The 115,343-nt window shown below is 34.3% G+C and carries 96 protein-coding genes, 3 tRNA genes and 4 pseudogenes (2 of these 103 cut by a window edge); 56 read left to right on the top strand and 47 right to left on the bottom strand.

Annotated features, from left to right (window positions below; all coding sequences use genetic code 11):
* From EKL99_RS11955 to EKL99_RS12105, 32 genes and pseudogenes are all read left to right on the top strand, one after another.
* Window positions 1-755: the 3' portion of a TIGR02757 family protein gene (locus EKL99_RS11955; protein ID WP_126554242.1), read on the top strand. 10 nt of this gene lie to the left of the window's left edge; the window shows 755 of its 765 coding nt (coding positions 11-765); the start codon falls outside the window, past its left edge; it ends in the stop codon at window positions 753-755.
* A 418-nt stretch (window positions 756-1,173) separates the two neighbouring features.
* A pseudogene (locus EKL99_RS11960) lies at window positions 1,174-1,552 on the top strand (IS1595 family transposase); the annotation flags it as partial.
* 249 nt (window positions 1,553-1,801) lie between these two features.
* The gene (locus EKL99_RS14800) at window positions 1,802-1,930 is read left to right on the top strand and encodes a hypothetical protein (RefSeq protein ID WP_255416239.1); all 129 of its coding nucleotides are present in this window, start codon (window positions 1,802-1,804) and stop codon (window positions 1,928-1,930) included.
* Window positions 1,923-2,291: a response regulator transcription factor gene (locus EKL99_RS11965; protein WP_126462291.1), complete on the top strand. Its 369-nt coding sequence runs from the start codon at window positions 1,923-1,925 to the stop codon at window positions 2,289-2,291. The genes EKL99_RS14800 and EKL99_RS11965 overlap by 8 nt, the downstream gene beginning before the upstream one ends.
* A gap of 32 nt (window positions 2,292-2,323) precedes the next feature.
* Window positions 2,324-3,427 (top strand): hypothetical protein, encoded by a 1,104-nt coding sequence (locus EKL99_RS11970; RefSeq protein WP_126568580.1) that lies wholly within the window; start codon window positions 2,324-2,326, stop codon window positions 3,425-3,427.
* Between the two features lie 2 nt (window positions 3,428-3,429).
* Entirely contained in the window at window positions 3,430-4,866 is a 1,437-nt protein-coding gene (locus EKL99_RS11975) for a glycosyltransferase family 2 protein (RefSeq protein WP_126462297.1), read from the top strand.
* A 6-nt stretch (window positions 4,867-4,872) separates the two neighbouring features.
* On the top strand, window positions 4,873-7,263 hold the full coding sequence (locus tag EKL99_RS11980) for an LTA synthase family protein (protein ID WP_126568581.1): 2,391 nt from the start codon (window positions 4,873-4,875) through the stop codon (window positions 7,261-7,263).
* On the top strand, window positions 7,260-8,525 hold the full coding sequence (locus EKL99_RS11985) for a YaiO family outer membrane beta-barrel protein (RefSeq protein ID WP_126462303.1): 1,266 nt from the start codon (window positions 7,260-7,262) through the stop codon (window positions 8,523-8,525). Before EKL99_RS11980 ends, EKL99_RS11985 begins: the two co-directional genes overlap by 4 nt.
* Before the next feature lie 810 nt (window positions 8,526-9,335).
* On the top strand, window positions 9,336-10,817 hold the full coding sequence (locus tag EKL99_RS14555; protein WP_158614920.1) for a PAS domain S-box protein: 1,482 nt from the start codon (window positions 9,336-9,338) through the stop codon (window positions 10,815-10,817).
* Window positions 10,818-10,819: 2 nt separating this feature from the next.
* A complete protein-coding gene (locus EKL99_RS12000) occupies window positions 10,820-12,211 on the top strand; it encodes a sigma-54 dependent transcriptional regulator (RefSeq protein ID WP_126462309.1) in 1,392 nt (463 codons plus the stop codon).
* A gap of 649 nt (window positions 12,212-12,860) precedes the next feature.
* On the top strand, window positions 12,861-13,067 hold the full coding sequence (gvpA, locus tag EKL99_RS12005) for a gas vesicle structural protein GvpA (protein ID WP_126462316.1): 207 nt from the start codon (window positions 12,861-12,863) through the stop codon (window positions 13,065-13,067).
* Window positions 13,068-13,197: 130 nt separating this feature from the next.
* Complete coding sequence (locus EKL99_RS12010) at window positions 13,198-13,827, top strand: hypothetical protein (protein ID WP_126462319.1); 630 nt, start codon at window positions 13,198-13,200, stop codon at window positions 13,825-13,827.
* Between the two features lie 51 nt (window positions 13,828-13,878).
* Window positions 13,879-14,946, top strand: coding sequence for a hypothetical protein (locus EKL99_RS12015; RefSeq protein ID WP_126462322.1), 1,068 nt, complete (start codon window positions 13,879-13,881; stop codon window positions 14,944-14,946).
* A gap of 75 nt (window positions 14,947-15,021) precedes the next feature.
* On the top strand, window positions 15,022-15,339 hold the full coding sequence (locus EKL99_RS14455; RefSeq protein WP_156063273.1) for a hypothetical protein: 318 nt from the start codon (window positions 15,022-15,024) through the stop codon (window positions 15,337-15,339).
* 56 nt (window positions 15,340-15,395) lie between these two features.
* On the top strand, window positions 15,396-15,521 hold the full coding sequence (locus tag EKL99_RS14805) for a hypothetical protein (protein WP_255416378.1): 126 nt from the start codon (window positions 15,396-15,398) through the stop codon (window positions 15,519-15,521).
* A gap of 76 nt (window positions 15,522-15,597) precedes the next feature.
* Complete coding sequence (gvpN, locus tag EKL99_RS12025) at window positions 15,598-16,470, top strand: gas vesicle protein GvpN (protein ID WP_231507433.1); 873 nt, start codon at window positions 15,598-15,600, stop codon at window positions 16,468-16,470.
* A 26-nt stretch (window positions 16,471-16,496) separates the two neighbouring features.
* Window positions 16,497-16,811: a hypothetical protein gene (locus EKL99_RS12030; RefSeq protein WP_126462325.1), complete on the top strand. Its 315-nt coding sequence runs from the start codon at window positions 16,497-16,499 to the stop codon at window positions 16,809-16,811.
* Window positions 16,812-16,827: 16 nt separating this feature from the next.
* Complete coding sequence (locus tag EKL99_RS12035) at window positions 16,828-17,133, top strand: gas vesicle protein (RefSeq protein ID WP_126462327.1); 306 nt, start codon at window positions 16,828-16,830, stop codon at window positions 17,131-17,133.
* A 29-nt stretch (window positions 17,134-17,162) separates the two neighbouring features.
* Window positions 17,163-17,681 (top strand): Hsp20/alpha crystallin family protein, encoded by a 519-nt coding sequence (locus EKL99_RS12040; RefSeq protein WP_126462330.1) that lies wholly within the window; start codon window positions 17,163-17,165, stop codon window positions 17,679-17,681.
* Between the two features lie 4 nt (window positions 17,682-17,685).
* Window positions 17,686-18,621 (top strand): ArsA family ATPase, encoded by a 936-nt coding sequence (locus tag EKL99_RS12045; protein ID WP_126462333.1) that lies wholly within the window; start codon window positions 17,686-17,688, stop codon window positions 18,619-18,621.
* A 166-nt stretch (window positions 18,622-18,787) separates the two neighbouring features.
* Window positions 18,788-20,941 carry a CDC48 family AAA ATPase gene (locus EKL99_RS12050; RefSeq protein ID WP_126554231.1) on the top strand — a complete coding sequence of 718 codons (2,154 nt, stop codon included), beginning with the start codon at window positions 18,788-18,790 and terminating at the stop codon, window positions 20,939-20,941.
* Window positions 20,942-21,062: 121 nt separating this feature from the next.
* Complete coding sequence (locus tag EKL99_RS12055; protein ID WP_126568584.1) at window positions 21,063-22,103, top strand: GvpL/GvpF family gas vesicle protein; 1,041 nt, start codon at window positions 21,063-21,065, stop codon at window positions 22,101-22,103.
* A gap of 1 nt (window position 22,104) precedes the next feature.
* The gene (locus tag EKL99_RS12060; RefSeq protein WP_126462343.1) at window positions 22,105-22,878 is read left to right on the top strand and encodes a GvpL/GvpF family gas vesicle protein; all 774 of its coding nucleotides are present in this window, start codon (window positions 22,105-22,107) and stop codon (window positions 22,876-22,878) included.
* Between the two features lie 67 nt (window positions 22,879-22,945).
* The gene (locus EKL99_RS12065) at window positions 22,946-23,728 is read left to right on the top strand and encodes a GvpL/GvpF family gas vesicle protein (protein WP_126554227.1); all 783 of its coding nucleotides are present in this window, start codon (window positions 22,946-22,948) and stop codon (window positions 23,726-23,728) included.
* Window position 23,729: 1 nt separating this feature from the next.
* A complete protein-coding gene (locus EKL99_RS12070; RefSeq protein ID WP_126462349.1) occupies window positions 23,730-23,957 on the top strand; it encodes a gas vesicle protein GvpG in 228 nt (75 codons plus the stop codon).
* A 12-nt stretch (window positions 23,958-23,969) separates the two neighbouring features.
* Entirely contained in the window at window positions 23,970-24,251 is a 282-nt protein-coding gene (locus tag EKL99_RS12075) for a gas vesicle protein GvpO (protein WP_126462352.1), read from the top strand.
* 12 nt (window positions 24,252-24,263) lie between these two features.
* Window positions 24,264-25,058 (top strand): GvpL/GvpF family gas vesicle protein, encoded by a 795-nt coding sequence (locus EKL99_RS12080; protein WP_126462354.1) that lies wholly within the window; start codon window positions 24,264-24,266, stop codon window positions 25,056-25,058.
* Window positions 25,059-25,096: 38 nt separating this feature from the next.
* Window positions 25,097-25,261: a gas vesicle protein gene (locus tag EKL99_RS12085; RefSeq protein ID WP_231507445.1), complete on the top strand. Its 165-nt coding sequence runs from the start codon at window positions 25,097-25,099 to the stop codon at window positions 25,259-25,261.
* Window positions 25,262-25,263: 2 nt separating this feature from the next.
* Window positions 25,264-26,022, top strand: coding sequence for a GvpL/GvpF family gas vesicle protein (locus EKL99_RS12090; protein WP_126462360.1), 759 nt, complete (start codon window positions 25,264-25,266; stop codon window positions 26,020-26,022).
* A gap of 5 nt (window positions 26,023-26,027) precedes the next feature.
* Window positions 26,028-26,375 carry a gas vesicle protein K gene (locus EKL99_RS12095; RefSeq protein ID WP_231507434.1) on the top strand — a complete coding sequence of 116 codons (348 nt, stop codon included), beginning with the start codon at window positions 26,028-26,030 and terminating at the stop codon, window positions 26,373-26,375.
* A gap of 4 nt (window positions 26,376-26,379) precedes the next feature.
* Entirely contained in the window at window positions 26,380-28,185 is a 1,806-nt protein-coding gene (gene dnaK, locus EKL99_RS12100; protein WP_126577024.1) for a molecular chaperone DnaK, read from the top strand.
* Window positions 28,186-28,197: 12 nt separating this feature from the next.
* Window positions 28,198-28,890 carry a hypothetical protein gene (locus EKL99_RS12105; protein WP_231507435.1) on the top strand — a complete coding sequence of 231 codons (693 nt, stop codon included), beginning with the start codon at window positions 28,198-28,200 and terminating at the stop codon, window positions 28,888-28,890.
* Between the two features lie 366 nt (window positions 28,891-29,256).
* On the opposite strand, the gene EKL99_RS12110 is transcribed toward EKL99_RS12105, so the two are convergent.
* From EKL99_RS12110 to sufB, 16 genes and pseudogenes are all read right to left on the bottom strand, one after another.
* Window positions 29,257-29,679, bottom strand: coding sequence for a SufE family protein (locus EKL99_RS12110; protein WP_126577025.1), 423 nt, complete (start codon window positions 29,677-29,679; stop codon window positions 29,257-29,259).
* Between the two features lie 5 nt (window positions 29,680-29,684).
* Entirely contained in the window at window positions 29,685-30,941 is a 1,257-nt protein-coding gene (locus EKL99_RS12115) for an aminotransferase class V-fold PLP-dependent enzyme (RefSeq protein ID WP_126577026.1), read from the bottom strand.
* A 10-nt stretch (window positions 30,942-30,951) separates the two neighbouring features.
* Complete coding sequence (locus tag EKL99_RS12120; protein ID WP_126577027.1) at window positions 30,952-32,115, bottom strand: stage 0 sporulation family protein; 1,164 nt, start codon at window positions 32,113-32,115, stop codon at window positions 30,952-30,954.
* Window positions 32,116-32,120: 5 nt separating this feature from the next.
* Window positions 32,121-32,273 (bottom strand): hypothetical protein, encoded by a 153-nt coding sequence (locus EKL99_RS14560; RefSeq protein WP_197037242.1) that lies wholly within the window; start codon window positions 32,271-32,273, stop codon window positions 32,121-32,123.
* Between the two features lie 21 nt (window positions 32,274-32,294).
* Window positions 32,295-32,864 (bottom strand): annotated as a pseudogene (locus EKL99_RS14810) (protein adenylyltransferase SelO family protein).
* Window positions 32,865-33,052: 188 nt separating this feature from the next.
* On the bottom strand, window positions 33,053-33,274 hold the full coding sequence (locus EKL99_RS12135; RefSeq protein WP_126462374.1) for a CDGSH iron-sulfur domain-containing protein: 222 nt from the start codon (window positions 33,272-33,274) through the stop codon (window positions 33,053-33,055).
* Window positions 33,275-33,315: 41 nt separating this feature from the next.
* Window positions 33,316-34,185 carry a lipoyl synthase gene (gene lipA, locus EKL99_RS12140; protein ID WP_126577028.1) on the bottom strand — a complete coding sequence of 290 codons (870 nt, stop codon included), beginning with the start codon at window positions 34,183-34,185 and terminating at the stop codon, window positions 33,316-33,318.
* A 36-nt stretch (window positions 34,186-34,221) separates the two neighbouring features.
* Window positions 34,222-35,163 (bottom strand): WD40 repeat domain-containing protein, encoded by a 942-nt coding sequence (locus tag EKL99_RS12145; RefSeq protein WP_126554209.1) that lies wholly within the window; start codon window positions 35,161-35,163, stop codon window positions 34,222-34,224.
* Window positions 35,160-35,513 carry a 4Fe-4S dicluster domain-containing protein gene (locus EKL99_RS12150; protein WP_126462383.1) on the bottom strand — a complete coding sequence of 118 codons (354 nt, stop codon included), beginning with the start codon at window positions 35,511-35,513 and terminating at the stop codon, window positions 35,160-35,162. The genes EKL99_RS12145 and EKL99_RS12150 overlap by 4 nt, the downstream gene beginning before the upstream one ends.
* Window positions 35,514-35,551: 38 nt before the next feature.
* On the bottom strand, window positions 35,552-36,016 hold the full coding sequence (locus EKL99_RS12155; RefSeq protein WP_126554207.1) for an Rrf2 family transcriptional regulator: 465 nt from the start codon (window positions 36,014-36,016) through the stop codon (window positions 35,552-35,554).
* 127 nt (window positions 36,017-36,143) lie between these two features.
* Window positions 36,144-36,695: a BrxA/BrxB family bacilliredoxin gene (locus tag EKL99_RS12160; protein ID WP_126577029.1), complete on the bottom strand. Its 552-nt coding sequence runs from the start codon at window positions 36,693-36,695 to the stop codon at window positions 36,144-36,146.
* 32 nt (window positions 36,696-36,727) lie between these two features.
* Window positions 36,728-37,048 carry an iron-sulfur cluster assembly protein gene (locus EKL99_RS12165; RefSeq protein ID WP_126462392.1) on the bottom strand — a complete coding sequence of 107 codons (321 nt, stop codon included), beginning with the start codon at window positions 37,046-37,048 and terminating at the stop codon, window positions 36,728-36,730.
* A 3-nt stretch (window positions 37,049-37,051) separates the two neighbouring features.
* Entirely contained in the window at window positions 37,052-38,146 is a 1,095-nt protein-coding gene (locus EKL99_RS12170) for an Mrp/NBP35 family ATP-binding protein (protein WP_126577030.1), read from the bottom strand.
* Window positions 38,147-38,166: 20 nt separating this feature from the next.
* Entirely contained in the window at window positions 38,167-39,531 is a 1,365-nt protein-coding gene (gene sufD / locus EKL99_RS12175) for a Fe-S cluster assembly protein SufD (RefSeq protein ID WP_126577031.1), read from the bottom strand.
* A 10-nt stretch (window positions 39,532-39,541) separates the two neighbouring features.
* Window positions 39,542-40,306 (bottom strand): Fe-S cluster assembly ATPase SufC, encoded by a 765-nt coding sequence (gene sufC, locus EKL99_RS12180; protein ID WP_126554198.1) that lies wholly within the window; start codon window positions 40,304-40,306, stop codon window positions 39,542-39,544.
* 26 nt (window positions 40,307-40,332) lie between these two features.
* Window positions 40,333-41,784 carry a Fe-S cluster assembly protein SufB gene (gene sufB, locus EKL99_RS12185; RefSeq protein WP_126554196.1) on the bottom strand — a complete coding sequence of 484 codons (1,452 nt, stop codon included), beginning with the start codon at window positions 41,782-41,784 and terminating at the stop codon, window positions 40,333-40,335.
* Window positions 41,785-42,225: 441 nt separating this feature from the next.
* Here sufB and EKL99_RS12190 point away from each other — a divergent pair, with 441 nt between their 5' ends.
* On the top strand, window positions 42,226-43,200 hold the full coding sequence (locus tag EKL99_RS12190) for a hypothetical protein (RefSeq protein ID WP_126577032.1): 975 nt from the start codon (window positions 42,226-42,228) through the stop codon (window positions 43,198-43,200).
* A gap of 145 nt (window positions 43,201-43,345) precedes the next feature.
* Here the strand turns inward: EKL99_RS12190 and EKL99_RS12195 are convergent, their stop codons facing one another.
* The 17 genes and pseudogenes from EKL99_RS12195 to EKL99_RS12270 all read right to left on the bottom strand — a co-directional run bounded on the left by EKL99_RS12195 (window position 43,346) and on the right by EKL99_RS12270 (window position 70,533).
* Window positions 43,346-45,757 (bottom strand): outer membrane beta-barrel protein, encoded by a 2,412-nt coding sequence (locus EKL99_RS12195; RefSeq protein WP_126577033.1) that lies wholly within the window; start codon window positions 45,755-45,757, stop codon window positions 43,346-43,348.
* Between the two features lie 65 nt (window positions 45,758-45,822).
* Window positions 45,823-47,091: a HAMP domain-containing sensor histidine kinase gene (locus tag EKL99_RS12200; RefSeq protein WP_126554190.1), complete on the bottom strand. Its 1,269-nt coding sequence runs from the start codon at window positions 47,089-47,091 to the stop codon at window positions 45,823-45,825.
* Entirely contained in the window at window positions 47,084-47,761 is a 678-nt protein-coding gene (locus EKL99_RS12205) for a response regulator transcription factor (protein ID WP_126456009.1), read from the bottom strand. The genes EKL99_RS12200 and EKL99_RS12205 overlap by 8 nt, the downstream gene beginning before the upstream one ends.
* A gap of 173 nt (window positions 47,762-47,934) precedes the next feature.
* On the bottom strand, window positions 47,935-49,062 hold the full coding sequence (locus tag EKL99_RS12210) for an efflux RND transporter periplasmic adaptor subunit (protein ID WP_126577034.1): 1,128 nt from the start codon (window positions 49,060-49,062) through the stop codon (window positions 47,935-47,937).
* Window positions 49,063-49,244: 182 nt separating this feature from the next.
* On the bottom strand, window positions 49,245-53,585 hold the full coding sequence (locus EKL99_RS12215; RefSeq protein ID WP_126577035.1) for a CusA/CzcA family heavy metal efflux RND transporter: 4,341 nt from the start codon (window positions 53,583-53,585) through the stop codon (window positions 49,245-49,247).
* Between the two features lie 29 nt (window positions 53,586-53,614).
* The gene (locus tag EKL99_RS12220) at window positions 53,615-54,238 is read right to left on the bottom strand and encodes a hypothetical protein (RefSeq protein WP_126462425.1); all 624 of its coding nucleotides are present in this window, start codon (window positions 54,236-54,238) and stop codon (window positions 53,615-53,617) included.
* 10 nt (window positions 54,239-54,248) lie between these two features.
* Window positions 54,249-54,932: a HupE/UreJ family protein gene (locus tag EKL99_RS12225; RefSeq protein WP_126577036.1), complete on the bottom strand. Its 684-nt coding sequence runs from the start codon at window positions 54,930-54,932 to the stop codon at window positions 54,249-54,251.
* 71 nt (window positions 54,933-55,003) lie between these two features.
* Window positions 55,004-55,219 carry a hypothetical protein gene (locus EKL99_RS12230; RefSeq protein WP_126577037.1) on the bottom strand — a complete coding sequence of 72 codons (216 nt, stop codon included), beginning with the start codon at window positions 55,217-55,219 and terminating at the stop codon, window positions 55,004-55,006.
* Window positions 55,220-55,257: 38 nt separating this feature from the next.
* Window positions 55,258-55,686 carry a hypothetical protein gene (locus tag EKL99_RS12235; protein WP_126577038.1) on the bottom strand — a complete coding sequence of 143 codons (429 nt, stop codon included), beginning with the start codon at window positions 55,684-55,686 and terminating at the stop codon, window positions 55,258-55,260.
* A 251-nt stretch (window positions 55,687-55,937) separates the two neighbouring features.
* Entirely contained in the window at window positions 55,938-56,252 is a 315-nt protein-coding gene (locus EKL99_RS12240; RefSeq protein WP_231507437.1) for a hypothetical protein, read from the bottom strand.
* 420 nt (window positions 56,253-56,672) lie between these two features.
* Window positions 56,673-56,759: pseudogene (locus EKL99_RS14815) on the bottom strand (heavy metal-binding domain-containing protein); the annotation flags it as partial.
* 563 nt (window positions 56,760-57,322) lie between these two features.
* Window positions 57,323-62,212 carry an RCC1 domain-containing protein gene (locus EKL99_RS12245; RefSeq protein ID WP_126577040.1) on the bottom strand — a complete coding sequence of 1,630 codons (4,890 nt, stop codon included), beginning with the start codon at window positions 62,210-62,212 and terminating at the stop codon, window positions 57,323-57,325.
* A complete protein-coding gene (locus EKL99_RS12250; protein WP_126577041.1) occupies window positions 62,209-63,282 on the bottom strand; it encodes an MBL fold metallo-hydrolase in 1,074 nt (357 codons plus the stop codon). The genes EKL99_RS12245 and EKL99_RS12250 overlap by 4 nt, the downstream gene beginning before the upstream one ends.
* A complete protein-coding gene (locus EKL99_RS12255; RefSeq protein ID WP_126577042.1) occupies window positions 63,279-66,161 on the bottom strand; it encodes a hypothetical protein in 2,883 nt (960 codons plus the stop codon). The genes EKL99_RS12250 and EKL99_RS12255 overlap by 4 nt, the downstream gene beginning before the upstream one ends.
* A 328-nt stretch (window positions 66,162-66,489) precedes the next feature.
* The gene (locus EKL99_RS12260; protein WP_126577043.1) at window positions 66,490-67,293 is read right to left on the bottom strand and encodes a TIGR02391 family protein; all 804 of its coding nucleotides are present in this window, start codon (window positions 67,291-67,293) and stop codon (window positions 66,490-66,492) included.
* Window positions 67,294-67,372: 79 nt separating this feature from the next.
* Window positions 67,373-69,667: a helicase-related protein gene (locus EKL99_RS12265; RefSeq protein WP_126577044.1), complete on the bottom strand. Its 2,295-nt coding sequence runs from the start codon at window positions 69,665-69,667 to the stop codon at window positions 67,373-67,375.
* The gene (locus tag EKL99_RS12270; RefSeq protein WP_126577045.1) at window positions 69,634-70,533 is read right to left on the bottom strand and encodes a Hachiman antiphage defense system protein HamA; all 900 of its coding nucleotides are present in this window, start codon (window positions 70,531-70,533) and stop codon (window positions 69,634-69,636) included. Before EKL99_RS12270 ends, EKL99_RS12265 begins: the two co-directional genes overlap by 34 nt.
* Window positions 70,534-70,947: 414 nt before the next feature.
* Here EKL99_RS12270 and EKL99_RS12275 point away from each other — a divergent pair, with 414 nt between their 5' ends.
* Entirely contained in the window at window positions 70,948-72,639 is a 1,692-nt protein-coding gene (locus EKL99_RS12275; RefSeq protein WP_126577046.1) for a recombinase family protein, read from the top strand.
* A gap of 201 nt (window positions 72,640-72,840) precedes the next feature.
* On the opposite strand, the gene EKL99_RS12280 is transcribed toward EKL99_RS12275, so the two are convergent.
* From EKL99_RS12280 to EKL99_RS12290, 3 genes are all read right to left on the bottom strand, one after another.
* A tRNA-Arg gene (locus EKL99_RS12280) sits at window positions 72,841-72,914 on the bottom strand.
* 21 nt (window positions 72,915-72,935) lie between these two features.
* Window positions 72,936-73,010, bottom strand: a tRNA-Pro gene (locus EKL99_RS12285).
* 14 nt (window positions 73,011-73,024) lie between these two features.
* Window positions 73,025-73,108, bottom strand: a tRNA-Ser gene (locus EKL99_RS12290).
* A gap of 230 nt (window positions 73,109-73,338) precedes the next feature.
* Here EKL99_RS12290 and EKL99_RS12295 point away from each other — a divergent pair.
* Together EKL99_RS12295 and EKL99_RS12300 are read left to right on the top strand one after the other, a co-directional pair.
* Window positions 73,339-74,517 carry an acetyl-CoA C-acyltransferase gene (locus EKL99_RS12295; RefSeq protein ID WP_126577047.1) on the top strand — a complete coding sequence of 393 codons (1,179 nt, stop codon included), beginning with the start codon at window positions 73,339-73,341 and terminating at the stop codon, window positions 74,515-74,517.
* A gap of 71 nt (window positions 74,518-74,588) precedes the next feature.
* Entirely contained in the window at window positions 74,589-75,350 is a 762-nt protein-coding gene (locus EKL99_RS12300; protein ID WP_126577048.1) for a C40 family peptidase, read from the top strand.
* A 61-nt stretch (window positions 75,351-75,411) separates the two neighbouring features.
* On the opposite strand, the gene EKL99_RS12305 is transcribed toward EKL99_RS12300, so the two are convergent.
* Complete coding sequence (locus tag EKL99_RS12305; RefSeq protein ID WP_126462443.1) at window positions 75,412-76,680, bottom strand: tetratricopeptide repeat protein; 1,269 nt, start codon at window positions 76,678-76,680, stop codon at window positions 75,412-75,414.
* A gap of 107 nt (window positions 76,681-76,787) precedes the next feature.
* Entirely contained in the window at window positions 76,788-79,409 is a 2,622-nt protein-coding gene (gene gyrA / locus EKL99_RS12310; protein WP_126515427.1) for a DNA gyrase subunit A, read from the bottom strand.
* 256 nt (window positions 79,410-79,665) lie between these two features.
* On the opposite strand from gyrA, the gene EKL99_RS12315 reads away from it, so the two are divergent.
* The 3 genes from EKL99_RS12315 to EKL99_RS12325 all read left to right on the top strand — a co-directional run bounded on the left by EKL99_RS12315 (window position 79,666) and on the right by EKL99_RS12325 (window position 84,296).
* Complete coding sequence (locus EKL99_RS12315) at window positions 79,666-82,212, top strand: ATP-dependent Clp protease ATP-binding subunit (RefSeq protein WP_126462449.1); 2,547 nt, start codon at window positions 79,666-79,668, stop codon at window positions 82,210-82,212.
* A gap of 138 nt (window positions 82,213-82,350) precedes the next feature.
* On the top strand, window positions 82,351-83,721 hold the full coding sequence (rimK, locus tag EKL99_RS12320; RefSeq protein WP_126462452.1) for a 30S ribosomal protein S6--L-glutamate ligase: 1,371 nt from the start codon (window positions 82,351-82,353) through the stop codon (window positions 83,719-83,721).
* A 59-nt stretch (window positions 83,722-83,780) separates the two neighbouring features.
* Window positions 83,781-84,296 (top strand): DUF421 domain-containing protein, encoded by a 516-nt coding sequence (locus tag EKL99_RS12325; RefSeq protein ID WP_126577049.1) that lies wholly within the window; start codon window positions 83,781-83,783, stop codon window positions 84,294-84,296.
* 229 nt (window positions 84,297-84,525) lie between these two features.
* On the opposite strand, the gene EKL99_RS12330 is transcribed toward EKL99_RS12325, so the two are convergent.
* Genes EKL99_RS12330 through hutH form a run of 3 tightly spaced genes read right to left on the bottom strand, consistent with a single transcriptional unit; the run spans window position 84,526 to window position 88,050 of the window.
* Window positions 84,526-85,812, bottom strand: coding sequence for an inorganic phosphate transporter (locus tag EKL99_RS12330; protein WP_126462458.1), 1,287 nt, complete (start codon window positions 85,810-85,812; stop codon window positions 84,526-84,528).
* Window positions 85,813-85,841: 29 nt separating this feature from the next.
* Window positions 85,842-86,486, bottom strand: coding sequence for a DUF47 domain-containing protein (locus EKL99_RS12335; protein ID WP_126554173.1), 645 nt, complete (start codon window positions 86,484-86,486; stop codon window positions 85,842-85,844).
* A gap of 49 nt (window positions 86,487-86,535) precedes the next feature.
* Window positions 86,536-88,050, bottom strand: coding sequence for a histidine ammonia-lyase (gene hutH / locus EKL99_RS12340; protein WP_126554171.1), 1,515 nt, complete (start codon window positions 88,048-88,050; stop codon window positions 86,536-86,538).
* A 918-nt stretch (window positions 88,051-88,968) separates the two neighbouring features.
* Here hutH and thrA point away from each other — a divergent pair.
* From thrA to EKL99_RS12360, 4 genes are all read left to right on the top strand, one after another.
* A complete protein-coding gene (gene thrA, locus EKL99_RS12345) occupies window positions 88,969-91,416 on the top strand; it encodes a bifunctional aspartate kinase/homoserine dehydrogenase I (protein ID WP_126577050.1) in 2,448 nt (815 codons plus the stop codon).
* A gap of 108 nt (window positions 91,417-91,524) precedes the next feature.
* A complete protein-coding gene (locus EKL99_RS12350; RefSeq protein ID WP_126462470.1) occupies window positions 91,525-92,451 on the top strand; it encodes a homoserine kinase in 927 nt (308 codons plus the stop codon).
* Between the two features lie 125 nt (window positions 92,452-92,576).
* Window positions 92,577-93,866 carry a threonine synthase gene (thrC, locus tag EKL99_RS12355; protein ID WP_126577051.1) on the top strand — a complete coding sequence of 430 codons (1,290 nt, stop codon included), beginning with the start codon at window positions 92,577-92,579 and terminating at the stop codon, window positions 93,864-93,866.
* A 664-nt stretch (window positions 93,867-94,530) separates the two neighbouring features.
* Complete coding sequence (locus EKL99_RS12360; RefSeq protein ID WP_126577052.1) at window positions 94,531-95,940, top strand: hypothetical protein; 1,410 nt, start codon at window positions 94,531-94,533, stop codon at window positions 95,938-95,940.
* Window positions 95,941-96,042: 102 nt separating this feature from the next.
* Here EKL99_RS12360 and EKL99_RS12365 read toward each other — a convergent pair whose 3' ends face one another.
* Window positions 96,043-96,951 carry an SH3 domain-containing protein gene (locus EKL99_RS12365; protein ID WP_126568602.1) on the bottom strand — a complete coding sequence of 303 codons (909 nt, stop codon included), beginning with the start codon at window positions 96,949-96,951 and terminating at the stop codon, window positions 96,043-96,045.
* A gap of 217 nt (window positions 96,952-97,168) precedes the next feature.
* Between EKL99_RS12365 and EKL99_RS12370 the strand changes: the two genes are divergently transcribed.
* The 7 genes from EKL99_RS12370 to EKL99_RS12400 all read left to right on the top strand — a co-directional run bounded on the left by EKL99_RS12370 (window position 97,169) and on the right by EKL99_RS12400 (window position 107,843).
* Window positions 97,169-97,468, top strand: coding sequence for a transposase (locus EKL99_RS12370; RefSeq protein WP_126577053.1), 300 nt, complete (start codon window positions 97,169-97,171; stop codon window positions 97,466-97,468).
* 510 nt (window positions 97,469-97,978) lie between these two features.
* Window positions 97,979-98,587, top strand: a complete 609-nt coding sequence (locus EKL99_RS12375; RefSeq protein WP_126577054.1) for an RNA polymerase sigma factor — start codon at window positions 97,979-97,981, stop codon at window positions 98,585-98,587.
* Between the two features lie 187 nt (window positions 98,588-98,774).
* Entirely contained in the window at window positions 98,775-99,773 is a 999-nt protein-coding gene (locus tag EKL99_RS12380) for a FecR family protein (RefSeq protein WP_231507438.1), read from the top strand.
* A gap of 143 nt (window positions 99,774-99,916) precedes the next feature.
* Window positions 99,917-103,480, top strand: a complete 3,564-nt coding sequence (locus tag EKL99_RS12385) for a SusC/RagA family TonB-linked outer membrane protein (RefSeq protein WP_231507439.1) — start codon at window positions 99,917-99,919, stop codon at window positions 103,478-103,480.
* Between the two features lie 10 nt (window positions 103,481-103,490).
* Window positions 103,491-104,921 carry a SusD/RagB family nutrient-binding outer membrane lipoprotein gene (locus EKL99_RS12390; protein WP_126554161.1) on the top strand — a complete coding sequence of 477 codons (1,431 nt, stop codon included), beginning with the start codon at window positions 103,491-103,493 and terminating at the stop codon, window positions 104,919-104,921.
* 16 nt (window positions 104,922-104,937) lie between these two features.
* The gene (gene ggt / locus EKL99_RS12395; RefSeq protein WP_126577055.1) at window positions 104,938-106,620 is read left to right on the top strand and encodes a gamma-glutamyltransferase; all 1,683 of its coding nucleotides are present in this window, start codon (window positions 104,938-104,940) and stop codon (window positions 106,618-106,620) included.
* Window positions 106,621-106,751: 131 nt separating this feature from the next.
* The gene (locus EKL99_RS12400; protein WP_126564040.1) at window positions 106,752-107,843 is read left to right on the top strand and encodes an alpha/beta fold hydrolase; all 1,092 of its coding nucleotides are present in this window, start codon (window positions 106,752-106,754) and stop codon (window positions 107,841-107,843) included.
* A gap of 231 nt (window positions 107,844-108,074) precedes the next feature.
* Here EKL99_RS12400 and EKL99_RS12405 read toward each other — a convergent pair whose 3' ends face one another.
* Together EKL99_RS12405 and EKL99_RS12410 are read right to left on the bottom strand one after the other, a co-directional pair.
* A complete protein-coding gene (locus tag EKL99_RS12405) occupies window positions 108,075-108,215 on the bottom strand; it encodes a transposase (RefSeq protein ID WP_126462499.1) in 141 nt (46 codons plus the stop codon).
* A gap of 266 nt (window positions 108,216-108,481) precedes the next feature.
* Window positions 108,482-109,525 (bottom strand): NAD(P)-dependent alcohol dehydrogenase, encoded by a 1,044-nt coding sequence (locus tag EKL99_RS12410; RefSeq protein ID WP_126462502.1) that lies wholly within the window; start codon window positions 109,523-109,525, stop codon window positions 108,482-108,484.
* A 183-nt stretch (window positions 109,526-109,708) separates the two neighbouring features.
* Here EKL99_RS12410 and EKL99_RS14710 point away from each other — a divergent pair.
* Together EKL99_RS14710 and EKL99_RS12420 are read left to right on the top strand one after the other, a co-directional pair.
* Window positions 109,709-110,141: pseudogene (locus tag EKL99_RS14710) on the top strand (DUF6526 family protein).
* Between the two features lie 101 nt (window positions 110,142-110,242).
* A complete protein-coding gene (locus tag EKL99_RS12420) occupies window positions 110,243-110,812 on the top strand; it encodes a pentapeptide repeat-containing protein (RefSeq protein ID WP_126462505.1) in 570 nt (189 codons plus the stop codon).
* On the opposite strand, the gene EKL99_RS14915 is transcribed toward EKL99_RS12420, so the two are convergent.
* Both EKL99_RS14915 and EKL99_RS12430 read right to left on the bottom strand, forming a co-directional pair.
* On the bottom strand, window positions 110,762-110,938 hold the full coding sequence (locus EKL99_RS14915; protein ID WP_317125144.1) for an ATP-binding cassette domain-containing protein: 177 nt from the start codon (window positions 110,936-110,938) through the stop codon (window positions 110,762-110,764). The genes EKL99_RS12420 and EKL99_RS14915 overlap by 51 nt on opposite strands.
* 202 nt (window positions 110,939-111,140) lie before the next feature.
* The gene (locus EKL99_RS12430; RefSeq protein ID WP_126577056.1) at window positions 111,141-111,551 is read right to left on the bottom strand and encodes an OsmC family protein; all 411 of its coding nucleotides are present in this window, start codon (window positions 111,549-111,551) and stop codon (window positions 111,141-111,143) included.
* Between the two features lie 241 nt (window positions 111,552-111,792).
* On the opposite strand from EKL99_RS12430, the gene EKL99_RS12435 reads away from it, so the two are divergent.
* Genes EKL99_RS12435 through EKL99_RS12445 form a run of 3 tightly spaced genes read left to right on the top strand, consistent with a single transcriptional unit; the run spans window position 111,793 to window position 113,328 of the window.
* Window positions 111,793-112,413, top strand: a complete 621-nt coding sequence (locus EKL99_RS12435; RefSeq protein WP_126577057.1) for a hypothetical protein — start codon at window positions 111,793-111,795, stop codon at window positions 112,411-112,413.
* A 49-nt stretch (window positions 112,414-112,462) separates the two neighbouring features.
* Window positions 112,463-112,846 (top strand): hypothetical protein, encoded by a 384-nt coding sequence (locus EKL99_RS12440; RefSeq protein WP_126462513.1) that lies wholly within the window; start codon window positions 112,463-112,465, stop codon window positions 112,844-112,846.
* A gap of 14 nt (window positions 112,847-112,860) precedes the next feature.
* Window positions 112,861-113,328: a PEGA domain-containing protein gene (locus EKL99_RS12445; protein WP_126462516.1), complete on the top strand. Its 468-nt coding sequence runs from the start codon at window positions 112,861-112,863 to the stop codon at window positions 113,326-113,328.
* Between the two features lie 248 nt (window positions 113,329-113,576).
* On the opposite strand, the gene EKL99_RS12450 is transcribed toward EKL99_RS12445, so the two are convergent.
* Window positions 113,577-114,635 carry a sensor histidine kinase KdpD gene (locus EKL99_RS12450; RefSeq protein WP_126462519.1) on the bottom strand — a complete coding sequence of 353 codons (1,059 nt, stop codon included), beginning with the start codon at window positions 114,633-114,635 and terminating at the stop codon, window positions 113,577-113,579.
* Between the two features lie 635 nt (window positions 114,636-115,270).
* Here EKL99_RS12450 and panB point away from each other — a divergent pair.
* Window positions 115,271-115,343 carry the 5' portion of a 3-methyl-2-oxobutanoate hydroxymethyltransferase gene (gene panB, locus EKL99_RS12460; RefSeq protein WP_126554152.1) on the top strand. Its footprint extends 746 nt past the window's final position, so only the first 73 of its 819 coding nucleotides appear in the window; its start codon is at window positions 115,271-115,273; the stop codon falls past the right edge of the window.

Below are 115,343 nucleotides of genomic sequence, written 5' to 3' on the forward strand. Positions count from 1 at the left end.
CAGAACTTAAAGATTTCCTCGACGAAAAAGTCCTACAATACAACACACTCGATTTCATAGAAAGTGATCCGGTACAAATCCCGCATTTGTTTTCACAAAAAGAAGACATTGAAATTGCCGGTTTTCTCAGCGCTACCATTGCTTGGGGAAACCGTAAGATGATTATCAAAAATTCACATCGCATGATGGATTTAATGGGAAATGCACCGTATGATTTTGTCATGTCACATACAGAAAATGATTTGGAACAATTGGAATTGTTTGTACACCGCACTTTCAACGGACAGGATTTTGCTAGTTTCATCAGAAGTTTGCAGCACGTTTATGCCAATCATGGTGGTTTAGAAGTGGTTTTCAGCAAACATCAGGAAACTCATTCGATGCAAAAAAGCATCCATGAATTCAAGAAAATATTTTTTGAAATTCCGCATCCGCACAGGACCCAAAAGCACATCTCCGATCCGCTGAACAATTCAGCAGCAAAGAGAATTAACATGTACCTCAGGTGGATGATTCGTCAAGATAATAAGGGAGTCGATTTAGGAATCTGGAAAAGCATTTCTCCCGCTTCATTATCTTGTCCCTTGGATGTACATTCCGGTAATGTAGCCCGAAAATTAGGTCTCTTGACACGCAAACAAAATGATGGAAAAGCCTTGTCTGAATTAGATACAAACCTTCGTAAATTAGATGGTATAGATCCTGTTAAATATGATTTTGCTTTGTTTGGACTGGGGGTTTTCGAGGGATTTTAGCAGGGGTAAAAGTTAATTTAATTTTAGGGGATTTTTTTTCTATGGTGTAAAATAGTTTACATTAAAATAACCCGAAAATTTCATCTGTCATAAATAGCCTTAGAAAAATCGAACTTAAACTTGATGAAAACCTACTTGCGTATCTTCGCTTAAAATATTTATCCTTTACAATTGTGTTTTTAAAATTCTATTTATTGGATCTTGAAAGCCACCTATTCTTTTGTCTTCTTTTCGATTAAAATGATGGCTCCAAACCAAAAATTTTGACTTTAAAAAAAACAAAAAATTTGTTTGGATAAAAAAGTATTGAGGTCAGTATTAAATTTCATATATTTAAAGTCTATAAAAGACCGATAAAATGGTAATTCCCAAAGGTCAAAACCTTATAGAGTTTGCTGAACGCTTTAATAGTGATTAAATTTGTAATAATACCTTTTAAAAATAAAATGCTCAGAGAAGTATGTTTGTAGAAACTGTAGTCATACTAAAAGTCAAATTCGCAAAGACTATACAAGAACCTAAAACATTTGTAATGATACTGAATAAACTATGGCTAATACGCTATTCCATAAAGTAAAATTTGGATTAAGAAAAGCATTTTTCATTTGCTTTGAAATGGCTACAACCACAAAAAGTCTTTCTGCATCTCAAATGGGTGTTCAATTTGGAGTTCAAAAAAAAATAGCAAGAATGTTTATGTAAAAAGTTCGAGAAGCAATGAAATCAAGTAAAAATTTTCCATGAAAGGGATTATAAATGTAGATGAATCCGTTGTTGGTGGTTTGGAGAAAGGCAGATAATATTTGTCATAAAGAAATAATATGCGGTTAGATACCGACCTCAAGAAACTAATTCATTAAAAATAAAAACTATTCAATATGCGATTGCGTATATAAGTAATAGGAACGATATATTGTTGCGTATTATAATGTCAAACCTATAATAAAGACTGAGGTTGAGTTAAAAACAAATACAACATTATTTTAATCTCATTACTTAATTAAATATTAATAATAATTTTAATTTAGATTTTCCAAATATAATCCATGAAACAAAAATTTATAACAGTACAAAAACTAAATAAAATGGACGAACTTATACTGTTTTTCCCCTTAAAAATAAAAGACAAAAACCGTACTTTATTCCCAAAATTAAAAGCAGTAGACAATGAGTGATTTGAAAAAAATCGTCTTGGCTGAAGATAATTCTATTTTTTTATTATTATTAAAGTTTCGATTGGAAAAAGAGGGCTATAAAATCCTGACAGCTGTAAATGGAAAAGAAGCACTTGAAATAATAGAAGAACACAATCCTGACTTAATTTTGACTGATATCATGATGCCTTTTATTAGTGGTTTAGAAGTTATCAGCTATGTAAGAAATAAATTGAACCTACAAATCCCAATCATCGTTTTTTCATCGGCGGGACAAGAGGAAATTGTTCTTAAAGCATTTGATTTAGGCGCTACTGATTTTATGAGTAAGCCTTTAAGTCCTAACGAACTAGTGATTAGAGTAAAAAGATTATTGCGCTAACAAGTCCCTATAAAGAACCCTGGGGTTGCTATATGAATACAAATTATTACTTACTTGACTATTTCAATGGGTCACCACTTATCATTCAAGTGGCATGGATGATAAGTGGTCTTTTTATTCTTATTCTTCTTCCTCTAATACTATACTTGAAATATTTGAGAAGCCATCTGAGAAAAAAAGAACGGATTACGGCTGAATATGAAAGCAAATATGAAACGCTTCTAATCCGATATCTATATTCTGGAGATGAAGAACAAGAGATCAGTCCGGAACAGCAAGTGATAATAGATGAATTAAAAGACTCTCTAACGGATCTATTCAAACGAAAAATTTTAATTGCTGTTTTGCTAAAGTTAAAAAATGAGGTTTCAGGAGAAATTGATGAATCTATTCAAAAACTCTATTTTCAAACTGGTCTTATCAACTACACTTTATCGCAATTAAAGCATAAAAAATGGTATATTATTGCCAAAGTAATCCGGGAATTAAAGCAATTTAAGGTAAAGGAAGCACATGATGAAGTGATTGTTCACATAAACCATCCCCGAAGAGAGGTTCGAAAAGAAATGCAATTGTATATGGTCAATTTATTTTATTTTGAAGGACTGAATTTTTTAGACATTTTAGAAACACAACTGTCTGAATGGGATCAGATTCAATTATTAGAAGTCCTACAAAGACTGGAAAATCAGAATATCTCTAATATTAAATCCTGGTTGGGTTCCCCTAATGATTCAGTAGTCATATTTTCTTTGAAACTAGCAAAAACGTACAATCAGTTTGAAGCAAAAGAGGAACTAATCCATTTGTTGTACCACATTAATAAAAAAATAAGACTAGAGTCCATTCAAGTATTGAGTTATTTAAATGCCTCAGAAGCCAAAGAAATTTTGAAAATCAATATAGAGCAACGCAGTCCGGAGGAACAAATTGCTTTTTTTAAAATGATGGAAAATTTATATGAAACCAGTGACGAATTGTTTCTGATGCAATACATACATTATACAATTTTTGAAATTAAGGTTTCCTCATTAAAAATTTTAAAAATCCTTAATACCGAAAAATTCAATCTGCTTAAATTAGAATCTTCTGATCCACAATTTTTGAAAATTGTTAATTTTATTGAAAACAATTAAGTATGGGAAACAGTACTGAACAAATTATATTTGAAACAATCCATTATTTGTTTTTTATTTATAGCATGACGGCTATAGTGTCTTATCTCATACTTGCCGCCATTTCTGCTGTAGAAACAATAGAATACAAACGAAAAAACAGTTTTGTGAATTACATAGAAATATTATCTTCAAATAGCTCCCCTTCCATTTCAATTATAGCTCCAGCCTATAATGAAAGTTTAAATATCGTTGAAAACGTACGCTCTTTATTGTCAAACCACTACGTAAATTATGATGTAATTATAGTAAATGACGGTAGCAAAGATGACAGTTTAGAAAAACTCATTCTGGTGTATGAACTAGTGCCCGTATCCTTGCTTATTAACGAACAAATCCCAACCAGACCGCTCAGAAAAGGAATTTACAAATCAACAAATCCTGCATTTGAAAAATTAATTGTTGTTGACAAAGAAAACGGAGGAAAAGCAGATGCTTTGAATATGGGCCTTAATATAAGCAACAGTAAGTATGTTGCCTGCATAGACGTCGATTGTTTATTGCTTGAAGATTCACTCCAAAAAATGATTAAACCCTTTCTTGAAACTACTGACAGAAGAGTTATTGCTGCTGGAGGAGTCATTAGAATTTCGAATTCCTGCATTGTCAAAGAAGGCAAGTTGCAAGATATCAATTTTCCTAAAAAATTACTAGAGCAAGGCCAGATCCTAGAATACATTCGTGCTTTTTTATTAGGAAGAATGGCCTGGAGCAGACTTAATGGGTTGTTAGTGATTTCCGGCGCTTTTGGCTTGTTTGACAAAAAAATTGCGATCAGGGTAGGCGGTTATGACATCCGTACGGTAGGAGAAGACATGGAACTTGTAGTACGAATGAGAGGCTACATGGAAGAACAGAAAAAAAAATACAAAGTTGCCTATATTCCTGATCCGCTGTGTTGGACGGAAGCACCTGATAATTATAAAACATTTATTTCACAAAGAAACAGATGGACTCGCGGAACTATTGAAACTTTGAGAAGACATCGAAAAGTTGGATTTAATCCAAAATACAAGGCGCTGGGAATGCTGAGTTATCCCTATTGGTTTTTTTTCGAAAGAATGGCTCCTATCATAGAAGTGGCAGGTCTGCTCTATTTTGGAATTCTTATTGTGTTTAATCAAGTACGCTGGGATTATTCTCTTGCCTTTTTACTTTTAGCCTATTTATTTACCGTTTTCTTTTCTTTAATATCCTTAATTACAGAAGAACTCACCTATCATCAGTATAAAAAGAAAGGAACAGGCGTTCACTTATTGCTAATTGCTTTTTTAGAACCATTTGTCAATCATCCCTTTATTTTATATGCAGCGATTCAAGGGAATAGCGATTACTATTTTAATAAAAAGAAAAAATGGGGAGAAATGACCCGAAAAGGAATGACTAAAGCATCTAATTAAACGCAAATGAAAACGAAATTTACTTATAAAAAAAGTTTAGAATATATTTACGCTACGGTTTCGTTGATCCTTATATTTTGTCTGTTGAGTTTCATTGATGTATTCAAAAATTTTGAATTACTGTCATTTATTTATAAAGTATTGAATGATTTTTTTACGGGAATACTCCTCGGAGTATTATTTTTCCCACTGTATTTAGGATTAGAATATATAAAAAATACTATTGGAATACTGGTTATCAGAATACTATTCTCCAGTATCGTACTCATCCAAGTTGGATTAACGGGATACAGCCTTACCACTCATATCAATCTTGGAGCAGACCTTCTAGGTTATTCATTGAGTGATATGTACACCACTGTTTCTGCATCTTTATCCTTATCCTTGCTGACATTTTTACCTTTTGTAGTTATACCTGCAATGTATTGGGGACTGAACTGGTTGTTCCATTTATTTGGACATAAAATCAACACAAAAATTTTACTTTTAGTGGTATTCTTTTTTGGAAGTTTGAATTTATTAATTGCCAATAGCAATAAAACTGCTTCTCAAAACAAATTAAATTTTTTGTTGAGTGATATTCTAAGAGCTAAAAATGACATCGCTTTAGCGTCTCAAGGCGACTTCTCTTTTAAGAAAGAATACCCATTAGAACGAGCCTCTGAAGAAACTAAAGATGTCCTGGCTTCGTTTTTTAACATTCAAAAAGAGAAACCAAATGTGGTTTTTATAATTGTTGAAGGACTTGGTAGCGATTTTACTAACAATGGCGATTATAAAGGTTTCACGCCTTACCTTGACGCCTTGGTATCAAAATCGCTTTACTGGGAGAATTTCGTGAGCAATGCAGGTCGAACATTTGGCGCACTCCCTTCATTAATAGGTTCGTTGCCGTTTGGAAAAAATGGCTTTATGGAATTGAATCCCTTACCCAAGCACAATTCACTAATCAGTATTTTGAAATCAAATGGATACACTACCAATTATTTTTGTGGTGATGACTCCAGTTTTGACAAAAAAAGTAATTTCCTGGAATACAATGGTATCGATAAAATTGTAGATATCGATAAATTTGGCCCAGGATATACAAAAACAAAGAAAAATGCAGGCGGTTTTTCCTGGGGCTATCCTGATGCGGAGATTTTTCGTAAAACATTATCTGAATTAAAAGATACTAAACAACCTCGCCTGGATATCATCATGACGCTTACCAATCACGAACCCTTTAATTTTCCTTCTAAAAAAGCGTATTTAGAAAAAGTAGAACGCATTTTAGAAACCAAATCATATTTTGAAAAAGACAAATGGAACGATTACAAAGATATTTTTGCGTGTTTGTTGTACACAGACAATGCGATACAGAATTTCATGCAAGCCTATGCTAAAAGACCCGAGTATGCAAACACCATTTTTATTATTACGGGGGATCACAGGTTAATTCCAGTTCCTCAAAAAGATAATTTATCCCGTTTTCATGTTCCTTTTTACATTTACAGCCCCATGTTGAAGAAAACGGCAACATTCAAATCTATTTCTTCCCATAGCGATGTTACGCCAAGTTTAATTTCTTTTTTGACAAATAATTATGAATTTAATCCATTAGAAAAAACGACCTGGCTTGGTCAGGGACTCGACACCGTGCGAGAATTCAGAAATATCCATAGCATTCCGCTGATGCGATACAAAGGAAGCATCAATGATTATATTTATAAGGACTATTTCTATTCTGATGGGACTGTATTTAAGATTGATGAAAATTTAAATCTTAGTGAAGCAAACAACGACATGACTGAAACGATAAGCAATTTTTTTACTGATTTCAAAAAATTAAATGCTTATTTAACTACAAAGAATAAAATCACAAAGGCTGCTACAAGCTTTAAGAAACCTGCTTATACGTTTACTGCTGAAGAATTTTTGACCATTAAAAAATTAACAAAAGGATTGAATCGTGATCAGGTTTTCTTTTTAGCCAGAGAATTAGCATTTACAAAAGAGCGTGAAAAAGCCCGATTATTATGTGATTACATCTTGAATGAACTTCCTAATTATGGCGAAGTAAGAACACTCAAAGGCCGAACGTTAGCTTGGGATGGCGATTATAAAAACGCCGAAAAAGAATTATTGGAAGTTATCAACAGAACCCCTTTTTATAGCGATGCCTATTTAGCACTGATGGATGTGTATTGGTGGTTAGGGCAAAACAATAAAGGGGTCGCAATTGGCAAGCTAGCATTGGGTAATCAAATAAATGATGCAGAATTGGGTTATAAACTGGCACAAGCATACTATAGAATTCACAATCTAAAAAATTCAAACACACTGATTGATAGCCTATTGATACTATATCCTAAAAATAAAGAATACTCTAATTTTAAAAAAAATCTGAAAAAATGATTTCAAAAATAATGCTAAAACTACTTTTTCTAGCCCTGTTTTTTGGCGGCTTTCAAATGTCCGCACAAGAAACTAAATTTGAGGGAGATCCTGATGCTTCTTTTGAAATTGCTCGCAATTTAGCTTTTAATCAACAACGCAAGCAGGCACAAGACACCTTGTTATTCATTTTGACAACATATCCTAATTACCATGATATCCGCTCTTTTTTAGCGACAACCTATTCTTGGGACGGCGACTATAAAAAAGCAAGAAAAGAATTTAATTATGTCCTCGAAAAAGACATTGAGAATAAAACTACCTGGATAGCTGCCATAAAAAATGAATTGTGGGGAGATTTGCCATTTGCCGCATTAGAAATGACAAATAATGCTTTAAAAATATTTCCAAAAGACACTGAACTATTGTATTTGAAGGCGAGCGCACAAGAAAACAGCAATAATACATTAGAAGCATTAAGCACGATTCAGCTCCTATTAGATACAAATCCGGAGGATCAGAAAGCCAAAGACTACAAGGCGAATTTAAACAATGGCTTGAGCCAAAATGCCATAGGAATAACTTCCTCCGTAGACCTTTATTCCGATGTTTTTGATCCAATGCAATACCATGCGCTAATGTACAGGCGGCAAACGAAATACGGAAGCATCATAGGAAGAGTAAATTTCAACAGGAGATTCAACGAAAATGGAGTGCAATATGAAGTAGATTTATACCCAAAAATTACAAAAGGACTATATGCCTATGTGAATTTTGGCATCGCCAGTACTTTTTTGTTTCCAGATATAAAATATGGTGCTGAATTATTTAAATCACTACCTAAAAGCTTTGAAATTTCCCTAGGATTCCGCACCTTGAAATACAATACTACCACCAATATTTATACTGGATCTCTGGGCTGGTATACCGGAAACAGTTATTTATCTTTCCGTCCTTACTTTACTCCCGGAGTAACAGGAACCAGTATATCCGGGACTTTTACCTATAGAAAATACCGAAGTGACGCTGATAATTATTTAGGAGTAGCCGTTAGTATGGGTTTCTCTCCGGAAATTAATCAGTTCGCTATTGATGAAAATGCAGCTAAATTTGTCGCCTTAGAAGCCCAAAGAATTAATCTTGGGTATTATTTTACCTCATCTAATAAGCAAAATGCCTGGGGAACACAATTAGCGGTTACACACCAAGAAATAATATTTGACCAAGGAAATTTCTTTTGGATTTATTCTCTAGTACTTTCATGGGAATTAAAATTCAAATAACCGATTCCCATTTCTAATTTAATTTTCCAAATCTTTTTTTGCTTCAAAAGAAGGATTCTTCATGTATAAAAAATCGAACTCACTGTTTCTAAAAACCAATAAAACAAATGCTGAAAAACTGCTTTTTGTTAAAAACGATTCTGCTTTTTTAAGATTATGTGTTTTGAAGCATTTTAATGCAATACATCAAAAATATTTTTTTTTGATGTATTTTATATGTAATATTATAGTGCAAAATATTAATAATCAAATACCTATTAAAAAAAATTCCACTTGACAAACATTAATTTAAGTAAATGATTGTAAATAGTATGATTCGCTTTAAACGCAGTTTAAAAGGAAAAACATCCGAGCAAATCAATATTTTTTATCAAGCACTATAACTTGATAAATATTCAGCTGGTTTAATTCTTCATTTCAGAAGCTTTTACAGATGCCAAAATTTTTATCTTTATCCAATTTGTTATTGAGTAAAGTCGAAATAAATAGTATAAACGATATTCAGGATTAATTTAAATGTATAGATTTGCAGTAGGATTTTTAATCAATAAGTGTATTTTTTTTTCAGGACGAGACACGGCTATGTAAGAAAAGAACTTTTAATACAATTAGTTCTCATGATTCATCCGCCCAAACGCTGTGATGAAATAGACGGAATTGCTTGTGAAATATTAAACGGAACGCCAGATTTTTGTTCTGTACCATTTATTGTAAAGTCCGGCATACAAATTTTTGTGGAAACTAAGGTATCACAGAGTGTTTGGCATGGTAAACGGATCATTTTCAGAGTCAGCTAAAGATATATCTCAAATGAAACTATCAGAAAAAAAATTTTTAAAAAAATTTTATCTCAATCCATCTGCTTGTAGTTTAAGCGATTTGGTTACAGGAGAATATATTGAAGTGAATGACGCATTTTGCAATTTGCTCGGATTTGATAAAAATGAAGTCATAGGTAAAGCACCTGTGGAATTTGGTATTTTAACACTTGAAAGTCTAAATACCCTATACCTGAAGATAGATACCAATCAAAAAATATCTAACCTGGAAGCAAATCTGATAGCGAAGAATGGAGATGTGAAGCATGTGCTGTTATCGGCAGATAATGTATATATCCGGAATAAAAAATGCCGTTTTACTGTTGTCCATGACATTACCAATCACATACAGGCCAAGCAGGCGCTGGAAGTAAGCGAAGGAAAATACAAAACCTTGCTAAATGCATCTCCCGATGGTATTTTATTAATCAATATGAAAGGAGTCATTACTGAGGTTTCTGAAATCGGGCTTGAATTATTTGGCACCGATACCAAAGATGATTTGGTAGGCAAAAAAATTTTCCGATTCATTCCATTTGATGAAAAAAATACGATAAGAAAAATCATTGAAAAGACAATGAATGAAGGACTATCACAAAATATTGAATTAAAAATTAGAAAGCTAAATCAATCGTTATTTGCCGGTGAAACGAGTGTCACTTTAATACAGGACCCGGATGGGGTGTCCTTATCATTCATGATCATCATCCGTGATATTTCACAACGTAAGAAGATAGAGGCAAAACAACTTCATGCCGACCGGATGGCCAACCTTGGAGAAATGGCCACAGGTATTGCACATGAGATCAACCAGCCATTAAATATCATTTCTATGGTAATGGATAAGATTTTATTTGAGTCTGCCAAAACCGAAACTATCAACATTGAATTCCTTGAAAATAAATCAAGCAAAATTTTTGAAAATATAATCCGGATCAGGAACATTATAGATCATATCAGGGCATTTTCAAGAAACGACAGCGATTACATATTGACAGCTTTCGATATTAATTCAAGCATCGAAAATGCCGTTACTATATCAATAGAACAGTTGAAACACCTTGGAATCAACCTGAACCTCCAACTTGATAAACAAATTCCTCATATAGTTGGCAATACCTACAAATTTGAGCAGGTTATTATTAATCTGCTGGCCAATGCCAAAGATGCAATAGAAGAAAAGCAAAGCATACAGGAAGATTATTTTGAAACACTCATTGGGATCAGAACGTATCAGCAGAATCAATTTCTAATCGTAGAAGTTACAGATAATGGTATTGGCATTGGAAATGACGATATCAATAATATTTTACTTCCTTTTTATACTACAAAAGATGAAGGAAAGGGAACCGGAGTTGGATTATCAATCTGTTATCAGATAATCAAGGAAATGAACGGAACCATAGACATAACGAGCGATCATTTTTATGGAACGAAAATAAAACTAGTTTTGGATACTCAAAAGAAAAAGTAAAAATGGAAAAAAAAGAGAAAATAAAAATCTTGATCATTGATGATGAGAAGCAATTCACAGAAGAATTGATTGGTTTTTTTCTGGATTCAGACTTTGAATTTTATGAGGCCAACACAGCCGCAGAAGGGAAAAAAGTATTAAAAAATAATAAAATTGATCTTTTAATCCTTGACGTGCGGTTGCCTGGTGTGAATGGCCTTGATATTCTGAAAGAGGTAAAAATCCAATACGCTGAGATGGAAGTCATCGTCATTTCGGCTCATGGCGATATGGATACGGTGATCAAAGCCATGCGATTTGGGGCATTCGATTATTTGCGCAAACCTTTCCGGTTTATTGACATTCAGATTGCGATTGAGCGTACCCGAAAATATCTTCAGATGCAACGAAGGCTGAAGCAGATGGAAGAAAAGAACTCATTAATATCCAAAACCCTCGAAGATAAAATCAACCGACAGTTTATCGGAGTCAGCCCACAGATTTTGAATGTATTTGAACAAGCCATCATCGCCGCAAATTATCCCGATGCTAATGTGCTGATAACCGGCGAAAGTGGAACCGGAAAAGAAAATATTGCCAGAATCATACATTATTCGAGCGAAAAGAAGGATCCTGTTTTTTGTGCCGTTAATAGTAGTGCCATTACAGAATCACTTTTGGAAAGCGAATTTTTTGGCCATAAAAAGGGATCGTTTACCGGTGCCATCTCCGATAAAATGGGTTACTTTGAAGTGTGTAACGGCGGTACCCTATTTCTTGACGAAATCGCAGATATGCCATTAAATCTACAGGCGAAAATTCTGCGTGCCACGGAAGAAAAGGTAATCACCCGGGTGGGGGATACAAACCCGATACATACTGACTTCCGGATTATTTCTGCCACCAATCATGATATTTATAAAAAAGTGGAGCAAAAAAAATTCAGGCTCGATCTGCTTCACCGGCTCAATACACTGCATATACATATTCCGCCCCTTAGGGAAAGGCCAGAAGATATCAAACCTCTGTTGATCCATTATGTTGATGACTATGCAACGAAATTTAAAAAACCAAACATTCATATCTCCAAAGAGGTTTTTGATGCGCTCCTAAAATATGATTTTCCTGGAAATGTCAGAGAATTGAGAAATATGACCGAAAGGGCCCTCATTCTTTGCAAAGGCAACCTGCTCGGGATAAATGACTTCCCTGTAAAATCGCAAAAAATATCCTCATCGGAAGCTCATTCTGATTCAGTCAATCTGAGAACCCACGAAATTAAAATGGTACGTAAAGCTCTACAAAATTGTAAATGCAATCAGACGGCTGCAGCTGATATGCTGGGAATTACCCGCGATGCTCTCTTGCGAAAAATGAAAAAGTACAATATATCTGTTAATAAAAACGAAGAGTAAAAAACGATAACCAACAATACTTCTGATATAAAAAGTATCGTTCTATTCAGGAGATCTCAGATCAGGTCTGGGAAGGGTCAATGTTATTATCAGATTCGGGAAGGACGGTCGGATTAGGAATGCTCCTTGACTCAGGAAGTCTCGGACTTACAAATTTACCTATCCGTTTTGTAAGTTGAATTCGTTAACCTTTTTGTGGATAATGTAACTGACGAAGTTAATTGCACTTAACCATTTGTTGAGAGCCTGCCTACCAGATGAAGTTCTCCCATTTCCGCACATGTGTGCGATAATTTCAATTATTATCCATTTTTACTAATCTTTTCGTAAAAAATATATTAATATAATTTATTTTTTTTATAAAAAATCACAATTAATTAATGATATTGAAATAATGTCTTGTTTGTTTTTAACTCAACCCCAGTCTTTACTGAAGGTTTGACATTATAATATGCAACAATATATCGTTCCTATTACTTATATAAACACCTATATACCTTAATTACAGCATACTGTACTGTATAATACAATGCAATATTCCTGTTTACTTACTTTTCGGCACACTACTTGTAATACGCTCAGAACAAGAGGTAAGCCGTCTCTCTAATTTGTAAAGCACGGTTTTATTAATAACTTAATTTAATAAAAAATGGCAGTAGAAAAAACAATTGGATCATCTAGCCTCGTAGAGGTTATTGATCGTATCTTGGACAAGGGTGTTGTAGTTGATGCCTGGGTAAGAGTTTCGTTGGTAGGTATTGAGTTACTTGCTATTGAAGCAAGAATCGTTGTTGCCTCAGTTGAAACATACTTAAAGTATGCAGAAGCAATTGGATTAACTGCTAAAGCCGCTTAGGCATTTGTAGTTAAAAAATAGGTGTTCTTGCTAAATCATCCTTACGGATTAATGCTCGGAAGCATGATTTACCAAGAATTTCTATTTCAAACTCATCAATCCCTATTTTTCATCAACCTATTCAACCACAATGAATACTCAACCTGAATTAAATATAGATGGTTTTTTCGACAATATTATAACATCTTATGAAAGCCGGATTCAAAAAATTCAAACTGTCTTTCAATCATCCGAAAATATTACAGAATCATCTTATTCCTTGTTCGGGAATGTCAATAATTCTCTAAACGAACTTACAAAGGAAATAGAGATATTAAATTCCAGACTTAGCGAAACTCTGGCAAAAAATGGTTCCCTGCGAAAAAAAGATTACAATACAATAATGTCGTGTATTTTTGATATAATCGATGAAAAGAGAAGCGAAGCCGAAAGCCAGTTTTTGAATTTTGTTGAAACCCAGAAAGAAACTGCCCAATCGCTTAAGAATGGTCTGTTAGGTCTTAAAGACATTACCTCACCAGATGCGCTGGAAAGAATAAGCATCATCAAAGAGCAGCTTTCTCAAATCCCCAAACTACAGGAAATGAGAAAGGAAAAGGTAATGAAAACATTCTTGAATTTTCAGAAAATACATAACAGTATGATAGAATGCCTTGAAAACTTACTTAAAAAAGGCGATAATATTCTGGTAAAGGATATAAAAAAAGTTAAAGATCAAATAATTAAAGAGAATCAAGGCCTTATGTCAAGTATCCAATAGGGTAAATAACCATAGGGAATTAAATATTCATTAATAATTAAAAAATAAAAAATGAGACTATCATCAGAAATGAAAAATTTAAGCGAAGACATACTTGCTTCATTCAAAAAAAGAAACAAGGAAAATGAAGAGCTTGTAATTGAAGTACAAAAAACCCTTGATGGATTTCAAAAGGATCATCAAGAGATGTCAGTGGCTTTAAATGCCAATGCTGTAGCTTTAAGAGTAAAACTTGAAAAGGACGAACAAAAACGGTTAAAAGATTCAGATATTTCCTTGAAAAAAATTAGTAAAGAAAATAAGAATATGGCAACAGCTCTAAGAGCAGGGTTAAATGAGGGTGAAAAAAATAGAATGAAAGAATTTGTTGCTCTTATGAAAAGTATCAACAATAAGATTTCAGAGATTTTTACTTACACGGATAATTTGCTTGAAACTAACGAAACAGAAAGGCTCAAGGAATTTGCTAGTCTTATGAAAAACATAAATACAGAAGTTTCAGATATTTTTACATATACCCATAGTTTGCTTGAGAAAAGCGAAACGGACAGGCTTGAAGAATTTTCCATCCTTATGAAAGGTATAAATGGAGAGATTTTAAGGATTTTCACATATACTCATAATTTGCTTTCTAACGGCGAAATAGCCAGGCTTAAGGAATTTGATGTAGTAATGAAAGGGATCCAAAATGATGTAAAAAACCTTAAAAAAGCAATTAAAGCGCTACTTGGTGATTATGCGAAAGACAGAGGTGATGCATCAGCATCATGGAAAAAAATGTCGGAAATTCTTACTCAATTACGAAATAAAGTTGTTGCTCAGCCTAAGGAAGTAGCTAAAAAAATTGAAAAAAAAGAAGTTAAAATAGAAACTCCAGTTAAAGAAGTAAAGGTAATTCAGGTTGAAGTTCAGCAAAAAGTGGAAACCAAAGCAGTAATCCCAATAACTTTGGAAGAGAAAGTAACGGATTATATCAACAACCATCCACAAGGTGTAAGAATTTCAGAAATGGAAGAGCCACTGGGAGAAACACGCATGAAGCTTGGGTTTGTAGCTAAAAATTTATTAGATGAGGGGAAAGTTCAAAAAGTTGAAAATATTTACTTCCCGATAAAATAATATCCTGTACTGAGCAAGAGTTGTGGGGCATTTTCTTCAACTCAGCATTTTTAATTTATAATTGATATAAAAACCATGTCAAAAACAATCAGTTGCACCTTTTGTAATGGTCTTGGAAAGGATCCTTATGATTTACTCTCACCAATGTCGGGTTGTCAGGTTTGTAAAGGAACTGGGCAGGTTGAAGTGGAGAATCCTGCAATAGCCTGTGTTTTTTGTTCGGGTACAGGTAAAAATCCGCTGGGAGCCAGAGTCCCTTGTATTGTATGTGGTGGAAAGGGAAGTAATTATTGCCAAAGCAATGCAAAATGTTCGCAATGTAAGGGTACAGGAAAATCAAATGACGGATTGCCTTGTACACGTTGTAAAGGCAAAGGATATGAAGGTAATTAACAATGAACAATACCAGCAACACAATAAGGAAAGGTCTTACGAAAAGATTAGAGGCCATGGCTAAGCATTATGCCCGCAAGGAAGAATTTGTAAAAACAAGGGCAAGAATGATACAAGACATTGAAGAGGCGAGGAACATTTGGAAATTGACTCTGGAACAATTACCTAAACAGGAGTTTTAATCAAATAATAAAGGTGAAAATTATGGAGAATAAAATAATGAACAATGAAACTAACACGGTCCTTGAACCTAAGCCCATGTCGGATTTTGTTGAGACAGCGTACATTAAAGATATTACAGAGCGTAGTCTTACCTACATAAAAGCAGGATTTCCAGTACATTTCAGAGGCCCATCTGGAACTGGAAAAACAACTGTGGCTATGCATTTAGCAAGTAAAATTGGAAGACCAGTAGTCATTATTCATGGCGATGCGGAGTATAAAACATCCGATCTGGTTGGTAGCGAGTCTGGATATAGATTTAAAAAATTAGACGATAGATTTATACATAGTGTTCACAAAGTTGAGGAAGACATGGAAAAAAAATGGGTGAATAATCGTTTAACAATAGCAGTTAAAAATGGTTTCACACTTATTTATGATGAATTTACCCGCTCACGTGCCGAAGCAAATAATATATTACTGCCCATCCTTCAGGAAAAAATGATGAGCACCTCGGCAGGAAAAGAAGAGGATTATTATATGAAAGTACATCCAGAATTTCGTGCCATCTTTACTTCAAATCCTGAAGAATATGCGGGTGTTAACCGGACTCAGGACGCATTGCGCGACAGGATGGTAACCATGGATCTCGATCATTTTGATTACGAAACTGAGTTACAGATTACCAGGGCTAAATCAAACCTTACATTGGACGATGCTGAAAAAATCATAAAGATTGTGAGAGGCTTACGCGAATCCGGGAAAACAGAATTTGACCCAACCGTTCGTGGCTCTATTATGATTGCAAAAACTTTGGCAACCATAAATGCAACTCCTTCTAAAAACAACGAAATGTTTAGATTAATATGTCAGGATATACTTACTTCTGAAACCAGCAGGGTTGGCTCAAAAACCAATCAGGAAAAGGTTAGATTAATTGTTAATGAACTGATCGAAAAAAATTGCTAATTACCCATCAACTAATATAATATATTATGCCAACTTCAAATGCAGTAAAAGGGATTGGAAGTATCAAAACAATGTACAATACAAAAAAATCAGCCATTTCAAATAATGAAGGTTCTGATTTTTTAAAAATGTATATGCTTGAAAAGGAAAGAACTCGTTTGCGAAGCGAAGAAATATTGATTTCGCGAAGACTTAATATCATTCAAATTAGGCTAAACGAAATTCAAGAGTTTTATAATGGACAATCTATACTGCTCCAAAATCCAGATAGGACAGAAAGCTATCAAACAAACAAAGATGAGGAGAAACCGAATTTTAAAACCATGTCGATAGACTATTAAAAACAATACGCTTATTATGTCACAAACACAACCCACCCATTCAATTAATGCGACTGGCCTTGCTGATATTCTTGAAAGAGTACTCGATAAAGGGATTGTAATAGCAGGTGATATTAAGATACAAATAGCTGATATTGATTTACTTACTATAAAAATCAGACTACTGGTTTGTTCAGTTGACAAGGCCATGGAGATGGGTATCAACTGGTGGCAGGAAGATACTTACCTGTCCACTAAAGCTAGAGAAAAAGAGCTGATGCAACAACATGAAACTTTAGAGGCTCGTCTGGAAAAGCTTGAAGCTATTAGTAAACCATTATAATTTACAGAACCTAATAAATTATCAATAAAATGGAAAACGATAAAAATAAAGGAAAAAGAGACGAAGCTGATTTTGAAATTTTCGGGCTTGGCGGTTTGTTCAAAGGCATCGAAAAATTGGTTGACCTTGCGGGAAAGCTCGAAGAAAAGGCCGGAATAAGTAAGGAAGGGGAGATCAATTTTGATCATATCAAAAAAGGCATGAAAGGCGTTTATGGCTTTACCATCAACACGGCAGGTGGTGGTACCCCAAAAGTGGAAACTTTCGGGAACATAAAAAAAACACCCGAAGGGCCTAAAGTAGATGAAGAGCGGGAACCGATAACAGACATCTTTGATGAAGAGAATGAAATTGTTGTCATTGCCGAAATGCCTGGAATAGAGGAAAATGACCTTATAATCGACTTGAAGGAAGACATTCTTGAAATTTCTGCGATCAGCAAAAGCCGAACATACCGAAAAGAATTACTGCTTCCGGTAAAAGTCATTAAAGAAAATTTAAGTCACAAATTCATCAACGGTATCCTTGAAATCAATATTAAAAAATAAAATCATGGCACTTGAGTGCTTAGAAAACAAGGACTTAAAACTCATTATTTTCGGAGGAAAAGGTGGTGTTGGAAAAAGTGTTTGTGCCATAGCTACTGCCCTGGCATTATCTAAAAATTTTAAAACGCTACTTATATCTACCGATCCGGCTCATTCCGTATCGGATTGTCTCGAACAAGAAATTGGTTTTAAAGTAGTAAATGTTGACGGTACAGCTAACATGTCGGCCCTTGAAGTAGATGCCGACAAAGCACTTTCCAATTTTAAAACAGAACACCGGAATGAGCTGAAAAAACTTTTTGATACCTCTACAAATCTTGACAGCGAGGACATCGATGAAATGCTGGACTTATCAATACCCGGCATTGATGAGATGATGAGTTTTAAAACCATCATTGATTTTATTGAAGAAGGTGGATACGATAAATATGTGGTGGATACAGCACCCACCGGGCATGCATTGCGATTGATTTCATCTCCAAAGTTATTGGATGATTGGATAAAAGTTGCAGCCAGAATGAGATGGAAATACCGCTATATGGTTACCAGTTTTTCGGGGTCCTATCAACAGGATGAGGTGGACGCATTGTTATTCAGCCTGAAAAAAATAGTAAAAAGAATCCAAAACCTGTTGCGGGATAAAACCAAATGTGAATTTATTCCTGTATGTATCCCCGAAGCGATGGCTACCATGGAAACAGACAGACTGCTTGCTGATCTTAGCGCATCCGGAATAATTGCGAGGCAGATTATCGTGAACAATGTAATGGTTTCGGATGATGGTGATTTTTGCAAAAGAGTAAAGGCTAATCAATTACCTTATTTACAAGAGATTAAAAAAACGTTTAGCAATTTAAATATAGTTCAAGTGCCAAAATTTGCTGAAGAAATTAAAGGACTGGAAGCGTTGGATAAATTGAGACAAGTATTGACAAGTTAATAAAGCGGTTGAAGAGTTTATGAAATGTCCCTTTGAAAATTTTGAAGTTTGGAAAACGCCAATGAAACTGGTAAATATCGAACAAATAAACTTATAAATCAATAAACCTATCAACAAATAAATAACCCAACATATTAACTTTTTCACCAACCTTTTATCAACGAAAATGAAAGACGAAATAATATTACGTGTAAAAGAAGCCCCGGTAAAGGATGTTGGAAGGGCAATTGCTAGGATTGACCCAAAAGACATGAAGTTGATGGGTTTGGAAAGTGGCGATGTGATTGTTATAGAAGGCAAACGTGCCACGCCTGTTAAGATTATGCCTTGTTTTCCAGAAGACAGGGACAAACGTATTATTCAGATTGATGGCATTACCAGAGAAAATGCTCAGGCTGGGATTGATGAAAAAGTGAAGATCATTAAAACTACCTGCCGCCAGGCTTCAAAAATAAAACTCAAACCTGATACAAACTCTGGTTCTTTATTTAAGGCCGATGACGCAAAATATATTGGTTCGCTCATCAATGGTCTTTCGGTAACAAAAGGAGATAAAGTGAGAGCCACCCTTTTTGGTTCCCGTGCGGTTAATTATACCGTAACCGGCACCAACCCTGATGGGGCGGTACTGATACACCCAAATACCACGTTTCAGCTTGAATTGACCAAGCAAGAAGGGGAAAATAAAAGTAAGGTTTCGTACGAAGACATCGGCGGACTTGGAAATCAGGTACAGCGCATTCGGGAGATGATAGAACTGCCCTTGAAGTATCCTGAAATTTTTGAACGTCTTGGTGTTCAGGCTCCCAAAGGTGTATTCCTGTATGGCCCTCCTGGAACAGGGAAAACGCTCATCGTTAGAGCGGTGGCTCATGAAACAGATGCTTATTTTATCAACATCTCCGGTCCGGAGATCATGGGGAAATTTTATGGGGAAAGTGAAGGCCGGATAAGGAAAATTTTTGAAGAGGCTCAGGCACATGCACCATCCATCATTTTTATTGATGAAATTGATGCTATTGCGCCCAAGCGGGAAGATATGGGTGGCGAAAAACAGGTTGAAAAGCGTGTTGTAGCCCAACTATTATCACTTATGGACGGATTGGAATCAAGGGGGAAGGTCATTGTAATTGGCGCAACCAACATTCCTAATTCCATTGATCCGGCATTGAGAAGGCCGGGACGTTTTGATCGCGAAATTTCTATCTCTATTCCCGATAAAATAGGCAGGCTGGAAATTCTTCACATCCATACTAGGGGAATTCCTTTGTCGCTGGATGTAGATATGGAAAAACTAGCAGAAATTACCCATGGTTTTGTGGGTGCTGATTTGGAAGCTTTAGCCAGGGAAGCCGCCATGACTGCTTTGCGGAAAATACTCCCACAAATCGATTTCGAGATGGCCGAAATCCCTTACGAACTTTTGATGTCGCTCGAAGTAACCATGGATAACTTTTTTGACGCGATGAAAGAAGTAGAGCCTTCGGCCATAAGGGAGGTTTTTGTGGAGGTACCCAATGTGAAATGGGATGATGTTGGCGGCCTCGATGAAATAAAAGAGGCTTTAAAGGAAACCGTAGAGTGGCCACTGATATATGACGACCTGTTTAAAAAAGCCGATACCAAACCTCCCAAGGGAATTATCCTTCACGGGAAACCTGGCACAGGTAAAACCTACCTGGCAAAAGCGCTGGCAAGCGAGAGCGGAGTTAATTTTATCTCTGTAAAAGGGCCACAAATTTTAAGCCGCTACATCGGTGAATCGGAAAAAGGGGTAAGAGAATTATTCAGGATGGCAAAACAGGCATCGCCTTGTATCTTGTTTCTGGATGAAATAGATAGCCTAACCCCCAGACGCAGTAGTGACGGTTCAGGTTCCGGGGTAATCGAAAGAGTGATTGGCCAGTTCCTTACCGAAATGGATGGTATTGAAGACCTGAAAGGAGTGATTGTGCTGGCCGCTACCAACAGAATCGATTTAATTGATCCAGCTTTGCTAAGAAGTGGCCGGTTCGATCTGATATTTGAATTGCCGTTCCCAGATGTAAAAACAAGGGAAAAAATATTCGGTATTCATACCCGGAATAAACCACTTGGAAAAAAAGTAAGCCTAAATAAACTGGCCCTGAAAACAGAAAGCCTCACCGGATCAGATATCGAATTTATTTGTCGTAAAGCGGCCATGCTTGCTATTCGCGAATTGATTGATAAAAGCAAAGGAAAATCGAAGGAAGTTACCGGAGAAATCATCATCATGGAGAATCATTTCGAAGAAGCGATCGGGCTGGTATTACAACAAAATTCAACGAAAAAAGGTTGATAGAAAGATTGATAAGTTAAGGCGTTTATGAAATATTCATTTGAAAATATGGAAGTTTGGCAAACGTCAAGGAAACTAGTTAATATCAACAAATAAACCCATCAACCAATAAACTAATAAAATGACAACAAAAGGAATATACATCTATGGAATAGTGCCGAATTTTTACAGTACGGATATATTTAAATCATTTGAAAATTCAGGGATTTATGCCATCCCCTTCCAAAATATATCTGCCATTGTTTCCGACAGGGAGAGTGCACACATTGATTATTTAGACAGGGAAAGCTTGGGATACTTGCTGGTTCATCATCAAAAAACCATAGAAGAACTCATGGAGAAAGGATTCAACATGCTTATCCCTATGCGGCTCGGTACGATTGTAAACTCAAAGGAAGAGGTTATTAAAATACTTGCAAATGGCCATGATTTAGTTATTGATACCCTAAATAAAATTGAAACCCTGACAGAAATTGACTTAGTGGTTACTTGGGCTGATTTTTCTAATACCCTCATAGAGATTGGAAACCACCCCGAGATCATCGCAATAAGAGATGATATTCTAAAAAAGACAGATACGCTTTCACAAATCGACCAGATAAAAATAGGGATGCTAGTTCAGGAAAAAGTAAAAGAAAAAAACACAAAGGTTGAAACGAATATTTTGGATTCGCTGTCATCAATCAGTCTCGATATAAAATCACATGAGGTGATGAATGACGAAATGGTGGCCAACTCTGCTTTTCTCATTAACAGGAATAAAAAAGAAAAATTTGAACAGATAATTGACCAACTTGATGAAGAATACAAAGGCTTGTTGAACTTCAAATTGGTTGGACCCTTGCCCTGCTATAGTTTTTATACTATTGAAGTTAAAGAATTAGATCAGGAGAATGTGGCACAGGCAAAAATAGAACTTGGCTTAACAATAGAAACTTCTGACTCTGAAATAAAAAGGGCATATCAGGAAAAAGCAAAAGAATTTCATCCCGATGCAAATCAGAATAATCATAATAAGGAAAATTTCAATAGGATTAATAAAGCCTATCATACATTGCTCGAATATTCAGAAGCGGAAAGGCAATCTTCAAAAGAGAGTTTAACCTTTAAGGGAAAACAAAAAGTGAATGAAAATTTGATTTTGATAAAAATAAAGGAATAATATGCAACGTGACGGGAAATATATTTATTGCATCATTGCAACGGATTACGACATCAATCTGGGTCCAATAGGAATAGGCGGACGCGGCGACCTAGTCTCCACTATCAGTTTCGATGGCTTGTGTATGGTGGTGAGTGATCATCCCCTTAACACGGTAGTGGCTAATCCAGAAAACATGCTTGCACACCAAAAGGTTATAGAAGTGGTGATGCAGGAATTTAAGAGCATACTTCCCATTAGGTTTGGCACCATTGCGGCAACTCCTAACGAAATACGAAATCTACTTAACCGGCGATACAACGAATTTATGGAATTGCTCAAACAGTTTGAAAATAAAGTGGAGCTTAATGTGAGAGGAACATGGAAAAACATGCGAATGATATACAAAGAGATCGACAAGGAACACGTTGAGCTACAAAAAATAATGACCGAAATTGAAAAACTACATGATCAGGAAAGGAAGAACATGGAAATTGCAGATGCCGGAAATCTAGTAGCAGATGCACTGATTGAAAAGAAAGTAGAGGAAACTGAAACGATTATCGATGCTTTGCGCAGATCAGCATTCGAGTATAAACATAACAAAACAAATGGTGATGCCATGTTTATGAATACTGCATTCTTGGTGAATAGTGGCAGGGAGATCGAATTTGACCACATAATGGCCGACCTTGGTGCCAGATACGAGGACCGAAGTGATTTTGTATATACAGCTGCCTTACCTATTTATAATTTTATTGACCTGAAAATATTTCCAGAGAAATGGGAATTGTAATAGAAAAACAAAACGCTGATGACGCAGATTAATTAATAAAATAGTAACAACATATCTGAAGGATTTTATGGAAAAAGAAGTTGATATACCGAAAGAAGGAAAATATATTTATGGGATTATCAGGCATTCAGATCCATTAGACTATGGTCCGATTGGTATGGGTAAACGGACCGACCTGGTTTATGGGATAAATTTTAAAGATATTAGTGCTATCGTCAGTAATTCGCCGATCATCGAATACGAAGTCCGTAGAATAAACATGATCACTCACGAAAGAGTACTTGAAGAGGTTATGAAACAATTTACGGTTCTTCCTGTTCGGTTTTCAACTATTTCCGAACATAACGATGACTCTGGTATCCTGAGAATTCTTGAGAAAGATTACAAAAAATTTGATGACTTACTTACTAAAATGGAAGGCAAGAAAGAACTGGGTCTCAAAGTACTGACAAAGGAAGCTGTGATATATGAAAGTATCATTGAAAAATATGACGAAATTAGGTTACTCAGGGGAAAATTGATGAGTCTTCCGGCCGATAAAAGCCATTACCAGCGCATGAAAATAGGCGAAATGGTAGCAGAAGCACTCAAAAAGGAGACGGAAAATTACAAAAATAGCATTCTCGATATTTTAAATCCACTTTCTGTTGATGTAAAAATAAACGATAGCTACGGAGAAATGATGATTATCAATGTTGCCTTTCTTGTTAAAAACTTAGCTGAATCTGCATTTGATAAAGCTGTGAATGATTTAGAGGAGAAATTTGGCCGCTTTATGACCTTCAAATATGTAGGAACATTACCACTCTATAATTTTGTCACCCTTGTAATAAACACTAAAGGAATATAATATGTTTTTAATCGATAGCATACTGTTAGCACCCCTAAAAGGAGTAGTTTTTATCGCTAATAAAATCAATGAGATTGTTGAGAAGGAAACGTCGGATGAAGGCTCCGTCAAAGAAAAACTGATGCGACTACAGTTGAAATTTGAATTGGATGAAATTGATGAAGAAGAATATGACAGAAGAGAAGATGAATTGTTGAAATTACTGGAAAATATAAGGAAAGATAAATAAGGAGTAAAAAATATGAGCAACATTATTGAAGTTAAAAAAGTAGTGATTAAGTTCCTGAGAGAGAACATCAAAAGTTATGATGTAACGGTCATAAAAATTGAAAAAGTGAAAGAAATCTGGAACGCTGTGGCAGAGGTATATGAAGACGATTCATTTCTAAAATCAATGGATCTTCCGTCAAAAAAAGTGCGGCTTTTCTATGCGGTCAAACTGGATGAAAATCTTGAAATTACATCCTTCGAACGGCATGGTTCCTTGGAAGGAATAGATAGCACTGACGAATATATTAATTAACAAATTTCTGTCATGATAAATGATCTGATATATGTTTATTGCATATCACGTACTCCTCCCCGGCTTATACCGGGCATGGGGTATAGTACAGTGGAATCACTTATGTTCGATGATTTTCACGTGATCGTTAAATATGTTTCCAAAAGTGAATTCTCTGAAGAAAATTTCAAAAAGAATTTATCAGATATTCAGTGGGCGGAATTAAACGCACGGAATCATATCAGGGTAATCAGCATGATTATGGAACAGAGTACTGTGATTCCTTTTAAATTTGGCACCATCTATCATACTAAAGCCAGTTTGAAAACCTTCATTATTGATTATGCTGACTCATTGATTGAAAGCTTCAATCATATCGAGGGAAAGGAAGAATGGTCGATTAAAATTTATTGCGATCGTAAAACACTATGCGAGCAAATTGACGAATTAAGCGAGGAAGCTGCTGCGCTTGAAAAGCAGATTATGGAAAGTTCGCCTGGGAAAGCCTTTTTGCTGGGAAGAAAAAAAACTGACCTAATCGAAAATGAGATGGACAGGATTTGTAAGAACTACGGACAGAAATATTATGATGAATTTAAAAAACTGAGCGAATCAACCAGCCTCAACAATCTACTCCCGAAAGCGTTTACCGGAAGAGAAGAGACCATGATCCTCAATACCACCTTTCTTGTAAGTAAAAACAAAGTTGCTGATTTTATAAGTACAGTTGAAACATTGAAAAAAAAAGAAGGGGATTCCGGCTTTATTATTGAAGCAACCGGTCCCTGGCCACCATTTAGTTTTATTTCCATTAAAGAAAAACAATAATGCACAATAATGTAATCGACCGGTCTAAAGACATTACCATGCTTGAATTGCTTGACAGAGTATTGAACAAAGGGGTTATCCTCAGTGGGGATATTATAATTTCAGTAGCAGATATCGACCTGGTATATGTAGGAGTGAAATTGCTTCTAAGCTCTGTTGAAACCATGGAGCAGTTAAAGTCTGGAAAGCCAATAATTTTGTAGAAATGAAAAAAATGATTTATTCCATATTATCCGTAAAAAGAAATCCAGAGAAGTTAAATGCTCTGCTGGTTGGGATGAAGGGCATTTCTGGTTCTGACTTATGTGCTGTTTCTTTTGGTGAAATTACTGCTGTAGTAAGCGATGTAAAAAGAGCTGAATTAATTGCAGATAGATCCAATGCTATTGAATATGCAGGTGTGATCGAAAACCTTGCGCAACAATTTACAGTTCTTCCCATGCGATATGGCTCAATAATGGAATCAGCCGAATTAATTAATAAAATGCTCGAAAGAAACTACCATGAATTTCAACAAAATCTCCAGGAAGTTGAAAATAAGTATGAATTTGGGCTAAAGATTTTTTGTGATTCCGAAAAATTAAAATCAGAACTGAAGATAAAATCAGAGGCAGATACCCAAACAACCGAGAATTCTGCGACGGAAATCAAAAATTCAGTTTACAAGGATTATCTGGATAAAAAACTTAAAGAGCACAGGCTTGAGGAATTGATGCTAACTTATGTTAATTCGGTCATTGAAATGATCACTGGATACCTTTTCCGGTTAAACACCGTCAATAAATTCAAAAAAAGGGCAATAACAACAACAGCTATCATTGATGCCGTTTTCTTACTTGATATGGAGCGGAAAGATGGACTAATTCATGTAATTGGGGATTTGCAAAACCAATATCCAAGGCTTAACTTTGTCCTGACTGGACCTTGGCCTCCGTATAATTTTGTTGAAATCGCCATAAAATAATCGGTATGATAAGTGAAAATAAAATACTGTTTAATACCGGATCGCTTGATGAGCTTTCGGAGGAGATCGGGAAACTAACAAACAATGAAGAATCCAGGCTAAAGCTAGGCCCAGACAATGCTGATTCCGGCTTGGCAAAACTGGTACTAACCCTGGTTGAACTCATTCGTAAACTGGTTGAAAAGCAAGCTATGCGCAGAGTTGACGGGGGATCATTGACTGAAGATGAGATTGAACGGCTTGGTGAAACCCTTATGAAACTTGAACTAAAAATGGAAGAGCTGAAAAAGCACTTTAATCTTACCGACAGGGATTTAAACATCAATCTTGGCCCATTAGGCAATTTAATGTAATATAATGAGTAAAATTTTAGGTATAGATTTAGGAACCACAAATTCCTGTATAGCTGTTATGGAAGGTAATGAACCGGTCGTAATCCTTAACAGTGAAGGTAACAGAACAACGCCTTCTGTAGTAGGATTTACTGACAGTGGTGAGCGTAAAGTTGGTGACCCGGCAAAACGTCAGGCCATTAGCAATCCAGTAAACACGATTTTTTCCATTAAACGGTTTATTGGTGAATCATACGATCTGGTTGAGAAAGAGATTAGCAGATTGCCATATCAGGTTTCAAAAGGCGAAAATAATACACCCCGTGTAAACATTTCCGGGGAACTGTATTCGGCTCAGGAGATTTCGGCTATGATTCTTCAGAAAATGAAAAAAACAGCTGAAGACTACCTTGGACAAGAGATCAAGGAGGCGGTGATTACCGTTCCTGCCTATTTCAGCGATTCACAGCGGCAGGCAACCAAAGAGGCTGGTGAGATTGCAGGGTTTACAGTCAGACGTATTATTAACGAACCTACGGCGGCAGCTCTTGCCTATGGATTGGATAAAAGGCATACAGATATTAAGGTTGCAGTATATGACCTTGGTGGCGGAACTTTCGATATTTCGATACTCGAACTCGGAAATGGTATTTTTGAAGTGAAATCTACCAACGGGAACACTCACCTTGGTGGCGATGATTTTAATCAGCTGATCATTGACTGGTTGGTTGATGAATTCAGAAAAGACGAAGGTATAGATCTCCTTAGAGATTCTATGGTACTTCTGCGGTTGAAAGAGGCGGCCGAAAACGCAAAGATCGAATTGTCTGGATTGATGGAAACTGAAATTAACCTACCCTATATTATGCTGGTTCAAGGCATACCCAAGCACTTGGTAAAGAAGCTTACCCGTGCCAAATTTGAACAGTTGGTTGATAACCTGTTGCAGTCAACTATTCTATCTTGTCAGCAGGCACTTAAGAATGCCCGATTGAAGGTCTCCGATTTAGATGAAATCATCCTCGTTGGCGGATCAACCAGAATACCTGCTGTTCAAAAAATTGTGCGTGACTTTTTCGAGAAAGAACCTTCCAAAGGTGTTAACCCAGATGAAGTTGTCGCTATTGGCGCTGCCATCCAGGGTGGAGTTCTTGTTGGCGAAGTAAAAGATGTATTGCTACTTGATGTTACACCGCTTTCATTAGGTATCGAAACCCGGGGTGGTGTGATGACACGGCTGATCGAAGCCAATACAACCATTCCTACTCAGCAATCAGAAGTCTTTTCTACGGCTGCTGATAACCAACCCTCTGTAGAAATACACATATTACAAGGAGAACGGCCAATGGCTAACGATAACAAGAGCATCGGGAGGTTTCATTTTGATGGAATTCCGCCATTCCATAGGGGTATTCCTAAAATCGAAGTTACCTTTGATATTGATGCTAATGGCATTCTTCATGTGACTGCCAAAGATCAGTTAACTGACAAATCGCAGCAGATTCGCATTGAGGCCTCTACCGGACTTTCGCATGAGGATATTCACCGGATGAAGGAGGAAGCCAGGCAACACGCTGTTTCGGATAGAGAGACAAAAGAAAAGGTGGTTCAAAGTAATCAAGCCGACACTCAGATCTTCCAAACGGAAAAACAGTTAAAGGAATTTGGGGATACAATTCCAGGTAACAAAAAGGCTGCTATTGAAAATGCACTTGAAGAGTTGAAATCAGCGATTAAAAACCGAAGTTTTACCGATATTGAACAGGCTATGGAAACTCTGAGTACCGTATGCCAATTGGCTAGTGAAGAGTTGAGTATAGATCAAAGCTAAAAACCTTTTACAATGAAGACACTAATATATGTTCCCATCATTCATACAAGTGCCGACATGGGATCCATGGCAGCCGAGCTAACCCAGAAGGGTATTGATGAATTTGGGAGAGAATTTTGGGAAACACATGTTGATACCGTTAACAAATACTGGGAGATAATAAGCCAATATTGTGATACTATTGGGCTTGGCGGAAAAGTTGTAAAAATATACCAGGATGGAATGGTTGCGGATGGAGAGATCGCAATAAAAATCATGGAAGATAGCATAAAGGCAGGAAGTAAGAACTATGAAATTATTTCAAGACTGGTCAAACGGGGAGCTATTATCGTGCGAACCGAGGATATTTCGATGGTTAAAAAAGAATTGGAAATGCTAAAATTGATACCCTCTTCCGGCCCATTAATCATGAAACTGATCAGGATTATTAGGTTTAAAATTAGCCGATCCAAACTGTTGAATCAACGGGATGAGTATATTGCTGGCAGGATTTCGGCAACACTCGGCCCAAATGAAACGGGTATAATCTTTCTTGGGGCTTATCATAATATTTTAGATAAACTGCCGAAAGATATAAGAATAAATGAACAAAAAGAAATCCATAAAGTAAGGGAATACCAAAAACTCCTTCCGTTCTATGCTATAAAAAAACAACGTTTTGAAGAACTCTCTCAGTACCTCATAAAACCTATAGTGAGCAAGTGACAGCAGGGTATTAACAAAGCCCTTATTTAGTATCTGATGGTGGAGAGAACAAATCAAAATTCTGGGTTTGGCTCTCCACTTTTTTATCAATAGTTATTACATTTATTTGTTATGTTGTATAAATAACCTTTATTTACCCAAGGTTGTTGCACTAAATTGTATGTTGTTCCTGATGTTGGGTTTGAAGCTCTTACCCCATCTTGTCATTCCGTCCACATATTCCAAGTATCTAAAGCTACTCCAACAAAAGGTTATCCTTTTCCCTAAGATGAAAAATATTATACTACACCAATACTTCCTACAAAACTTTTTGTTTCCAATAATTTCAGGATTTAATTCAATTCTTTATTAGGTTAAGAAAGTAGCTCAATCCTTGGCTTTGTAAACCACCGCATCAAGTTTCATTTGCTTTATCATGCTCTCCAATCCTCCGGCACGTTTCATCGAAAGCATGCTTTTAAATCCTATCCTTTCAATAAAATTAAGCGGGGCTTTAATAATTTCATCAGGTGTATGCCCCGAAAGTACATGAATCAACATGGCAACAAGCCCTTTAGCATAATCGGCATTTGCATCTGCATAAAAAATAATTTTACCATCTTTTAATTCACTATATAACCACACATGTGCCTGGCATCCTTTTATCATACAGTTATCCGTTTTCAATGAAACGTCTAATGGTTTTATATTTTTACCTAAATCAATCAGGTATCCGAATTTATCAAACAGGTCCTCAAACTCCGAGAATTCTTCCACGAGTTCCTGCTCTATATTTTCTATTGTTTTCATCTCTATCATTTTTGGTTTATTCGTTTAATTGATTTCACAATTGCGTTTGCAAAAACATCTATTTCCTCCTTTGTATTATAAAATGAAAAACTTGCACGCACAGTCCCCGGAATTTGATAATGTGCCATTAGTGGTTGCGTACAGTGGTGCCCTGTTCGTACTGCTATTCCCTGCGCATCCAGGAGCATGCCTAAGTCAAGCGGATGGATCCCATCCACAACAAACGAAATTACACTTGCTTTTTCTTTTGCCGTGCCGATAATTCGCAAATTATCAATCGCTGAAAGTTTTTCTGTAGCATACCCAAGCAGTTCGTGTTCATAAGTAGCAATATTTTCAAGACCGAGTACGTTGATGTAGTCCAGTGCCACTGCAAGACCAATTCCTCCTTCGATATTCGGAGTGCCTGCCTCAAATCGAAGAGGGGATTCTGCGTATTCTGATTTATCGAATGAAACTGTTTTAATAGTTCCTCCACCTACTTGATAATTCGGGAGTTTATTAAGCCATTCTTCTTTTCCGTAAAGTATTCCTACTCCTGTGGGAGCATAAACTTTGTGCCCGCTAAAGCAATAAAAATCTGCATCTAAATCTTGCACATCCACTTTTATATGAGGGATAGATTGGGCTCCATCCACAAGCACAGGAATATTTTTCGAGTGAGCGATAGCAATCATCTCTTTTACGGGATTTACCGTACCAAGTGTGTTTGATACGTGTGTAATGGCGATCAGTTTTGTTTTTGCAGAAAGTAGTTTTTTATATTCGTCCATACACAATTCTCCGCTATCAGTGATTGGGATAACTTTAAGTACTGCATTTTTTTCTTCGCATAACTGTTGCCAAGGAAGAATATTACTGTGATGCTCCATCTCACTAACAACAATCTCGTCTCCGGAATTCACATACTTTTTCCCAAACACAGTGGCTATAAAGTTGATGCTATCAGTAGTTCCGCTTGTAAAAATTATTTCGTGTTCCTGTTTAGCACCTATATGTTTTTGAACAGTAATTCGGGCATTCTCATATTCATCAGTTACATCCTGACTCATTCGATGAACTCCACGGTGAATGTTAGCGTTCTGCACCGTGTAATATTTTATGAGGGCATCAATCACTTGTTGCGGTTTCTGTGTAGTAGCACCGTTATCAAAATAAATCAATGGCTTATTATTCACCATCCTTGAAAGGATAGGGAAATTTTTTCGGATTTTATGAACATCAAAAAGAATTACTTTTTCTAAGTTTTTTGGCAGTTTCATTTATTCCTTTTTATATGTTTATTTGTTCTTTTTTTTCGAATCTTGTTAGACTATCTTGACCTACAACATTTACATAACCCAAGAAGTTATCAATAGCCGGTTCCTCAATTATGATTTCTATCTCTTCCTTTAAATCTTTCAGAATCATGCCTTCTTTAATTAGTGTTTGAATTTCTTTAACCCTTGAGATTTTTATAGGTATTAAATCATCTTCATTCGGGTAACTAAACCACATTATATTTTTTTCAATATCTGTTTTTTGACGGCTGGCGATACCTTTAAGCGTTTTTATTCTATTGAGATCATTGTCCTTCAAAGAAGATTTGTTGTTTTCTCGATCTTCTATTAAGCAACATTTGAATTCAGTCCATTGTTTATCTTTATTCCTGCCGTATAATGTAGCCCTAGTATTAAAATCTGTTAACCAGGCAGTATGACAAAACTCTCTTCCACAAGTACCGATACCACCTAAACGGGCGGCTTCCTCGAACAGGCTAATCTGACGCATTACTATTTTGATATGAAACGCTGTAGCCATTACCAGAATTAGTTCCCGGAAATCTACCCGTCCTTCAGCGGTATAATAGAAGGTGGCACTTGACTTATCCCCTTGATAATCAACATCACATATTTTCATCTTCAAGTCCAAATCTTTAGCTAAAATTCGGGCTTTATACATCGTTTCTGATTCCAAACCCTTCGCTGTTTTCCATTTTTCAATATCAGCTGATGTTGCCTTTCTATAGATTTTTTTAATGACTTCTTCCGTCTGGATATTGTGTTTTTTTAATTGCAACCTAACCAGTTCTCCTGTTAATGAAACATGACCTGTATCGTGTCCGCCAATGGTTTCAACAACTACTATATCTGTTTGTTTAAGAGATATATTTTCATGCTTCAAATAAAAATCTTTACGCCCTCCTTTAAATTTTACTTCAACAATGTTGAATGTTTGTTGATTGGGTGGCAATGGTATATCGGCAAGCCAATCATATATATTTAATTGACTATAACCACTGATTAGGGATGGTACATCATTTTTGTGTTTTGTAGTAGTATCCATAGCTATTGTATAAATTCCTTTTTCATGTTTGTCAATATATACTGTTTTGTTCCTTTTGCTGAGCATATTAAACTTTAATTTTTTATCTAAAATTAATTCACCTTTGCTCAATTACTTTAATAAACCGGTTCAACAATTATCTCTGTTAAAACCGAATTGGCTATAAAACATTCCCGGTGAGCACGGTGGTGCATTGCATTAATTATTGTTTTATCGGGTATATTATCTCCTTTGTTTTTCCAGTTTAAATAAACTTTATGTTCTGACATGTTTTTATGTTTTAAATTATTTTACACTATTTTATTTTTTTGCAAGAACTTAAGATGAACAGGAAACACTATAATTTTCTTTTCTGTAGGCGTTGGTTTTGAATACGATTCATATTCTGGATGTTCGGCAAATGGCGAATACAAAATTTCTAACCATTTTTTTAATTTTTCATTCCCTCCTTTTTCTACCTCCTCAATTATTTCCTGAGCAATATAATTTCTTAATACATACTTTGGATTTACGCGTTTCATTTCCATCTGGCGTTTCATTTCGTCAGATAATTCTCTTTTCAATCTTTGGTCATAAAGTGAAAGCCATAGTATCACTCTTGAGGTAGGAATTTCTAAACCGTACATGGTTTCTGAGCAAAGATATTCTCTGACTGATGAACGAATTACGGCTTTGCCATCTCCCATTCTGGAAAAAGAAGTTTTGCCTGATCCTTTAGTTTGTATTTCCCATCGCTTTCCATCAGAAGTTAAAATTTCGCACTAGGAAATTGCCCTGCCATCGCCTAACTGTCCGGCAAAGCTCCCAAATTGATGACCGGTATAACGGGTAGCAATTCTCTGCTCATTACTAATCTTGATTTAACCATTTTTGTAAAATGGAATCACTAAGTGAATCAAGACCAAGTTCATTTTTTAACACCGTTACATGAATAAGAGTAGGATCTTTTAATGGGGTAAGCGCAACATGTTCATACAAAAATGCAGGAAGTTTTTGGAAAGAATTATCAAATTAATAGCAACGTCGAACATGATGTTTGTTTAATATATTATTTTTTTGGAGGCAATCCAAATGCAACAGCCTCATGTTCAAAGTGCCCGTTATGAGCACCATCACAAAAAGGTTTATTTTTAGAAAGACCACAACGGCAAAGTGAAAGCATCTCTCGTCCTGCTAAATCATATACATTCCCATTTTTATCTACAATCTCAAAGTCATTTTCTATTCTCAGGGAACCATTATTGTTTACTGTAATTTTTGTTTTAGCCATAATTATTTTTGTGAGCGTAAATATTAAATCTATTTTATTTATTAAAACAAATGTCTTTCTGCATGATAAGATGATCTTATTAATGGTCCGCTTTCAACAAAACGAAAACCCTTGTTCATGCCTATTTCTTTATACTTTGCAAATATTTCTGGCTTAATAAATTCTATAACGAGTAAATGGTTTTTAGTAGGCTGCATATACTGGCCAATAGTTAATATATCAACACCAACGCTTCTCAAGTCGTCCATAGTTTCATATATTTCTTCTTCTGTTTCACCTAAACCCAACATGATACCTGATTTAGTTTTCATCCCAGCTTCCTTTAATCTTTTGAGAACCTCAAGGCTTCTGTCATACTTTGCCTGTACCCTAACTTCTTTCGTTAATCTGCGTACGGTTTCAAGATTATGTGAAACTATTTCGGGATGTACATTAATAACTCGCTGCAGGTTTTCCCATTTACCCTGAAAATCCCCAATAAGCGTTTCCATGGTAATTCCCGGGCATGCTTTTCTTACTTCATTTACGGTTTCTTCCCATATCATAGAACCACCATCTTTCAAGTCATCTCTATCAACCGAAGTTATTACGGCATGTTTCAACTTCATTAGGCGAATAGATTCGGCCACCATCTTAGGTTCCTCCGGATCAGCAGGCAGAGGTTTACCAGTATGTACATTACAAAATCCGCAGGATCTTGTACAGGTATTCCCCAATATCATAAAGGTAGCCGTTCCATTTCCCCAACATTCACCCATGTTAGGACAACTGCCGCTTTCACATATCGTATGTAGTTTATGTTCGGATACTATTTGTCTTACTTCGGCATATTCTTTTCCTGTGGGTAATTTTACACGAAGCCAATCTGGCTTTTTAGTATATTTACTTTCTTCTTCAATTATTTCTGACATAATCTAAATTTTAACCAATATTAATTTTTTATTTTATTACATTGGTATTATAATTCCCCATAGCATGATAGTTTTATCATCACCGGTTGAAATCAAATAATTATTAAAATCACTCCATAAAAGTTTATTTACCGAATGGGTATGGCCTCCGTGTTGAGACTTATCTATTCGATAGGGTAGTTCAAAGTTTTCTGCATCCCATATTTTAATTGTTTTATCTCTGCTACCCGTAGCAAAAAACTTTTTATCAGGACTGAAAACGATGCTGTAAATAGCGTAATTATGGGCAGGAATATGATGGATCAACGCATAATCGTTTTCAATATCCCATACATTCAAATAGGCATCTCTAGAACCAGACAAAAGGTATTTCCCGTTTGGATGATAGCGTACTGTATTTACCGAAAAATCATCAAGATGCCCCTTAAGGATTTTCTTTTCTTCATAGGTTTCAAAATCAAAAATTCGAATAGAACCATCACCGCATCCAATAGCTGCTTCTTTCAAAATAATATTAAAATCGATGCTACGGATATTTTTATCACAAAGTTTTAGAGCTGTTATCAATGAGAAATCATTGATTGACCAAACTGAAAGTGTACCGTCACCAGCTAAAACCCAAAAGCATTCTGTTTCTGGTAAATATTGGATATCAAAAATGTATTCCTTATGAAGCTGTAATAGTTTTATTTCCTTATTTTCTTTTAAGTCAATAACATGAATACCTCCTAATGACTGACCGATAAGTAATATATTTCTATCGGGAACATATTTCAATGCCATGGCTTTGGCAGGTAATTTCGCAACAACTTTGTTTTGTTGCTGGTCTTTCATATTCCATTCTACTACAAGGTTATCACTGCTGCCAGAGTAAAAAAGATGAGCTTCATGAGCAAATTCTAATGTGTAAATAGCACCTCCGTGTCCATTAAATTGACCTGTTTTTTCTATTTGTATTTTTGTAAGTGCAGTTATCATATAAGATGCATAAATTCTTTTTTGTGTAGTAATTCTTCTATTGTTTCTCTGTAATCCGGATCATCTACGCAGCAATCTACCGGACAAACTGCGGCACATTGTGGTTCATCATGAAAACCGACACACTCGGTACATTTATCAGTTACGATATAATAAAAATCCATAGAAACAGGCGTATTGGGAGTATCAACATCAACGGTATTACCTGAATTTTGTCCTGTGTAAAAGCCTTTGAGTGCGGTGCCGTCTGCATATCTCCATTCATCACCACCTTCATAAATTGCATTATTGGGGCATTCAGGCTCGCATGCTCCACAATTTATACACTCCTCTGTTATCATTATTGCCATAGTAATGAATTTTAGTAATCAAGATTTAATTTAATAATTTATTTAGCGCTTCCTTCTATAATATTTTGTAACACTCCGGAAACATCTTTTTCATTTTTCATCATGTCTGCCATAGTTACCTTATCTAGTAATTTATCCAGTGTAGCCTGCATCATTGACCATAATGATCGGATGGAGCAGTCTACAGAATTAGTGCATAAGGTCATTATTCCTGAATGACTATCACAGAATTTTTTATCGAACAACTTTCCGCTCAAAGCTTTTAATGTGTCATTTACTGTTATAGCGGCAGCAGGTTTTGCGAGTACATACCCACCCATGTGGCCTCTTGTACTGTTAATTAATCCCTTTATGCGAAGTAGTCGGGTTAATTTAGCAACATAGTTAATAGATAATCCTTCTGCTTCACTTAGCTGACGAATGCTTAGTCCTTTCTCATCTGTGCAACGGGTTATCCTTACCATTATTCTTAATCCATATTCTACCTGAGCTGTTATTTTCATAATTGTATTATTTAATTAGTTTGTGTATTTAATTTACTATTACAGACAAAGTTCGCAAATAAAAAAGTAGCTTACTATTGCAAATTTATTATAAACCATAAACACAAACTAAATAGACACAAACTATTTAGTTTTTATCCTTACCTAAATCAGTATAACAACCGTATTTGCCTTGAGTAATATTTTCAAAATCTTTTGCAGAAATTGACGGCCCTGTATTACTGCATTCGTTGTTAAAAATAGTCACCAATTGGCTGGCAATACTTTCTGCTGTATGTCCGTCAATATCGGAACGTTTAAAAATTGCAACTGGCTCACCATTTCTAAAAAGGGCAATGTGGGGTGAAGAGGTGTGATGATTTGCAAGATATTTATTCCTGTACCAGTCAATTGCATCTTTTTCCATTCCACCAAACAGCGTGTAAAGCTCATCAGGGATAATACTGTTTTGCAACGCCATCATTACTCCTGGTCGTCCACTACCTGCCGAACAACCGCATACAGAGTTGATTACAACAAGTATCGTTTTGTCATCATTTCTGTCTAATGCCTTATCTACATCTTCAGGGGTTAATAATTCTTTGCAACCTACAGTTGTTAGTTCCTCTCTCATGGGCTGAACATAAACGGCATCATAGCTGGGTTGTTGCGTGATTTTGGTTAAATTAGATTGTTCCATTTTTTTAATGATTAATTTTGTTATTGTTTAATTTACATCATTCCAGTTTCAAATTTAGCCGTCTCGCTCATCATGTCTTTTGACCAAGCGGGATCCCAAGTTACTTCTACATTAGAGCTGCTAACTCCAGGAATATTCCTAATCTTTTCTTCCACTTCTGGAGGAAGTGTTCCCGCTACCGGACATGAAGGGGAGGTTAGTGTCATTATGGTATGCACATTGGCTTCATCATCAATGTTGATTCCATATACCAATCCTAAATCATAAATATTGGTAGGTATTTCTGGGTCAAAACAGGTTGTTAGAACCTCTATGACTTTTATTTCCAATGCTATTTTAGCTGCTATTTCCATTTTTTAATTGTTAGTTGTTAGTCTTTCAGCTTTAATGTCTTTTACGCATTCCATTACTTTTAGGGCTAAGTCTTTAAATATTTTGCTTTCAATCGTATTTTCATTTAATGCTGCTGGCGCTCCAACATCTCCTGCCTCCCGTATTCTTGTTATTAAAGGAATTTGACCCAATAATGGAACATTCATTTCTTCTGATAATTTTTTTGCACCATCCTTTCCAAATATGTAATCTTTTTTATCAGGATTACCTTCCGGTATATAGTATGCCATATTTTCAACCAATCCAAGCACCGGAACATTAACCATTGGCATCCTGAACATATCGATACCTTTTCTGGCATCAGCCAAAGCTACTTCTTGTGGTGTACTAACTACAATAGTACCTGTAAGCGGAATTTTATCTACCAGCGTAAGATGAATATCACCTGTGCCTGGCGGAAGATCCACAAGCAGATAATCTAAATTACCCCAGTCGGCATCCTGAAATAATTGAATAAGGGCTTTGGAAACCATAGGTCCACGCCATGGAAGTGCCTGCGATGCTTCCGTAAAAAAACCAATAGATAAAACTCCTACTCCATGAGATACAATTGGTTCTATTAGATTTCGACCAGAATCATTTGAAACTTCAGGCTTTCTATTCACTAAGTCAAACATAAGTGGCATTGATGGCCCATAAATATCGGCATCTAATAAGCCCACTTTTGCACCTAATTGGCTTAATCCCACTGCAAGATTGGCGGAAACGGTAGATTTACCTACACCACCTTTCCCGGAGGCAATAGCAATAATATGTTTAACACCAGGCAATATTGTTCTAAGTTCAGGAGCTCTATCCTTAAAACCAGGTAGGGCTTGCATATCTATATCCACCTTAATATCCGTACCTAATGCTTGCAAAAGGCTATCCATACAAGCCTCTTTTACTATCTTTTTACTATTCATAGTAGGGCTGCTAATCTTAACGATAAAGCTGATGATGTTCCCTTCAACATGAATATCATTCACTAATCCTAATTCAACAATACTTCTCTTGAGGTCAGGCTCAACGACGTTAGTCAGTATTTTTAGAATATCCTCTTTAGTTATTTCAGGCATGTCATTTATCAATTTAATAGTTAATTGTTTGTTTCCGTAAATTGCTTAAATTTATCAACAAGCAGCTGTTCTACTTTTTCCCTTACAGGTTCAATTTTAATTAACTCCGTTATTTCTGTTAAAAAAGCTTGTTTTAAAACTGATATAGCTTCTTTTTCAGATAAGCCTCTGGAACGCATATAATATAATGCCTCTTTATTTAATTGTCCAATGGTTGCCCCGTGACTGCATTTAACATCATCCGCAAAAATTTCCAACTGGGGTTTGCTATTCATCGAGGCGGTTTTTGATAATACAAGGCTATGGTTTTTCTGAAAAGCATTTGTTTTTTGAGCATCGGGTCGTACTATTATTTTACCATTAAATACTCCTTTAGCTTTATCTGCAAGAATTCCTTTGTACAATTCGTTGCTGTTACAATTCGGATACGCATGGTCTATAAAAGTTTGGTTGTCTATATGCTGCTTATTTATACCAACATAAAGTCCATAAAAATTAGTCATTGTTCCACTATCCTTTAAAATGGAGCTTAGGTTGTTCCTTACTAATTTTCCGCCCAAATCAACTACATAAGAGCTGTAGGTACTATCACGCAGCTGCTCAACTTCTGTATTATTGATAAAAAATGCATTCTCACCTTCATCTTGAATTCTATAATGATCAACAATCGCATTTCTTTTTAGAACCAACTGTGTAACCGTATTCGTGAAATACGTTTGTTGGGAATTAGTGAGATGATGATACGTTTCAATAACCGTTAATTTACTATTTTCTCCGGCTACGATTATTTTTTGCGGACTGATAACTGTTGGCTCTTCTTCTGTATGTGCTATATTTAGTATATGAACAGGGCGATCCAGCACTAATCCATCAGGCACATAAATATAAATTCCATTGTGAGCGAAGGCAGTATTTAATACAACGAAGGAATTCATTTCTTTAATTGCCCATTTCGACAGGTATTCAGAAACCGTTTCTTTTGTAAGCCTATCTTCTCTCAAACTAGAAGGAATATCCTGCACTATGATTTTTTGCGATAATTCATCTTTTGATGAAAGTAATTTATTGTATTTACCGTTCACAAAAACTAGCAGGTATGCATCCAACCCTTCAAAAAGAAAAGGCTTAATATCTTCTGTTGTAATGTCAACCAGTTTTGGCTGCTGGTATGTTGGCTGAAGTAACTCGGCAACATTGGTATATTTCCAATCCTCATTTCTTCTGGTTGGAAAATCTACGTTATTGCCAAATCGTTGAATAGCAACTTTCTGGAGACTATGCATTACATTATTTTTCTGTCCATTTAATGAATTTTCATAAAGACGGAATAGTTCAATAAACTTTCCCCTGTTATCATTTTTATCTGGTGTATTTTGAATTTTCATGCTTATCTTTTTAAGATATTGTTAATGTTGCTACTTCTTCTTTAATCCAGTCGTATCCCTTTTCTTCCAGCTGTAATGCTAAATTTTTGTCGCCCGATTTAACGATTTGTCCATTGTATAACACATGCACAAAATCAGGGATAATGTAATCGAGTAAACGTTGGTAGTGTGTAATTACTATAAAAGCATTGTCCTTTGTTTTTAGTTGATTAACACCATTGGCAACTATTTTAAGCGCATCAATATCAAGCCCTGAATCAGTTTCATCCAACACGGCAAGTCTTGGTTCTAAAACAGCCATTTGTAAAATTTCATTGCGTTTTTTTTCTCCGCCCGAAAAGCCTTGATTTAGAGAACGGCTTAAAAAACCATCTTCCATCTCCACCATTTTTGCCTTCTCTTTAATATATTTTAGCATTTCGGTTGCACTCAAATCCGTCTTTTCTTGATGTTTTCTAACAGCATTAATGGTATGTTTAAGAAAGTTTGCAGTGCTTACACCCGGTATTTCTATCGGGTATTGAAATGCCTGAAATATACCTTCCTTGGCACGTTCATCAACTGATAATTCGAGGAGGTCTTTCCCCATATAGGTAATACTACCCTCAGTGATTTCATACCCTTCTCGACCTGCTAAAACGTGTGCCAGCGTACTTTTACCACCACCGTTTGGTCCCATTATAGCGTGTACTTCGCCAGCATTTATTTGAAGGTTAATACCATTCAATATTTTTTTTCCTTCAATTTCTGCGTGTAAATTTTTTATTATTAACATGAGTTCTGTTTTTTTATTTAATTATTTTATCCAACACTACCTTCTAAACTTACAGCAAGCAATTTTTGTGCTTCCACTGCAAATTCCATTGGTAATTCTTTAAACACATCCTTGCAATACCCATTAACAATAAGATTAATGGCATCCTCCATTTTTAATCCTCTTTGCATACAGTAATAAAGTTGATCTTCACCTACTTTAGAAGTTGTGGCTTCGTGTTCAATTTGAGCTGTATCATTGTCAATTTCGAGATAAGGGAAAGTATGCGCACCACATTTATCTCCCATTAATAAGGAATCACATTGTGAAAAATTCTTGGCATTTTCCGCATTTTTTCCTACTTTAACCAAACCTCTGTACGAGTTATTGCTTTGACCTGCTGAGATACCTTTGGAAATAATAGTACTGCTGGTGTTTTTACCAATATGCCACATCTTAGTTCCTGTATCCGCTTGTTGTAAATTATTTGTAACTGCAACAGAATAAAACTCACCCGTTGAATAGTCACCTTTTAAAATGCAACTTGGATATTTCCAAGTAATGGAAGAACCTGCTTCTACTTGTGTCCAACTGATTTTTGATCTTACACCTGCGCACAATCCTCTTTTAGTTACGAAGTTATAAATGCCTCCTTTTCCGTCTTTATCTCCCGGATACCAGTTTTGGATAGTGGAATATTTGATTTGAGCATCGTCAAACGCTATGAGTTCAACCACTGCAGCATGCAATTGATTTTCATCTCTTGTAGGAGCAGTGCATCCTTCCAAATAGCTAACATAACTGCCTGCTTCGGCCACAATTAATGTTCTTTCAAATTGGCCTGATCCCTCGGCATTGATACGGAAGTAAGTTGAAAGTTCCATCGGACACCTAACCCCTTTTGGAATGTAACAAAACGAACCATCTGTGAACACGGCGGAATTAAGTGCAGCATAAAAATTATCAGTAGAAGGAACAACCATTCCTAAATATTTTTTTATTAGCTCAGGATGTTCTTTTACGGCATCACCAAACGAGCAAAAGATAATTCCTAATTTGGATAATTCTTCTTTGAAGGTAGTTATCACAGATACACTGTCAATTACGATATCAACGGCAACACCTGTTAATCGTTTTTGTTCTCCTATTGAAATACCTAATTTCTCAAACGTTTTCAATAATTCAGGATCTGCTTCATCCAAGCTGTTGAGTATTTTTTTTTGTTTTGGAGCAGCATAATAAATGATGTCCTGATAATTTACTGGTGGATATTTCACATTCGGCCATTTGGGTTCTGTCAGGGTCTCCCAATGCCTAAATGCTTCTAAACGCCAGTCAAGTAGCCATTGCGGCTCCTCTTTTTTAAAAGATATTAATCGAATAGTATCTTCATTTAAACCTTTTGGAATAAGTTCAGTATCAATATTACTGGTAAATCCATATTTGTAATCACTCTTGGTGTAATCTTCAAGAGTTTCTGTGGACGCTTCTTTGCTCATGATTTTTAGCTATTAAATTTAAATCTTCTCTGCAAAGATAAACGAAGTTATTTATTATGTACTAAAAAGTATAAATTAATTTATACTAAAAAGTATAATAATATTACGTGACTATAAATATGAGTTTATTTAGATATATAGGCAACATAAGAATAGCTACTTTATTTGAATATTCATCCATTTTTTGGTATAAACAATATATATAGAGGAGTGGGATTTGGATTTCAAAATGGATATATTGCAGCCTTACCTATTTTAGGAAAAGCTGGACTGAAAACTCTGGGTCGTAATAATCAACATTGTTAAAACCTGCATTTAAACGAAGGTTTTACGGTACTGTCCAAAATTTGAGATTTTTCATTCTATAATAAATTAGGCAAAGAAAATAATAATTTATGGCTACATTTGGAAAAAATTAAAACTTAATATTTCTGAATATTGATGACACATACGCTTTTTAATCCTTTTAAGGATTTGAATTTTGACGAACATTTTTGCTTCCTTTCAGGAGCTTTGACAAATGAAAACATGACCGTTTTTCCAGTATGGCTGATGGATCATTTTAAATTAGGTAATGAAAGAATTGAGATGATGGATAAAACCAAATCTTATAATTATTCAGATCTTAAATTACCGTGTTCTTCCGAAGTGAAAACAGCTTTTGAGGAGCTGGATGTAAAAGTTGAGGCTGCGTATAAAAAAGGTTTTGAAGGCATGGCGTCACTCGATCAAGAGTTGCTTTTTCAATGGACAGGCAGAATGGTCTATGGTATGCTATACTACGAAATGCTTTATGAAAGAGACAGGCTGCTAAGGCAAGGTGAAGATTTTGAGCTTTCCGTCACTCTCAGGAAACGCTTTGGTTACTTCCATTTAATGCTACAATCCTTAATAGAACCGATTTCCTTCGTTGGAAAAAAACCATGGAGCATCGCCGTATTTCCACTTAAATATTCTGCCGATATTTTTAGCTATCGCAACGATGCAGTTAATTTAATGTTCTCATTTGGAGTCAATGAATTTGGTTTTATTGCATGTTTACAAGATAACGGGGTAATTGGGGAGAAGCAAAAAGAGATCCTCGATAAAATGGAAGGTCATGTTTTACATCCCATCCAGTTTGAAGAGTTGTACGCTAGGTTTCATTATTCAGATTATATATTACAGTACAAACCTGAATACAAAATTGAAAACCAAGACAATGGGATTGTTATAGAAGTTGAAACGGCTGGTAAGCAACCTCATTTCGGATTTTGGGATGAGGATATATATGCCCAATTGCTATCCAATTATTGGCAGGTTTACGGTATTGAAAAAGAGGATATTCTTAAATTTCAAATGCCGCCACTTAGCTTTCTGGAAAATCCGTATACCAAAGATTTTATTAATCCAGAATCTATTGACTTACCATTTTAACGGCTTAACAGCAAAAATTAGTGCCAACGCATAACCAATATTTAATGCCATTAAAAGTAAGTTTTCAGCTGTTTCTCTAAAGTAGTTGCACAAATTCTCATTATCTAAAATACAATCGGGATTTCCGGTAATTTTTTTATTTGAGTTAAAATTTATAATTGTAACCTAATCGAACTACCTGTGTTTCATTATAGTCAGTGCTGTTATAATTAAAATTCAGACCTTGAATTTGTTTCCTGATTACTAATGTATTTAAAATGTCGGTTGCATTTAGAAAGAATTCTCCTTTGCCATTTTGGACTGATTTTTTAATCCCTAAATCAATTGAAAATCGAGAAGCAATTTTTCCTTGCGGAATAATATCTGGCGCCAAATATATAGCGGTTACTTGAGCATCCACTTTTTTGGATAAGTGCAAGATATTGTTCCATTTAATATTTCCAGAAAAAATGTCTTGCTTCTCTGCCGAAAAAGTATTGGGAATTGGATATTTATTTTCAACAGCAAAAGCATTAATTTGATTGTGATACGCAATTAAGTTGAAGTTAAACGAGTACCATTTTGCAATCTCTTGTGAAAAGATCATTTCAATCCCTGTATTGAAACTTTTATTTGCATTTTGGAAAATAGCATAGATTAAATTGCTGTCTGGAACTGTCGATGCTATTCGAGTAATGGTAGCATTTGCAAAACGGTGGTACACTGCCGAATAGAAATATCCTTTTTTTAAGTTCGTTTTATAACCCAGTTCTAACAAATTGGTGAACTGCGGACGAAGTGCAGGATTCCCAACCTTTATTATTTCTGCATCATCGTATTTTGGAAATATTCTAATATCGACTTCATTTGGTCTGTCTACTCTACGATTGTAAAATAATGATATTTTATTGCTGTCATCAATTTTGTATGCCAATCGCACATTTGGAAAAGGTTGGGTATAGTTGTACCCGTCACTTTTATAGGTATTATGATCTGGATTGATATTGTATTGCAAATCGACATATTCTACTCGCAAACCCAGTTCTGCCTCAATTTTATTGTTTTCAAAAATATAATTTCCGTACACGGCCGGAATAATTTCTTTGTAAGTTGCTTGACCGCCAGCACCGCTATCTATGGGAGAATTTGCGCCGGGAAAGAACTGCATATTAGTTGGAATATCCCTTTTTCTGAATTTAAAACCGGTTTCAAATCTTCCGTATTTTAAGGGTTTGATATAATCAATATTAAAGTCGGCTACTTTCTCCTCTGATAACAATTTGAAAGCATCTTTTCCGGTGTAGGTTGGCAGAATATTGTCAAAAAAATATTTTTCATCCTCTCTGTGAAAAGTATAATTTAAACCAATATTTAATAACCGTCCTGCTTCTTTAAACTTGTGCTGGTATGCCGCAGTAGCCATAGCGGTGGTTTTTAATTCATCTTCCAAAAATTGCCACAGTCGCAATCGTTCCGAATAATTTTCATTGAAAAAGGGCTGATCTCCATTGTCAATGATTTTTTCGGTTCCAAACAGACCAGAAACGGTTAATGAATTTCGGTCATTAATATTCCAGTCAATTCCAGTTTTTAAAGTAGTAAAGTGCGTATTCCGATTTCTTTTGGTTTGTTGATTAATAATAGTTCCATCAGTGTAGGTTCGCATTACAAACTCATTTTTATTGAGTGTTTCTGTATAAAGATAATCACCCTGAAAAAAAGCATTGATTTTGTTTTTACGATAATTAAGTGATAACGTCGGATTAATTTTTGGTGTTAATGAGTATTGCGGACGAATAGTTGGTAAATTTTCTTTTCTTTCCCACAGCGCACCCAATCCAGAGGTAAAACCCACTTTTCCGTTGAATCCCTCTTTTTTGTTTTTCTTGTAAATAATATTGATAATTCCAGCGTTTCCGTTGGCATCGTATTTTGCAGAAGGATTGTTAATGATTTCGATTTTTTCTATCGCAGATGCGGGTATATTATCTAAGCCCGATTGGTTTCCAAACCCTGTTAATGCGGTTTGTTTTCCGTCAATTAAAACGGTGACTTTATCATTACCTCTAATTTGTACTTTCCCGTCTTGCACGGAAACACCAGGCAAATTTTGCATTGTTTGTAAAACAGAACCACCACTCTGACTGATATTATCTGCCAAAGAGAAGGTTTTTTTGTCCGTTTTCTGATTAATAAGTTCTTCCTTTGAAACGACCACAACTTCATTTAAAATAGTAGCATTATCTTCCAATTCAATGCTTCCCTCATCTAGAAATTCAGAAAGTGAACCTACATAAATAGGTTGGTTTTTTGTTTTGTATCCATCAAGTGTAAACTCTAGAAAGTAATTTCCAGGAACTACATTCGAAAATGAAAACCTACCCTCTTCATTGGTAACAGTTCCCGTAATCAAAACGTTATCCTTTGTGTTTTTCAAGAGTACATTTACATAAAGCAAAGTCTCTTTTGATGTTTTATCTTTTGTAATTCCGGATAGTGTGACCGCTTTGTTTTGTCCTAATAAATCTGAAATTGATAGTATTAGAAATGATACTAATAATATTGTTTTTATTGGCATATCTTAATTTTTATTCTTTATTTAAACGACAAAATTGCGATTGGAGTTTGAAGAAATATTGAATTTTAGAATTGAATTTCGAAAATGTGTAACTTATCTTTGTAACTATAAATAACTTCCCAATTGTTGTTCTCTACAATTTTATTAATTATTGATAAACCCAAACCGTTCCCTTTCGAGGATGGATTTACTTTAGAAAAACGTTCAAATAATTTATCTGTTTCGAGCGATTTTAATATACCCGTATTGGAAAAAACTAAAGCATTCTTATGCAATACAACATTGATGCTTCCATTAGCAACATTATGATTAATTGCATTCAGAAACAAATTACTGATCAAAACTTCAGACAAAAACAGATTCGTTTTAACAAATGTATTCGATTCTAAAGCAGTATTTATCTTAATATTTTTTGCTAATGCCTGTTCTATAAAAAAATCTAATTGATTTGTGATAACCTCATTCAAAAGAACCTCTTCAGGAATGTTATATTGTTTGTTTTCTATTTTTGATAAAAGCAACAGGTTTTTATTTAATCGGTTTAGCCTTGTTGTTGTATCATTTAATTTATCCAGTATTTCAAATTGTTCTTCCGATACATCGTCTCTTTGCAATAATGTTTCCAATTTTCCTTTAAAAATAGCAATTGGTGTTTGCAATTCGTGTGCCGCGTTCTCAATAAATTCTTTTTGGCTTTTATAAATGCGTGTGTTTTTTTCAATCAATTTATTTATTGCCTGATTGAGTCGATTGAATTCCTCAATAGTATTTACAACTAATTTTGGATGGGAACTTTTATCGATTTCAAATTTCTCAATTTGCTCGAGAGTGTCATAAAATGGTTTCCAAAGCCTAAGAGATAGCCTTTTAGTAATGATAAATAATCCAAATAAAAGAATTAAAATAATGATGGTAAACACCATTAAAATACTGACAATAAAATCCTTATTGTCAACTAGGTTTATTCTGGCAGAAAAAAGGTAGTGTTTATTATTAATTGTAACTGGAGCATTTAGCACCCGATAGGGTTCGTTTTCTTTATCCAAATTATTATAATAACTATTGCTGAATAGTGTGTCTCTAGAAATTATTTTCTGAACTTTCTCTATTTTTATATCCCTATTCCATTTATTCCAAACTGCAACATCCTTGTCTTGTAATTGCGGCGCATACAATAACTCGAATTCCTCTTTTTGAAGTAGCAAGGCTTCATCTGTTTCATGTAGATACAGTAATTGAGTTATATAAAAGAATAATGGAGCTGCTGAAAGCATCACTATTAAAGAAAATAAAACATAATATTTTAGAGTAGTATGTAATAATTTTTTATTCATTGTTCCATTTGTAACCAATTCCGTAAACTGATTTTATGTAATCATTGCTTCCGGCATCATTTAGCTTTTTTTTCAAATTCTTGATGTGGGCATAAACAAAATCATGATTGTCCAGCATGTCCGCCATATCACCTGAAAGGTGTTCAGCTATGGCACTTTTAGACAAAACCTTGTTTTTATTTCCAATTAAAAACAATAATAAATCAATTTCTTTCTTGGTGCATTCTATTTTCTTCTCTCCAATTTTTACCGATTTTGCTAAAGTATCAATTTCTATTTCATTGAATTCAATTTTATTGTTTCCGTCGTATTTTTTTCTTCTAACCAAGGCCTGAATTCTGACCAACAACTCTGAAAGATGAAAGGGTTTCGTCAAATAATCATCTGCGCCAAGATTGAATCCCTCGATTTTGGTCTCTAACGTTTCTTTAGCCGAAATTATAATAATCCCCTCTGATTTGTTTAGTATTTTCAATTTCTTCAAAATGCTAAATCCATCACCACCCGGAAGCATTAGATCTACTAAAATACAATCATAATCATACATAATAATTTTGTCTAAAGCCGTTTGATACGTGCTTGCGGTTTCGCAATGAATATCATTTGTTTTTAGATAACTTTTTATGCTGTTCGCAATATCGATTTCGTCTTCGATGATTAGAATTTTCATATTGCAAATTAACAATTCAATTTTGAATGAAATTTGAATTTAGGTATTAAATTGTTTTTTCTAAATTTAACTGAGTTATTCACTTATAAAATTCTGACAACTAATGCAGCTACATCAGACAGCGTGGTTGATTTTAAAAATTATTTTCTGTCATTACTGTAAATTTATGTTTTTTATTCTTCTACATTTTTCATTTTCATTAAAAGTGCATAAGCTCCTTTGATAACAATTCTTTCGTCTTTTAAATCGTCTGAAAGAATTTCAGTGAATTCATTTTCTGTAGCTCCTATTGTGACTTCTTTCATTTCAAATTGTTTGTTTTGTTTGGCAACAAAAATATAATTCTTGTTTTCATAATTTACAATAGCATCAGATGGAAGTACATTTGATTGCTGACTTTTTAATTCTATTTCGGCATTCATATACATGCCCGGTAAAAGTGTTTTATCATAATTTATAAAATGGCAGTGTATTTCAGTGCTGCGGTTTTCTGAAAAATCTTTACCTATCAAAATAATTTGGCAAGGATATTTTTTCTCGGGATCGGTATTAGTATAAGCCAATACCGATTGACCAATAGCCAATTTATTGATGTCTTTTTCAAATACGGTTAAGGCCAAATGAATATCCGATGGATTTACAATCTCGAATAAAACATCGCTCGGGTTTACATACTTGCCAATATTTACATTTACCTTAGCTACATAACCACTTATTGGCGAGTATACATTGATGCTTTTTGAAATGTTTTTTGTTGAAACATTATTCGGATTTATCCCTGCAAATTTTAATTTCTCGCCATACGATTGCACCATTACAAATAGTGAGTTGTATTCTGATTGTGCTTGTTGATACACTTTATCGCTGCTGGCTTTGCTTTGGTTGAGTTCTTTTTGTCTTTCAAATTCGGCTTTTGCATACCCAATTTTTGCTTTCGCCAAAAGGTAATCTTCCTGCAGTTGAATGTATTGTTGGTCTTCTACAACGCACAAAACCTGCCCTTTGGTAACATGCATTCCTTCTAACAATTTGGTGTATTTTAAATAACCGCCCATTGGAACACTAATGGAAACTAAGCTTTGAGGCGGCACATCTATTTTACCATTTAATTTTAAGGTAGATGAAATTTGTTTTTGTGTGATTTTTCCAGTTTCAATACCTGCATTTTTTATTTGTGCATCGGTAAGAGTTGTCGTGTTTTCGATAGTTGGATTAGCTTCGGTTTCGCTTTCCGTTTTCTTGTTTCCACAAGAAGAAAGGAATACTATTGCCAATATTGTAATAATTGTATTTTTAATCATGATAGTATTTTTATTTTGGTATTTGTGAATTTTCGATTCTTTTTCATAATTTAAAATTAAGGTTTTTATTCTTAACTTTTTATGCGGGTAAAGTTAGCAAGTCCAGTCATATGTAATTCGCATATCATCATTGGCGCTTGCGACCCTAATTACGATCATGCTCCTTTCATAATTAAACTATTTTAATTAGTTAAAGCATTGATTTCAATAACAGCGGTGTTTAATTTTTTAACTGCTTCGATGTATCTGCTTTGAATTTCGGTACCTTGATTAATAAGCATTACCCATTCCATATAATTAATGTCACCATTGATAAATTTATCATTAGCAGCTTTAGTTACTAAATCAACATTTTTTAAAGCTTGACTCTCGTAATAGGCGATAGTTTCTTTGTGTTTTTTATATTCCTGGACTAATTCCTGATTCTTGCTTTCCAGTTTTAGTTTTTCATTATTTAAATTATTTTCGGCTATTTGCGTATTTATCTCTAAAGCCTTTTTCCTGTTATTTATTGCTGTATTAAATAATGGAAGCGCCACTCCTAATTGTCCGTAAACACCATTATTACTGTCTTGAAATACAGTATTTGTTTTGAAAGTCTGGTAATAAACACCACCAATTAATTCCGGTAATTTTTTAGATTTTTCAAGTGAAACTTCTGCTTTACTGCTATTCACTTCTTGCTCAAATAATTTCACACTGGGTTGATTGCTAATAGCATTTGTATCTGAATTTTTGATGAAATCCATTTTAAATTTATTTGAAACTGGGACAAAGTCTTTATCCGTATTAAGTAAATACTTGAATTGTGATTGAATTATTTTGTAATCACTTTGTAATTCCAAAAGTTGAATTTTTATTTGTCCAGATTGGTTTTCAGCGGTTGCTTTTTCTAATATATTGCTTTCGCCTTTATCAAACCGAAGCGTTGAGATCCCTAAAAAATCAGAATATATACTATCGCTTTTTAGCAACAGCTTTTCCTTTTCTTTTAAATACAACATTTCGTAAAACACGATTGTTACCTGTCTGGTCAATTGCTTTCTTTGCAAAGCTTCGTTCCATTGTCCTTTTTTGGCTTCTTCTATTAAAAGTTGTTTCTGTCTTTTATAAACGGTTGGGAATTTTATGCTTTGCGAAATACCAATTTTCACATCATTTACAGTGCTGTTAAACTGACCATATTCGCTTATAATTCCCGTGTTGGAAATATCATAACCTGTGTTTTCCATTTTTTGCAAGTACTCTGAATTCAGTTTTTCATTTTTAATTTTGATATTGTTTAAAAGAGCTGTTTCAATCGCGCGCTCTATTGAAATTTTTTCCTGAGCATTGGCACTTTGGAAAGAAAAGAACAATCCCAATACCAGGATAGTCGTAATTGATTTTATCTTTTTGGGTTGTAATTTAATTCCTTTTTCAAACATGATATATAAAATTGGTAAAACAAATAGAGTTAAAAATGTTGCAACCAACAGACCTCCGATGACAACAGTTGCCAATGGTTTTTGTACTTCTGCACCAGAGCCATTGCTTAATGCCATGGGTAAAAAACCTAATGATGCTACAAATGCAGTCATTAAAACGGGGCGTAATCGTATTCTAGTTCCTTGCAAAACAATCGCTTTTAAATCGGTTTCCCCTGATTTTCGAATGCTGTTGAATTCTGCAATTAACACCAATCCATTCAGAACCGCTACACCAAATAAGGCTATAAAACCAACTCCGGCACTGATACTAAACGGCATTCCTCGCAATGCTAAAAAGAAAATACCTCCAATTGCCGATAGTGGAATTGCCGAATAAATCAACAGTCCTTGTCTTACGGAATTGAACGCAAAATAGAGCAAAATAAATATTAATAGTAATGAAACTGGAACCGCAATCATCAAACGATTTTTGGCTTCGTTTAAGTTTTCAAAAGCACCGCCATACGTAGGATAGTAACCCGCAGGAAATTTTATTTGAGCTTCGACTTTACCTTGCAGTTCTTTTACAATACTTTGTACATCACGGCCTCGTACATTAAATCCAACTACAATTCTACGTTTGGCATCTTCCCTTTGTATTTGATTCGGTCCTTCGATAATTTCAACTTTAGCTAATTGAGATAAAGGAATTTGCAAACCAGTTGCCGTTGGAATTAATAAATTTTGAACATCTGCCAAATCCTGACGTTTTTCGCCTTCTAAGCGAACTACTAAATCAAATCGTTTTTCACCTTCATAAACAACCCCTGTGCTTTGTCCTGCAAATGCGGTATTTACAATTCGATTGATATCCTGAATGTTTAAGCCATATTGTGCAATGGAAGCTCTGTTGTAGTCAATTACTACTTGTGGCATTCCGGTAACGGTTTCTACATAAAGATCTGAAGTTCCTTCAACTGTATTTACAATTTTACCTAATTTATTGGCGTATAACGCCAACGTATCTAAGTTTTCTCCAAATATTTTACAGACCACATCTTGCCTAGCACCAGTCATCAATTCATTAAAACGCATTTGAACCGGATATTGAAAACCAAAGGAAACTCCAGGAACAGCTTCCAATTCCTTGGCCATTTTTGCTGATAATTCGTCAAAAGTTGTGGCAGAAGTCCATTCACTTTTGTTCTTTAAAATGATCATCATATCGCTTGCATCAATTGGCATTGGATCGGTAGGCACTTCGCTACTTCCTGTTTTGCCTACAATTTTCTCCACTTCGGGAAATTTTTCTATTAATATTTTTGCACCTTGTGAAATAGCTGTCATTGAAGTTTGCAAATTACTTCCCGGCAAAACCCTAGTTTCTACTGCAAAATCTCCTTCTTCTAACGAGGGCATAAATTCACCACCCATAAACGAAAGTGTAATCAGCGCTAAAACAAACAATCCTAATGTTACAGCAATAATTGTTCTTGGAATTCCCAATGCTTTATTCAAAATGGGTTGATAGAAATTTTCTAATTTTTCCATCATTATATCTGAAAAAGTTTTTTTGTGGGATATTTTTTTATTTAAAAATAGAGCGGTCATCATCGGAACATAAGTCAATGACAATATAAAAGCGCCAAACAGAGCAAATGCAATGGTTTGTGCCATTGGTAAAAACATTTTCCCTTCGATACCGCGCAACGTAAAAATGGGAATGTATACGATCAATATAATCAATTCCCCAAAAACGGAAACATTACGCATTTTTATTGACGTTTTTAGTACGGTGTTATCCATTTCTTGTTGTGAAATTTGAGCAGTTTTCCTGCTGTGCAAACTAAACAAACACGCTTCAACAATAATAACAGCACCATCTACAATCAATCCGAAATCTAATGCCCCTAAACTCATCAAATTACCGCTCACCCCAAATATGTTCATCAATATGACTGCTATTAACATTGCCAAAGGGATAACTGACGCCACAATTAATCCTGCTCGTATGTTTCCTAAAAAGAAAATAAGAACAAAGAGAACTATTAATGCACCTTCTAATAAATTTTTTTCGACCGTCGAAATAGAATTATTTACCATTTTGGTGCGGTCTAGAAAAGGTTCCAGTATAACACCTTCGGGTAATGTTTTTTCAATTTGTGCAATACGATTCTTAATGTTTTTAATAACCACATTACTGTTGGCTCCTTTTAACATCATTACTACTGCACCTGAAACTTCACCAGATTGAACCTCTTTTTTGTGAAATGTCATTGCTCCGTAACGGATAGCACTACCAATGCGAACTTCAGCTACATCACGAATAAACAAAGGACTACCGCTATTAGTGTTTTTAATAGCAATATCTTTTATGTTTTCGATAGTATTAATTAATCCCTCACTGCGGATGTATAAAACTTTAGGCCCTTTTTCAATGTAAGCACCACCCGTATTTTGATTGTTTTTTTCTAAAGCAGTGAAAACATCTGTAATAGTGATATTATAGGATTGCAATTTATTTGGGTCAACGGCTATTTCAAATTGTTTCAATTTTCCACCAAAACTGCTCACTTCCGCCACACCTTCAACGCTCAATAACTGCCGGCGAACAATCCAATCTTGAATGGTTCTTAACTCCGTGATATCGTATTTTTTTTCATAACCGGGTTTGGTTCGTACAACATATTGATAAATTTCGCCTAGTCCTGTTGTCACTGGTGCAAGAACTGGATCTCCAATACCGGTGGGAATTTGGTCTTTTACAGCACTTAATCGTTCTGTTACTTGCTGTCTTGCCCAGTACACATCGGTTGCATCGTTAAAAACAATGGTAACCACTGATAAACCAAAACGAGAAAAACTACGAATTTCTTTCAGTCCAGGAATATTACTGTTGGCTTGTTCTATTGGAAAAGTAATCAGTCTTTCAATATCGGTCGCACCCAGTGATGGCGCTGAAGTAATTACCTGGACTTGATTATCTGTAATATCAGGAACGGCATCAATTGGTAATTTAGTAAATTGATAACTCCCATATCCGATGAGAGCTAAAATAAACAGTCCAATAATGAGTTTGTTTTTGATTGAAAACTCAATAATTTTATTTAGCATAATTTGTTATATTAAGGAATGTTCACTACTTATATTGAATACTGACCTTTTAATTTTATTGTAACTGTAATGGCTGTCTTTTCATTATTTCTGAAAAACCAACCGTGTTTTCCTTCATACGGAGCATAAAAAGTCCCAACCATATTATTGGAATAGGCAAGCGTGTAACTTTCAAAATAAACGTCATTCGTTTCTTTAGCTTGTTTTACTTCCCCGTGAAAATCAAAATAAACGATTCCTTTATTAGTCGTCCATTCGTATTTCATTTTGCCATATTTCAGCATATAAATTTTATATTCAATTCCTTTTCCTGCCGGTACGATTACTTCAACCGTGTCTTCTCTTTCTGCATATTGTTTTTCAGGTGCAGGATTATTTGCTTCGATAGGTCTTTTTACTTCAGGTCCAGAACCTGCTTTTTCCATTTTAATTAATGGGAATGTTTTTCCTGTTATTGTAGCTAATCCATCATCAGCATTCGCTGGTACATAAAGCTTACTGAACCCGAACAGTTTGCCTGTTCCTATTGGATCCATTCCATATTCGGCAGGTAAAACTGCGCTTACTAAAATTAGTACAGAAAGTAGTAACGCGAAGATAACTGCTTTGATAATTTGTTTTTTATTTACTATTTGATGATTTATTTCTGACATTTTTTAATTTTTAAGATGTAAAATAACCCGTTAACTGATATCCTATTAATACAAATCCAGCAGCCATAAGCAGCGTATTTGTTATTGTTGAAAATTTCATAAAGCTGGAATGTCTGCGCCATAAAGTAATCAAGATTAGCACAAAAGTCAATGCTATGAACTGACCTATTTCGACACCAATATTGAATCCAAGCAGATTGGTAAACAATCCTTCTTTTTCAAATTTGAAATCTTGCAATTTGCTGGCAAGCCCGAAACCATGAAATAATCCGAAAATCAAAACAGCTGCTTTTGTATTGGGTTGCCTTCCGAAAAATTTCTTGAAACCACCTAAATTATCAAAACCTTTATACACTATTGACAGTGCGATAATGGCATCAATTAAATACGAATTAATTGATATAGTACTCATAACTCCAAACAATAATGTTGCGCTATGACCAATTGTAAAGAAACTTACATAAAGTAGCACTTCTTTCGGACGATAAAGGAAAAAGATAACGCCAACTAAAAAAAGCAGATGATCGTAACCCGTAAGCATGTGTTTTGCACCAATATAGAGAAATGGGCCAAAAGCAACGCCATCATTTCCTGACAAAAAAGTTTGCGTATTTTCATCTACACCATGAGCAAAAACACCTGTGATGCCGATAAAAAAAAGTATAACAAGAAATATTATTTTTTTTGAATTCATAATTTTATTTTTCTTTTAAAAACTACTTCTCTCCTGAAATTTTCGCAAGAGAAGCAGCCTGTTAAATTATACTAATGCGTGTGACCATGAGCCGCATCAACTTTATCTTGCTCCACTTGATTAACACTGTCCGTACCTACTTGATCCGTAGAATCTGTGACCACTTGAACTTGTTCTGCTGTTTCAGTAGATTGACTTTCAGTGTTTTCAGTTTCGTTATTTGCTTTGTTGTTGCAAGAAGTTAACATTCCGATTGCGATAGTCGCTACGATTAAAAAATTTTTCATAATTGTAATTTTAATTGGGTTTATAAAGAATAATAAAATTAATGTTGGTGTCCATGATTAATATCTTGTTCAGAAACTTGGCTATTTTTAAATTTGGAAGAGATTGTTTTTCCATTGACAAATAATGTGATGGTACAATAAGCATATATGCTTGCTTTAGGAACTTGTACAAATAAAGCATTGTTGGTGTCTAAAAAAACTGGATTCGTTGCTTTTGTTTTATTAAAAAATTCAAAAACAGCCAAGCCAGTAATTTTTTTATTTGAAACCGTTTTTCCTTTCGCATTCAGTACGTAAAAACTAATATTATTTTCTCTTTCGACCCTTTCAATTTTGTAGTCGCCTGAATTTTGTATTATTCCACCGTGCGGCGTTTTGGATTGATTTTCGTTTACTTGTGCATTAGAAATTGTTGTGCCTGCAATAGTTATCAGTATCGCAACTGCAATGGATTTAATTGTTTTCATTATAGATGTTTTTCGAATTAAATAATATTGATTGTCTTACAGATCGACACTAAAAACGCTAGGAGATTTTTGTGAAGTCTAAAAAGATTTTAGTTATGGAGAACCTAAAACTCGTAAACGTCTAGTTAGTGGTGAATGCTAATTTAATTCATACAACGTATCGTACGCAATACGTAAATAGCAAAATATATTTTAAAATAGCAATCAGAAATATTTAAAATATAACTAATTACGGTTTAAAATAAAATTAATTAACTCACCTTAGGGGGAAGCCAGATAGAGGTAAAAACGCTGGAAATGTAAAAATCCTGACTGAAAGCTACAGTGCGGTTTAGATAAATAATAGTAGGCTTGCGAAAAGAAAACGCTGTTTGGTTCATAAAAGCAAGAACCGTATTTACATTTGTATTAATTGTCTTGAAAGGTAAATTTTGATGACTATCTTTTTCTTTATTTGAATTGTGATGACTATCATTGTAATGAATAGCTATAAAATCAAGTAATGAAATATTCTGACCAATGTTATCTTCTTGGTGATCTGAAAAGTGATGTATTAAGTTCGGCAATTTAAATAACTGTCCAATCTCTGTGTTAGCACACAAAAAAGCAAAAAGGAATGATATGACAACTATTTTTTTCAAGATTGTAAAAGTACTAAATTTTATTGATTGCCAAAAATTTAAAATTGTAAGTAAATCTTGATCTACAGAAATTCCTAGCTAATGTGTCTGATGATACATTAGCTAGGAATTTCTTTTTGATTGCAGTATTTATTATACTATTTTGCATCTAAAATCAACGAATATATTTGATGCAGTATTAAAAACTCAAGCGAAATGATGGAACACCAGGAGCAACATCACATCATTTTTGGATTCTTAAGCTCCATAAAGTATTATGTTTTTTGGTGAACCTTCAACTACTTTTGTGGGTACTACTTTATTTTGAACCGTTAGTTGCTAATAGAATTTTCACTCTATTTTCTCCACTAAATTCATTCCGCATTTGGGACATTTTCCGGGTTTATCCAACGTAACTTCTGGATGCATTGGGCAGCTGTACGTTTTTTGAGTTTCCATTTTTTTTCACTACTAACCGACTAAATAAATTCAAAACAAAGGGCCACTTTAAACAGTAAGCCCTTTTTTTCATAACTTTTGGTTACCAAATCAAAAAAACATTACAGCGGAATGAGCGTAATCAGAAACAACAGCCGAGAAGATACACCGCCCGACGCAATAATAATTGATTTTACAGATTAATCAAAAAAGCCCCGATAAACTAAAATGTTATCGGGGCTTTTTGTCTAGTAAAAAGTTATCAACATTTACAAAAGGCAACTAAACTGGTAACTGTAAATAGAAAACCCTCATAATCAACAGATTACAAGGGTTTTATCGTAAACCTTATAGGACAAAATTCGAACCTTTTACTTGAAGATTTGAAACTTTTAGCCGACTCTTTTGAGTATTTTTTATGATGCAAAGGTAATAAAATAAAGCCTTTCCTTAAATTAATAAAAATAGATTTTTCAATCTCATAAATTTAATTTGATTTTACTTATATGTAAACTACATCTAAAATAAGGGTTTGTTACTAAAAAATTAGCTTCTTTGATTGCGGTTATACCATCAGATCATTTGTATTGAATCATTTCTTCTTTTAACATATAAGCTTTTGAAGAACCTTTATCAATAAGGTAATCCAATATAAAGAGAAAATCCTTTGTTATCGTCTTATTTCCTTTTATCTGGTTACCATATCTAAAAAATGATCGATAGACAAATCTTTCAACTTTACTTATCTTAACAATATCTCCAGTCTCATGTTTAAGCACATTTCCTAACCATGAAACTGAATCCGGCATAAAGGTTTTAAAACCGAGCCCCGACAAAAGATCTATAGATTCATTAATTGCTATATGACCATAACTTAATATGAACTCTTTATACAGCTGTTTTTTACCTTTTAATACATTCCAATCATCTACATGATCGGACCATCCTACATCAAGCAAAAACAGCGTAACTAAATAACCACGATTGACTGAGATCATCCAGTCTTTTAATTTAGACCATAAGATCCAAAACTTCTTGATAGGTTGAGTATCTGACCGCCAATTATTAATTTCAAACACCAAATGTTTGATTATATCACGGATAAATTCGGTAATCTTAGCTGTATTTATTTCATTATCATCTAATAATGTTATATTAAGCACATCCAGAAAAAGCCTCTCCGCATCAGTGTCAGAACGACTAAGTAAATACTTGGCATAAAAAGTCTTAAAAACTTCTCGGCTTTGCCAAAAATCATTACCGTCATACTCTTTTAAATTTCCTAAATAGTATATATGCATCGTTAGCATATCACTAATAAAAAACTTTAATCGCTCCATTTCAGTATCGACAGGAATCATTCGCAATGCATCATCTAAAAACCAGGATGTTGCATGATCCAATCTGAATTCTATTTTAGAATTAAACAACGTATCTGAAATTACTTCCTTGGCAAGATCTGCTTCCCATTTAGTCATTACAGAAGAGCGGTCTTCTCTGCTTAAAGGACGACCTGTAAAACGAAGTGACCCATTTTTTTGATTTTCGTCTTTACTTTTCTGAATATACGCCAATAAACCGTTCCAGCAATTCAAAGCAAAGAGAGGTCTTGTCTTCCAGAGATTCTCTGAAATACTATATAGAAGATGCTTTTTTGTATCTCTATCTATCCCTGAAATAATCAATTGAAAGATCAAGGAGCGTGTTTCTGTTTCGTTAATTATTTCAGGAGATAATTTAAACAACAATGGTACACCAAATAAAACGGCTTTTTTATCAAAAAAATTAACTTCCATCTCTAAGTAATCTGATTTACTTTTTAACAGTTTTTCTGCCATTTTCATTATTTCATTCCTGCACCATAATTTTTCACTTTCTTCCAATTGTTCGAAATAATCTCTCAATCCTAAACATGCCATCTTTCCTGGAGCAGCGTTAAAATCGAAACCTGAATCAGATTCCTTCAAGTCGTCATAACCACTTTTCCATGCTGAATAAGAGTTGTCATCTACAACTTCTCTATCAAATACTTTCGATGCCCAAAGAAAGCCAATATCAGGCATCTTTTCGTGTTTGAAAGACTCTATTACTTCTGCTATTTCTTGTTCATAAGCAGGTATAAATGCAACATGCTTCTCATAACCTGGAATTTCTACAGGTTCAATCTTATATTTCCTTATATCCATTTCAGTTAAAGCTTTCTTCCACATTTTATCTGTTTCAGGAACTACAGCCCACATGGAGTCGATCTGTTCAAAAATCTGTTTATTGACAATTTGGTAAAAAAACATATAATCAATAACAAAACCGATAAGTCCTCTTCGATAGGCTAGACGGTGTTTAAACTTGTTAGATCTTGCCCTTTCATTTCTAAAAAATGGATTTTCACCATAGTAATCTACTGTTAAAAAATCTGTTGCATACCTAGAGCTATCCCATTGCAGAATAGTTCTACTGCCAAACAATACTACTGTTGTTGTATCCAATAAATTTGGAAAGGCTTGAATAACACTAGAAATGACTGCTACAACAGCAACATTGTTTGAGTTTAACAACAACTCCTTTATTAACTGCCTTAGTTTTTCAAACTTATCTATCCCTTCACCTGCCATATCCAATAATCCTTTCTCAAGAGCCATTAGTAAAGATTGAATCACTTTATTATTAGCACTGTACCCTCTATAAAGAGTCCAATATTCATAACTTCCATAATATTCCTTTTCTCCATGTCCCTCAAAATACAACTTTATATTTTCCCATTGATCGCCTCCTCTAGGTCTACCTAACTGGTTCTTTAAAAAAGCACTATTCAAAAAACCATATAAATAAGAAATCGCTTTATCCGGGTGATAAAGAAACATCCCATAAAAAAATGTCTGATAAGCACTTGACGCGTCATATTCAAATTTTTCTTCAATACCCCAATAATTTGGACCATAACTAGGTACAATTAAACTCATTATGCTTCCCGGCGTGTATTCTTCTGGTTTTTCTATCCATTTTTCAGAAGCAATTTTTAATACTATATCAGGAAAATATTTGCTGACCTGATCACTTATCACGCCACCTATTACAAAATTTTGAGTATAAATCAGTACATTTTTATTTGTCCATATTTCATCTGAAACAGAAGGTAAAGCTACTACTGCATTAAGAAGTTTCTCAACTTCATTCTTAACAACAGAGGTAAGTTTTAAAAAAACATCTAGCGCCTTAGAGCCATCTCCATAGCTTCTATTTCTTCGATAAGTTGTAAAAAGTGGCTGGTTCTTTACAATAAAATCCAACAGTAATAAAGCTGCACTTCTAGCTGAAGATGGTAAGGATAAGGGATTGAATTCCGGTAATTGTTTGCTCCAATCAAAAATAACCTGTAGAATTGACGATTCCATTTCTAGAATTGCCAAAATCTCAATTTTGTTTTCGTAAATAAAATCAATTACTGCGTCCCATCCAGAACCTGAAGGAACAAGGTTATCAAAATCAACGGCATCATTTTTAATCATTTTACAACAAGTTCTAAGTAAATGAATAAAATGTAAAAGCTTTAAACCATTGTTCTCCAGTAGATTTTCTTTTAATGAATGAAATAATGGGTACGCATTATCGGATTGCAGTATATAAATAATCAATTCATCCTTCCATGATTGTTGGATACCTGAGCTCAGTAATAATTCACTACTAAAATCATCTGCTTCTAAAGGTTGCTGCTTATAAAAATCGATTAACCAAAGTCTAAAAGCGCGTCGGATAGCGGGACCATTATCTAATTGTTCTATAAAAGCTTTTGACGTTTCAGCCTCTTGTTTTTGTTGTTTAATATAACGAATTAATGCCCAATCTTCTAAAATATCATGTGAAGGAGAAAACCTGTTTCTTAATTCTCCTAGTTCTACTTGAAGAAGATTATCACTCACTAAGGATTCTGTTGTACTATCTGGTTCATGAAAGGTGTACAACTCCATTGCCATGGCACGCTTCAATGCAATGCTAGCAAATATTACTCCCCGCTGCCTATTATTCCCTCCCTCTACAATCTGCTCCCACATAAGCTTTTTAAATTCAACTTCATCTAGATCTTCTACACTTAATAATTGAGGATAAATCCTGTACGCCTTATCAAGGTAATAGGGTATTCTTAACAAATGATTTAATTTCGAGTTACTTAATAATAGTTTTATCTCAGGAATTTGGGCTATTATTTGATGTATTTCTTCGTCATTAAATTCACCCACAGGATAATACACGTTCAATGATGGAAGTTCTGTGTGATAAAATATCTTGAATTTCTGCAGAAAATAATCCCTTATAGTAACTAAAAGAGCCAGACGTCCATTACTCTTAACCAATAACAACAGTTCTGTAAAAGCACCACCAAAACCAGCCTCTACCAATTTTTCAAAACTTTCAATCCAAAATATAATCTTCCGTTTTGAAAGCGGGCTATTGATAATCTGATCTATAGTTGCATTATAGCCCGCTTTTATTAAAGCATCATTAAGAGTGGGAGAAAATAATTGCTCAGCTGTAAAGGCTACTATCGAATTATGAGGATTTGTTTCCAAATCTTTAATAAGATCTTTAGCAAGAGCCGATTTTCCCACACCAGCTTTACCATGTAAGACAAGCATCCTATTATTCTCTAATATTGCTTTTGCGATCGTAATATTTCTGGGAATGTGTACATTTCCAACAGTATTATGAGTTTTTAATTGAATAGCTTTCTTATTTATTCCAATTAAGTTAATTGCAGAAATTACCTCGTCATTTTCTTCTGGTTCGATAGCCTGAAAACCTATATAACCTTTAGGTATTAGATAATTAAATGTTGTTATTTTAGTTGCAAAAAATCTGTTTTTCTCTTCATAAGTATGTATTATCCCCAATAAAAAAAGATTCTCTTTAATTTTTGTAAAAAGGCCACTCCCGGACAGCCCCTGTACATTAGAAACCGCAGACTGATAACGAGTATCAAGACTCCCGTCAAAATTTAGAACTAGCAAATCTGGTTTATCTTTTATAGTTTCGTTAAACATTAATTCGTATGGACGGTCCTCTTGTCCATCATTAATATCAGCAAATCCACGAATCATACATTCACGTGTCAGTCCAGTTTTATCTATAGCCTGAAACGGATATTGAAGACCGGATAATGCTTCAATACGTGTCTTTGGAATTATTATCAATGCAAGATCTAGTTGATTACTCGAAGTACAAAATACTCTGTCCGTCTCAGTGATAGCACAAGAATGAAAAACTCCTGAAGCAGGGTTATAAATTTTTTCAAGTATTATATCCGTATTTACATATTGCTTATCAAAATCCTTACCTACCAAACAATGTTTAGCAGTAAGGACGTATATATAATCAACTGACTCTGCTGGAGAATAAAGTAATGCTGTTCCTGTTTCATCATTACATTTAATCTTTATAGTAGCGTACTGGAATAATTGCTCGATATTTATCATTTTAGAGTAATTGGAAGGTATGATAATGTGGTTTCTAATTTGTCTTTTTTTATAAAAATCTGGGTAAAATTATAGCGTTGCTCCGCATTTTCATCTACATTGAATAGTGATTTAATTTTATCGGTATTAGCAGTAAAAACAAATTTAAGTGGCTGACCGATTCCGGTGTGGTATTTCAAAATTCGTGCTAACGTTTCTTTGTCAGGATGTTTATTAGTTATGCCATTTGCAGATAGCACATAGACTCCCGTTCTTATTAAAGAAAGTAATTCTGTGCTTGTATTGCTTTTACTTCCATGATGTGAGACTTTTACAAAACTTAGCAATAATGGACATTTTTGAGAATAATTTAATTTTTTCAACGAATTAACCACGTCTGTAGGATGACTATCTGCCAGCAATAATCCAGCAATACCTTTAAACTTCAAAATAAAGGTTATAGAACTTCCGTTTACTACATCCACATTTTCTGCAAAATCAGCTTCTTCAAAATCTTCAATTTTTTTATGATGATCTGCCTGAGAACGTACAACCTTTACTGGTTTTTTCTTTTCTTTTTCAATCCAGGCACAATCGGCGGCGGCTATTTTTTCAACGGTTGGAGATAACAAAGTTAATTGCAAGCCATGAAAATCTTTTATTCCTGACTCTTCTGTAATCTGTTCTATAGACAACTTATTTATACTTTCAAGATATGACCTTAAATCAATCCCCTGTTTATACCCTATCTTTCCACTAGTATCAGGAATTTTATAACTTGCATGATTAAACCAATACAATTTCGCCAACTTGTCCTTATCAGAAATACTAGTATCTCTTGTAAAACTAATTATTGCCCCAATATGGTCTAAGTCTATATGAGTAATTATCCACAAATCAATACACTCTCCTGCTTGGGAAATTGCATTGATTACGGGTTTAAATATCTTATCATAACTACCTATATAACCTCCATCAATTAAAATATTATGCCATAGATTATCATTCCCAAGATATCTAATCCAAATGGCATCGCCTCCGTCCGCATCAAAAAACTGGATAGAGATTTCATGTGATTTTGAAATTATCATTGCAGCTTATATTTTATTTCAGCCAAAGTTGGATCAAACTCATTTTCTAAGTGTTCATCAATAGCTTTTACTATATCGTTAATACCATATAATCTGCCTAAAATAATTGAATTTTTAAGATCTCTTAACCATATACAATCAAATTTTTTATAATCAAATACCAAAGGATTTAAAAGCCAAGTTTCAAAATCATTTAAATCGGTCAGTAATTTCAATTCACTTTTATTAAAATCAATATTGAATTTATAAATAACAAGTATATAATTTATGAAAATTAAGTCTGTTAATTCCATACTTCCATATCTATAAGTACCTATATTTTTTGTTTTATTGACTTTTACAGTATAGAGATAAAAATAATTTTTATAATTAATATCAAAAACAGAATGACGAATTAAAATTTCATAGAAACTTCTACTGAAGTTTTCATCCAAATAATTTTCAAAAAGAGAAAATAACATTTTTTTACAATTATCATTGCAAATTTTACTTAAGTAAATCAAGTTATTGTAATCTTTGGAAGAGTCATCATCTGAACTAGAACTTAAAATTGCCGTTTGTATTAATTTTACATTTTCATTTTTATAGAGAGGATGAAATTCTGCTATTGATTTACAAACAATTTTAATTAGTTCAGCATATTTTGTATTATAAAACTTGTGTCTCGTTATAGCTATTTTTAATATTTCCATCAAATCTTTCACTTCGAAAACAAAACCCTTTTTTAAAATAAATTTTCCCAATTCCTGTATATCAAACCAAGCTAATACTGTTTCAACTTTCAGAAATTTTATAAGGGAACCTACATTTGAGGAAAATTGTTCTTTTGAAATATCCAATTTCGAAAAAACTGTAAAAAGATTCGAAAAAATTTCAGTGAATCTATCTTCAAATCTATAGTAAGTTAACTGAACTGAAATCAAATCGTTTTCGTAACAATCATTCAATAGTCCAACCTTATACATAGAGGAGGTAAAATTATTTAGTTTTATTAATAAATTTTCCACACAACCATCTTCGACATCAATTATATCATGTTTTTTTAATAATTCTTGAAGTGAACCAGCTGGAATGTTTAAAATTGCTTCTGTTATAAAAAACTCACTAATTTGAGTTATTCCCCACTGAGGCAAATTGTAACTAATAAGATAGGCTTTAAAAACTTTTTCAGTCAATGCTTTATAACGTGTAAAACTATCATAAATAACATTGTTCTTATTTATATGTGAATACAAAATATAATAACTCATCAAAAGTTTATGTGGCAAGTTAGGTCCTGAAGTTTGATGTCCACCTTCCTGATAAAGTTGTTTTAGTTTTTCGATCTTGAAAAGAGTTTCTTCTATTTCATCTTGTATTTTATAAATAAGAACATCTTCTTTTACCTTAACCATGTATTTTTTCACATCTTTGTCTACGGAGAATTCTATTTCGTCATAGATTACAAGGTCTAGATCAATAGACTTGATATCATTTTTAATATCTTTCTTATCTTCTAAGTCATAATCTGAAATTAGATTATGTAATAATTTTAAATTTAACTTCGTAAGAAAATATTCTACAGATTTTCCCTGTTTCCCTTTGGTTTTCCTTTCTATTGATTTATAAATTGTATATGTCGTTTTAAAATTATTCGTAGCCAAAAGATAATTGCCAAAAGCATATTCCGAAGTACTATATGCACTGTTTCCCTCGGCTGCTTTTAATTTGCCAAGTAAATTATTAAAATCCAAACTTCTATAACAGCATGATATGCATTGACATTTTTGGCCTACATGTAAATTTATATCTGTAGTAATGCCTTCTTGATCTTTAAAGGGGAACTTGTGCTGGTAACTGAAACCTAAAGTATGAATATTTCTTTCTTTTATCTTTCCATAATCTTTTACAGCAGTTATTTCTCTAATCAGACAATCATTTAAAAATTTAAAAGACCATTCAATTTTAAATTCCGCCTCAATAATATTGAAATCAGATATCTCATTTTTTAACTTATCCGAAAGATAAATGTTAACGGTTTCAATTTTAATTTCCGTGAGAAAATCAAAGATTTCACTATTAATAGTAAATAAATTACCATTGCTATAATGCCAGACATACTCATCCAAAATATTAAAAGGTGCGAGAGTTGCAATATAATTGGGATCTACAAAACCAAACCCTTCAAAGCGTTTCAAGCTATTGTAAATACGGTCAATAATATGAATAGATCTATCTTTCTCATTTGAAATAACTTCTGTCTGTTCAAATAACCTATCAGTTGCAGATTTCTGTTGCTTATTTTCGTTAATGAGCCTATCCTTATGAAAAAGCAGCAGGAGCTCTTTAAGCTTATTTTCATTTAGTAAATCTTTAAGAAAGAAAACCTGATATTTTGACCTGTCCAATGAAGAATAAAAACGAGTTTCTTTAATATTAGATACAATTACCCATTTGCAATTACCGCCAGCTTTTGCAACATAACCAAAAGCCTGGTCTACAGGACTATGATTTTCAGTTCTTCTTTGAGCATTGTCCAAATCTGTTAAAGCATTTTTAATCTCAACAACTACCCTGACATCATCCTTTTTATTATCTGCAAAGAAATATCCCAAAGCTGCGTCCGGTTTTGTGCCATCGATAACCGATTTTTTTTCCTCTCTTAATTGCCATTTGTTCGAATTTCCATAATTAAACCCTAATACATCACCAAAAAAAGAACTGACAAACCTTGATTTAATTTCTTCCTCCTTTAAACTTTCAATTTTACCAGATTCCAGTTCTTCGATCAAAGAACCTAATATTATACTTATTCCTCGAATATCTGTGACACTAGAAAGTCTAAACTCAGATAAATAGTGTGATAAAAAGCCATTTGAAAATATTGGAACTAACTTCATTTTTTATTCTTACTTTACAATTTTTAAATGCCGATTTACTATTGCTCTAGATGACCATAATTTCCCGATAGCATTAAAACTTCCAGATCACGTGCTTATAAAGTATTTATAAAATATAGTTATTACATTCTACAAAATTAATGATTGAATTCATTTCCAAACTTTTGATTTAGAGCTATCCGAAAACTGTGATGGTCCAATGGGCATAGTCATGAAGTCAAATTACTGTCGCTCTTTTTTCAAAATCCCATTTTGAGATGTAAGAAGAAATCTTATTATGTCTCAAAGCTGAAGCCATCAATATCAATATTTGACCATGTAATGATACCTATTTAAATCCTGTTTTATATGTTTGATCAAGTTTATTTTGGATTATTGTTGCTACAACGAGTACTTCAGTCATTTCAGTTAATTGGGTATCCTCCAAAAGTTTAGGATCATGTGCCTTTGGGTTTCTGTACATACTAAAAAACCCTTTAATGAAATTAGCAAAACCTGTATGTTGACTTACTTCACTTTCTGATTGCAGTAAATTAAATGCAAGCATTGGCTTTCTATCAGATCCCAATCCAAAACAATTGTCAACCCGAGCAGCTCCATCATTATTATAACCACTTTTTTGCCTAAGTTTATCTGCAACGCTTTTTGTTATTTCAAGTATAGCATGGAAATAGTTTTCGCCAAGCCATTCCGATTCACAATATGGTACAATATCAGTATGAATTCCAATACTATGCACTTTTTCTTTTATTTTGAAAGAGCGTGCTTTGGCTTCGGAAATGGTTCTTGCCTTATCAACAATTCTAGCTTTTCCGGACTTGTCTATTTCTATACCTTCGTAAATCAGTTTTTCATTTAAAGACGTGCGGTGCTTCTCAAAATCATTTTCATTAGTATATCTATTTGGGCTTAGAACACGTAGAATAAAATTTAGGGCATTGTTTGCGCACCCGTCCTGTAGTTGCCTCGCTTTTAAAGAGTAGTAAATACGGTCAGGCTTGTTTGTACCCTCTCCATTATCGATAATCCCGGCATTATGAAATTGCTCAGTGATTTCCCTATGGGTTAGTACCTCTTCTCCAATAATTATAGAAATAGTGCGCAAGGTGGTTGGATCAAAGCTTTTTGTCATTACATTTCCAGTTTGATTATGTTAATTTAGAATAGTTTTAGCCAGTCGTGATAAAACCTTATTAAGCGAAAAATCTAACTTAACTAAAATCCGTTTTGTTTATGATATGGTCGATCTTTTTAAAAATTTCCAGTTCATAGCTGTCAAATCCCTGCCTTATACGAGCAGAATTACTTTCATTTTCATAGTATTCAACAATGTTTGACGGAACCCCAAAATCACTTGCTATTCTTCCTTTTTCAGTCAATGCATTATATTCCAACTTAACGAGCAATTTGTCTATCCCTGCAACTTCTTTAAATTGCATGCCGGTCTCCTGCGAGATACAAAACTTATACATGATATTGAAAACACCCAAATATTTCACTACCTGATATTTCAACATATTATATACGAAATCAGCAGTTTCTTTTATAGCTTCATCTATTGTCTTCCCGTGATCAATCTTATACTTCATGGAACCTAGAAATCCACCTACAAGATAAAAATGCACTAAATTTGTCAGCGTTGAATACTGCCCATTTCCTTTATATTCTATAAAGAATTTCAACTTTTGATTTTTCACTATAGGCTCGATTACTTTTAGTATTGTTTCAAATCCGCCATAATCAATATCCATTCTGAAATTGAGATTTCTTATCAATACCCGTATTGATTCACGTTCGGAAGGATTCAGCAATTTTATCCTATCGTATATTGTTATTTTATCAAAACGGCTTACTACCTTATACTGCTCAAATACAAAGTCCGGAATATTTCTCTTTAATTGCTCGGCTTTTATGTCTGCAACCCTTGCCTTGTCGCCAGACGAAAGAAATGCATCATCTGTATAGTACAAGTCTATTTCATCTTTTGGAGCATCAAGGTCAAAATTCTTGTGCTTTATTCCTTCAGCTTTTGAATTGATTGCATCCATAAAGTCATTTTGAAGCACCATAACGCGACCACTGTAGTGGTACAAAAATCTTCCCGCTCTTCCGGCAATATTTTTGGCGTCAAATTTCTTGAGATCCTTATTACCTTTCTTGCTGTGCAATACTATGAGGTTTTTTGCAGAAGTATTTACACCTTCTGTTATTGTGGTTGTAGAGATAAGCACTCTAAGTTGGCTTCGATTGAACAGGGAAACAATCTCTTTCTGGATATATTTAGGTATAAGCCCATGATGAATCCCCACCCCATGCTTTAAAGCCTGAATCAAAACCCACTGATTGTTAAAGTTCTCGGAAATATGTGCAATAAAATCCGAATAACTAGAACTATTATGTTCCTGCAAAAGTAGAGATGCGATTATTTTCTTTGCATAGGACTCAACTCCATTTCGAGATGAACAATAAACAATGGTATTTTCATTTATTTCCTTTATCGCCCTTATTATTTCTATCAATCTTTTTTCCTTATCATTGGTGGCAAAGTTAAAGGATAGATAATCATCGATCTTGATCTGCTTCCTTGTCTTAATATCACTGTAGGATTTATTTACAATCTCATAATTATTGTAGTCGATGAGCTTTATTTGATTCTGTAGTAAAAACATATTGAAAGAACCATTATAATTTTGGTCGCCCGGCTGGCAAAAATCAATGTATGGACCAGCAAGCAGCACGTCTACGTTATCCTTCAGTGCATAAAATACAGCAAGCCTATAAGCCACATCTCTTTCATTTTCTTTAACTTCCTCATCAATAATATAATCATTGTCTATTTTATAGACTTCGTCAACGAAGGCAAAGTCAAACTGCATATTGATTTCATTTTTCTCTATAAATGATAAAAATCTTTCAGGAGTATAGATGAAAAGATTTTTTTCTCCAAAAGTTTCCACTTCGCTCAAGGTATGGATCATAAAATTCTCCTTAAAATAACTATAACTGGTATCTGATATAATCCGCTCAAGATTTTCTGACAACAGAGCAATTGTTGGAAAAATCAACACTACATTGCGATACTCCATTTTTTTTATAACCTCAAAAACAATATGTGTCTTTCCAAATGAGGTACTGGCAGACAAAAAGAAACGATTTAGCCTCCCAATATGAAAAAGTTCCAATATCTCTTTTTGGTATTTATGAACCTTACTACTTGCACTGGTGTGCAGGGTGCTTTCATAGAAGATCGAAGAAAAGGTATTCAGACCAAATGCTTCAATTTCAATCTGATTCTCAAATTTTGCCAAAAGGTCGTAAAAGTGAGGGATTCCAACTGCATTAGATACATATTTCAGAAAGCAAAGATCTGCATGTCCAATTTTCTCATCTTTTACCTCGTCAAAATAATCGCAAACCACCCTGATCAGTTCATAGTCCTCTATTTCATTTTTCCTGTACCTGTTTAACTCAATTACGACATTGGCGGTTTCTTTGATTCTATCCATTGAATAACATTTAATTTGGTTTCTTTCACTTTCTCAATAGGAAGCAGGATAAAAAAAACACTATAGTCGATTGACAGTGAAAATTTTTTGCCCGCAAATTTTTCTTTAATGTATTCGGGTATTTTTTTGATGTTGTCATCGTATCCCTTTAGATCATCTTCGTAGAGAAGCAGGATGGGATAAACTAATTTAATACTGTGCTTTTTAATTTCATCAGCAATTTTAATAATGGGATTTTGTTCCCAATCCTCTAATATTGCTTCAATTTTTGAGTCTTTGAGATTTAAATTATTTTTGTGATTGTGGATCGCTATAATATTGTTTTCAAAATACCAGTCAGACAATGCCTTGTCGATATTTTCGAACACGCTGTTTAAGCCTGTGCTATGCTTTATATGAAATTTCACCTCCCCAAACCAAAGTTCGGTAACACCCTTATTTTCTAGCAGCTGATATGAATCATAACCTTTAGTTTCAGCATTTTCAAGAGGATTATAAAAATAACCTCTTGCAATAAGGGGCTTTGCCTTATACATAACCATAAGCAGGCTGTAGAGTAAAACCTCGCCAAAAAAGCCGTATTTTATTTTCGTTTTTTGGGTTGCAGTAGGGTTGTATTTTAATTTGTTTCGCAATGCAACGGCATGAAGCGACTGATAATCTTTTCCAGTGATATCAAATTCATTAAAAGAGTACTCTATGATAGAATTATAAATTATTTCAGCGACATCATTTTTATCAATTGCGGCATAACACTTATCATTTTCAGTTGAGTATATCGTACTTAAAATTCCTGCCCCGCTATTTGGCAAATCATATTTATAAACGATTGTCTTATTGATCAGGTTTACCAAGCTTTTTCTCATTTATTGAAAAATAATATTTTAAACATCTCATTAATACCACAACACAATATCTAACTTGTAAATTATTATCTCTTACTTTACCAAGAAATAAGATTATTTCAAAACTAGTGATAAAATTGAAATACTATCATGTATCTAACTGTTTTTCTGCATTGGCAAATATTATCTTTTAATTCATGTCTTTTTTATGGAAAACCTCATTTTCAATTTTTAATTAGTAAATATTCAAATATATCGATTCGCAAAAATCAACCACCACGTATTTATACCTGTTTAATTATAATTAATACCACTAATATTTCCCTGTTGATTTATCCGAAAGATTACTGTTTTCGTAAATTTATGTAACTAATTGAGATGTCTAGATGTGTTACCTACTAAAAGCAAATCAAGAAATCTATACATAATTTTGTTATGGAAAATGCTTATTTATATGTCAGAGTAAGTACTGACGAACAAAAAAGAAAGGGGTTTTCTCTGATTGAACAAGAAGACCGTTTATTAAAATTCTGTGCGCTGAACCAAATAAAGGTGAAGGGAATTTTCAGAGAAGATTTTTCTGCCAAGGATTTCAACAGACCAGAATGGACAAGACTTATTAAAACAATAAAGAAAAATAAACATCACCCATCAGAAAACATTCTATTTATTAAATGGGATCGTTTTAGCCGCAACATTGAATATGCTTATCAAATGATCGGAATACTTAGAAGACTGAATACTCAAGCCATGGCTATTGATCAGGTAGTCGATTTTGAAGTTCCTGAAAGTACAGTTATGCTTGCGATGTATTTATCAATTCCGGAAGCAGAGAATAGCAGACGAGGGCTAAATACATCAGATGGCATAAGAAGAGCGAGAAAAATGGGCAGATGGCCTGGAAAAGCACCAATTGGCTATATGAACAAGGTTGCTTCTGATGGCAAAAAGATTATCATACCCAAACAACCTGAAGCTGATTATGTCCGTTGGTCATTTGAAGAATATTCAAAAGGTAAGTTTACAATTAGCTATATCAGAAGAATGGCTAACCTCAAAGGACTTATCTGTGGTAGGAATAATTTTTGGAAGGTTCTGCACAATCCACTCTATTGTGGATTAGTCTTTGTGCCTGCGTACAAAACGGAGGAAGAATATTTTGTAGAAGGCCTCCATGAGCCACTTATTTCAGGGAAGCTTTTTAAAGACGTTCAGTGCCTGCTAAACAGCCTTCGCACAAAAAATTCGGTTAAGCAAAAAATGAAACCGGTTTTTCTTTTGAGAGGATTTTTGATCTGTCCATACTGTGGCAAGCGATTAACGGGAAGCACATCTACTGGAAGATATGCGAAGTACCAATACTACCATTGTGCCGTTAGTAAGTGTAAAGGACGTATAAGAGCCGATATTTTGGACTTTGAATATGAAGAACAATTAAAAAAAATAGGCATAAAACCAGAAGTTTATGAATTGCTTGAACTTGTTCTGGAGGATGAAAATATTTTAACTGCGAAACAGGAATGTATAAATGAGCAAAAAAAGATTCTTAAAGAGATTTCTGAGCAGGAGCTTTTAATATCAAAAACAAGGAGACATTTTATCCAGGATAAAATTGATTTTCATGATTTTCATGATTTAAAAAAAGAATATAAAGTAATGATGGATTTCCTAAATGAAAGGCTTTCGCTAGTAAACGAAAGTATAAGCAACTGTTATGCTGGCAAAAGTATCAGAGATTTAAAAGGTAGCGAAAACAATGTTTTAACATTGTATAAAAGTCAGGATGTAGCCGGCAAACGATATATCATCGAATTATTTACACCTATTTCGTTCGACCCAGTAAGAAAAAAATTAAAATCCCTCAAAATAAATCTGGCTATATCCATGATAATTACTTATAGTGATCAGTATATTACCAGTACTGATTTTATAAACACCAAAACCATTGATCAAATTTCAAATAATAAACCCAGAGTTTTCTCTGATAGAAAAGTCTCCATCAATCTGGTAATGAAAATATTGAAAAAAAATGGTATCGAGACAAGCATAGCACAGGCAAAAGAGATACTTGATTTCCTGTATACATTTACTAAATTATATTCAAAACAAGATACTCAAATATACTAGAGTTAATAGCACCCCGCAAGGGGATATCGAACCTCAAATCATTGTTTTTATTATCTATTTTAGCTTTTTTTTTAAACCGATCTTTACGAATCAAAAATATCGAACCAGTAAAAATTTAAAAAAATAACATACAACTACTTGAAAATCAATAAATTGTATTGAACAAAAAAGGGGATAATCAAAATTGATTATCCCCTCAAGTGAAGGCAGAAGGATTCGAACCTTCGACCGCCTGCTTAGAAGGCAGGTGCTCTATCCAGCTGAGCTATGCCTCCATTGCTCATGTAAAAAACTAGTCGGGGTGGCAGGATTCGAACCTGCGGCCTCCTGCTCCCAAAGCAGGCGCGATAACCGAGCTACGCTACACCCCGAAAAAAATATAAAGCGGAGGGACAGGGACTCGAACCCTGGCACCGATTGCTCGATGACAGTTTAGCAAACTGCTCCATTACCACTCTGGCACCCCTCCAAGCTCAAAGAAACGTGTCCTGTTTTGCGGTTGCAAATTTAACACATCTTTACGTTCCTCACAACTATTTAGACCTTTTTTTTAAATATTTTTTATCCTAATTCTAAAAAGACTTCACAATCAAACATATAGAATATAAATAAATTTTTAAAAGAGATTATCCCAACATCAAAATACGAAATTGTTTAAAAAAGATTAAATTTGCTACATAAACCAACATTATATAAATCATGAACAAAAGAGTTGTTATCGTTTCTGCCGTTAGAACACCTATCGGTAGTTTTATGGGAGGATTATCTACAGTTACCGCTCCTAGATTAGGTGCTGTGGCTATAAAAGGAGCTTTGGACAAAATAAAATTGGATCCAAATTTAATTGATGAAGTATTTATGGGTAATGTAGTTCAAGCTGGTGTAGGACAAGCTCCTGCTCGCCAAGCTGCACTATATGCTGGTTTACCTAATTCTGTTGCTTGTACTACAGTCAACAAAGTATGTGCCTCTGGAATGAAAGCTGTAATGCTAGGTACTCAAGCCATTTTATGTGGTGATGCTGAAATTGTTGTTGCGGGTGGAATGGAAAACATGAGTTTAATTCCTCACTATATGAATTTGAGAACAGGAACTAAATTTGGTCCAGCAACATTTATTGATGGTTTACAAAAAGATGGACTTGTTGATGCTTACGACAACAACGCAATGGGCGTTTGTGCGGACTTATGTGCTGCTGAATATAATTTTACCCGAGAAGACCAAGACAACGCCGCAATTCAATCCTACGAGCGAAGTGCAAAAGCTTGGGAGACCGGAAAATTTGATAATGAAATTGTCCCTGTAACCGTTCCTCAAAGAAAAGGAGATCCTATTATAATTTCTAAAGACGAAGAGTTTTCTAATGTAAAATTAGACAAAATACCTTCATTAAATCCTGTTTTCACAAAAGACGGTACAGTTACCGCAGCAAACGCTTCTACAATAAACGATGGAGCAGCAGCTGTGATATTAATGAGCGAAGAAAAAGCAATCTCTTTAGGATTGAAACCTTTGGCGTATATAAAAGGGTATGCAGATGCCGCACAAGAACCAAAATGGTTTACAACAAGTCCATCAAAAGCAATTCCTAAAGCATTAGAAAAAGCAGGAATAGCCATAACTGATGTTGATTATTTTGAATTCAATGAAGCTTTTGCTGTAGTTGGCCTAGCCAATGCCAAAATTTTAGGACTAGAGAGCAGCACGATTAATGTGAATGGTGGTGCTGTATCATTAGGACATCCTTTAGGTTGCTCCGGAGTAAGAATTATTGTTACTTTGATCAACGTATTAGAACAAAATAATGGTAAAATTGGAGCTGCTGCAATCTGTAATGGTGGTGGTGGTGCTTCAGCAATTGTTATTGAAAGAGCTTAAAATAATTATAAATTAGGAGTCGTATATTAAAAACATATAACTCCTAATTTTAAACTCATAAATTACCCTAAATGTTCGGAATTTGTAATCTAGCAATGATACCACTTCGGTTTGAACCCAGTGATAAAAGCGAAATTGTTTCTCAAATTTTATTTGGAGAACATTTTGAAATTTTAGAGCAAATGAAACAATGGTCTCGCATCAAAGTACACTACGACGAGTATGAAGGCTGGATCGATTCTAAACAATTACAGTTGATTTCAGAATCAAATTTTAATCAATTATCCGCAGAAACGATCATATTGAATTCCGATTTAATTGAATATATCACTACTCCAGATAATCAATTAATTCCTATTCCGCTCGGATCCTCGGTTTCATTTATAAATAACAGTGAGATAAACATTTCGAATTTTGAGTTTGATGGAACAAAAACAAGTGGCAAAAAAACAAAAGAGCATTTGATAAAAACTGCCTTTATGTATTTAAACGCTCCTTATCTTTGGGGAGGGAAAACTCCTTTTGGAATTGATTGTTCAGGATTTACTCAAATGGTGTATAAACTGAACGGATATAAATTGCTTCGTGATGCCTCTCAACAATCAAAACAAGGGGAAGCTTTAAGTTTTATAGAAGAAAGTGAACCAGGAGATCTCGCTTTTTTTGATAACGAAGAAGGCAACATAATCCATGTAGGAATAATTATGGATGATAATTACATCATTCATGCCAGTGGAAAAGTACGAATTGACAGGCTTGATCATTTAGGAATATTTAATGCCGAAACCAATAAGCATACACACAAATTAAGAGTAATTAAAAAAATCATATAAAAAAAACCTCTCTCAAAATAGTAATTCGAGAGAGGTTATTTTTAAATTTAAAAATCTAGCATTAATTCTTTGCCTTCAATGCCTTGTATTCAGCTGTCATTTCTAAAGCGCTATATACGCCTAAAAGTGTTTTTGAAACATCCTCATTTTTAGGATCTAGTTCAACTGCTTTTGCAAGAAAAGGAATTGTAGCTTTGAATAAATTTTCTCTTTTCTTTTTCAATTCATCATAGCGCTTCATATCCTTAGTAGAAGTTCCTAATTTATTCATTTCATCGATAATTACCTTTTCATCCTCTAACTTCATGGCCGCTAAATTGATGTAAGCATTAATGTATTTAGGATTAATTTCAATAACTTTTAAATAGTACTTTTCAGCGTCTACCTGATTTTTTGCATTAGCACTAAGAACTCCTAAATTAAAAACTAAATCAGCATCATTAGGATTTTTCTCTAATACTTGAGCGATCAGCTTTTTATACATTTCAAAATCTTTTGTTTCTAAATAAAGATTTGCTTCTGTCAAAACCAATGAAGTATCTTCCGGATTTGCTTGTCTTGCATCCGATATTGCTTTTTTAGCCTCTTCAATTTTTCCGTTTTGCACTAAAATTAAAGCTATGTTTTTATAGATCTCTCCTCTTTTAGAAGGAATAGCCTCTGTTCTTGGTTTTTCGTGAGTCCCTATTTTCACTACTCTGTCTCTTTCCGGAGCCGTTGTAAAAAGATCTTCTTCATTAGTGATTTTATTCACCGCAAAAAAACTGGTTCCTTTTCCAGAATAATTTAAGTTTTTCAAATCATCATACAACTTAAGTGCTGTGTCATATTCTGCTGCATTCACATAAGTAGAGGCCGCATAATACAAATTGATAGTGTCTTTTTTATCTAATAAATATGCATCATACAGTTTTTTTGCACTATTTGAATGCTTATTGATTTTTGAATCCGCTATGGCAGCATTAATCAATTTATATTTAATTTCTGTAATTGAAGCTGCAGCTTCTGTAGAAAATTTCAATTTACCGGAAACTTTTTCAGCATCAATTAAATCTTGATATGCTTTTGCCGCAAGCGAAAGATTAGCATCTGCATCCACTTTTTTATTGGCTAAATCCAATAAAGCTTTTCCTTTTACAAAGAAAAATTGTGCTTTCTCCGCCTCTTTAGCATTAGCGATGAGAGATTCGGCTTCCATCAAAATGGTTACTGCTTCTTGAGATTTACCCCCTTTTAATGCTTTTTCAGCGGCTTTAATTTGATCTTTTTGAGCAAAAGTGGCTACTGAAATCACTAACGCTGATGCTAGTACTACATATTTACTTTTCATGGTATTCGATTTTGTTTAATAGTTCTTTTTTAATCTACACTTATTTAATTTCAAAACTTCCAATCCAATTGGATTGGAAGTTTTGAAACCAGTTATTAGTATTCATACTAAGCTTCGTCATCTGAATCGTCTTCGTCTTCAGTGTCTTCGTCTTCACTTTCAGAATCGTCCTCTTCATCCTCCTCTTCAACTACACCATCCTCTTCAAGAACTTCAAGAACAGGTTTTACTCTTTCGATAGCTTCCGACTCAATAATATTTCCGTCTTCATCAACAACTACTTCCGCCACATCGTCTTTCATTACTTTAGTGACTGCAGCTATGGAATCGTTTCCTTTTATATTGATCAGTTTTACACCTTGCGTAGCACGTCCCATTACTCTCAAATCCTCTACAGCCATTCTGATAGTCAATCCAGATTTATTAATAATCATTAAATCATCCGCATCAGTAACGGCATTAATAGAAATCAGCTTCCCAGTTTTCTCCGTAATATTCAAGGTTTTTACTCCTTTACCTCCACGATTTGTAATTCTGTATTCGTCAAGGCTTGACCGTTTTCCATAACCGTTTTCAGCAACTACTAATATTTCGCTGCTCATATCGTTTACAGTGACCATGCCAATTACTTCATCCGTATCATCCTTAAGTGTAATTCCGCGAACTCCTGAAGCTGTTCTTCCCATTGGACGGGTTTTAGTTTCTTCAAAACGAACTAATTTACCAGATTTCACAGCTAAAATAATTTGGCTTTGCCCGTTCGTTAATTTTGCTTCTAATAACTCATCCCCTTCTTTAATAGTAATTGCAGCAACTCCATTCACTCTGGGTTTAGAATATTTCTCTAAAGATGTTTTCTTAACCTGCCCTTTTTTAGTCACCATAATAAGGTTGTGACTTTTGATGTAATCTTGATCTTTTAAATCCTGAGTACAAATAAATGCTTTTACTTTATCGTCGCTTTCTATATTTACCAAGTTTTGGATTGCTCTTCCTTTGGCCGTTTTACTTCCTTCTGGTATTTCGTAAACACGCATCCAGAAACATTTCCCTTTTTGGGTAAAGAACATCATATATTGGTGATTCGTAGCCACAAACATGTGCTCTAAGAAATCCTGATCCCGTGTTCCTGCACTTTTTTGTCCAACTCCGCCTCTGTTTTGAGTTTTGTATTCCGTAAGATTTGTACGTTTAATATATCCTGCATGTGAAATCGTGATAACTACATTTTCATCGGCAATTAAATCTTCAATACTAACATCTCCTCCTGAATATTCAATTACAGAACGGCGTTCATCTCCATATTTATCACGAATTTCAGTTAGTTCTTCTTTAATCAAGGCTATTCTTAAGTTTACATCTGCTAATAAAGCTTTTAGATGCTCGATTAACTTCATGATTTCATCGTATTCTGTTCTTAACTTATCTTGTTCAAGACCTGTTAATTGACGCAAACGCATTTCAACAATGGCTCGAGATTGAATATCGGATAAATTGAATCTTTCGATTAGTTTTTCTCTTGCTTCTTCGGTGCTTTTTGAAGCTTTGATTAAAGCAATTACTTCGTCAATATTATCCGAAGCGATAATCAAACCTTCTAAAATATGGGCTCTTGCTTCTGCTTTTTTCAATTCAAATTGCGTTCTGCGAGTCACTACATCATGACGGTGCTCTATAAAATAATGAATCAGATCTTTCAGATTCAACATTTGCGGACGCCCTTTTACAATGGCAATATTGTTTACACTGAAAGAAGACTGTAATTGTGTAAACTTATAAAGTGTATTCAAAACTACGTTTGGCGTAGCATCTCGTTTCAAGATATAAACGATACGCATCCCGTTTCTATCCGATTCATCTCGGATATTCGCAATTCCATCAATTTTTTTATCGTTAACCAAATCAGCCGTACGCTTAATCATATCGGCCTTGTTAACTTGATAAGGAATTTCGGTAACGATAATACATTCTCTTCCGTCCACTTCTTCAAAACCTACTTTGGCACGCATTACAATACGTCCTCTACCTGTTTTGAATGCTTCACGAACGCCTTCATATCCATATATAACACCTCCTGTAGGAAAATCTGGGGCTTTGATATGCGTCATCAACTCATCAATCTCAATATCGCTATTGTCCATGAAAGCCAATGTCCCGTTTATCACCTCAGTCAAGTTATGAGGGGGCATATTAGTGGCCATACCTACTGCAATTCCTGTTGCCCCATTTATTAATAAGGTAGGAACGCGTGTTGGCATAACTGTTGGCTCCTCCAGCGTATCGTCAAAATTTAATTTAAAATCAACAGTTTCTTTATCTATATCCGCCAAGATTTCTTCTGAAATTTTACGCATTCTAGCCTCTGTATAACGCATTGCTGCAGGACTATCGCCATCTACTGACCCAAAATTACCCTGGCCATCAATCAATAAGTAACGCATACTCCATTCTTGTGCCATACGAACCATTGCATCATAAACTGAGGTATCACCGTGTGGGTGATACTTACCAAGAACTTCCCCAACAATTCTTGCGGACTTTTTGTGGGCAGATCTAGAATTTACACCCAAATCATGCATTCCAAATAGGACTCTTCGATGTACTGGTTTCAAGCCATCTCTAACATCTGGAAGTGCTCTTGATACAATTACCGACATCGAGTAATCGATGTAGGCCGTTTTCATTTCATCTTCAATGTTAATAGGAATTAACTTTTCTCCTTCAGACATAAGTTGTTATATTAAAAAATTATATTAGTTTCAAAACGTGCCAATATACATCTTTTTGAAATTTTTAAACCTATTTTAAAACACTAATTTCAATGATTTATTAACAAATAAAACTTCGCTTTTAGTTGATAATTTAAGGTAAATTTAACTTTAATATCTTGATAATTTTTGTCACTTAGCTGACACGACTTCATATAGGAATGGTTTTTGTTTTTCTATCACTAATTCACTAAATTTACGATATCAAATATATATTATGGATGATAATTTTTCACCAAGAGTAAAAGACGTTATTACTTACAGCAAAGAAGAAGCTTTGCGACTAGGACATGACTTTATAGGAACAGAACACTTAATGCTGGGAATTCTAAGAGACGGCAACGGAAAAGCAATTCAAATATTGAATAACCTTGACGTCGATTTAGACCATTTACGCAGAAAAGTAGAGATCTTAAGCCCCGCAAGTCCTAGTGTAGAAGTAAATGTTGAGAAGAAAAACCTGCACCTGACACGCCAGGCAGAACGGGCTTTGAAAACCACTTTTCTAGAAGCTAAGGTTTTTCAGAGTTCCTCTATCAGCACCGCACATTTATTGTTATGCATATTAAGAAATGAAAATGATCCAACAACCAAGCTATTGAATAAACTGAAAATTGATTATGATATAGCTAAAGAACAATATCTAAACATGACTCCAAACGAAGAAGAATTTATAGAGAAATTGCCAAGAAACGAATCGTATAATGACGATTCAGGACAAGATGACAGTCTAAAAGAAGGCACCTTTAACAATCCAGCCAACAAATCCAATAAAAAATCGAAAACCCCTGTTTTAGATAATTTTGGAAGGGATTTAACAGAAATGGCCGAAGAAGGAAAACTGGATCCTGTTGTAGGGCGTGAAAAAGAAATCGAACGCGTTTCGCAAATTTTGAGTCGTAGAAAAAAGAACAATCCATTACTAATAGGAGAACCAGGTGTGGGAAAATCAGCCATTGCCGAAGGTCTAGCGTTGCGAATTATTCAGAAAAAAGTATCACGTACTTTATTCAACAAACGTGTTGTTACCTTGGATTTAGCCAGTCTTGTTGCCGGAACAAAATACCGTGGGCAGTTTGAAGAGCGCATGAAAGCAGTGATGAATGAATTGGAAAAAAATGATGATATCATTCTTTTTATAGATGAAATTCACACCATTGTAGGTGCTGGTGGTGCAACTGGATCTCTGGATGCATCCAATATGTTTAAACCGGCATTAGCGCGCGGTGAGATTCAATGTATTGGCGCTACAACATTAGACGAATACAGACAATACATAGAAAAAGATGGTGCATTAGAGAGACGTTTTCAAAAGATAATTGTAGAACCTACATCCGTCACTGAAACGATTACAATTTTGAATAACATCAAAAATAAATATGAAGACCACCATAATGTTACTTATACACAAGAAGCTATTGAAGCTTGTGTAAAATTAACTGACAGGTACATGTCTGAGCGCTTCTTACCGGACAAAGCCATCGATGCTTTAGATGAAGCAGGCTCCAGAGTTCATATTACCAATATTGAAGTTCCAAAACAAATTTTAGATTTAGAGCGTCAATTAGAAGATGTTCGAGAACTGAAGAATGTTGTGGTAAAAAAACAAAAATATGAAGAGGCCGCTAAACTTCGTGATGACGAAAAACGTATTGAAAAAGATTTAGCTATTGCACAGGAGCAATGGGAAGAAGATTCAAAAAACAACAGAATAGAAGTTACGGAAGACAATGTAGCCGATGTTGTATCGATGATGACCGGAATACCTGTGAACCGAATAGCACAAACCGAAAGCAATAAATTGGCTAAATTACCAGAACTTATTGAAGGAAAAGTTATTGGACAAAGAGAGGCCGTCATGAAGATTGCACGTTCGATACAACGAAATCGCGCCGGGTTAAAAGACCCAAATCGACCTATTGGATCCTTTATCTTTCTAGGACAAACCGGTGTTGGTAAAACACAACTTGCTAAAGTATTGGCTAAAGAGTTATTCGACTCTGAAGATGCTTTGGTACGCATTGACATGAGTGAATACATGGAGAAATTTGCTATCTCTCGTTTAGTTGGTGCACCTCCGGGATATGTAGGGTATGAAGAAGGCGGTCAACTGACTGAAAAAGTGCGAAGAAAACCCTATTGTGTGGTCTTATTGGATGAGATCGAAAAAGCGCATCCTGATGTTTTCAATATGTTATTACAAGTGCTGGATGACGGATATTTAACGGATAGTTTAGGCCGAAAAATTGATTTCAAAAATACCATAATAATCATGACTTCGAATGTTGGTGCCAGACAATTAAAAGATTTTGGACAAGGAGTCGGTTTTGGAACTGCTGCCAAAGTAGCGCAGGCTGATGATAATTCAAAAAGTATTATTGAAAACGCCTTAAAGAAAACTTTTGCTCCTGAATTCCTTAATAGAATTGATGATGTAATTGTATTCAATGCTTTAGAAAAACATGATATTGATTTAATTATCGAAATCGAATTAAAAAAATTATTCGCCCGTGTTGCCGAATTAGGGTATCAATTGAGTCTTTCTGACAAAGCAAAAGCATTTATAGCTGAGAAAGGTTTCGACAGGCAATTTGGCGCAAGACCACTAAAAAGAGCCATTCAGAAATATGTTGAAGATACCCTTGCAGAAGAAATTATCACTTCGAAAATAACAACCGGAGATGAAATCTTCATGGATATCGAAGAAGGGGCACAAGAATTAACGGTTCAGGTTCATAAAGCCGGCGAAGCCACAAATCCTTAAATAATTCCTTTGAATCTTAACCATAACCCGTTACGTTTTTATAACGTAACGGGTTTTTTCTTTATGATAAAATACACTTTTTTTGAAAACAAATATTTACATTTGGTTTTTATAACATTGATCCATTAAAATTACTTTATGTCTGAAAACAAAGTTATCCTAGGTAGTGAAGAATGGTGCTCATTCCCTGAAATAGGGATTCCAACCATTAAAGCACGTGTTGATTCCGGTGCTAAAACATCTGCGCTACACGCTATAAATATTGCTCCATTTATTAAAGACGAAAGCAATTGGGTGAAATTTGACATTAACCCAATCCAAAATAATTTAAAAACAATAATTCATTGTGAAGCGCCTTTAATTGATAAACGCATCGTTAAAAGTTCAAGTGGCTTTAGAGAACAACGCTATGTAATTCAAACAAATCTACAAATAGGAAGTTCAAAATGGCCTATTGAGATGACATTGACCAATCGAGATTCCATGGGTTTCAGAATGCTTTTAGGCCGTGAAGCCATGAGCGGAAGAGTATTGGTTGATCCGGAGCAAAAATATCTTTTAGGACAACCCACACCCGACAGTCTAAAAGAATTGTATAAAAATTCCGAGAAAGCAAGTTCCGGATTACGCATCGGACTTTTGGCCAGTAATCCTGAATTGTACAGCAACAAGCGTATAATGGAGGCTGGCGAAATGCGTGGTCACGAAATGCACTTTCTGAACATCAAGGAATGCTATATGAAACTGGATGCAAAAACGCCAGAAATTCATTATCGTGGCGGTAAGATACTAAATCAATTTGATGCCATTATACCCAGAATCAGACCTAGCATTACATTTTACGGTTGCGCTTTGACCAGACAATTTGAAGCATTAAAAGTATATTGCTTAAATTCATCGAATGCTATTACGCAATCACGTGATAAATTATACTCTTTGCAATTACTATTGAATCATGGGGTTGAAATTCCTACCACTGGTTTTGCTAATTCCCCTTTGGATACGGATGATTTGATAAAAATGGTGGGCGGTTCTCCACTAATCGTGAAATTACTAGAAGGAACACAAGGAAAAGGAGTCGTGTTGGCAGAAACAAAAAAAGCCGCAGAAAGTGTCATAAATGCTTTCAAAAGCTTAAATGCCAATATATTAGTTCAAGAATTCATCAAAGAAGCCAATGGAAAAGACATTCGTTGTTTTGTAATTGATGGAAAAGTAGTGGCTGCTATTCAGCGTGAAGCAATGCCGGGCGAATTCAGGGCTAACATTCATCTTGGAGGAACAGCATCTATTATAAAAGTAACCGCTGAAGAAAAACGTATTGCCATCAAAGCAACCAAAGCAATGGACCTCAAAGTGGCAGGTGTAGACATTATTCGTTCCGCTAAAGGCCCGTTGTTATTAGAAGTAAATTCATCGCCAGGACTAGAAGGAATTGAAGGAGCTACCAATAAAGATATTGCCGGCGAAATGATCAAAGCAATCGAGAAAAATTTTAAAATAAAATAGCAGTCAGTAGCCGTTTACAGTCTATTGAAAACTTTTAAAATTACTTTAAAACTAAAAAAATGAACGAATATCTTGATATAATTCTTCGAAGTATTTTCGTTTATTTTTTTATGGTTATTGCCTTGAGACTTTTTGGCAAGAAAGAATTGTCTCAACTAAACACTGCTGATGTAATATTAATTCTGCTAATCAGTAACTCTGTTCAAAATGCAATGGTAGGAAACGACACCAGTTTATCGGAAGGTTTAGCTGCGGCAACTGTATTGTTTACCATCAATTTTATTTTAAAAAAATTGATGTTTAAGTACCCAAGATTCAGTGATTTCATGCAAGAAAAACCAGAAATCCTTATACACAACGGCAATTTGGATTTTAAGACTCTTAGCAAATTAAATATCACTTCTGATGAATTAAAAGAAGCCATGCATGAACATGGAGTCGAATATTTTAAAGATGTAAAATTAGCAATCCTAGAAATAGACGGAAATATTAGCATTATATCCGGAGATGCTAATTTAAAACAGACCCATTACAAACGAAGACGCATTCATAAAAATTTGAGTGGAATAAATTAGACATAAAAAACTCAATATATATTCACGAAATTTATTTTCTTGAAATAAAGTGCTGTTAAAAAATTAAACACACCTATAAAATCACAAAATTTGACCTTAACGCCTTTTAATAAAAAACATATTTAACGAAAGAAAGACAAGATCTTCTGTTTTAAACAAATATATTTTTGGAGCATAAAAAAACCATTCTCAGTAAGAATGGTTTTTTATTATGATTTTTCTTTTAGTATTAAATAAAAATACTAAAAATATAGTAAATGATTGCTGCTAATATTGCTGAAATTGGAATGGTTAAAACCCAAGCCCATAATAAACTTACGGTCATTCCCCATCGCACGGCTGAAACTCTTTTAGTAAGTCCAACTCCAATTATAGATCCAGTAATAGTATGCGTTGTACTTACGGGCACTTTAAAATGCTCTGTAAAATATAAGGTCAGTGCCCCGGCAGTTTCTGCGGCAACACCTTCAAAAGAGGTCACTTTTGTTATTTTAGAACCCATTGTTTTCACGATCTTCCAACCGCCGCTTAAAGTCCCTGCTGCAATAGCAGAATAACAGGCAAGTGGAATCCAAGTTGGCATTTTAAAGGCTCCTTCGTCATTAGGAAGCACCACATCTAACCAAGCTGGAAGCGATTCCTGAGCAACACCACTGGTGTGAATATAAACCGCAACCGCTGCTGCAATAATACCCATTACTTTTTGGGAGTCATTCCCTCCATGCCCTAAACTAAAGGCTGCTGAAGACAGTAATTGCATTTTTTTTAACCAGGCCGTAGCTTGATTTAAATTTAAACTACTAAATATCAAACAGAAGGCGCTTATGGACAGAACGATGAATGCCACTAAAAACCATTTGATATTATGGGATTCAAACGCAACACTCCAAAAAGTAGACGATGGAAAACGAGGGTCTTTAATCTGGTCGTAATAGATCATTTGACTTTCTACAAACCAGATGGTCAAAATCATTAAAGAAGCTGTAAATATTTTAGGATAAATACTTTTTTTAGAGGCATTTAGCAACCAAATTGATATTAAATAAGACATTAAAGCGCCTAACAAAGGTGCCAATATAATAAATGCAATGATGATCAAAACACCCGAAGGCATTCCTCCATCTTTTCCAACATTGTACCAAGAAACTACTCCAAATCCGGCATGAGCGATAGCTGCTCCGGCAAAACCACCAATTAAGGTATGTGAAGAACTAGAAGGAATTCCTTGCCACCAAGTGAATAAATTCCAAATGATAGCGGCGATTACACCCGCTAAAATAACGACTAAATTAATATCCATCGTATTGGCTGTTTTTGCCACAGTATCTGCAACACCAAAACCAAAAACCCAATACGCCAAAAAGTTAAAAAAAGCGGCCCAAACAACTGCTTGAAAAGGAGTTAATACTTTTGTGGCAACAACGGTTGCTATAGCATTGGCAGCATCATGAAAACCATTAATGTAATCAAAAATTAAAGCCAGGACTATAATAACTATAAGTAGAGTAAATTCCATAATTATAATTTCAGAATAAAACGAATGAATTAAGAATGTTTTACAGAAATGGATTCTAAAACACTCGCTACACTTTTACATTTATCAGTAGCCGTCTCTAAAACTGACAATACTTCTTTGTACTTGATAATGTTTTTTGCATCCGTTTCATTTTCGAATAAATCAAGAACTGCTTTATCATAAACATTATCTGATTTATTTTCTAATTTGTTAATTCTGACGCAGGCATCCGTGATGTTCTTTATATTTTTTAAATCTCTCAATTCTCTTACCGCTACATCAATATTTTGACATGCTTCAAGATTGATTTCAGTCAATTTTCTAATGGATTTCGTGATTTTATCAACTTGATACAATTTCATCCTGCTCGCTGCACCATGAAGATTATCCGCTACATTATCAATTGAAGTGATTAGAGAGTGTATGTCCTCTCTGTCAAATGGAGTAATAAAATTTCTACTCAACTCTAAACTTGTTTGACGTGTTATATCCTCTCCTTTTTGTTCTAATGCATCAATTTTTCGAAAAAGATCCTCGCGCTCTTTTAAAGGAAGGTTTACAGCTTCGTGCAAATTTGTAGCAATTTCAATTAAATTACTTGATGCTTGTTCAAAAAGCGGAAAAAACTTTTTGTCTTTAGGAACCAAAAATTGGAAAAAATTATTTATGTTCATTTCATTAAAATTTAGTCCGGCAAAATTAATTCATTATTAATTGTTAATGTTAAGCCATTGTTAACAAATCATTTTCTATTTGAAAACTGTTCAAAAAAGAAACCGTCTTTTCAATATCATAATGCAAAATTCGATCTTCTTTAATCAAAGGAACTTCTTCACGATAGGCCTGTAAAAACATTTCAATAAAATCACTTGACAGCATTGGCCGTCTGTATTCAATGGCTTGCGAAGCATTCATCAATTCTATTGCTAAAATGCGTTCCAGATTATCCAAAACCCGCAATGCTTTAGTAGCAGCATTTGCCCCCATACTCACATGATCTTCCTGCCCGTTGCTGGAAACAATACTATCTACACTGGCGGGAGTTGCTAGTTGTTTATTTTGGCTGGCAATACTGGCAGCTGTATACTGAGGAATCATCAAACCAGAATTCAAACCGGGATTATCTACTAAAAATGCCGGAAGATTTCTAGTTCCGGAGATCAATTGATACGTTCTTCGTTCAGAAATACTTCCCAACTCAGCCAAAGCGATTGCCATAAAATCTAAGGCTAAAGCCAAAGGTTGTCCGTGAAAATTACCTCCGGAAATGATTTGGTCACTTTCAATAAAAATATTAGGATTATCAGTAACGGAATTGATTTCAGTCTTGAACACTTTTTTTACATAATCAATTGCATCTTTTGAAGCCCCATGCACTTGTGGCATACATCGGAACGAATATGGATCTTGGACATGATTTTTTTCCTGTTCGATAATTTCGCTCCCTTCCAAAAATCCTTTTATGCGGTTAGCAGTTACAATTTGCCCTTTGTGAGGCCTTATAAAATGGATCAATTCATTAAAAGGTTCTATTCTTCCATCAAATCCTTCAAGTGAAATAGTACCTATTAAATCTGCTAAATAAGAAAATTTGCTGACTTTCATTAAGATATGTACTCCATAAGCACTCATAAATTGTGTTCCGTTCAATAAGGCCAATCCTTCCTTAGACTGCAGTACTATTGGCTCCCAGCCAAAATGTTTTAGAACTTCGCTGGAATGCACTTTCTTACCTTCAAAATACACATCACCTTCACCTAATAAAGGCAATGATAAATGCGCCAAAGGAGCCAAATCTCCCGAAGCGCCAAGCGATCCTTGGGTATAAATTACCGGAAGAATATCATTGTTATAAAAGGCAATCAATCGTTCCACTGTTTGCAATTGAATGCCGGAATGACCATAACTCAACGATTGAATTTTTAGCAACAACATTAGTTTCACAATCTGAGTTGGTACTTCCTCTCCCGTTCCGCAGGAATGCGATTTGACTAAATTTTCCTGAAGTTTTGATAAATTTTCATTCGAAATCTTAACATTACAAAGCGACCCAAAACCTGTATTTATACCGTAAATGGGATCCGAATGTGAAGCCATTTTTTTATCTAGATAATCGCGACATTTTTGAATATTTATTTTTGCTTCATCGGACAAAGCCAATGATTTATGATGTGAGACAATTTCCTCTAGCGTTTCCAGGCTAAGTAACTCAGTACTAATGTAATGCGTATTATCCATTTTGATAGTGTTTAAAAGGTAAAATTGAATAAATCTTTATAAATACACAACATTTATTGCTAATAATTTACATTTCATAACCCGTTGGGTTCAATTAATTTTTGATGATAATTTTCGTCAGTTCGAGTGATCCCGCTTTTGGGCGGGATTATATCGAGAACTAGAAAATTAGTATTAAAAACGGTTCTCGATACATTTTTTGTTCCGTTTTTACTACACAAAAAAACACTCGAACTGACGTTTTGAATAATTACACCCAACGGGTATTTTATAGTTAAACAAAAACCAAATAATAGCTTTCAGATAACGATAACTATATGACTTTAACAGATCAAATTTTGATTGTTCCTTTCCTTTTCCTTAGAACATTAAAGCACTAATTCATAAAAACACAAACCCATTAACCTGCTTGGAATGCAAATTAAGGAGAATTAAATTCTTTAAGCACTACAAAAAATAGAACTTCAGCTGCACACAATTTTTATAAAATTTAGAGATTTATACGAATAGTTTTATCTGAGACTTGATATATAACACAATATTTCATAATCCGCAAATAGCTTCTCCTATTTTAAAATATTCGCAAAAACACTGTCAAACGCTTTGTTTTTTATAAAAAACTGTACTTTTGAAAGATCAAAATGGAAAACAACAAAGCTACATATCACGCTTCGATAACAACTCAAATCTGGGTTAGCACTGCTGTTACGTTTACTACAACAACTACAACTACCCCCTTGGGGTAAATTTTCAACATATAATCCTATTTATCATATTTTTTTCACAAGAAAGAAAGACCTTGAGTGTATAACAAACATTACATTTTTCAAAAAAAACAACACACACCATTAGATCTCCTGCAGGCAATTAATCCTGAAAATGGCGACTCCCCATTACATTAAAAACAAATAACTTGCTATGAAAGTATTAAAATTTGGCGGAACTTCGGTTGCCAATGCACAAAATATAAAACTGGTTTTAGCTATCGTTAGCGATAAAGCAAAAGAAGAAAAATTAATCGTTGTGGTTTCTGCTTTCAGTAAAGTTACTGATTTGCTTCAAATTGCCTCCCAAAAAGCGGCCGCTGGAGACGAAAATTTCAAAGTTATCCTTGCCGATATAGAAAAAAAACACTTAGATACCTTAAAAGAACTTATACCAGTAAGCGAACAAAGCAGTCTTTTGAGCCATATCAAAAGAATCATCAATCACCTGGAAACCTTATTGGATGGATGTTACCTTTTAGGCGAATTATCTCCCAGAACTTCAGATACTATTTTGAGTTTTGGTGAATTACTGTCCTCGTATATCATTGCTGAAGCATTAAAACAAGACCTAAAAAACAGCTGTTATAAAGACAGCCGAGAATTAATAAAAACCAATAACCATTTTGGAAAAGCAATTGTTAATTTTGATGCTTCCAATGAATTAATTGTTGCTTTTTTTACTTCGAATGAGAGTCAGGTAGTGGTTATGCCCGGATTTATTGCTGCCTCTTTAGACGGAATCAATACTACTTTAGGGCGCGGTGGATCTGATTATACAGGCGCTATTCTTGCAGGCGCTCTTGATGCAACTGACTTGGAGATTTGGACTGACGTCAACGGAATGTATACTGCAAATCCAAAAATTGTAAAACAAGCACAACCTATAGCTTACATTTCTTACCAAGAAGCCATGGAGTTGTCACATTTTGGTGCCAAAGTCTTATATCCGCCAACAATTCAACCGGTATTAAGAAAGAATATCCCAATTCTGATCAAAAACACTTTTGAACCTAAGGCTGAAGGAACCTATATTTCAAATCAGGTTTTTGCGCAATCCAATCCTGTAAAAGGAATCACACATATTGATGCTATTACCTTAATTACGCTTGAAGGCTCAGGAATGATTGGTGTTTCCGGTTCATCCAAAAGACTTTTTGAAGTATTATCCAATAAAAATATCAACGTAATTTTCATCACTCAAGCCTCCTCAGAGCACTCGATTTGTATTGGAATTCTAAATTCGGATGCCTATGTGGCGCAAGAGGCCATCAACAAAGCTTTTGAAGTGGAAATTTTACAAAATAAAATAGATCCATGCATTGTTGAAAATAACCTTTGCATCATTGCTTTGGTAGGCGAAAATATGAAAAACCACCAAGGATTGAGCGGTCGAATGTTCAGTACTTTGGGTAAAAACAACGTCAACATCCGAGCGATTGCTCAAGGTGCTTCCGAAAGAAATATTTCGGCAGTAATCAACGAAAGAGATGTGAAAAAAGCATTGAATTCATTGCACGAAAACTTTTTTGAAGAAAATACCAAACAGTTAAACCTATTTGTAATGGGCGTTGGAAATGTGGGGGAGAAATTCATCGAACAAATTCACCAACAAAAGAAATTCCTAAAAGAGAAGCTCAAGATAAACCTGCGCGTCATTGCGTTGTCAAATTCCCGAAAAATGCATTTTGATGAAGACGGAATCTCCTTAAAAGAATGGAAATTTGCTTTAGAAACTGGAGAACCTGCGGATAAAGAACAGTTTATTGCAAATGTAAAAGAGCTCAATTTACGCAATAGTATTTTTGTGGATATCACGGCAAATGAAAGTGTGTCTAAAACCTACGAACAGTATTTAAAAAGAAATATTGCCGTAGTAACCTGCAACAAAATTGCCTGCGCCTCCGAATACGACAATTATAAAAAACTAAAAAAATTATCCAGACAGTTCAATGCGCCTTTCCTATTTGAAACCAATGTGGGAGCTGGATTACCAATCATTGATACGGTAAAAAATCTCGTTGCCTCCGGCGATAAAGTCAATAAAATCCAAGCCGTTTTATCTGGAAGTTTGAACTTTATTTTTAATAATTTTGATGAAAATAACACTTTTCATGACGTTGTTAAAGAAACTGGTGTACAGGGATTTACAGAACCTGACCCGAAGATTGATTTGAGCGGAATTGACGTTGCCAGAAAGATATTGATTCTGATACGAGAAAGCGGTTACAAAATGGAAATCGATGAAATCACAAACGAATCGTTCCTGCCAGCAGAATGTTTGAATACGACTTCAAATGAAGCATTTTTCGAATCTTTACAGACACATGCCGCTCATTTTGAAACTATTTATAAAGAAGCGTTAAGCAAAGAATCTCGTTTGAAATACGTAGCGCAATTCGAAAACGGGAAAGCAAATGTTGGGTTGCGATTCATTCCTAAAGACCATCCCTTTTACAATTTGGAAGGAAAGGACAACATCGTATTATTCTTCACAGATCGTTACGTAGACCAACCTTTATTAATAAAAGGTGCTGGTGCCGGAGCTGCAGTTACCGCATCAGGAATATTTGCAGATGTAATTAGAATAGGAAACGTATAAATTAGGTCGTAAGGTCAAATGTCGTAAAGTCTGAAAGTTAGCCACTTGATTTTATGTTCATTCCTAAGACTTTACCACTTTATGACTTTAGAATTTAAGACTACTATTATGAATGAAATAAAAATATTTTGCCCTGCCACAATCGCCAATCTTTCTTGCGGGTTTGATGTCCTTGGTCTGTGTTTAGAAACTGCTGGTGACGAAATGATTATTCGGAAATCAGACATAAAAGGGATTCGCATCACTAAAATTGTGGGTGCCGACTTGCCTTTGGAAACCGAAAAAAATGTGGCTGGAGTATCCGCTTTGGCTATGCTGGAAGCTGTTGAAACGGAATTTGGATTCGAAATCGAAATCTACAAACACATCAAAGCCGGTAGTGGAATTGGCAGCAGTGCCGCCAGTTCAGCGGGAGCAGTTTTTGGAATCAATGAATTATTAGGGCGTCCATTTACACGCAAAGAGTTGGTTTTATTTGCCATGCAGGGCGAAAAACTAGCCAGTGGAAATGCTCATGCGGATAACGTTGCTCCTGCCCTTTTGGGTGGATTCACGCTAGTAAGAAGTTCCAATCCATTGGATATTATCAAAATAGAAAGTCCCTCTGAATTGTATGCCATCGTGGTTCATCCTCAAATTGAGTTGAAGACTTCGGATGCGCGATCGGTGTTGAAGCAAACAGTTTCCTTGAAAAGTGCGATTATGCAATGGGGAAATGTAGGCGGATTAATCGCTGGATTGTACACCAAAGATTATGACTTAATTGGTCGATCATTGCATGATGAAATCGTAGAACCGTTGCGTAGCGTTTTGATTCCGGGATTTGATTTAATCAAGCAAACTGCTTTAGAAAACGGAGCTTTAGGTTCCGGAATATCAGGTTCTGGTCCTTCTATTTTTGCTTTAAGCAAAGGAAAGGAAACTGCCGATAAAATTGCCAAAGCCATGAGTGTTATTTACGAAGAAATGTATTTACCATATGAAATTCACGTTTCTAAAGTGAATGATGAAGGAATTAAAATAATAGCCCCCTAACCCCCTAAAGAGGAATAAAAAAAAAACAGCGATTTTAAAATTACAATAAATACATTCTAAATCCAGTTTCGTCTCCCTTCCCTTTGGGGAGGGTTGGGGTGGGGATTCTATAAATACTATACACAATGAAATATTACAGTTTAAACCATAACGCACCAAAAGTTTCTTTCAGAGAAGCCGTAGTACAAGGATTAGCCACAGATAAAGGATTGTATTTTCCGGAAACAATTACCCCATTAGCACCTGCTTTTTTTGATACCATCGAAAATTTAAGCCATGAGGAAATTGCTTTTGAGGCGATTAAACAATTTATAGATGACGAAATTCCCACAGACACTTTAAAACAAATCATTGCCGAAACCCTGTGTTTTGACTTCCCCGTGGTCGAAGTCGAAAAAGATATTTATTCCCTTGAATTATTTCATGGACCAACAATGGCTTTCAAGGACGTAGGCGCGCGATTCATGTCGCGTTGTTTGGGGTATTTCAATAAAGATAACGCCGACAGTAAAAACACGGTTCTTGTTGCCACTTCCGGTGATACGGGAGGTGCTGTCGCCAGTGGTTTCCTTGATATAAAAGGTGTGGAAGTGATTATCCTTTATCCATCAGGAAAAGTGAGCGACATCCAGGAGCGACAATTGACTACTTTAGGACAGAATATTAAAGCGCTTGAAGTGGACGGCGTTTTTGATGATTGTCAGGATATGGTAAAGAAAGCGTTCTTGGACGAAAGTCTAAAACATAAAAACTTAACATCAGCGAATTCAATAAATATTGCGCGCTGGTTGTCACAGATGTTTTATTTTTTCTTTGCGTACAAAGCATTAAAAAAACGAAACAAACCGTTAGTTTTCTCTTGCCCAAGTGGGAATTTTGGGAATATCTGTGCGGGGATCATTGCTAAGAAAATGGGCTTGCCTGTTCAACATTTTGTAGCGGCTACGAATGTAAATGATACGGTTCCTCGGTTTTTAGAAAACGGAATTTACTCCCCAAAACCTTCTATAGCTACTATTTCGAATGCGATGGATGTGGGGAATCCAAGTAATTTTATCCGAATTCAGGAAATGTATCACAATGACTTAGAGCAATTCAAAAAAGATTTCTCTTCGTTTACTTTTTCTGATAAAGAGACTTTAGAAGCCATGAATACCATCTATAATATATCCGGCTATATTGCTGAACCTCATGGAGCAGTGGGTTATTTAGGATTGAAAAAAGAATTACAAAATTACCCAAATGCTATTGGTATTTTCTTAGAAACCGCCCACCCTATTAAATTTTTGGATACGGTTGAACCAACATTAAACGTAAAACTCCCAATTCCTACCCAAATTGAAAGTGTTTTAGGAAAGGACAAAGTAAGCGTGAAAATTAAAACCTATAAGGAATTGAAAGCATTTTTGGAATAAAATTTTCTCAAAACAATTAAACTACTATGGCTTAAATATCCATAGATTTGGTTTGCCAGACTAAAGTCTGCAAGGTTAAAATGGGAACAAAAAAATCAAACCGCAGATTCGCAAATTAAACACATCAAAGCTGAATAAATAATTCGCATGTTCTTGGTGAAATTTTTAGAAGCGAAAGTGAAATGTACCAAAGTGCATAGTTTTAACTATATTCTGTATGAAATAATAAAAAACGACTTAGAATTCAATTTTAGTCATTTTTTATATCCAAATAAATCTGGTCTTAAGATGGTTCTAAACTTTTGTTTTAGAACACAAAAAAAACAATTCTACCAATTTAACGCATCAATTTTAAATATATAATTATGAGTAATTTACAGGAAAACAAAGCGATAAATTCTGTCACAGAAAAATAAAATTCAAGATCTAAAAATATAGCTTGAATATGACTTATTTAATACTTACTTTTGCAAAAAAATTGAGTTGTCTTCTTTAGGCCTTGTATGGGTATAAAAAACAACATCAACCCCATTAAAAAAACGAAGTATTTAAGAATCTGTTTCAATGTAACTAAAACAACAGATAAAAAACACTCCAAAAAAACTACCTGATAAAGTAGCTTCCCATATCAACATAATTTATTAAAAAAAGGAGAAAAAAGTGTATGACGGATCATAGCATGAATGCTGTTAGTTTTGAAATTGAATTATTGGATAAACACAAAGACTATAGAAATCATTACAGATCAAATGATTTGTATTGGGGCGTAGGAATTGAAAATGAATGCTATTTAGAGTTTGAAAACCATCGTGTGGTGGACAAAGATTTTTTGCTTACTAAAGGACTTCATGAAAAGTATAGTGTTAATCATTTTAAGAATTACAAAGAAAACATATACCAGAATTCATTGCTGAAAATATTATCCGATAAAGAATATTATTTGCCGGTACTGATGAATTCCCATTCGTTTACAAAAACGGACATTAACAACCAACATAAGACTTTTGATCCCATAGATAATGAACCAAATCCTGACTATTCAGGGGAAAGTATCTTTGAAATACTACAAAAAAACAATCCTTATTTTATAGACGAGCTTCAAAAAGAATTCATTTTTGATGGTGACACAGTTGAATTTGTTACGCAAAAATTTTACAAAACAGATGTTGACTCGGTTATTGCTGAATTAGCTACAATAAAACAAGGTTTCATACACCATTTACAAAACGCTTTTGATAAAGACAAAATCTTTACGGAATACGGCCCTGTAAAAATATGTGCTGTAAACCATCCCTTTGCTATATTTATTTCAAACGATACGAATTATTCTGTTTTTAATAATATGACCTATCACTTCAATTTAACTATTCCAACTGAGTTAAATAGTGATGGAGAAATTAAGGACAAATTAGGTTTTATAAAAAAACACCAGAGGGCTATTCGATTATTCCAATGGCTGAGCCCCTTGTTTATGATAAAATTTGGTTCTTCTGATTATTTGTCGCACAATGACAGCAGCGTCAATTTGACAAAAGCATCACAACGATGTGCTATGTCAAGGTACATTGGTGTGGGCACTTATGACACCAATGTGATGAAAACCGGGAAGATTGTCCAGATGAATTTTGATGAACATCCCATGCATGAAAATCCAATGTGGTGGGTGAACCGTTATTCTGAAATATCAGATTACGAAAAGATTGATAAAATTGGCCTAGACATCAATTTTCACAAGCACAAAAATCATGGTATTGAGTTTCGAATATTTGACTATTTCGACGAAAAATACCTACAGGAGGTTTTGAATTTTCTTGTTTTTATTATGGATCATGCCTTATTAAACGAAATAGAAAATCCTATTTGCGATTTAGAATGGAATAACTTTGTCTATGAATCTATTATACACGGCAAAGAAACGGATGTACCAGCAAACCTTATCGTACTTTTAGAAAACATATTCTCTATTACAATTGAATCAAATGATCCTTTAGCAATTTACGAACAAATATACAACAGTTTACACGCTCGTTATTACGAAAATGGCTTTTGCAGTTCTTTACTAATTAAAAAGTAAGTACTGCAAATGCACTAATGTCTTTTTAGAAAAACCTGAAAGTATGTATACTTCTTAGTGACTTAACCCCACAAGAAGTAAACTATTTACAAGAGATTTTAATTAATCATGATAATAAAAAATCACAGCAGCATACCCACTTTCAGGATCATTATTACTCCACCAATCTTCTCTGATTTCTGAAAAATAATTATAATTATCAGCTCCTGCCTGAGACTGCAGCGGATAAATAACTTTGCCCTCTTTCCTGTAGGCTTTATCAGTATCTGTTTCTGGCACCACTACTACTATATGCCCGGATTTATTCAAAACAATTCTTTTGGCACAGATGATTCCTACACCACCATTAGCATTTACTTTCTCTTGAAGTTCATTAACATCAGCGATTCTTTCCCATCCAAACTCATTTCCGGATTGTAAAAACCAATCATAGATGTAATTTGAATAAAAAGGCCTTACCGTTTCATCAAAAATAACAGCCACTTCGTTCCCTTTCTCCAGTTGCTCAATTGCCTTATCCGTCCATCTCAATCTGGGAATATAGACCTTGGCAAAAAAGCAATAATCAAAAGTATAAATATTACAATAGGTATCCGATGCGTCTTTCTGATACCGAAAACTTTTTGAAACATCCAGTGCAGTGATGATGTTGCGAATTGACGTCAGTTTAGACTCAAGACTAGTTAAATCCCTAAAAGGAATTGAAGGATCACCAATAGGTTTGTACGTTTCCTCTTTACTGTCCAGACTTGCTCGTGCACCCAGTTCAAAATTAGGCACTTCAATATCCGTACTTTTTTCAGTGGTTTCATCTACGAGCTCAATATCTTTTGATAATACAAAACCCTCTTTTTCAGTGTTCAAAAGCTTTACTTTCCACCAATCTGATGCAGTTTTTTCAATTAATTTAACGGTATGTCTAAACGGTATTTTTATTAAAATTTTGGAATTATCATGCGTTGCCGGAAAATCTCTTAGATTTAATGACGGGGTAGCTACTCTATATTTCATACTAATCAGTTTCTTATAAATGATTCTACTGCCAAAATACTAAAAACAACTAAGAAAGTATCACCAGAAGCCGTTAATTTAAGATTTTTTTTAGAAACTAATAGTCTCCAATAACAATAAGGAGCGCTATCTAGCCTGTAATAAAGAGTGTGCACTTTCTGGACATGCTAACTTTACCAGCATAAAAAGCTAAGAATAAAAACCTTAATTTTAACTTATGAAACAAGTGCGGAAAATTTATGACCGAGTTCTTAAAGAGAAAGCAGTTCAATTGAGTTATGAGAGACATAATATCTCCGAACTTGCCAGAGAATTAGGTGTAACTGCTTCACAGTTATATAAGTGGCGAAAAGAGTATGAAGAGTTCGGACAAGGAAGTTTTCCAGGTAACGGCAATTTAAAGCAAACGCCAGAACAGGAACGAATTTCTGAACTTGAAAGAAAACTAAAAGATGCGGAACTAGAGCGAGATATATTAAAAAAAGCAATTGGCATCTTTTCCAAAAACGGTCGATGATTTATACTTTCATCAGAAACAATGAAAAGATATTTCCGATTGAAAAGATGTGTAAAGTATTGCAAGTTGGTCAAAGAAGTTATTATCAATGGAAAAGTTTTATGAATGTAAAATTAAAAACAAACAATTATTCTTTTAAAACATTTTTTTAATTAAGTTATTATTAAGAGTTTTGTTAATAAAAAATTAATATTTAATTAAATTAATAAAATAATCAAACAATCTTAATAATGTAAAAGTATATGTTTTTTCTTAAAAAAATTACAACAAAAACTTATTTTTTTATTTAAAATGATACCCGTACTATTAATTAACCGTCTTGCAAAGAATATTTATAACATACAAAAAGTCATATTACAGTCATTTATAAATGTAGTTTTTAGGCAACCAATAATTAATTACGGCTTACTACTTATTAACTATCTTATTACCAAGACCTAAAAGCTGATTTAACAAAAACCTATGTTATAATTTTTATATAAAAACAATACTCTAACGCCAAAATTAATTTTGAATAGCCAAAAACTACTTGTTGATAATTTAGATGATTCTGTCCTTTGGAAAGCTTTAAAATCAGGAGACGAAAAGGCTTTTTCATCACTTTTTAAAAAGTATTACAGTCATTTAGTGCGATATGGAAATTCGTTTACTCCTTTTCCTGAAAAGGTACAAGATTGTGTGCAGGACGTTTTTACAGACGTATGGGTTTACAAAAATTCCCTTAATGATAATGTTGTCGTAAAAGCTTATTTGTTATCAAGTGTCCGAAAACGTATTGCCAGACTTCACGAAAGAGACCATATTTTCAGAAAGTCCACTACTGTAGATTTGATTCCGTTTACTTTTGATTTTACCATCGAGGATATTCTTATCGCGGATGAATCTATGGCTGTCAAAGTTTTAACACTCAACCAGCTCATCAATAATTTACCAGCACGACAGAAAGAGGCTTTATATCTGCGATACCATCAAGGACTAAGCGTTGAACAAATTGCAGAACTACTCGGAGTTAATTATCAGTCAGCAAACAATTTGATTCACAGGTCTTTACTAAATATTCGTAAAAATTGGAAAGAAAATAAGTCTCTTCTTTTTTTATTGTTATCTCAAGTATTTTAAATTTTTTGAAAAAATTTAGAATTAAGTGAGTATCAATTTAAAAAAATGTCCTCTTTCCTTTTATAACCCATTTTTATTCATGCAAAACCGTAATAATTATATTGAAATAGGCGATTTTTTGGCCGATGAATCCTTCAAAAGATGGGTACTACAACAAAACGACCAACAAAATTGGGAGCTTTGGACTTTGGAAAACCCCGTAAGAGCTAAATTAGTTGAAGAAGCGCGCGTATTGATTTTTGCAATGAAAGTTCCCGCAGACGATTTATCAGCTGATGCAGTTCAGACTGCTTTAGAAGCTACATGGCATAAAATTGAGAATAAAAAGAAAACCACTCGCAAAACCAAAGTGTTGTTTTTAAGAAACAATTGGATTAAAGGCATTGCAGCAACACTTGTATTTGGGCTGATATCAACTTGGTTTTATCATAATTTTTTTAATGCCAATGATGGAGAGCTTAATTATAATGAATTAATTAAAGAGAATTCCGATGGCCTGTTAGAGCAAACAAACAACTCCAATAAGTCCCAAGTTATAATCTTGTCAGATGGCAGTTCGGTTTTATTACAACCAAAAAGTAAATTGAGTTATCCTAAAATATTTGTCGGAAACGAACGGAAAGTTTATCTGTCTGGTGAAGGTTTTTTTGAAATAAGCAAAGATGCTAAAAAACCGTTTTTGGTTTATTCAAATGAAATAATAACTAAAGTTATAGGAACAAGTTTTAGAATAAAATCCTATGAAAACGATTCTAATGTGGAGGTAATAGTTAGAACAGGTATTGTCAAAATCCATTCCAATAAATCTGCTTTTAATTCAACAAAGAAAGAAGTGATTTTATTGCCTAATCAAGCACTTCGTTATGGTAGAAAAACCCTTATATTCAATAAAATTACCAATATAACACAAGATGAATCATTAACTAGTGCTCTTGGTGACGTAGAAAAATTAAGTTTTGAATTTACCGATATTCCAGTAGTCCAAATTTTTAGAACTATAGAGCAAGCGTATTTAGTAGATATTGATTTTCCAGAAAATAAGTTAAAAGAATGTCATATTACTACTTCACTAACTGACCAGCCCTTATCTGAAAAATTAAAAATAATCTGTGAAAGTATTGGAAATAACACAACGTATCAAATGAATGGTAACCAAATTAGTATTCAATCAATTGGTTGCAACTAAATTACAATTTATATTAAATTAAAAAAAGCGCCGAAAATGCTGTAACATTTACGACGCCGTAAAAAATCAATTGATCTCCTGTAAAAGACAATTGTAATGTTTCGCTAATAACCAATTAAAGTATTAACCAAAAAACCAAAATTATGAAAAAAACTGTAGTAAAACAACGACGACGCTATCGTATCATAAAGTTAACATTATTCCAATTTGTTTTAGCTCTCATTTTTTCTAATGTAGTATTGGCAGATAGTGGTAAAGAACAAAGAAAACTTGACACTAAGGTGACAATTAGCTTGACGAATGTGAGTCTGGATGATGCTTTATTTAAACTTGAGAAATCAATACACGTTAAGTTTTCTTATAATTCAAGAATGACTCAGTTAAAACAAAAAGTGGACATAGAAGCCACTAATGAATTATTATCCAGCGTACTTTCACGCATTTTAAAACCACTTAGCATTAAGTATGACGAAATAAACAATCTCATTGTACTACAAAGAGAGCGCATTTCGATGATAAATACAGCGACAGAAAGTTTGGATCAGACAGAAATTAAAGCAATAGCTGCTATTATAATAAAAGGAAAGGTAGTTGATGAAAAAGGATTAACGATCCCAGGAGCTAATGTTCACGTTAAAGGATCTACTATTTCGGTTCAAACAGACATTGATGGAAGTTTTGTTATTGAAGTGCCTTCTGTAAGATCCGTTTTAGTAATATCATTTATTGGGATGGAAACCAAAGAAGTTAATTTAGGAAGTGGTTTTCTTACTGTCGTTTTAAAAGAGGAAGGACAAAGCCTTAATGAAGTTGTAGTTACCGCTTTTGGTATTCGACGCAAAAAAAACACGCTTCCTTATGCGGCTCAACAAATAAGTGGTGATGATGTCAATAAAACGCAAGTAGGAAACGTTGCAAGTGGACTATCCGGAAAGATTTCAGGTTTACAAATAACTCAAGGTAACTCTGTAGGAGGATCAGTAAATGTTGTAGTTAGAGGAAATAAATCATTGACAGGAAACAATCAAGCATTATTTGTAGTAGATGGAGTTCCGGTGGATAATTCGAATACAAATTCAGCGTCGCAAAGATCAGGGGCAGGCGGTTATGATTATGGTAATGCAGCGGCTGATATTAATCCAAATGATATCTTATCGATTAACGTGTTAAAAGGAGCCGCAGCCTCAGCACTTTATGGTTCAAGAGCAGCAAATGGGGTAATAATGATTACCACAAAAAAACCAAAAAACGGGCTTGGAATTTCTGTAAATAGCGGAGTTACGGTTGGCAATATAGATAAAACAACATTTGTAAAATACCAACAAGAATATGGCGCTGGGCGTTCAATTCCTCAGGATAAAGATGGGTTTCTATTTTTTGATGCTAATGCTGATGGAATTAAAGACTTGGTAGTACCTACATTTGCGCCACGTTCATGGGGTCCACGTTATGACCCAAATTTATTAGTATATGATTGGGAAGCATTTGATCAGGCATCACCAAATTATCAAAAACCAAAACCTTGGATTGCACCTAAAAACGGACCGGACAGTTTTTATCAAACCGCTATTTCTACGAATCATAATGTTATGATTGATGGATTAGTTGCTGACAAAGGTTCTTTTAAAATTGGATATTCCAGAAATGATGAAAGAGGCGTATTACCAAATGCAAGTGTTTTAAAAAACATTGTAAATCTTAGTGCTAGTTATAATATAACAAACAAACTGGTGGTAAGTGGATTAGTAAATTATTCCCAAGTTGATGGCAAAGGAAGATATGGAACAGGTTATGATAGTGGAAGGAATGTGAATAGTAATTTCAGACATTTTAATCAGACTAATGTTGATGTTTTAGAATTAAAAGATGCCTATTTTAGAAATAGAAAAAATATTACTTGGAACTGGGCTGATCCTACAAAACTTACCAATTTAACTCCCGGTTTTTCAGATAATCCATATTGGGTTGTTTATGAGAATTATCAAAACGATACTAGAAACAGGGTCATTGGAAACGCAACAATCACCTATAAGGTTACCGACTGGTTAGACCTTTTAGGCCGAGTTTCTGTAGATACCTATTCAGAAATGCAACAGGAAAGAAGAGCCGTGGGAAGTGCTGGAATTTCATCTTATTCTCGTTTTGATAGAAATTTTAATGAAACTAATTACGATTTATTGGCAACAATAAATAAAAAATTAAATGACGATTTCAGTCTTAATGCCTTAGCTGGTCTCAATATTAGAAGAAATACAATAAGTTCAATTTTTTCTCAAACTGCAGGAGGTTTAGTTGTTCCAAAACTTTATGCCGTTTCTAATTCAAAAGGAACTGTCCCTGCAGCGATTGAATCGTATCAACCAAAAGCAGTAGATGGTGTATTTGGTGGCGTAACAATAAATTACAAGGAATTACTTCTTTTAGATGCAACCTTGCGTAGGGATAAATCTTCAACCTTGCCTGAAGAAGCAAATGCATATAATTATTATGCCGTTTCCGGCAGTTATATTTTTTATAATCATCTTCAAAATTTACCCTGGTTATCTTCTGGAAAGCTTAGACTAAATTATGCTACTGTTGGAAATGATGCCGCTTGGGGAAGTCTAAGAGATGTGTATGATAAGCCAAATCCTTTTGATAGCACATTGCTTTTTTCTTTACCTAATACTAAAAACAATAGTGCATTAAAACCTGAGAATACAATCAGTAAAGAAATTGGCTTAGAAATGTCCTTTTTTAATAACAGAATAGGTTTTGATGCCTCTTATTATCATACTAACACAGTAGATCAAATTATTCCTGTAGCTGTTTCTACTGCTATAGGTTACTCCAGCAAATTTATTAATGCCGGTGATATTGAAAACAAAGGTATCGAAGTTTCTATATTTGCAACTCCGGTAAAAGGCGCCGATTTCTCTTGGAATGTGAATTTAAATTTCACAAGAAATCGTAATAAAGTTTTATCCTTATACAACGACAGTAAAAACTTGCAATTAGGAACTTTCCAAGGTGGAGTTAGCTTAAATGCTTCGTTAGGTAAACCTTATGGCGAATTACAATCGGTGACTTATGAAATGTTAAATGGGGAACGACTTATAAAGGATAACGGTTTATATCAATTTACAACTACTACCTCAAATGTAATTGGAAATGTTAATCCAGATTGGATTGGTGGATTGAGTAATAGTTTCAGATATAAAAATTTTAACTTAAGTTTTTTAATTGATGTAAAAAAAGGAGGTCAATTATTTTCTTTAGACATGTACTACGGTACAATGTCGGGTATTTTACCCGAAACTGTTGGGCTTAATGATCTTGGAAACCCAAAACGAGATGCTGTTGCCAATGGAGGAGGTATAATTTTGGCAGGAGTTACAGCGAATGGAGAACCTAACACAAAAAGAGTTACTATAGTTTCAGGCACTAGTGGATATCTTCCTCAATCAAATTTTGTATATGATGCGAGTTTTGTTAAACTTCGCGAGGTAGCGATTTCATATTCTCTTCCAAAAAAAATAATGTCAAGAATTAAATCTATAAATGAAATAGAATTTTCGTTGACTGGAAGAAACTTATGGTTAATCCATAAAAATGTTCCCTACGCTGACCCTGAAGAAAACTTATCTTCAGGCAACATACAAGGCTATCAAAGTGGATCTTACCCTACAGTACGTGCTATTGGGTTAAACGTAAAAGTAAAATTATAAACTTACAATCATGAAAAAAAGATTTATTTCAATAGTAGTATTGGTGTTACTAATTAGCGCCTGTACAGACGACATTACTCGTTTTAATGATGAAACTAAACGGGCTAGTGAAGTCCCTCCGGGTAGTTTATTCTCAAATGCCGTTAAAACATTGTCAGATGGCTTAGCCTCAGCCAGTGTAAATGTTAACATCTTTCGACACTTTGTAAATCATTGGGCTCAGGCTGTTATTCAGGAAGAGGCACAATTTAATTATGTCACAAGGTCGATTAATGATGCATGGTGGACTAGAATGTATAGAGATGTTTTGAATGATTTAAAAGAAAGCTCCCGTATTATAACAAATGATGTTACTTTAAATCCAATTATAAAAACAAATCAATTAGCAATTATCGATATCATGCAAGTGTACACCTTTAACATTTTGGTGACTACTTATGGCGATATTCCTTACTCCAAGTCGTTAGATGATCAGCTACTTTTCCCAGTTTATGATGACGCCAAAACTGTTAACAAAGAATTAATGATCCGATTGGAAAATGACATAGCCAAATTAAGTATTAGTGCTCCTGGCTTCACATCGTCAGAAGATATTATTTTTCAAGGTTCTGTAGCAAAGTGGATTTCTTTTGCAAACTCTTTACAGGTAAGAATGGCTATGACAATATCTGACGTAGATAATTCATTAGCGAAAACAGCCTTTGAAAAAGCCAATCCAAATGCTATTAACGCGATATCTAATAATGGTTTTGTTAAATATTTTACCGCAATACCTAATAATAATCCGTTGTATGATCAACTGGTGTTGGCCAATCGCACCGATTATATTGCGGCAAAAGATTTAATGGATGTTCTGAATAGTTTTGAAGATCCACGTAAACCAGGTTTTTTTGGAGTGAATAATGTAGGCTTATACGTTGGAGGCATAATGGGCATCCCAAGTGATTATCCAAAAATGTCAAAGCCAAGTACTCGTGTAGCTGACCCTAGCGCGCCAAACGTATTAATAGATTACGTGGAAATGGAATTTTATAGAGCTGAAGCAAAAGAGCGTGGCTACAACGTAACCGGTTCTGCAGAATCTCATTATAATAATGCCATTAAAGCTTCAATACTATATTGGGGCGGTACTGAGGCAAATGCTGATAAATACTTATTAAGATCGGACGTTGCTTACACGACCGCTGCAGGTGGATGGAAACAAAAAATAGGTTTCCAAAAATGGATTGCATTATACAATCGCCCATTTGAAGGATGGTTGGAAGTTCGCAGATTAGATTTCCCAAAATTAACAATACCCGTAAATGCTTTTTCAGGTTATCCAAACCGGATGAAATATCCAGCAAATGAGCAACAGTTAAATGGAACTAATTACACGAACGCGGCTACAAAAATAGGTGGTGACAAAAGCGAAACTAAATTATATTGGGATATAAACTAATTAAAATCATACACAAATGAAAAATCGATTCCTCTTTTTGTTGCTGATATCAACAACATTTATACTTGCTCAAGACCGGTTAACGGGCAGGAATTTTGCTTCAAGATCTGAAGTTATTGGGCAACACGGAATGGTAGCATCCAGTCAACCCTTAGCAACACAAATAGGAATCGATATTTTAAAAAAAGGAGGTACAGCAGTGGATGCCGCAATAGCTGTAAATGCCGCATTAGGCTTGATGGAGCCAACAGGTAGCGGCATTGGTGGTGATCTTTTTGCGATAGTGTGGGATGCAAAAACCAAAAAACTCTATGGCTTGAATGCCAGCGGACGATCTCCAAAAGCACTAACTTTAGATTACTTCACTAAAAATAACATTACACACATTCCACCAAGTGGTCCCCTGCCAGTATCGGTTCCAGGTTGTGTTGATGGTTGGTTCGAATTGCATAATAAATTTGGAAAACTACCCATGCAGGACATCTTAAATCCAAGTATAAAATATGCTGAAGAAGGTTTCCCAACTACAGAATTAATTGCTTATTATCTGCAAGTCACGATAAATAAATATATGAAACAGTACCCTAATATCAAGGAAACTTATACTGTAGATGGCAAATTACCTCAAAAAGGAGATATTATTAAAAACCAATTTTTAGCTAATACCTATAAAAAAATTGCCAAAGGAGGAAGAGATGCTTTTTATAAAGGAGATATTGCCAGAGAATCTGCTAAATTTATTCAAGCTCAAGGCGGATTTTTAGCTTATGAAGATTTTGCAACACACCATTCGGATTGGATTGAACCTGTCGCAACAAATTACAGGGGTTATGACGTATGGGAATTACCACCAAACGGACAAGGAATGGCTACTTTGCAAATGCTTAATATTATAGAAGGTTATGATTTTAGTAAAATACCCTTTGGTAGCGCTCAACATTTGCACATTGTAAACGAAGCAAAAAAACTTGTTTTTGAAGATCGCGCGAAATATTATGCGGACTCAGATTTTATGAAAGTTTCTGTAAATGATTTATTGTCTAAAGAGTACGCAACTGAAAGAAGGGATTTAATTAATCCTGACCGCGCAGGGACTTTTAAAGCTGGAAAAGAAAGCAGTGGCGGTACAGTTTATTTGACTGTCGCCGATAAAGAAGGAAACATGATTTCTTTAATTCAAAGTAATTATAGAGGCATGGGATCTGGAATGGTTCCGCCAAAATTAGGTTTTATGCTTCAGGATCGAGGCGAATGCTTCAATTTGGCTGAAGGAACGCCAAATTCGTATGCCCCTCAGAAAAGACCTTTTCATACTATTATTCCGGGTTTTGTTACTAAAGATGGACAACCATTTATGAGTTTTGGTGTAATGGGAGGCGATTTTCAACCTCAAGGTCATGTTCAAATATTAATGAACCTGATTGATTTTGGTATGAATTTACAGGAAGCAGGAGATGCACCAAGGTTTGAACACATTGGTTCAACTGATTTTACGGGCGAGCTGTCAACAGGCAAAGGCGAAATCCTAATTGAAAGTGGTTTTGATTTTGAAGAAATAAAAAAATTGATCCAGAAGGGACATAAAATTGGCTTTGGAGGGTATTATGGAGGGTATCAGGCAATCATGTATGACGCAATAAGAAAAGTGTATTTTGGAGCCTCAGAAAGTAGAAAAGATGGTGCGGCCGCAGGATATTAACTGTCTGTTTTTAAGTAGTATAATGTTTGAAAGAACTTTTCTTTATTCGAATAGTCTCATCAAAATAAAAGAACAAATAATATAATTTATCCTGATCTTATTCCAAAATTATTAATTTAAATTTTAATGAAATGTTAATAAAAAATACATGTGCTTTTATTTTCTTTTATATTTTATCTGTCCAATGTGTTACTGCACAGACAGATTTTCCAGCACCAATTGAGGGAGATTATCTAATAAAAGATTTTACTTTTAAAAGTGGAGAATATTTAGACCAACTAAAACTACATTACACAACCATTGGGAAACCAACAAAAAATAAGAAAGGTCAAATTAACAATGCTGTTTTAATTATGCATGGCACCACCGGAAGCGGAAGCGCCTTTTTGAGCAAACAGTTTGGAGGCAATTTATTTGGAAAGGGTCAATTGTTAGACGCCACAAAGTATTTTATTGTTTTAACAGATGATATTGGACACGGAAAATCGAGCAAACCAAGCAATGGCTTAAAGATGGCATTTCCCAAATACAATTATGACGATATGGTTTTGGCAAACTATAAATTACTGACTGAACATTTGAAAATAGATCATCTTCGATTGGTAATGGGAACATCAATGGGCGGCATGCACACTTGGGTTTGGGGTTACACCTACCCTGATTTTATGGATGCACTAATGCCTTTGGCAAGCTTACCAGCAGAAATAGCCGGTAGAAACCGCATTCAAAGAAAAATGGCGATTAAATTAATCGAAATGGATCCTGAGTGGAAAGAGGGTAATTATATTCAACAGCCACAACAAGGAATGACTGGCGCTATATTATCTCTGATGTTTATGGTGAGTAGTCCGTTACAATGGCAAATTGCAGCCCCAACCAGAGAGAAAGCAGAAATAATGATGGAAAATACTTTAGCCCGATATTCATCAACATTAGATGCTAATGATCTGATTTATGCTTTTGATTCCTCAAGAGATTACAATCCGCAACCTTACTTGTCAAAAATTAAAGCCCCTTTAATTGCTATAAATTCTGCCGATGATCAAGTAAACCCTCCTGAACTCGGATTAATGGAGAAAGAAATTAAAAACGTTAAAAATGGAAAATATATCTTATTACCTATTACAGATAAAACCACTGGCCATGGCACACATTCCAATCCAAAAATATGGGGTAAATATCTTAAAGAATTACTTAAAAAATCTGAACCCAAAATTAAGTAAAATTCAAGCTTTTAATATTGTTTTCCAGAAATCAAAACTTACTAAGGTAGATTTTAAGTTTACGATTTATGTTTCTTAACGGAAAACAGGAAAACACTTTTATGTTGCCTCCAAATTAGCCATATTGATTTCAAGTGAGTGAGTGCATTTGTTAATAGTAAATTTTGTTAACTACTGAAAAAACAATACAAAATTTCCATTCCCAGAAAAACTTCTTTGTCAGAACTCTTCTTATTCTTTTCGCCATCTATACAACTGGGGAGCGGTAACTTCCAATTCTCTGGCTAGTTCAGAGATCTTATGTCTATCATAACTCAATTGAACGGCTTTCTCTTTAAAAGCTCGGTCATAAATTTTACGCACTTGTTTCATAAGTTAAATTAAGGTTTTTGTTCTTAACTTTTTATGCTGGTAAAGTTAGCAAGTCCAATATATCATCGGCAACGGCAAGTAGAGACTTAAAAAAGGGGGGCGCATTGAATCTCTTTGAAATCGTAGGAACTCTGAACAAAACAAAATACCTGATAAAATAATTATTGTCAACACTACTGTAGCATTCCTATTTACACATAAAAAAAGCCCCTAAAAAAGCCGAAATGTATCAGTTTTTTTTAGGGGCTTGGTTTTTAAACTTATTTTTACAATGTAGCCATGTCTATTACAAAACGATACCGGACATCTCCTTTTGTCATTCGGTCATATGCTTCATGAACATTTTTGATATCAATCATTTCTATTTCAGAAACAATACCATGTTCCGCACAATAATCTAACATTTCCTGAGTTTCAGGCAAGCCGCCTATAAGCGAACCTGCAAGACTTCTTCGTCCGCCTATGAGACTAAAAGCTTGAATTTCATAAGGTGTTGGTGGTACGCCCACACAAATATGCACGCCGTTTACTCTCAATAATGACAAATACAAATTTAAGTCGTGTGGTGCAGAAACAGTATCCAGAATAAAATCAAAAGAACCAGCTACACTTTCGAGTTGTTTGGCATCTTTAGTAACGATAAAATTATGTGCTCCTAATTTTCTGGCATCGGCTTCTTTATTTGCTGATGTACTTAACACGGTAACTTCAGCTCCAAAAGAAACTCCAAATTTAACCGCCATATGTCCCAAACCACCCAAACCAAGAACGGCTAATTTATGCCCTTTCCCAACTTTCCAGTGTCTCAATGGAGAATAGGTCGTGATTCCGGCACATAATAAAGGCGCTACAGCAGCCAAAGGCAATTTATCTGAAACTTGCAAAACAAAATCTTCATGTACTACAATGGTATTCGAATAACCGCCATAAGTAGGTGTTTTTCCGTCTTGTCCTAAAGCATTATACGTGTCGGTTCTTCCTTTCAAACAAAATTGTTCTAATCCCTCTTTACAGTTTTCACAACTTCTACAAGAGTCTACCAAGCAACCTGTCCCTGCTATATCTCCTATTTTAAACTTCTTTACATGACTTCCTACCTTTACCACTTTACCTACAATCTCATGTCCCGGAACCATTGGGTAAATCGATCCTCCCCAATCGTCTTTAATTTGGTGTAAATCACTGTGACAAACACCACAAAACAGGATGTCAAATTGTACATCATGTGGTCCAACTTCTCTTCTTTCGAAATCCCAAGGTGCTAAATCTGTCTTAGCATCTTGTACTGCGTATCCTTTTGTAGCTATCATTTTTTTTATATTTTCAATAAAATTATTGAATTTATCTTGAAAAACGAGTTATCGAAATGTTAAAGAAATCTAAAGAAATTATAAAGGTCTACTCCGTTAAAAAAAACCTCATAGTAATTGCATAGCCTTTAATGCTTTAAATCCATAGTTTAATTTATATTTAATTTTTTTTAAACTACATTAATGAAAGCACAATCTTATAAAAATCACATTCGGTACTATCCGCCTCATCATTTTATTCATTATCCAATAATCATGACATTGCTGCCTTCAGTATTTATTTTAGTTGTACCAAAAGAAGATTCTTTAATCTGGATATTTATTAGTGTACTCTTTGTCGTGCTTTTGCCTTGTTTTTATGTTGCGTCAACATTATGCGTTGATCCTACAAAACCGAATTGTCTATTTAGAACTTCGGTACCGTTATTTTTCTCTTACCGGAAAAATATTGGAAGATTTTTAACGTCATTTAAATGACGATCAGCTATTTTCGTTACGTTTTGCCTCAGATGATGAATTTCAAGCGTTAACTCTAAGAGCGCTGAATGAAAATCTTTCGGCAAAGGAAATTAAAAAAGCGATTCAGCACTGGAAAGCGGATTACGAAAGAGTTTAAAATTCCAAAAATAATAAGACTAATTTATCCAATTTAACAATTTCGAATTTTGTTTCTTTGTGATGAAAAGATAGCAATAAAACTGAATTTAAAACCACTAAATGCCCGAATATTTTCTAGATATTGAATACAAAGACATTACGTACAAGGAAGAGGAAGTCAATTTTAAGGAATTTGAATGCTGTACTTTTACAAATTGTAATTTCTCCCAATGCGTTTTTTTAGCGGTAACTTTCATTGATTGTACCTTCAATGACTGCACTTTTAGCAATGCTAAAATTAATTATGTGGCCTTTAGAACCGTAACTTTTAATCGGTGTGAAATCAAAGATGTCAATTTTGCCATGTGCGATAAATTAATTTTCGAAATCGCTTTTAAGGATTGTATTTTGGATTTCTCTAAATTTTACACTTTAAAAATCAAAGGAACCTCCTTCTCTAATTGTAGTCTTATTGCCGTTGATTTTATGAGCACTGATTTGACCGAAGTTGTTTTTGAAAACTGCGATTTATACCGTTCTGAGTTTGCTAAAGCAATTGCCAACAAAGCTAGTTTCAAAACAAGCTATAATTATACAATTGATCCCAAAACAACAAAATTAAAAAAAGCCGTTTTCGCTTTAGAAGGATTGAAAGGATTGCTCTATAAACATGAAATCATAGTAAAATAGTGCTTTATGAATCAATATCTGATCGTCATACTCCGTATCCATCGTAGAAAGCAAATACAACAACGTCGATTTTCCACAGCCAGATTTTCCTATGATTGAAACAAACTCTCCATGTTTGACACGCATATCCAGTGATAATTATTTAATGAAAGTAACATTAGTTTTATTTACAAGTTTTTAAATAGTTATTTTACTGATAATCAAAGAGTAATTATACGTTCATTAAGTAAAAAAATTTGTATTACTATTTTTTTGAAACATTCCTTTTACAGACATCAAAAAGGCTCGATTTAAAATTAAACCGAACCTTTTTGATGTCTGTATATTTTTAAACTAAGGAAGCAGTCGAAGAAATTGCAGCATTCAAAACTTTAGAAATAGGACAATTTTTTTCTGCTTTAGTTACTAATTGTTGAAAAGCATCTTCTGTTATTCCGCTAATTTTTGCTTGAAGCATCAGGTGCGAGGTAACAATGGATCCATCAACTAAATCAATGTCGCATTTGGTTTCGATACTTTCGATTTCAAACCCTTCTTCACTAATGTAGGCCGAAAGTTGCATCGTAAAACAGCCTGCGTGTGCTGCGGCGATAAGTTCTTCAGGATTAGTCCCCACTCCTTCTTCAAAACGAGATTTGAATGAATATTGGGTATCTTTTAGTGTGGTACTTTGTGTAGTTAGTTTTCCGGCTCCTTCTTTGAGTGAACCATTCCAGACTGCGGTTGCATTTCTTTTCATAATTATAAATTTTCTGTTTTCTCAAATTTAGTTCTTTTTAAAAAAAGAGTATAGTATATCCACTATTTTTAACTAAAATTTAAAATTAAATCAAAAAAAATTAACAAAAACGTGGTTAAAATAAATACTGTTTAATTTTAATAGTATCAGTAAATTCTTTATGTTTGCTTTTTGAAAAAGTATACTTTACTTACAAAAAAAACTAATTGACAACCAATAAAAAAAACTAATTAATCAGCAAATGAAATTAACTACAATTATTTTTTTATTATTGATTGTAATTTTACTAAATAGTTGTGCTTCAGGATACAAACCAATACAACCCGCTTCACTTAATTATATTTCGAACAACACACTTCATGGAGTAACGCTGGAATACAAATATGATTTATTAAATAAGAAATACGCAAAGAAAGAGACTAAAAAAGGGCTTCGACTAGTGGCTGTTAAAGTAAAAAACAACACTGAAAAAGATTTGGTTTTTGGAAAAGATATAAAATTAAATTTTGAAAGCGGAAATGAATTGTATCTATTGGAGAATGAAAAAACATTCAAATCTTTAAAACAAAGCCCAGCCTCCTATTTGTTTTATTTATTACTATCTCCAATTCAATTTTTTACCACAAAAACCAATTCAAACGGAATGACGGAGCAAACCAGCTCGACACCAATAGGACTGATTATTGGACCCGGATTAGCCTTAGGAAATATGATTGTTGCGAGTAATGCCAATAAAAAGTTCAAAACTGAGCTGAACGATTACTCCATTAATGGCAAAATAATAAAAAAAGGAGAAACTGTTTTTGGACTTATTACTTTTCAGTCTGATAATTATGGTGCTATTAAAGTTAGAGTAGAATAAAAATTACCCATATAATAATAATAATAATAATAACCAATTCCATCTGACAATGAAAAAATTATCTCTTCTCGTTTTTGTATTTTTAGCTTTTAGCTGTAGTCCAAAAATCACTTCTAATTTTGAATCTTCAGAAAAACCACTAACAATTGAAGACCCCGTAGCCTTTCTTGATGTTCATCATGCAATTCCTGAAGGTGCCAAAAAAATAGGAAATGCCAGATATCAGGACAGTGGTTTCACAACCGATTGTGATTTTAACTCACACCTGACAAAAGCCCGAAAATTAGCCCGAGAAAAAGGCGCTAATCTTGTAAAAGTAACCGAAAAGAGAACTCCCGATATATGGAGTCTTTGTTATCGCATCAAAGTAGATTTCTATTATTATGACGGAGACGTAACCACAATCCCCCAATATAAATTACAACTTAATTAATTATACACACTCTAATGAAAAAAACAATCCTTATTTCTACATTATCCCTAGCGCTACTAATGAGTAGTTGTGCTACAATTGTTTCCGGCTCTAAACAAAAAGTAAATTTTAGAAGCAACCCTGCTGCTGCCTCTATTTTTATTGATGAAATCGAAGTAGGAAAAACGCCTTTTGAAATCAAACTGGAACGAAAAAAAGAACATCATGTGATGATTAAATTAGAAGGATACCAAACTTTTGAAACTAACTTGACCAAAAAATTCAATGCTTGGTATATTGGAAATATTTTATTTGGTGGCTTGATTGGTATCATTGTAGATCCTATTACTGGAGCAATTTACAACTTAACACCTAAAGAAGTCAATGCTGAAATGAATAAAGGAACTGCTTTCAAAGTAAATAAAAGTGAAGTGTACATCGCTGTCGCTTTAAATATAGATCCAAACTGGAAAAAAGTAGGTCAATTAGAAAAAATAAACTAATACTAAGTATTTACACCAAAAGCTAAGGTGGCAAAAATATGGTATTAGGTGTACTAAAAAGCACCGGTTTTGCCGTTCTATTTTTATCCCTGTCATAAACTAAAAGCTGTAACGCTATTCCAAATCAAGAATAGAATTACAGCTTTTTTTTATATTGCACCTAGTAATCTTGTTGTTTACAGTGCTTAAAATATTTTCTCAGATTTCGTACGCCCTAAGAAGAACAAAAACACATTAGAAAACTATTTTTAGCCCTTTTTTGTATCAAAAACAATTGAAAAAGTAGCCCCTTTATTTGTCCCACTGCTTTGTGCATAAATTACACCGTTGTGTCGTTCTACTATGTTTTTGCACAAATACAATCCAATTCCTGTAGAAGGCTCATTTGAAGTGCCAGACATACTCATTTTAGTGAATTTTTTAAATAATTCGTCACTCTGTTTTTGAACAAAACCTACTCCTGTATCCTTCACTTTTAAATACAGTTTAGTGCCATCAAGATACACATGAACCTCAATTTCACTATTTGGGTAGGAGAATTTTATAGCATTATCAATTACGTTGACTAAAACTCGAATCAACAACTCATCGTCAATTGATAAAAGTGCTTCCTGAACGTCAATTGATAAAACTAATTTAATGTTTTTGACCACTAATACCTGATCTAATTGTTTTGCCACCATAGAAAAAACAGGTGAAAATTGAATTAGGGAGTCCTGAGAATTTCTTTTTATAATTTGATCTTGTTCCTTTAATAATGTGATAAAACTTTCAATATAATGAAATTGTTCACCACTGGATTGAACTATTAACTCCGCTAATTCTTTTATATAATCCGAAGAATCCTCTTCTAAAATAAGCAATGCGGCCGATTTTGAATTTCCTACAAAATTTCTTAGATCATGCGAAAGCAAATAAACTAAATCTTGTTTTTCAGTAATGAAATTTTCGTTATCAGCTATTGATTCTTGAATATTACTCATTAACAACCCTGCTTCATCCGAAAAATTAGTTGGCAAAGAAGGTATTGTTCTGTCTTTTCTATAGGCAATTAATGACCTGGAAGCTACCTCAATTGGTTTAATTAGTTTTTTTAAAAAAAATAAAGTGACCGCTGTTGCTAATAAAGTAATAATCAGCGCAAAAATTAAAATAGAATCGGCTGAAATTGTTTTACTTGCATAAAGCACAAAAAATAACAATCCAATTAATGGAATGTGAATGCCTATAAATGCAACAAACAGGAATTTGAAGGCATAACTATTTTTGAGAAAACCAATCCGAGACAATTTTTCATACAACTGCATAAATTTATTTTTTTAAAATGCAAATGTATTAGTAAAAAATTACAGAACCCAAAAATTACAATTAATTTTTATCTTATTTGTAACACACAATGAATATTCTAAAAATAACTCATCAAACTACTTTCTTCGAGTGTCAATAAGATAAATAATTTTCCAGTGGTTGTGTTTTTTGAAAAGTGTAAACGTATTTACCTCAGTATGACTTAGTGTACCATTAACATAAAACTCATACGTTGTCCAGACATGCTCCATGGCTCCGTTTATTTGAATGGAATACCTGAGAATTTTTTCTTGAAATTTTAAGCTATAGATTTATAAAATGCCCTCTGGTTTTTCATGAGAAAGCAAAGTGCCTTTTTCATTCTCAGCAATGGATTGCAATATCTTTGTATCATCACAAAGTAAATGCAATTGAGGTGAATCTCTGGCATGGAAGGCTTGAAAAAAAGTATCAATTACGCTTTGAACTTCTTGATATTGAGCCTACTAATATACTGAGGAGAGCAATAAAGTCAGTACTAGAATTTTTCGTATGATTACTTTTTTGATTAATTTGTATCCGATATAATATAAGTGCTACATTTTCAACCTAAAATTATACATTTTAGTACCTTTACACTCTCAAAAAAGGAAATATGTCTGTCGCAAAAAAAGATTATAAAAGAATTACAACAAAGTCATTGATTGAAATGAAGGCTAATGGAGAAA

This window comes from Flavobacterium sp. ZB4P23, from assembly GCF_003970375.1.
Lineage (GTDB): Bacteria > Bacteroidota > Bacteroidia > Flavobacteriales > Flavobacteriaceae > Flavobacterium.

Bases quoted from the DNA above. Each gene is read 5' to 3' on its own strand.
- EKL99_RS14555 (WP_158614920.1), top strand. From the start codon at position 9,336: ATGAAACTATCAGAAAAAAAATTTTTAAAAAAATTTTATCTCAATCCA.
- EKL99_RS12165 (WP_126462392.1), bottom strand. From the start codon at position 37,048: ATGGAAATAGCAGCTAAAATAGCATTGGAAATAAAAGTCATAGAGGTT.
- EKL99_RS14915 (WP_317125144.1), bottom strand. From the start codon at position 110,938: ATGCGTGTCAAACATGGAGAGTTTGTTTCAATCATAGGAAAATCTGGC.
- gvpA (WP_126462316.1), top strand. From the start codon at position 12,861: ATGGCAGTAGAAAAAACAATTGGATCATCTAGCCTCGTAGAGGTTATT.
- EKL99_RS12195 (WP_126577033.1), bottom strand. From the start codon at position 45,757: ATGCCAATAAAAACAATATTATTAGTATCATTTCTAATACTATCAATT.
- EKL99_RS12250 (WP_126577041.1), bottom strand. From the start codon at position 63,282: ATGATAATTTCAAAATCACATGAAATCTCTATCCAGTTTTTTGATGCG.
- EKL99_RS12315 (WP_126462449.1), top strand. From the start codon at position 79,666: ATGGATGATAATTTTTCACCAAGAGTAAAAGACGTTATTACTTACAGC.
- EKL99_RS12095 (WP_231507434.1), top strand. From the start codon at position 26,028: ATGATAAGTGAAAATAAAATACTGTTTAATACCGGATCGCTTGATGAG.
- EKL99_RS12260 (WP_126577043.1), bottom strand. From the start codon at position 67,293: ATGACAAAAAGCTTTGATCCAACCACCTTGCGCACTATTTCTATAATT.
- EKL99_RS12030 (WP_126462325.1), top strand. From the start codon at position 16,497: ATGCCAACTTCAAATGCAGTAAAAGGGATTGGAAGTATCAAAACAATG.
- EKL99_RS12040 (WP_126462330.1), top strand. From the start codon at position 17,163: ATGGAAAACGATAAAAATAAAGGAAAAAGAGACGAAGCTGATTTTGAA.
- EKL99_RS12330 (WP_126462458.1), bottom strand. From the start codon at position 85,812: ATGGAATTTACTCTACTTATAGTTATTATAGTCCTGGCTTTAATTTTT.
- EKL99_RS11980 (WP_126568581.1), top strand. From the start codon at position 4,873: ATGAAAACGAAATTTACTTATAAAAAAAGTTTAGAATATATTTACGCT.
- EKL99_RS12050 (WP_126554231.1), top strand. From the start codon at position 18,788: ATGAAAGACGAAATAATATTACGTGTAAAAGAAGCCCCGGTAAAGGAT.
- EKL99_RS14800 (WP_255416239.1), top strand. From the start codon at position 1,802: ATGAAACAAAAATTTATAACAGTACAAAAACTAAATAAAATGGACGAA.
- ggt (WP_126577055.1), top strand. From the start codon at position 104,938: ATGAAAAATCGATTCCTCTTTTTGTTGCTGATATCAACAACATTTATA.
- EKL99_RS12350 (WP_126462470.1), top strand. From the start codon at position 91,525: ATGAATGAAATAAAAATATTTTGCCCTGCCACAATCGCCAATCTTTCT.
- EKL99_RS12085 (WP_231507445.1), top strand. From the start codon at position 25,097: ATGCTTGAATTGCTTGACAGAGTATTGAACAAAGGGGTTATCCTCAGT.
- EKL99_RS12105 (WP_231507435.1), top strand. From the start codon at position 28,198: ATGAAGACACTAATATATGTTCCCATCATTCATACAAGTGCCGACATG.
- EKL99_RS12435 (WP_126577057.1), top strand. From the start codon at position 111,793: ATGAAATTAACTACAATTATTTTTTTATTATTGATTGTAATTTTACTA.
- hutH (WP_126554171.1), bottom strand. From the start codon at position 88,050: ATGGATAATACGCATTACATTAGTACTGAGTTACTTAGCCTGGAAACG.
- EKL99_RS12215 (WP_126577035.1), bottom strand. From the start codon at position 53,585: ATGCTAAATAAAATTATTGAGTTTTCAATCAAAAACAAACTCATTATT.
- sufB (WP_126554196.1), bottom strand. From the start codon at position 41,784: ATGAGCAAAGAAGCGTCCACAGAAACTCTTGAAGATTACACCAAGAGT.
- EKL99_RS12300 (WP_126577048.1), top strand. From the start codon at position 74,589: ATGTTCGGAATTTGTAATCTAGCAATGATACCACTTCGGTTTGAACCC.
- EKL99_RS12010 (WP_126462319.1), top strand. From the start codon at position 13,198: ATGAATACTCAACCTGAATTAAATATAGATGGTTTTTTCGACAATATT.
- EKL99_RS12200 (WP_126554190.1), bottom strand. From the start codon at position 47,091: ATGAATAAAAAATTATTACATACTACTCTAAAATATTATGTTTTATTT.
- gvpN (WP_231507433.1), top strand. From the start codon at position 15,598: ATGTCGGATTTTGTTGAGACAGCGTACATTAAAGATATTACAGAGCGT.
- thrA (WP_126577050.1), top strand. From the start codon at position 88,969: ATGAAAGTATTAAAATTTGGCGGAACTTCGGTTGCCAATGCACAAAAT.
- dnaK (WP_126577024.1), top strand. From the start codon at position 26,380: ATGAGTAAAATTTTAGGTATAGATTTAGGAACCACAAATTCCTGTATA.
- EKL99_RS12400 (WP_126564040.1), top strand. From the start codon at position 106,752: ATGTTAATAAAAAATACATGTGCTTTTATTTTCTTTTATATTTTATCT.
- EKL99_RS12090 (WP_126462360.1), top strand. From the start codon at position 25,264: ATGAAAAAAATGATTTATTCCATATTATCCGTAAAAAGAAATCCAGAG.
- EKL99_RS12160 (WP_126577029.1), bottom strand. From the start codon at position 36,695: ATGGAACAATCTAATTTAACCAAAATCACGCAACAACCCAGCTATGAT.
- EKL99_RS12255 (WP_126577042.1), bottom strand. From the start codon at position 66,161: ATGAAGTTAGTTCCAATATTTTCAAATGGCTTTTTATCACACTATTTA.
- EKL99_RS12230 (WP_126577037.1), bottom strand. From the start codon at position 55,219: ATGAAAAATTTTTTAATCGTAGCGACTATCGCAATCGGAATGTTAACT.
- EKL99_RS14560 (WP_197037242.1), bottom strand. From the start codon at position 32,273: ATGTCAGAACATAAAGTTTATTTAAACTGGAAAAACAAAGGAGATAAT.
- EKL99_RS12170 (WP_126577030.1), bottom strand. From the start codon at position 38,146: ATGCCTGAAATAACTAAAGAGGATATTCTAAAAATACTGACTAACGTC.
- EKL99_RS12270 (WP_126577045.1), bottom strand. From the start codon at position 70,533: ATGAGAAAAAGCTTGGTAAACCTGATCAATAAGACAATCGTTTATAAA.
- EKL99_RS11965 (WP_126462291.1), top strand. From the start codon at position 1,923: ATGAGTGATTTGAAAAAAATCGTCTTGGCTGAAGATAATTCTATTTTT.
- EKL99_RS12265 (WP_126577044.1), bottom strand. From the start codon at position 69,667: ATGGATAGAATCAAAGAAACCGCCAATGTCGTAATTGAGTTAAACAGG.
- EKL99_RS12225 (WP_126577036.1), bottom strand. From the start codon at position 54,932: ATGAATTCAAAAAAAATAATATTTCTTGTTATACTTTTTTTTATCGGC.
- EKL99_RS12245 (WP_126577040.1), bottom strand. From the start codon at position 62,212: ATGATAAATATCGAGCAATTATTCCAGTACGCTACTATAAAGATTAAA.
- EKL99_RS12420 (WP_126462505.1), top strand. From the start codon at position 110,243: ATGCCCGAATATTTTCTAGATATTGAATACAAAGACATTACGTACAAG.
- EKL99_RS12370 (WP_126577053.1), top strand. From the start codon at position 97,169: ATGAAACAAGTGCGGAAAATTTATGACCGAGTTCTTAAAGAGAAAGCA.
- gyrA (WP_126515427.1), bottom strand. From the start codon at position 79,409: ATGTCTGAAGGAGAAAAGTTAATTCCTATTAACATTGAAGATGAAATG.
- EKL99_RS12015 (WP_126462322.1), top strand. From the start codon at position 13,879: ATGAGACTATCATCAGAAATGAAAAATTTAAGCGAAGACATACTTGCT.
- EKL99_RS12220 (WP_126462425.1), bottom strand. From the start codon at position 54,238: ATGTCAGAAATAAATCATCAAATAGTAAATAAAAAACAAATTATCAAA.
- EKL99_RS12060 (WP_126462343.1), top strand. From the start codon at position 22,105: ATGCAACGTGACGGGAAATATATTTATTGCATCATTGCAACGGATTAC.
- EKL99_RS12145 (WP_126554209.1), bottom strand. From the start codon at position 35,163: ATGATAACTGCACTTACAAAAATACAAATAGAAAAAACAGGTCAATTT.
- sufD (WP_126577031.1), bottom strand. From the start codon at position 39,531: ATGAAAATTCAAAATACACCAGATAAAAATGATAACAGGGGAAAGTTT.
- EKL99_RS12235 (WP_126577038.1), bottom strand. From the start codon at position 55,686: ATGAAAACAATTAAATCCATTGCAGTTGCGATACTGATAACTATTGCA.
- EKL99_RS12295 (WP_126577047.1), top strand. From the start codon at position 73,339: ATGAACAAAAGAGTTGTTATCGTTTCTGCCGTTAGAACACCTATCGGT.
- EKL99_RS12445 (WP_126462516.1), top strand. From the start codon at position 112,861: ATGAAAAAAACAATCCTTATTTCTACATTATCCCTAGCGCTACTAATG.
- EKL99_RS12385 (WP_231507439.1), top strand. From the start codon at position 99,917: ATGAAAAAAACTGTAGTAAAACAACGACGACGCTATCGTATCATAAAG.
- EKL99_RS12305 (WP_126462443.1), bottom strand. From the start codon at position 76,680: ATGAAAAGTAAATATGTAGTACTAGCATCAGCGTTAGTGATTTCAGTA.
- EKL99_RS12450 (WP_126462519.1), bottom strand. From the start codon at position 114,635: ATGCAGTTGTATGAAAAATTGTCTCGGATTGGTTTTCTCAAAAATAGT.
- EKL99_RS12000 (WP_126462309.1), top strand. From the start codon at position 10,820: ATGGAAAAAAAAGAGAAAATAAAAATCTTGATCATTGATGATGAGAAG.
- EKL99_RS12150 (WP_126462383.1), bottom strand. From the start codon at position 35,513: ATGGCAATAATGATAACAGAGGAGTGTATAAATTGTGGAGCATGCGAG.
- EKL99_RS14805 (WP_255416378.1), top strand. From the start codon at position 15,396: ATGGCTAAGCATTATGCCCGCAAGGAAGAATTTGTAAAAACAAGGGCA.
- EKL99_RS12360 (WP_126577052.1), top strand. From the start codon at position 94,531: ATGACGGATCATAGCATGAATGCTGTTAGTTTTGAAATTGAATTATTG.
- EKL99_RS12065 (WP_126554227.1), top strand. From the start codon at position 22,946: ATGGAAAAAGAAGTTGATATACCGAAAGAAGGAAAATATATTTATGGG.
- EKL99_RS12135 (WP_126462374.1), bottom strand. From the start codon at position 33,274: ATGGCTAAAACAAAAATTACAGTAAACAATAATGGTTCCCTGAGAATA.
- EKL99_RS12430 (WP_126577056.1), bottom strand. From the start codon at position 111,551: ATGAAAAGAAATGCAACCGCAGTCTGGAATGGTTCACTCAAAGAAGGA.
- EKL99_RS12335 (WP_126554173.1), bottom strand. From the start codon at position 86,486: ATGAACATAAATAATTTTTTCCAATTTTTGGTTCCTAAAGACAAAAAG.
- EKL99_RS12075 (WP_126462352.1), top strand. From the start codon at position 23,970: ATGAGCAACATTATTGAAGTTAAAAAAGTAGTGATTAAGTTCCTGAGA.
- sufC (WP_126554198.1), bottom strand. From the start codon at position 40,306: ATGTTAATAATAAAAAATTTACACGCAGAAATTGAAGGAAAAAAAATA.
- EKL99_RS12210 (WP_126577034.1), bottom strand. From the start codon at position 49,062: ATGATTAAAAATACAATTATTACAATATTGGCAATAGTATTCCTTTCT.
- EKL99_RS12155 (WP_126554207.1), bottom strand. From the start codon at position 36,016: ATGAAAATAACAGCTCAGGTAGAATATGGATTAAGAATAATGGTAAGG.
- EKL99_RS12410 (WP_126462502.1), bottom strand. From the start codon at position 109,525: ATGATAGCTACAAAAGGATACGCAGTACAAGATGCTAAGACAGATTTA.
- EKL99_RS11970 (WP_126568580.1), top strand. From the start codon at position 2,324: ATGAATACAAATTATTACTTACTTGACTATTTCAATGGGTCACCACTT.
- EKL99_RS12035 (WP_126462327.1), top strand. From the start codon at position 16,828: ATGTCACAAACACAACCCACCCATTCAATTAATGCGACTGGCCTTGCT.
- EKL99_RS12325 (WP_126577049.1), top strand. From the start codon at position 83,781: ATGAACGAATATCTTGATATAATTCTTCGAAGTATTTTCGTTTATTTT.
- EKL99_RS12055 (WP_126568584.1), top strand. From the start codon at position 21,063: ATGACAACAAAAGGAATATACATCTATGGAATAGTGCCGAATTTTTAC.
- EKL99_RS11975 (WP_126462297.1), top strand. From the start codon at position 3,430: ATGGGAAACAGTACTGAACAAATTATATTTGAAACAATCCATTATTTG.
- EKL99_RS12070 (WP_126462349.1), top strand. From the start codon at position 23,730: ATGTTTTTAATCGATAGCATACTGTTAGCACCCCTAAAAGGAGTAGTT.
- EKL99_RS12205 (WP_126456009.1), bottom strand. From the start codon at position 47,761: ATGAAAATTCTAATCATCGAAGACGAAATCGATATTGCGAACAGCATA.
- EKL99_RS12045 (WP_126462333.1), top strand. From the start codon at position 17,686: ATGGCACTTGAGTGCTTAGAAAACAAGGACTTAAAACTCATTATTTTC.
- EKL99_RS11985 (WP_126462303.1), top strand. From the start codon at position 7,260: ATGATTTCAAAAATAATGCTAAAACTACTTTTTCTAGCCCTGTTTTTT.
- EKL99_RS12390 (WP_126554161.1), top strand. From the start codon at position 103,491: ATGAAAAAAAGATTTATTTCAATAGTAGTATTGGTGTTACTAATTAGC.
- EKL99_RS14455 (WP_156063273.1), top strand. From the start codon at position 15,022: ATGTCAAAAACAATCAGTTGCACCTTTTGTAATGGTCTTGGAAAGGAT.
- rimK (WP_126462452.1), top strand. From the start codon at position 82,351: ATGTCTGAAAACAAAGTTATCCTAGGTAGTGAAGAATGGTGCTCATTC.
- EKL99_RS12440 (WP_126462513.1), top strand. From the start codon at position 112,463: ATGAAAAAATTATCTCTTCTCGTTTTTGTATTTTTAGCTTTTAGCTGT.
- EKL99_RS12275 (WP_126577046.1), top strand. From the start codon at position 70,948: ATGGAAAATGCTTATTTATATGTCAGAGTAAGTACTGACGAACAAAAA.
- thrC (WP_126577051.1), top strand. From the start codon at position 92,577: ATGAAATATTACAGTTTAAACCATAACGCACCAAAAGTTTCTTTCAGA.
- EKL99_RS12405 (WP_126462499.1), bottom strand. From the start codon at position 108,215: ATGAAACAAGTGCGTAAAATTTATGACCGAGCTTTTAAAGAGAAAGCC.
- EKL99_RS12080 (WP_126462354.1), top strand. From the start codon at position 24,264: ATGATAAATGATCTGATATATGTTTATTGCATATCACGTACTCCTCCC.
- EKL99_RS12190 (WP_126577032.1), top strand. From the start codon at position 42,226: ATGACACATACGCTTTTTAATCCTTTTAAGGATTTGAATTTTGACGAA.
- lipA (WP_126577028.1), bottom strand. From the start codon at position 34,185: ATGTCAGAAATAATTGAAGAAGAAAGTAAATATACTAAAAAGCCAGAT.
- EKL99_RS12115 (WP_126577026.1), bottom strand. From the start codon at position 30,941: ATGAAACTGCCAAAAAACTTAGAAAAAGTAATTCTTTTTGATGTTCAT.
- EKL99_RS12110 (WP_126577025.1), bottom strand. From the start codon at position 29,679: ATGAAAACAATAGAAAATATAGAGCAGGAACTCGTGGAAGAATTCTCG.
- EKL99_RS12365 (WP_126568602.1), bottom strand. From the start codon at position 96,951: ATGAAATATAGAGTAGCTACCCCGTCATTAAATCTAAGAGATTTTCCG.